Genomic DNA, 115,343 nt, shown 5'->3' on the forward strand with positions numbered 1-115,343 from the left:
CCGATGTGGTGTATTTAGATCCCATGTTTCCACACCGCGAAAAGTCAGCCTTAGTAAAAAAAGAAATGCGAGTTTTTCAAGAGTTAGTAGGTGCAGATACCGACGCCGATGATTTACTTGAATTTGCCTACCCACTTGCCAGCAAGCGAGTGGTGGTTAAGCGCCCTGATTACGCCCCGTTTTTAAATGACAAAACCCCCAGCATGCAAATTAAAACTAAAAAGAACCGTTTTGATGTGTATGTAAAAGCGGCCATGGTTTAAAGGCCCTTATTACGTATGTTGATCGGGTTTAAGGATCTAGGATCTTAGTGTGCTTTTATGTTAGAATTCGCGCAATTTTTTGGCATTAGTAAGAAGCACAGCAATGATCTTAGACGATATTCGCGTTGTTTTAGTTAACACATCACACTCAGGTAATATAGGTTCGGCGGCTCGCGCCATGAAAACAATGGGTTTATCAAAACTCTATTTAGTTGACCCTGCTTGTGAAATTGATAGCCATGCAAGTGCGTTATCTGCAGGTGCCAGCGATGTATTAGGCAATGCAGTGATTGTTGATAAGCTTGAAGACGCTATTGCTGATTGTGCATTAACCATTGGTACAAGCGCACGTTCGCGCACGCTTTCATGGCCTATGGTTGAGCCTCGCGAGTGTGGTGAAAAGCTGGTGGCAGAAGCTGAAAATGGTCCTGTGGCATTAGTGTTTGGCCGTGAAAACAGTGGTTTAACTAACGAAGAGCTACAGCTGTGTAATTACCATGTATGCATTCCAGCTAACCCAGAATATAGCTCGCTAAATCTTGCTATGGCTGTGCAAACTTTGTCTTACGAAACACGTATGGCATTTTTAAATAAGCAACCTAAGCAAGAAGCACAAGACGACACCGTTTACCCTAACTCTAAACAAACAGAGTTATTTTACGATCATCTAGAAGAAACACTATATAACACAGGTTTTATTATCAAACAGCACCCAGGCATTGTGATGACAAAGCTTCGTCGTTTATTTAACCGTGCACGCCCAGAAGAGGCTGAAATGAACATTTTGCGCGGTATTCTTACCTCTATAAATAAATCGATTCCTAAGTAAGGTATAGCAATTAGTTATATAAACGGGTGTTTAAATAACTGGCTAATACTTGACTAAATTACTCAGGTAATTACAATGGAGACAATACTTGACCAAACAGGTCAGGTATTAAAAATTTGTTAACTACATTCACTTTGAGCGATATGTTTTTAAATCAAATTTTTATCAAGTGATAATACTTGACTAATTTACTCTGGTAATTAAAATTTGCACTCTTTGTGCAGGGGGCGTTATGAAATTAACATCAAAAGGCCGATATGCCGTTACAGCGATGCTTGATGTTGCGCTGCACACAGGTGTTGGTCCTGTCGCCCTTGCTGATATTTCACAAAGACAAGAAATTTCTTTGTCATACCTTGAACAATTATTTGCTCGGCTGCGTAAAAATGGCTTGGTAAGCTCGGTTCGAGGACCTGGTGGCGGCTATTTACTAGGGCGAGAAGCCGGTGTTATTTCTGTTGGTGACATTATTACCGCAGTTGATGAATCGGTTGATGCAACACGTTGCCAAGGCGCCAACACTGGCTGCCAAAGCGGTATGCGCTGTTTGACCCATAATTTGTGGTCAGATTTAAGCGCACGTATAGAAGAATTTTTGAACAGTATTACCCTTGCTGAATTGGTGGAAAAATCAGATGTGAAAGAAATTGCATCGCGCCAAGATAACAGTATCAATAACGCAATTAAGCAGTTGGAAAACATTCAAGTAAGCTGTCAACTTTAAGGTTGACCTGCAGCGGAGAGAGAAATGAAGTTACCGATTTATTTAGATTACGCAGCAACCACGCCTGTTGATGAGCGTGTTGCTAAAGAAATGATGCAATGCCTTACAATGGACGGTAAATTTGGTAACCCTGCATCACGTTCACACCGTTTTGGTTGGCAAGCTGAAGAAGCCGTTGACCAAGCACGTACAGATATTGCTGATTTAGTAAATGCAGACCCACGTGAAATTGTTTTCACTTCGGGTGCAACTGAATCAAACAACCTAGCTATTAAAGGTGCAGCACAGTTTTACAAAAAGAAAGGTAAGCACGTTATTACCGCTAAAACTGAGCACAAAGCAGTCATCGACACATGTCGCGAATTAGAACGTCAAGGTTTTGAAGTAACCTATATGGACGTTGAAGAAAATGGCTTGCTTGATCTGCAAAAGCTAGCAGACACAATGCGTGACGACACAGTACTTGTCAGCATCATGCACGTGAATAACGAGCTAGGTGTAATTCAAGACATCGCGACGATTGGCGAAATGTGTCGTGAACGTAAAATCATGTTCCACGTAGATGCTGCGCAAAGTGCAGGTAAAGTACTTATTGACGTACAACAACTTAAAGTTGATTTTATGTCGTTCTCTGCGCACAAAGCATACGGCCCTAAAGGTGTAGGTGCGCTTTACGTTCGTCGTAAACCACGTGCTCGTTTAGAAGCGCAAATGCACGGTGGCGGTCATGAGCGTGGTATGCGTTCGGGTACACTTGCAACTCATCAGTTAGTAGGCATGGGTACTGCATTTAGAATTGCAAAAGAAGATTTTGAAAAAGATTTTGCACACATCAGCGCATTACGTAAACGCCTAATCGACGGCATTATGGCTGATATGGACGAAGTATATTTTAACGGCACACAAGACCAATCAGTACCGGGTATTGTAAACATCAGCTTTAACTTTGTTGAAGGTGAATCGTTACTTATGGCAGTAAAAGACATTGCGGTATCGTCAGGTTCAGCCTGTACATCTGCAAGCTTAGAGCCTTCTTATGTTTTACGTGCACTTGGCCGTAACGACGAATTAGCACACAGCTCAATTCGTTTCAGTATTGGTCGTTTTACTACCGAAGAAGAGATTGATTACACCGTTGAATTAATGAAAAACTCTATCGGTCGCCTACGTGAAATGTCTCCACTTTGGGAGATGCATCAAGAAGGTATTGATTTAGATTCAGTTGAATGGGCTCACCACTAATACTTAGTGATGTAAGCACATACCCTAGCAGGTAATGAGGATAGAATTATGGCGTACAGTGATAAAGTAATCGACCACGTAGAAAACCCACGTAACGTAGGTGCTCTAGACAAAAACGATCCGTCAGTGGCAACGGGTATGGTAGGCGCACCAGCATGTGGTGACGTAATGAAATTGCAAATTAAAGTATCGGATACTGGCGTTATTGAAGATGCAAAATTCAAAACCTACGGTTGTGGCAGCGCAATTGCCTCTTCTTCACTTGTAACAGAGTGGGTTAAGGGTAAAACACTTGATGAAGCAGCAACCATCAAAAACACTGATATCAGTGCTGAGCTAGAATTACCACCAGTGAAAATTCACTGTTCAATTTTAGCCGAAGATGCAATTCAAGCAGCAATTGCAGACTACAAAAGCAAACAAGCGAAGTAAGAAGAGAAACTCATGGCAGTGACATTGACAGATGCGGCAGCAAACCGCGTACAATCATTTTTAGCAAACCGCGGCAAAGGGTTAGGTCTGCGCGTTGGCATTAAAACGACGGGCTGTTCAGGTCTTGCTTATGTACTTGAGTTTGTTGACGAGTTAAACGAAGACGATGAAACCTTTGCGGCTAAAGGCGTTACTTTAATAGTTGACGCAAAAAGCTTAGTTTACATCGATGGCACAGAGCTCGACTACACTAAAGAAGGCTTAAATGAAGGGTTTAAATTTAATAACCCTAACCAAGCTGACGAGTGTGGTTGTGGCGAAAGCTTTACCGTTTAATTGCTACGTGTAATTGTATTTTGAAGCCCTGCAACTGTAGGGCTTTGTTATTTCTGAATATTACTGGTTGAAGCTATGCGTTACTTTGAATTATTTGCAGTGCCCGTTGATTATAATATTGATTTAGCAACGATTAATAAAAATTATCTAGAATTACAGCGTGCTGTACATCCCGACCGCCATGCCAATGCAAGCAGCCGTGATAAGTTAATGTCGGTGCAAAGTGCTGCAGAAATTAACGATGCCTTGCAAACACTTAAGCACCCAGTTAAACGTGCTGAGTATATGTTAAGCGAGCTGGGAGTTGATATTCGCGCTGAGCAACAAACACTGCAAGATCCATTATTTTTAATGCAACAAATGGAATTGCGCGAAGAGCTTGAAGAGCTTGCATCAGCGAGTGACCCGGATGCGGCCATTGCAAATTTTGAAAAACAAATAAAACAACTTAACGAGCAATACAGTGCACAACTTGCAGAACAGTTAGCAAGCAGCAACGAGCAACAGTACCAACTAGCTGCCGATAATATTCGTAAACTGAAGTTTGTTTATAAATTACGTGACGAACTAGAACGCATTGAAGACAGTTTATTTGACGATTAATTACTTGCTGTAAAGCGAGCAAAACGAGTTTAAAGAGCATTATGGCATTATTGCAAATTGCTGAGCCGGGGCAAAGCGCGGCACCACACGAACATAAACTAGCCATAGGTATTGACCTTGGCACTACTAATTCATTAGTTGCTACCGTACAAAGTGGCGAAGCGCGCACATTAACAGATGAGTTAGGTGCGGCAATGTTGCCGTCGGTTGTTCGTTATCAAGCCGGTGGTATTACTGTGGGTAGCGATGCGGCACAAGCTGCAACACAAGACCCTGCAAATACACTTATTTCGGTAAAGCGTTTTTTAGGCAAAACACAGGCTGAAATAGAGCAAAGCTACGGTCAATTACCGTATCAATTTTGTGAAGATAATGGCTCGCTTGCCATTCAAACTGAAGCTGGAAAAGTCAGCCCAGTTAAAGCGTCAAGCCACATATTAGCCGCGTTGAAAGCGCGTGCAGAACAAAGTTTTGGTAATCAAGAAATTTTAGGCGCTGTTATTACCGTTCCTGCGTATTTCGATGATGCTCAGCGTCAAAGTACTAAAGATGCAGCAGAGCTTGCTGGCATTAATGTATTACGCTTGTTAAACGAGCCAACAGCGGCGGCTGTTGCCTATGGTTTAGATTCGGGCCAAGAAGGGATCATTGCCGTTTACGACTTAGGCGGTGGTACATTTGATATTTCTGTTCTTCGTTTACACCAAGGTGTGTTTGAAGTAATGGCAACTGGCGGCGACTCAAGCTTAGGTGGTGACGATTTTGATTCACTACTCGTTGATTACTTTAAGCAGCAAACCGGTGTGTCAGCGTTATCACCTTCGGTTTTACGTTTATTTATTAACAAAGCCAAAGCCTGTAAAGAAGCGTTAAGCCAATACGCAAAAGTAAATGTAGGGCTTGAGTTTGACGGGCAAAACCACACGGTAGAAGTAACGCGCGAAACATTCGACGAAATGGCTATGCCACTGGTTAAAAAAACACTGCGTTCGTGTCGCCGAGCTGTTAAAGATGCTGGCATTGAAAACGAAGAAGTTTTACAAGTTATTATGGTCGGCGGTTCAACGCGTATGCCACTGGTACGCAGCCAAGTACATAGCTTTTTTGATAAAGAACCGCTAACCTCAATCGACCCTGACCGCGTTGTAGCATTGGGTGCAGCACTGCAAGCAGACGTGCTCATTGGCAATAAGCCAGACTCAGACATGTTATTGCTAGATGTACTGCCACTGTCGCTTGGACTCGAAACCATGGGCGGTTTGGTTGAAAAAATTATTCCGCGTAATACCACTATTCCGGTAGCGCGTGCTCAAGAATTTACGACGTTTAAAGATGGCCAAACGGCGATGTCTTTGCATGTATTACAAGGTGAGCGTGAGCTGGTTGACGATTGTCGTTCACTTGCTAAGTTTAGCTTAAAAGGTATTCCACCAATGGCAGCAGGCGCTGCGCATATTCGGGTTACCTTTAAAGTAGATGCTGATGGTTTATTAAGTGTCTCAGCGATGGAAAAATCAACGGGTGTGCAAGCCGAAATTCAGGTTAAACCTTCGTTTGGTTTATCTGACGACCAAGTGGCTAACATGCTAAAAGAGTCGATGAGCAACGCAAAAGACGACATGCAAGCACGTATGCTTAAAGAGCAACAAGTTGAGGCTCTTCGTGTTATCGAGGCACTAAATGCTTCATTAGATGCTGATGGCGCGTTACTTGATGACGCTCAGCTTACAAGTTTAAGAGCTGAAATTGCAGAGTTGGTAAAAGTGCGCGAAAATGCTCAACAACCTAGCGAAATTAAAGCGGCTATCGAAAAAGTAGATAACGCCAGTAGTGAATTTGCATCGCGCAGAATGGATGCATCAATAAAAAAAGCCCTAACGGGTCAGTCAGTAGACAACATTTAAGAGAGATTAGAATGCCACAAATTGTTTTTCTTCCACATCCTGAATTGTGTCCTGACGGCGCTGCAATTGAAGCACCTGAGGGGCAAACTGTGCTCGACGCGGCGCTTAAAAATGGCATAAGCATTCCACACGCATGTGAAAAGTCGTGTGCGTGTACTACGTGTCATTTAGTTATTCGTGAAGGGTTTGATTCACTTGATGAAAGTGACGACCTAGAAGACGATATGCTAGACAAAGCGTGGGGCTTAGAGCCTGAGTCGCGCCTTGGTTGCCAAGCAATAATTAGAGATGAAGACTTAGTGGTTGAAATACCTAAGTACAATCTCAATATCGTTAATGAAGAGCACTAGTTTTTAATTAACGACTAATCTATTAAAAGCCGCTGTTTAATACAGCGGCTTTTTTGTTTGTAAATTGTAGGCGTGACGAGTAAAGCTCTTAAGTTATTTTGTAGACGTAAAGAGTTAGCCTTAGCTCTATGCCACGCATTAAAAGCTAACCCCTAAAATATTTTTCGGAGGTGTACTTTGAGTAATCTAATTTTTTGTGACTCGTTTATTGATGGTGAATTTTATAAAACCAATGAACACTTTAGCGTTAACGATCCCGCTACCCAACAAAGCATTATTGAAGTAAGTGATATAGACGAGCAAGGCGTTAATAGCGCCATAACTGCCGCACAGGGCGCTTTTGTAAAATTAAAAAACACTAACGCCACTGAGCGTAGTGAAACGCTAATGCGCTGGTATGAGCTTGTGGTCAAGCACAAACAAACACTAGCTGAACTAATGACCAAAGAGCAAGGTAAGCCGCTTAAAGAATCGCTGGGCGAAATAGATTACGGTGCAGGCTTTATAAAATGGTTTGCAGAAGAAGCTAAGCGAAGCTATGGCGATGTGATCCCACCTACCGACAATAACCACCGTTTAACCAGTTTTAAGCAGCCTGTAGGCGTTGTAACAGGTATTACACCATGGAACTTCCCGGTTGCTATGGTGACACGTAAAGTGGCGCCTGCTTATGCTGCAGGCTGTAGTTTTATATTAAAGCCTTCTGAGCATACGCCGCTATGCGCGATTGCATTAGCATACCTAGCCGACCAAGCTGGCTTTGTTAAAGGGGCATTTAACGTACTTGTATCGCAAGACGCAAAAACAGTGGGTAAAATGCTCACTGACTCACATATTATCCGCAAGTTTACTTTTACTGGCTCTACAGGTGTTGGTAGCCAATTACTTAAGCAATGTGCCGACACGGTTAAGCGTACCTCAATGGAATTAGGCGGCAATGCGCCGTTTATCATTTTTGATAATGCGGATCTCGATGATGCGATTGACGGGCTTATGGCGGCTAAATTTAGAAACAGTGGCCAAGCATGTGTAGCCGCAAACCGCATTTTTATTCAGCGCAGTATTTTAGATGAAGTGCTGGGTAAAATTACGCCTAAATTGGCCGCATTAAAAGTAGCTAATGGGTTTGAAGAGGGCGTAGATATTGGCCCCCTTATTTACCCAAAAGCGAAAGAGAAAGTGCAGCAGCTTGTGCAAGATGCACTTGATAAAGGCGCAGACCTAATAGGGGATAACAGCAGTTTAGGCGGCAGCTTTCAAAACCCGCTCATTGTTACTAACGTAACGACTGAAATGGATATATACCACGAAGAAGTATTTGGCCCTGTATTAACGGTCATCCCTTTTGATGAAGAAGCAGAAGTGCTTGCGCTTGCTAATGATGTGCCCTATGGTTTAGCCGCTTATTTTTATAGCCAAGATTTAAAACAAGTTTACCGCATTAGCGAAGGACTTGAGTTTGGCATGATAGGCGTAAATGAAGGGGTAATATCAAACCCCGTTGCCCCGTTTGGTGGGGTAAAACAATCTGGCTTAGGGCGAGAGGGTGGACACCAAGGACTTAATGAATACCTAGAAGAAAAGTACGTGTGTATTAAAATTTAATAGCAATCCGCGATTTTACGCTTAAGGTTCTTAGGCTGTGTTTCGGTAACGTTTGTTTATTACAATAATATGGCGAAATCATGAACTTTTCTTTTTGCTATTGATACAGCAAGGACTAAGTGCTACCTTTGCCACATATTTTTTGTTAATAAAACAACACTAAAAACCAAATAAAAAGTAAAAGGATTTCTATAAGTAGAAATAACCCCGTGTGTAAATGCCACCGTAAGGTGGCATTTTTTTGTTCAGCGTCGTTAATTTTAGTAGGGCATTAACGGATTGGTTTATATCCAGGTAGGTTATTCAGGTCTACGTCATCAAGCTGTTCTGGATTTGCGTATTCACTAATATAATTTTTGTACACGCCGGATTCGATAAAAACAGCGAAAATATCAGGGTCTAAGTGGTTTTTTTCGACCATAGTACCGAGTATAAATAAACACTCACTTACCGGCTTTGCCTTTTTGTAAGGCCTATCTACCGCTGAAAGTGCTTCAAATATATCGGTAATTGCCATTAACCGAGCAGGTATCGACATTTGCTCTTTGGTTAGACCCCTTGGGTAACCTGTACCATCGAGTTTTTCATGATGCCCTAATGCATACTCAGACACTTTACTTAAGTGTTTAGGGAACGGCAGGGCGTCTAAAATATTTTTAGTGACATCCATATGACGCTTCATGACATCATGCTCGCCAGCGGTGAGCGTTCCTCTTCGTATTGACAGGTTTTCAACTTCATCATCATTGAGCAGTGGTGTGCGTATATCGTTGATCACTAAATGATAGTGTTGTGCAATGCGTTCTATTTGGGCAAGTTCTTTATCGCCTAAAAATTCCCCACCCACATTAATGCGTTGTAATAAGGCACGGTCCAGTGCAACCTGCTTAAGCTCGGTATCGAGCAGTCGTTCGAGTTGCTGCACCTCTACAGGCTTACCATTTTTCATTGCTGAGATTATTTGTTCTTGGTAGTTAATTTTTAAATCTCGTCTAACGATCTCAAATTTAGCGTCTATGAAGCTGATACGATCAAAAATGGTTTCTAATTTAGTTGCCTTTTCCATAATGTGATCGGGGGTGGCGATTTTTCCGCAGTCATGTAACCAGCCAGCTATATCTAATTGATGACGGTCTGAGTCGCTCATAGAAAATGACGCTAATGGGCCCTTGCTTATTGCATTTACCGCATCGGCCAGCATTAGCGTTAATGCGGGTACACGCTTACAATGCCCACCGGTATGGGGAGACTTTTCATCGATAGCCATTGCAATGGTTTCAGCAAAAGTAGAAAACAACTCTTCCATTTCTTTAATCAGTGATGAGTTAGTTAATGCAATAGCCCCTAATGAAGCAAACGAGCGTATTAGCGTGACGAGCTCTTCACTAAAGGGAATAATATTATTGTTGCTATCCTTTACGTTTATAAGCTGTATCACACCTAAAATATCATCTTGGTGATCTTTTAAAGGAATAGTTAGCATTGATTGCGTACGATAACCCGTACGAGCATCCATTTCACGCGCAGCGCTCATATCAAATGGCAGTGCAGCGTAAACATCAGGAATATTAATTACTTTGCCTGAATTAACAGCATGGGCAACGATTGCTCGTTGGTTTGGTTTGCCATCGATACACAAGTCAATGTTGGGAAAGCTAACAAAACGATCTGAACCACCCCCCAAGTATAAGTTAAGTGATTTATTGATCACTGTTTCAAACTTAAGCTGATCATCTTCTGTAATCGAATATATACTGCCTGCATCTGAGTTAGCGATAGACATAACAACTTGTAAAATTTCGTCTAACAGCAGTTGTGGCTCTTTTTCGGTAGTAAGGCGAATACTAATATCGATAAAGTGCTGAAGGTTTGTTCTGTCTTTAATGTGCTGAGGCATATTTTTGCTACTTTTTTGTATGTACGAAGGCACCATTCCAATCCTTAGCGAGTGTTTGTATATCTGTACTTTGTATTCGTTCTATGTAAATGCGGTAAACGTCTGCGTTTAATACAGCGTTATTTTCTAATTGCTCAAATAAGCTGAGCGCATTTTCCCATTCTTTGTTGTGGAAAAATGTGATGGCTTTAAGCGAGTTATCTATTTCTTTAAGCTGTATTTTATTGAGCTTATTCGTATAATTTATGGGTTCATATAGTGCAATTGAGGTTTTTTTTCCAACCACCTGTACTTTATCTATGAGCCTAAAAGTAATTGCTGAGCAAGCTTGCATTGTTTCTTCAGTGACCAGAATAGCGACACCGTAAAATTTGGTCAAGCTTTCGACTCTAGCACCTAAGTTAACCGCATCACCCAAAACTGTATAGGCTTTACGATATATTGAACCCATGTCTCCTACATTCATGTCGCCAGAGCTCAAGCCTACTCCAATACTAATTGCAGGAAGGTTTTGCTGTGCAAACACGGCGTTTATTTCTATTAGGCCTTCGTTCATTGCTAGAGCCGCTTCTACGCCGTGTTGGGCGTGGTCTTTATCTATTAACGGGGCATTCCAAAATGCCATGACCATATCGCCAACGTATTTGTCGATTGTGCCATTATTATCAAATATTATTTTAGTAATAGAGCTTAAGTATTGGTTTAAATACTCACTTAATTGATGAGCCGACATGCTCTCAGACAGTGACGTAAAACCTCTTATATCGGCAAATAAAACAGTCATATTTCTGCGTTCACTGGTTTTAACTAGGTTACCGCCTTGCTCTATAAGTTGGTTGATACGTTCTGGTGGTACATATTGGTCAAACATCGTTTTTATTTTTTTGCTGTGTTTCATTTCAGCAATAGAACCAACAATAATGTAATAGCTAGCCAGAAGAGTCGTGAGTAATAAGGTCATGAATAAAGGAAGGCTCACCTTTTGTGCTGACCACAAATAAAAATTTATAGCGACGACAACACCAGCAACAATAATTGAGAGTGCCAAAATAAAACGTGCGGTTTTGCCAATACTAAAAAACGACAGCACAAGGCCAGTAATAATAATAATGATCAAACTGGCGCCAAGTGACCAACTCGGTTTTGAAGGAAGTAGTTGTGGGTTCATGAGTCCTTCAAATATATTGGCATGAACTTCAACTCCCGGGTATTGTAAGCCCACAGGGGTGGATCGTAAGTCAGCCAACCCCACAGCAGAGGTGCCAATAAACGCAACGCTTCCTTCAAGCTCTTTCAAGCCAACTCGTTGGGTTAGCACATCGGTTGCTGAGTAATATGGAAAGCTTCGAGCGCCGCCTTTATAAGGAATAAGTACTTGTCCGTATTCATCGGTTTGGATCCATTTATTGTGAAACTTAATGCCTTCAAATAGGGTTATACCATTTGATGTCGTTGAGCGTGTTTCTATTGTGTTGGCTAATGTGTACAAACGGGCGGCCTCAAGGGCCAACGAAGGGTAAAGGGTATCACCTACACGATTAATCAATGCTGCTTTTCGTATAAAGCCATCTTCATCACTATGTGCATTAATAAAACCTTGGCCTGATGCGGCATTTTGTAAATGAGGGATATTAATAATAGCACCCGGGTAGTCATTAATTTGCGAGTTGATGTGATCATCTTCTCGCCAAACCACGCTACTTTTAGATGGCGCTTTATGCTCACTTAATTTGTCGTTAATTAATAAAAACCCTAAGGTAATATCATTTTTTGCCAGCGCTTTAGCCAATTTTGTATCGGCATCTACTTGTTGTTTTATTGTCGAAAGGGGGGTCGAATACTTTGCCGAAAAGTCAGGAAGTTCAGTTATGATTTTAGTGACTGGGTTTACTTCAGGCTCCGAAAAAAATATATCGAAGGCGATAACAATAACACCAGCGTCAGTCAATTTAGTTACTAGCTCAGCTACTTTAGAGCGACTCCAAGGGAAGCGCCCCTGTTCTTGCATGCTTTTTTCATCAATATCGATTATCACTACAGATTCATTTACTTTTCTTGGTGTCTCTGCAAGGGTTAGTTGTAAGCGTGAATCGTAAATAATCCCTTCAACTCGGTTTAAAAGTTTAGCTACAGCGCCTGTCGAAAAAAATTCAATAGATGCTATGAGTAATGTGATCAATACACCAATATAAAAATGCTTTGATGTTATTTTTTTTAATAGGTTAATAGTCAAAACTCCTAGCGCATTTAAAATTCAAAAACGCGCCCCTCTTTACCACATTCAATACGCACATCCTTGCCGTAGCTTGTTTGTAAATAACGTTCTATTTCGGTAAGTTGCTCATCGGTTCTTGATGGATCGTGACTGATTATCACCATGTTTTTGACTTTCGCTTTTATTGCAAGTTGAGCAACTTGGTCAATAGTGCTGTGGCCCCAGCCATGTTTTAATGGTAAGTCAGCATCAATAAGTTGAGCGTCATGTATAAGTAAATCGGCCCCTTCTATAAATGCTGCCCACTCGCTAATACTGGTTTTAGTTTGCTGAGGTGGGTTAAGCTCGTTGTCGGTCACATATGCCACCTTCGCGCCATCAGCAAATAAGCAATAAGCAGTTCCGCCACCAGGGTGATTTAGCGGTGCGGTGGAGATAGAAAAACCATTAAGGTTAAATTGCGTTTGCGCCGAAAGCTCAGTATTGAGCGTAATGTTTGACGGTAAATCTTGATGGCGAACAGGGAAATAAGAGCCACTCATTTGTTTTAAAATAGCGTGTTGGCTACCTTTATCATCAACATCACCCGCAACAATTGTTATATCGCGATTTGCTTGATAAATAGGTTTAAAAAAAGGAAAGCCCTGAATATGATCCCAATGATTGTGAGTGAGCAAAATATAAATGGGGCTTTGCTGCTCGAGTAAATAATCTCCAAGTTTTGCTATTCCAGTGCCCGAGTCTAATATCAGTGAACTGCCATTATTTTTTGTCACATAAGTACACGATGTATTCCCACCATATAGATGGGTATCGCTACCGGGTGTAGGCATTGAGCCTCTTACCCCAAATAATTCGACTTTCATTTATGGCTCAACTCCATCCGGATAAAAATCAAACTTAGATACACTGATATTATTTGAGCTACCATTATCGCAAGTGCTACTTAAGGCTATTTGCGTGTCAGTTTGTAAAATCAACGAGGAAAATACGAGTGAATTTGTACACAGGTTAGCTTGGTAATAACCAACTCCACTAGTACCAAATGTGTTATCAAGCTCACCATTTGTAGTAATTCGTGCAATTACGCCCTGGTTGTTACTGGTACCGACTAATATAAGTTTATCAGTGCTATCTAGCTTGGCACCTTTAATTAAAGTATTGCCGGTTACAGCTAAACTATATTGGCCAACGCCATTGTCAGCAAAGCTTGTATCTAATGAGCCCGACGAAAGCAGGCGCACAACATTCGCTTTATCAGGTGTAGCGACTAAATTTGCAACTAAATAGATTGCGCCAGATGAGTCGGTTAGTACACTGGCTACTTTGTTGTTGATGTTAGGCGTATCGGTACCTGAATATCTAAACAACTCATTGCCGGTTAAGTTAAGTTTGAGCGCAATTAATGCTGAATCAGCACCTGTTACTAATTCACCAGCAATAAAAATCTCATTGTTATCAATGTGAATTTTAGAAAAATCCTCACCCGTTAACCCTAATAAAACGCCTTCAGTGCCAAAGCTTGTAGCAAGTACCCCTTGCGCTGTGAGCATCATTGCAAATGACTGTGCGTTTGCAGATTGCGTTGCAGTGCCCACTGCAACAATATTGTTACTATTGGTTATTGCTATATCTGATAATGTAAGCGCCTCGGTATTTTCAATGTTGGTTACATAGATGCCATCGGTTGCAAATGTTGTGTCGAGGGAGCCGTCTTGGTCCACTTTGGCTACAAAACCTTGCGAGCCATTGGTGGTTTTTTTAGTACCAGCAAGTAATAAGTTGCCATTGTTTAATTCAGCTAACGCAACGTGTTGCGAGTTTAACTCTATGGCAATTTCTTTGTGGCCCGTTTTACTAAAGCTTGTATCTATTGCACCTGTGCTGGTAAAACGGGTTAATACTAATTTTATTACACCGTTTGTTTCGGCTGTTGAGGCAAGCATATATTTACCTGCTTGAGCGCCATTACTAAGTTGTATCAATTTCATTGATTTATCGTTTGACGCTTCGCTTATTTCATCAACTGTTAAATAACCTGTGCTATTGAAATTAGTAAATAATGCGGCTTGATCGGTTATCGCTCCAATAAATGGTTTAGCGTTGGTGTCGTCATCAATGCCAGCTACCCATAAAGTATCGTTAGAGTCGATAGACGTTGTGTTTACAATTTGTTTAGCATCTATACCTGAAAGAATACTGACTCCAGATTCACCGTACGTATCATCAAGTAAACCAGTTGAGCTAATTACGCGAGCTGTAAATACGTGTTCTGCAACAGGTATACCCGTTGTGCCCGAGAGCATTATTTCATTTTTAATTGGCTCGTATTGAATACCCGTTACCTGAGCGCCGCCATTTATAACCCCGTTACCGGTGCCTCCACTTTCACCATCAATGTCATAGATTGCTATTCCGTCGGTATCAAAACTGGTCACTAGCTCGCCATTTTTATCAATGGCTAACATAACAGCTTCTTTTTCACCTGTTTGCCGTGTCATGTAGCCACCCGCAAAAGCTGTAAAATTAGAATTTGCTAAACCACCAATCGCGAATAACTCATCGTCTTTGTTGCTATCTGGTTGGCCTAAGTCGCTTGATAAGTTAATGATAAGTGGAACGCCACCATTAAAATTACCATCGTTATCTCCATTTGCTTTTAAATAGCGAAGAAGTGAGTTTTTAGTACCATCAGCATCGGTAACGCTACCCACAACTAAATAGTCTGAGTTTTCAAAGTTTTTAACTGCGTAGCCTTCATCATCACGATTAGCACCACTTACATCAACGATAGCGGGTGTGGAGTTTTCAAATGACAAGTCGTCGGTTTTATAATGTATCCATAGGCTATCGGTTTGAGTACCATCAAAGTGCTTGCCTACAGCCACTAATTCACTACCATTAACTTCAAGGTCATTAATAACGCTGGTACTGTTTAGCGTTGTACACTTTATACCCGTGTTACTTTCCCCGTCGTCGTCTGAGCCAGTTCTTAATGCTCCTGCAAGATCCATCTTAAGTACGCACGCTTCGTTATTACTGCCATCAAAACTAGAGTAGGCAATAAACAAATCGGTGCCGTCGGAAATAATGGCAGTGGCTTCTTCATCTTGCTCTAAATCAAGTACTTTAGTGCCTGTGGTATTAAACGCGGTATTTACATCACCATTATTTGTGTACGAAACAATAAGAATGTCTTTGTCTGCATTATTGGTAAAGCCCACAAAATATAAGTTGTTGTTAAGCGCTATGCTGTCGTTAAATTGCCCACCTGAAAATACGCTGCCTAGATCGAGCTGCCCCGTAATAGGGCGACCAAATGATGTATCTTCAAAAGGGATTAGTGGCTCGACAACATCAATTATATTAACCGTGATATTAACCGCAGTGGTTTCATTAGGGGTGCCGTTATCTGTTACTTGAATATTTAATATGTATTGAGTTTTGGTTTCATAGTCAAAAGGGGTTTCGCCATTCACACTTAAAATGCCAGATGATGCATTTATGTTAAATAAAGCAAGATCACCGCCGGCTAATACGTAAGTTAAATCTTGGTTTTCATAATCAGTTGCAACAATGGTTCCTATAATGTCGGAATCTGTCGCTTCCTCGTTAATGCTAAAGCTTTGCTCAGTAACTATGGGCGCATCATTGATTGGGTTGATGGTAATGGCCAATGTACTGTTAGCCGTTCCACCATTATTATCACTTGCAGTGTAGGCCACCGTTGCCACGCCGTTTGCATTAGCCTCTGGTGTGTACTGAATTTGGTTGTTTACAATAGTTGCCGTACCTACATCAGCGCTCGCGTTACTTATTACTAAGCTATCGCCATCCACGTCTGAATCGTTAGCGAGTACATCAATAGTAATAGGCGCCGCATCTTCATCCATGGTTGCGGTATCGGCAGTGGCAATGGGTGCATCGTTTATTGGGTTGATAGTAATTGCTAATGTGCTGCTAGCCGTTCCACCATTGTTATCACTTGCAGTGTAAGTTACCGTTGCAACACCATTTGTATTATCAGCAGGCGTGTATTGAACTTGGTTATTTACAATCGTTGCCGTGCCTATATCAGCACTCGCAGTACTAATTACTAAGCTGTCCCCATCCACATCTGAATCGTTAGCGAGCACATCAATAGTGATAGGCGCTGCATCTTCATCCATAGTTGCGGTATCAGCGGTTGCAACGGGTGCATCGTTGATTGGGTTGATAGCAATCGCTAATGTGCTGCTAGCCGTTCCACCATTATTATCGCTCGCAGTGTAAATCACCGTTGCAACGCCGTTTGCATTAGCAGCAGGCGTGTACTGAATTTGGTTATTTACAATAGTTGCAGTGCCTACATCAGCGCTCGCGGTACTTATTACTAAGCTGTCGCCATCCACGTCTGAATCGTTAGCGAGTACGTCAATAGTAATGGGCGCCGCATCTTCATCCATAGTTGCGGTATCAGCGGTTGCAACGGGGGCATCGTTTATTGGGTTGATAGTAATCGCTAATGTGCTGTTAGCCGTTCCACCGTTATTATCGCTCGCAGTGTAAGTCACCATTGCAACGCCGTTTGCATTAGCTGCAGGCGCGTACTGAATTTGGTTATTTACAACACTTACAGCACCCACATCGGCAGTGGTGTTACTGATCACTAAGCCATCACCATCTACATCAGAGTCGTTCGCGAGTACATCAATAGTAATAGGCGCTGCATCTTCATTCATGGTTGCAGTATCAGCAGTGGCAACGGGGGCATCGTTGATTGGGTTGATAGTAATCGCTAATGTGCTGCTAGCCGTTCCACCGTTATTATCGCTTGCCGTGTAAGTGACCGTTGCAACACCGTTTGCATTAGCTGCAGGCGTGTATTGAATTTGGTTGTTTACAACACTTACAGCACCCACATCGGCAGTGGCGTTACTGATTACTAAGCTGTCGCCATCCACATCTGAATCGTTAGCGAGTACATCAATAGTAATAGGCGCTGCATCTTCATCTATATTTGCAGTATCAGCGGTTGCAACGGGTGCATCGTTTATTGGGTTGATAGTAATCGCTAATGTGCTGTTAGCCGTTCCACCGTTATTATCGCTTGCCGTGTAAGTGACCGTTGCAACACCGTTTGCATTAGCTGCAGGCGTGTATTGAATTTGGTTGTTTACAACACTTACAGCACCCACATCGGCAGTGGCGTTACTGATTACTAAGCTGTCGCCATCCACATCTGAATCGTTAGCGAGTACGTCAATAGCAATAGGTGCCGCATCTTCATCCATGGTTGCGGTATCGGCAGTGGCAACGGGCGCATCGTTGATTGGTAAAATAGTAATGCTCAGTGTTGAAGTCGCATTTGCATCTTGCGCATCTTTTATTGAATAAGTCACCGTTGCTACACCATTTGCATCGGGGGCGGGTGCGTACTGAATTTGATTTTCAACAATTAGCGCAGTGCCACTGTCGGCAGAGACCTCGCTTAATATTAAGCTGTCGCCGTCAATATCTGAATCATTGGCTAAAACGTCAATGAGCAATGCAATTGCGTCTTCATTTATGGTAGCAAAGTCAGCGTTTGCAACGGGTGCATCATTTACAGGCGTTACAATAATCGTAACACTTGCGGTACTGTCTTTCTCACCAGGAGAGCCATTTTCATACCCATCAGTAATACTGTAGGTAAGAACAGTTTGCCCAGAAAAGTTGGCCGGCGGGGTATATTCAATTTGCCCATTAACAATGCTTGCTGAGCCAAGTGTGCTATTTACATTAAATAGTGTAATGGTATCGCCGTCAGCGTCTGTGTCATTTGCTAGTACATTAAGCTGTGTTGCGCTGCTATCTTCGGCTATGGTGAACTGATCATCGCTTGCCTCAGGGAAGGTGTTATTTCCACTTTCACTCAGGGTTACTTGAGCGGTTGCGGTTAAGCCCTGATCGTTTGAAATTGAATAAGAAAAACTATCGACCCCAGAAAAATCAGCATTGGGTTGATAAGTGAATGAACCATCACTATTTAAATTGAGCGTGCCGTTTTGAGGCACTGTAACAGGTGTGGTGTTAACAGTAAGTTCGCCAGTTTCTATATTAAAGTCGTTTGCTAGTAGGCCACTTTCAGCTGAGACTGAAAATAGACTATTTCGGCTAAACTGATATGCATCGTTTTGCGCAACCGGGTTATCTGGCTGGCTATTTACAATGATAGTGACAGTTGCTGTGGCACTAGCACCCTGGGAGTCAATGGCTGCATATTGAAACTGGTCTACCCCATTAAAGTTAGCATCAGGTATGTAACTAAAGCTGCCATCAATGCTAAGTAAAAGTTGCCCATGAGTAGGTGCAACTATAAAGGTGTCGTCTACCGTAAATGTGTCATCGTTAGGATCGGTATCATTGCTAAGTACCCCATTTTCTGCAGAGATAACAAGGGTATTATCTTCGTTTACGTTATAACTATCGTTATTAGCAACGGGGGCCGAGTTAGTATTGGTGCTTACAATAAATACAGTTGCTGTAGCTTCACCGCCTTGGTTATCAATAACTTTATATTGAAAGCTATCTTCACCTTGCATATTTGGTTCGCCTTGGTATTCAAAGCTACCGTCAGCAAATAAGGTTAGCTGTCCGCGCAGCGGCTCATTAACAGGCGCTACATCAACCGTAAGTTCATCTAAATCAACATCGCTATCATTACCTAACAAACCGGGAGCTGAAACAGTTAACGTACCATCGTTTGAAATATTATAGGTATTGTTTAGGGCATTAGGCGCATCATTAATTGGGTTGATAGTTATTGCCACAACCGCGGTGTCGGTTCTGCCTAGCTCGTTAATAATTTGATAGCTAAATGCATCTTCACCATTAAAGTTAAACGCAGGCTGATAAGTAAAATCACCCGATTCGGTCATAGTTACTGAGCCATGCGAAGGGGCTACTAATACTTGTGTATTAGCACGCAGTTGTCCACTATACGGATTCGTATCGTTTGTTAGTACATTGCCTTGCAGGGCAGTATCTTCATCAATTTCAAATATATCGTTGTTGGCTGTAGGAGCAAAAGCAAGTTCTCCACCTAGGGGAGCTATGTTTATTAAGTTAGAAAACCCACTTTCACCGCTACCATCTATGCCTGTTATAAGAGCTTGATAGCTTTTGTTTGTAATCGTGTTTGGTATTGTAAAAAAAGGGTCTGAAATGCTTAAAAATTGCTGGCCATTTTCAAGTTCATCAACATTAGAAGGCGACACACCCGGTTGCGTGGCAATGTATACGTTATAACGGTTTAGCTCAGTGTTGGCTTGCCAAGTAAGGTTAATACCTTGATCTTCTCGTTGAGCTGTTACTCCTACAATTTGATGAGGCTGCCAGCTAAACGTAATTGCATCGGCAAGAACTTGGTTTTGCAGTGTATCTGTTATCCATATTTCTAAGCGTAATTCTCCGGTACTTACACCATAAATAGATGGGCTTAACCCAATAACAGAACGCTCGTATTCATTACCACAATCAGATGAGCAAATAGGTAGACTTTTATTAACGCTGGGTAATACTAAGTTTATTTCGCTAATGCCATCGGGATCGCGGGCGTTAAGTAAAAATGAAACATTACCCTGTACTGTTTCTGTTTGAGTAAAGCCAATAGTAGCTTGCGAGTTTGCTATAGCTGAGCCCACAGCGCCGCGACTCGCGGTATTTTCACCTAAAATTTGTATTTCTGTTGTTTTATTACTGGCTAAAACGCCCGCTAAATTTACATAACTTGCAACGGCTGGTGGGTTAACTGTAGATGTAGGCGCTTGCGCTGACGCTTGAGGTTGTTGCTCATCTGAGCCTCCGCAAGCACTTAGTGCAAACATCATTGAACCAAGCAAAAAGTGTTTTTTGGCGGTCATTATTTACTACTCCAAAATAAAAGCGGTCTATCCAATGTGTTTACGGTTCTAATATAAAAGAACCGCTCGCGTTTACATCTGGATTATTAATTTCACTCAACTGAAAGTTACCTATAATGGTGTCTAGGTCATTTAAAAACACCGCGTCTATATCACCTTCTGCTTTATTGTTTCCGTATGAGGCAAACGTAATAGCTAAATCTAGTTCACTTATATTTATTAAACCACTGTACGCGGCATACCATGTACCATCTGCATCTTTAAAGCTAATTTCGCCATCAGGCACTGTTCCATTGTCAAAATCAACGGCCATAGTCATAGAAAAGTCGGTAACGCCTCCTGCACTTGAAGCCACACTAAAATCAGAAGCGTTGTAGTTAAAAATACCTTGGCGCTGAGCTATTTGGTCAACTAAAAAGGCGTTATCTACAGCCTGAAATTGCTGCTCTGAGTATGCATCTGCTGTGCTATCATCTTCTATAATTGTGTTGTTTGTTGAGGCTGTTTGAGTTTGCTCTGTTTCTTCACTTTCGCTATTAGGCTCAATAGTTGCAACGGTTTGATCAAATACAGCTGCGGCACGCGTTGTTGTAAAAACATCACCAGTACTTGTAATTTGTGCAAACGAAAACGCTTCATTATCACCAAGCGACAGCACGTTATTATTTGTAAGTGTTAGGTCGATTGCACCATCCCATACAGCTATAAATACATCACTACCTACTAGCTGCACTTCAAAGTGCGTGCCACGAATACCAATTGACCCCACAGGGGTTTTGACGTCATAAGCACCGCCATTTTTTTTGATAACGCCAGATATAGAACGCAGGCCGCCTTTGAGTAACTCAATAGATGCAGACCCTTGTTGTGTATTTTTATCAAACTGGTAATTGGCTATATTAAGTTCTGAATTTTCTTTTAAAGAAATTAAACCGCCATCTAACATTGAAAACTGCGCTTTACTTTGGTTGCCAGTCGTTATTCGGTCTATACCAAAAACAGTATCACGACGCTGCAATTGACGTTGTTGGGCTGCCTCATTTGTTGCTAATACAGAACCACGGGCCAAAATTGTTTTACCCGCTGGCTCACTTGCTTGCGCATAAAAATTTACACACAGTAAGGCGGTAATGACAGGAAGTATGTGTTTCATAAATACCTTAAATTAAAATGAGTAAGAGGCGCTTAAATTAATGTCTAAACGGTCGTATTCGAACAAAGCAATATTGCTGCTTTTATCCTGGTAGTTAGTGGTTAGTTGCAACGCAAAATCACGACTAACTAAGTAGCGAACAGTAGCCGAGAGCATAAGTAGATTATCGGCACGTTCTTGCAAAAATAAAGGATGATCTTCTTTGTAATTAATCCATTGGTAACCAGCAAGTGAAAGTAATTGCCAATTTTTGGCTAATTGAGTGTTGGCTTGGTAGTACACACTGGTGCTTTGGCGACTATTAAACTCTCCCTGAGTTAAGTCTGCGTCCTCATTTTTAACATTGACACTAAAGCGGTTAAACCAATATTGTGTTGAATAACTTACTCCAGTATTAATCGTATAAAATGTATTATCGAGCTTGTCGTCAAACCGGTTGTTTAATTCCCCCCCACTGAGCGCTGCAAAAAGGGTAATACCGTCTGATAACGCAAAATCAGCCCCCAAGGTAATAGCCGACTCAGCTCTATAAAGTTCTGAATCAAGCATTAAAGGCGTTGTTGAAGCTTGGACGTGCCAATTAATACTTCCAATATCATAATTGTATGCAGCACTAAAATGGGCATTAACTCTGTCATACTGACTAAGTTCGGCGAATTTATACCACCCAGCGTTAGCGTTTATTACTACAGTGCTTTGTTGGTTAATAGGGTAAGAGTATTTACCTGAGTAATTAAGCTTAGCGTAACTATCATCTGTGCTTTTACTTTCAGGAGATAATAAAAATTCCCCAATTTCAGGAATAATAATTGTATCTTCTGTAGTGCCTGCATTTACGTTGCCATCAACACCTAACGCAAACTCAATATTTTGAGAATAAAAATCACCTGCTCGTTTACTTTGTAAAGCGACCTTATCTAGCAATGCCCTTGCAGAGGTTTTTATAGTGTTTGGCGCCATAGATGAGTTAACAAGTATTAAGGCTTGATTTTGTGCAGCAGGAAAGTTTTTTACCAACATATAAGCGCGAGCTAAAAATAAACGCGCTTCATACCACTTTGGGTTGCTTTCAATGGTGCGCTCAAAAGCAAAAATAGCCTCAGCAGTATGATTTAACTTTAAAGCAGAAACGCCTAACAAAAAATCATAAGTGGGCTCGCCTAAATACTGGTTTTGTTCGTGGCTTAGCTGGTAGGCTTGGTGATATTTTTTTTCAGAGACTAACTTTTGTACATCGATTAAAAACTGACTGTAGCTGTTAATATTTTGTGCAATAGAACTAAAACTGAGGGCGGTTAAATAACTACATAGGAAAAGCTTTAGAATCGGTTTAATCATACTTAGTTATATATCTTGAAAAGTGTAGATATATTTTACAGTAAAAATAGGTTTTGAACAGAAAATAAGCGGTTTTTAATGAAAATACATAATAAATTCAATGATATTTAATTTTAATCATCAATATTAACTTATCGAGAACAGTACAGAGCTAACAAATGGAAGATATAATTGGATTAAAAAAGCTTATTTATGGTGATTAACGTGTAGTTTTTATTCACAGGGGAAGGTTGTGGAGAAAAAAATGGGGCGATTGACGGGGCTTGAACCCGCGACAACCGGAATCACAATCCGGGGCTCTACCAACTGAGCTACAACCGCCACTACACACCTTGTTTGGTGTGGCGCGCATAATACATAAAATAATAAACCTTGTGAAGCCTTAAATTAAAAAAAATTAAATTTAAAAATAAAATCTAAAAATTCACTATCGTACAGCGAAAGTTCAGTAAAGCTTGTTCAAGCTATGCGCGATTAAAAACTATAAACAATTCGCCATATATATAGTATGAATTCATTAATAAATGAGAATAAATTGTAAATTAATGTATAATGCTATCCGGAAAAACACTAATCAAAAACATTTGGAGTAAACATGGATTCAGTACTTAATTGGCTTAATGATAACTCAGGCTTAATTTTACACTATAGTATTCAAGCAGTTGTTGCGCTTATTATCTTTTTAATAGGTAGTAGGGTTTCTAAGTTTTGTTCTAACTTGACAGAAAAAGGGTTTGCAAAAAAACAGGTAGACAAAGCGGTTGGCTCTTTTGTAGCAAGCATTGTGTATACCCTTGTATTTGCATTAACAGTACTAATGGCGCTTTCGCAAATTGGTATTGAAACAACGTCATTCATTGCTATTTTAGGTGCAGCCGGCTTAGCGGTAGGTTTGGCTCTGCAAGGTTCACTGTCTAATTTTGCGTCGGGTGTACTAATCATTTTACTTCGTCCGTTTAAATCGGGTGATTTTGTAGAAGCCGGTGGCAAATCTGGTACGGTTAAAAAAATCGAAATATTCTCTACAGAACTTCGCACACCAGATAATAAAGTAATTATTGTGCCAAACTCTCAAATTATGTCAGGTGCGATTACAAACGTATCGCGCGAATCAACTCGTCGTATCGATTTAGTAATTGGTGTTGGTTACGATGCTGATTTACGTCAGGCAAAAGAAGTATTAAAATCAGTACTTGATGCAGAAACACGCTTACTTACAGACCCTGCTTATACCGTAGCTGTTTCTGAACTAGGTGATTCAAGCGTTAACTTTGTTGTGCGTCCTTGGGTTAATGCTGCTGACTACTGGCCTACATATTTTTCACTAATGGAAAATATTAAAATTGCATTAGATGACGCAAATATTTCAATTCCATTTCCGCAAATGGATGTTCATTTACACAAGCAAGACTAATTTTTAGTATTAAATAGGTTATTTTTAATGAAATTAAAGCTTTTATCAGTGTTAGTTGCAGCTTCTGCTGTGACTAACGCTTTCGCTGAAGATGCAGAGCAAAAAACGTGGGAAGTTACCAGTGAGCTTGGTGCTATTGTTACTAGTGGTAACACTGAAACAACAACGCTTAAAGGTGGTATTAAAGTACAACACAACCTAGAAAGCTGGAACAACGAGTACAAGCTTGACGGAATCTACAAAGAAGATGAAGTTGATGATGCTAACGGTAACAAAGTTACTCAACGTACAAACGAAAAGTACTCAATTTCGGCCCAAGGTAACTACAAATTAAATGAAGAGCATTCTCACTTATTCATTTATGGTTCACACGTTTCAGACTACTTTGGCGCATACCGCAGTGAGTCTGTAATTTCAGCGGGTTATGGCTTACGTTTGTTAAATGAAAAAACAATGTGGTTAAGCGCAGAGATTGGTCCGGGTTACAAATACTTTGAGTACCCAGATGACAGCACTGAAGTAGACGAAAATGGCAATCCACTTGCCGGTGAGTTTGAAGGTGAAGTGATTGCCCTTGGTAAATTAGACTACAATTGGCAAATTTCTGATAATGCACGTTTTACGCAGTTAGTGGCGGTTGAATACGGTGACACGAACACTAAAACACGTTCAGAAACGGCATTGCTTGCTAAAATTAATGGCTCTCTACAAATGAAAGTGGCTTTTAATGTTACCAACAACTCAGACGTTGCTGATGACAAAGAAAGCACAGACACAGAGACGTCATTCACACTAGTTTACAGTTTTTAACCAAAACCATTAAATTAGTGACACTAAAATGACAAAAGGGGCGAAAGTCCCTTTTTTATTTGCCTCAGATTAATGTATTATAGCCACCAATTTTGGTTGTAGACCTAGGGATATACCTACTCGTGAAAGTTTTTACACAATTATTAAGTGCTTTTGTTCTTTTATTTAGCATTAACGCTATGGCTTTTACGCCAACTGCTTCGCAGCTAGAGCAATTTAAAAAACTACCTAAATCACAACAAGAAGCCTTAGCTAGGCAGTATGGTGTTGACCTTTCTTCAATCACAGGATCAAATCAACCAAGCAATCAAACACAAACCGATCAGCCAACGATTGGCGAACGCGAAGAACCACAGCAAGCAGAACTCACCGATGACGAGCGCTTTAATCCAAAAAAAGATGAATTAAAACCATTTGGTTATTCACTGTTTGCCGGTGAGCCAACCACTTTTATGCCAAATGAAGGCGCAGCAGTTCCTGACACTTATTTAGTAGGCCCTGGTGATCAGTTAAACATTAACTTTTATGGTAAAGAAAGTGAAAGTTTTGATGTTACAGTCGATCGTGAAGGCAGAATTAGCATTCCTGATTTAACACCAGTCCAAGTAGCGGGCTTAACGTTTGCAGAAGTAAAAGCGCTTATTAATGCTAAGGTAGAGCAAGAAGTTATTGGCGTAAAAGCGTTTGTATCGCTTGGGCAGTTACGCAGTATGCGTATTTTAGTATTAGGTGAGGCTTACAAACCGGGTAGCTATAGTGTTTCGTCTTTAACCACCGTATCGCATGCATTATTTGTCAGTGGTGGTGTATCTGACATTGCTTCTCTTCGTAATATTCAAGTTAAACGCGCTGGTAAAGTGGTTAGTAACTTCGATTTATACGATTTACTGATCAAAGGTGATAGCAGTAAAGATATAGTATTAAAACCTGGGGACGTTGTATTTGTACCTTCTGTTGGTTCACAAGTAACGGTTGAAGGCCTTGTAAAACGCCCGGCTATTTTTGAACTTAAACAAGGTGAAACGGCTAAACAACTTTTAAACATGGCCGGCGGATTAAAACCAGAGGCTTATGCTAAAAACGTGGTTGTTGAGCGTTTTAATAATCAGCGTAAAGAAATACTCTCTGTTGATTTTAGCAAAAGTAACATTAACTATATTCCACAAGATGGCGACCGAGTTCGTTTTAATTCGGTAAGTTCACAATACGAAAACTCAATCAGCCTAATTGGTGCAGTTGCTCGCCCAGGTAACTATCAGTGGTATCAAGGTAAACGCATTTCAGATGTGCTTAAGTCCGTGCGCGGCGATTTACTCCCTCAGGCAGATTTAAGCTACGGTTTATTAATTCGTGAAACAAACATTAATGGTGACATAGAAGCGCACCAATTTGATGTAGCGCAAGCGATTATTAAAAACGCTGACAATAACCTAGCGCTAAAAGCTAATGATAAAATCATTGTATTTAGCCGCTTTGAAGAAAAAGAAATAGAAAAAACAGCGCTTGAAAACATGGCGCTAAGCCAAAAGCAACAAGAGCAACAACTTAAAGCCAAGCAATGGCATAAGTTTAAACAAAAAGAGTTTGAAAAATACATCGGTATAAGTCAAAAAGATGAAACTATTAAAAAAAATCAGCAAGGGCTTACAATTGCTGATTTCTCAAAACGTAAAGCGAATCAACAATCGCAAGAATTAAAAGCAGAAGACTATGCTTTTTTTAGTCGCCATAACTTACTTCTTCCTATTATCGAAAAGTTAAAACAGCAAGCATCAATATCGCAAGCTATGCAACTAGTTGAAATTAACGGTAACGTCACTTACCCGGGTATTTACCCTCTTACAGTGAGTGGCGAAGTAGCCGACTTAGTAACCGCAGCCGGTGGCTTATTAGAATCCGCTTATACTAAACAAGCTGAAATAACGCGCATTGTTTTAGGTGATGCCTCTCAGGTAGAACATGTACGATTTGATCTTGAAAGTGCACTAAAAGGTGAATCACAAAACAATATTACCCTTCGTAGCAAAGACAGCATTAACATTTTCTCGATTCCTAACTGGCAAGAAAATGTAAAGGTAGAGCTAAAAGGCGAACTGAAATTCCCGGGTACCTACACTATTCGCCGGGGCGAAACGCTCACTGATTTACTTAAACGTGCAGGTGGATTTTCTGATTTTGCAGAACAAAACGCAGCAATATTTACCCGTGTTTCTATAAAAGAGCAAGAGCAACAACAGCTTGCTCGTTTATCAACCGAGCTTCGCCGCGATATTGCTTCTAAAAGCTTCCAAAACTCAGTTAGCGGTAACTCTCTTTCATACGATGAGATGGATAAACTACTAAACGATTTAGCTAGTGTTGAAGCGGTAGGACGTTTAGTTATTGATTTACCATTAATAGTAAATAACCAACAAAACTTAGTACTACAAAATGGCGATACGCTTTACGTACCAAGTAAGCGTGATTCTATAAGCATTATTGGTGAAGTTAACTATTCTACATCGCATCTTTATAAAGCTGGTGTAAGTGTTGATGATTACATTGACCTAAGCGGCGGCCTTAAAGAGCGAGCTGCAGAAGACCGCATTTACATTATTAAAGCCAATGGCTCTGTTGAAATTCCAAATACAGGAGGCTGGTTCGCGGCTAATAATGCAAACCAGTTAGAGCCAGGCGATACAATAGTGGTCCCTATGGATGCTGGGCACATGGATAAGCTAACACTGTGGAGCACTGCGACGCAGATCCTTTATCAACTAGGTGTAGCAGTAGCCGCAATTGGTAGCCTTTAATTAAAGCAATAAACTAGCAACTAAAGCCAAAGAAAACCTTTGGCTTTAGTTGGCATGTACAAGATAGTAAAAACAAAATTTATATTTTTATCAGGCCTTAGGAACTGCAACCTAGGGGCGGAAGCGTGCTCTAGGGGCTATGCAAGCAAATAATTCTGCCTTCAGTTTAGAACGAGAGAAACTCTGCGACGAATTGGATCGCAATCCTGGCTGCCAGACTAATAAATAGCTTTAGCTATCAACCGAGATTTATATGAACAATAACAAAGCAAGTATAAAAGAAAATAACGATTACGTACAAAGCCATGACATCGCCGACGACGAAATAAACTTGCGTGAACTCTTTGCCGTAATTTGGAAGGGTAAATGGATAATTATAGCTGTAACTGCCTTGTTTGCTCTGGCATCCGTTTTTTATGCAATCCACTTACCTAATATTTATAAGTCAGAGGCGTTGTTAGCTCCTGCAGAGCAAGAAAATTCAGGTGGTTTAGCTGGCTTAGCAGGCCAGTTCGGTGGTTTAGCGAGTTTGGCTGGCGTTAATTTAGGTGGCGGTTCAAGCAATAAAGCACAATTAGCAATTGAGGTGTTAAAATCACGCCAATTCACCAGCGATTTTATTAAAAAGCACAACATTCTCCCTGATTTAATGTCCGCTAAAACATGGAATATGCAAACAGATGCCATTATCCATGACAGCGAAATATACAATGCTCAAAATAATAAATGGGTGCGAGAAGTTTCTGCACCTTTTAAACCAAAGCCTTCAATGCAAGAGGCATATAAAGAGTTTAGTAAAATTCTTAGTGCCAGCACAGATAAAGAAACAGGCATGGTTAAAATATCGATTGAGCATGTTTCTCCAACTATTGCTCAACAATGGGTGAGCTGGTTAATACAAGATATTAACCAAACCATGAAGCAGCGTGATGTGTTAGAGGCAATAAAAAGTACCGACTTTTTAACTCAACAACTAGAACAAACTAAAATTGCTGATATACGTGCTGTTCTCTATAAACTTGTTGAAGAGCAAACTAAAACAATTATGTTTGCAAAAGTGCGCGACGAATATGTATTTAAAACTATAGACGCAGCACTCGTGCCAGAAGAAAAGTTTAAACCTAAGCGTGCTTTAATCTGTGTGCTGGGTTTACTTTTAGGTGGGATGTTAAGTGTAATGATAGTATTGATCAGACATTTTGTTGGTAATTCCAAATCCTGATTTGGAACCTGCTTTCGGGGCTGTTGGACACGTTTAAATAAAAGTATAAAAACAAGTAATTATAATGGGGTAGTTAAATTGACTGTCTCAATTTAGAAAAAGTGTCTCAGTCCTTAATTAAATGACTGAGACACTTTGTAGAAATAAAACATAATTAGGACTGCGCAAAGCGTCTTTGCACGAATAATCCCCAAAAAATATAAAGGTATTTATTGTGAAAATATTAATAACTGGTGGTGCAGGCTTTATTGGTAGCGCCGTTATTCGTCACATACTTTCTAACACTCAAGATAGTGTAACTAACGTTGATGCGTTAACGTATGCAGGGAACCTAGAGTCTCTTTCAAATGCAGATGAGTCTGAGCGTTACTATTTCGAACACGTTGATATTTGTAATCGAACGGAATTAGATCGAGTTTTTAATACACATAAGCCTGACGCTGTGATGCACCTAGCGGCTGAAAGCCACGTTGATCGTTCAATCACTGGTCCTGCCGAATTTATACAAACTAATATTGTAGGAACTTATACCTTATTAGAAGCGGCTCGTGAATACTGGAATACATTAAGTAATGATGCCAAAAAATCGTTTAGGTTTCATCATATCTCAACTGATGAAGTATATGGTGATTTACCTCACCCTGATGAACAAGAAGGTGAACTTCCGTTATTTACAGAAGAAACATCTTACGCGCCTAGTAGTCCCTATTCTGCAAGCAAAGCATCGAGCGATCATTTAGTAAGGGCATGGCTGCGCACGTATGGGTTTCCTACAATTGTCACTAACTGTTCAAATAATTATGGGCCTTACCACTTTCCTGAGAAGTTAATTCCTTTAGTGATACTCAATGCCCTTGAAGGAAAAGACTTGCCTATTTATGGTAAAGGCGACCAAATACGTGACTGGCTATACGTAGAAGACCATGCGCGCGCTTTGTATAAAGTAGTGACCGAAGGTATTGTTGGAGAAACCTATAACATAGGCGGTCACAATGAAAAGCAAAATATTGAAGTGGTGAAAAGTATTTGCAGTATTTTAGATACTTTAGTGCCTAAAGATTCCCTATATTCAGAACAAATAACGTTCGTGGCAGACCGCCCGGGCCACGACAGACGTTATGCTATTGATTCATCAAAAATGCAAAATGAGCTAGGCTGGACACCAGAGGAAACATTCGAGAGCGGTCTACGCAAAACAATTGAGTGGTACTTAGTAAATCAATTGTGGTGTGAAAATGTACAAAATGGTTCATATCAACGCGAACGCCTAGGCGAAATTAAACATAAATAAAGGAGCATTTTGTGAAAGGAATTATTTTAGCTGGGGGATCAGGCTCTCGACTTTATCCACTAACACGCGGTGTATCAAAGCAATTACTCCCAGTTTATGACAAGCCAATGGTATATTACCCAATATCAACGTTAATGTTAGCGGGAATACGCGATATATTAATAATCACTACACCAGAAGATAGTGACAGCTTCAAACGTTTATTAGGTGATGGTAGCGATTACGGCATTAACTTGAGTTACGCGATTCAACCCTCTCCTGATGGACTTGCACAAGCCTTTATTATTGGTAAAGACTTTATTGGTGATGATAGCGTGTGCTTAGTACTTGGCGATAATATCTATTACGGTCAATCGTTTAGTAAAACGCTTAAAAACGCGGCAGGTAGAGCATCAGGTGCTACGGTATTTGGCTATCAAGTTAAAGACCCAGAACGATTTGGCGTAGTCGAATTTGACAAAAACATGAAAGCTATCTCTATAGAAGAAAAGCCTGAAAAGCCAAAGTCAAACTATGCTGTTACAGGTTTATACTTCTATGACAATCGTGTAGTTGATCTCGCTAAACAGGTAAAGCCCTCTCACCGTGGTGAGCTTGAAATAACCACCTTAAACGAAATGTATTTAAACGATGGAAGTTTAAATGTTGAGCTGTTAGGGCGTGGTTTTGCTTGGCTTGATACTGGGACGCATGAAAGTCTTCATGAAGCATCATCGTTTGTACAAACTATTGAAAACGTACAAGGTTTGAAGGTGGCATGTTTAGAAGAAATAGCATGGCGCAACGGTTGGTTAAGCACAGATGAATTACTTACAATAGCTAAACCAATGATGAAGAATGAATATGGTCAATATTTAACTCGTTTGGCGTCTGAGGCAAAGTAATGAAAGTACTTATTACTGGTAAAAATGGTCAAGTTGGAAGCTGCTTGGTATCGCAATTAATTGATATCCCTTCCATTGACTTTTTGGCGTTAGGACGAGAAGAGCTTGATATAACGAATGCTGAACAAGTTAATGAAGTAGTAAACAAGTATCAGCCGACTATTATAATTAATGCGGCGGCATATACTACAGTTGACAAAGCAGAGTCTGAATTTGGGCTGGCAAATGCTATAAATAATGTTGGTCCAAAAAACTTAGCGAAAGCAGCATCGAATGTGAATGCGGTCATTCTTCATATATCAACTGACTATGTTTTTGCTGGTGATAAAGGCGGCTTATACACAGAGGGTGATGAAGTAAACCCACAGGGCGTTTACGGTAAAACTAAGCTTGCTGGTGAGCAAAGTGTTGCACAAGAGTGCGATGCTCATATTATTTTTCGTACAGCTTGGGTGTTTAGCGAATATGGGAATAACTTTGTAAAAACGATGCTGCGTTTAGCACAAACACGCGATACTCTAGGTGTTGTTGGGGACCAATTTGGCGGCCCAACATATGCAGGTGATATAGCGAAAGCGTTAATTAACATAGCGCAACAGCTTCAGAAAGGTATTACTAAGTTCGGTGTATATAACTACTCAGGCTACCCACACGTTAGCTGGCAAGAGTTTGCAACAGAAATATTTTCTCAAGCGTTATCGCAACAAGTGATTGAATCGCCCGTAACAGTTAGTGCAATTTCAACCTCAGAGTATCCGACTCCTGCTAAACGTCCAGCTAATTCAAAATTGGATTGCAGTAAAATTTTAACAAATTTTTCTGTAGAGCCAAGTGACTGGAAAGCCGCATTAAACACTATTCAAAAATATAAATAAGTAGGCTGAAAAAATGAAAGTAATCGATACAAGCATCCCAGATGTGAAAATTATAGAGCCTACAGTATTTGGTGATGAACGCGGGTTTTTTATGGAAACCTGGAGCCAAAAAAAATTTGAAGAGCTAGTTACAGGTAAACCAACTCAATTTGTTCAAGATAATCATTCTAAGTCAAATAAAGGGATTTTACGTGGTTTACATTATCAAACTGAAAATACTCAAGGGAAACTTGTTCGAGTTATTTCAGGGGAGGTTTTTGATGTGGCTGTTGATATTCGAAAAGGCTCACCGACTTTTGGAAAGTGGGTTGGTGCATATCTATCAGCTGAAAATAAGCATCAATTATGGATACCTAAAGGTTTTGCTCATGGTTTCTATGTGACGAGCGATAAAGCTGAATTTGTTTATAAATGTACGGATTATTATAACCCGAAAGCTGAAGTATCTATTGCATGGAATGATAATATCTTGAGTATTCAGTGGCCTATTGAAAATAAGCCTGTGTTATCCAGTAAGGATACTAATTCATTATCAATTGATGAAGTAAGTTCACGTGGTCTCTTGACCCCTTATTGTTAAGAGTGAATGTTATTACACTCATTTAATTGCAGTTAAAATTTACTTCTAAATTTATACGATTCAGTGATGAGTTATTCTTAGAGTTAGCTAGCCATGAATATAAGCTATATTAGCGTAACCAAGTAATTTACATTAAAAAATTGGTAATATGAACAGAAGTAACAAATTAAAAGCTTCAATATCAACATCGCTTATCGCAAAAGTAACTACTTTATTACTGCAGTTAACGTCACTACCTATGGTTGCAGAAAAGTTTGGAGCAGAGGGGCTAGTTTTTTACTCAGTTTTATTAAGTATAAACTCTTGGTTGATGCTTTCTACAGCAGGAATATCACCTGCAATGATTACAAAAATATCGGGTTCGAGTAGCAGTGATACTGCTAGGGTGTGGATTACCAATGGTATGGCATTATTTTTGGTAATTGGTTTGTTTGTTTCTTCTATTATGATTATTTTCATCAATATAATAGATGTTAAAAATCTGCTTTTATTGGGTTTGAGAAGTGAAAATTTATTCGCGGGGATATTTATAGTATTTATTTTATTCATGAGCCAATGTATCTGTCTTCCAGTTGATGCAATCGTTTTATCCTTTCAAAAGCAATATTTGTCGAGTTTAGCTATTTGCATCGGAAGTATGGTCTCTATTATTACCTTAATTTTCTTTCGTGATTATATTGATTCAGTCCCTATTTTTCTTTTAGTTGTAATTCTTCCAGCACTAATTATGAAATATATTACAGGCCTTTTATTTACTATCAAAGAAAACTTGTTTTTGGTGGGGTTAATTGATGCCAGGATTATAAAAGAACTTTTTTTATCAGCATTAGAGTACACAAAAGCTTCGACTTTAGTTAATTTTATATTGAATGTATTACCTGTAATTATCTTAGCTAAGTTTAGTAGTATTGAGTGGTCGTCACAATATAGTAGTTTAAATTCTCTTATACTACTTTGTAGTGGTTTGTTTTCTATTATTTCTCTTCCATTGATACCAGCTCTTAGGGAATCACTTATTAAAGGTGAAAAAACCTGGTTCGAATCTAGTGTGAAAAGACTGAAATCTTATGGGTTTTTATTAATCACAGCCAGTTTAATAGTTGGAAGCACTATTGCAGAGTATTTGGTTACTTGGTATTTTTCTTATAAAATTGACTTTTCATATTTTTATGTGTTTTCTGCATCATTATATTTCTCATCGTTAATTTGGAGTAATATGTTTTTTTGCATACTTACAGCTAAAGATGAAATAAATAAAATTTCCAATATATTTTTAATCAAAGCAATTACCTCTATTTTAGTGCTTATTTTAGTTTTGTATTTCCAGCTCGAAATAAATCCATTTATAGTGTTTTTTATGTGCTTTTTAATTGTGGAATTACCTTCTTCATTAAAGTTGGAGAAGGTTTAAAAATGCTATTTAAATATAATGATTTAGAAAAAAGACTTATATACATAACCATTATTTTATTATTATATGGTTTTTATATATTATCTCCTGTCAGTAAGTTTTTAGGTTATACAGAAGATATATCACCAATAACGATAGTGTTAAGAATATGTCAGGTAGTATTTTTATTTTTTCTTTTTTTTATATCAGTAAAGACTGATAATAGAAGAATAAAGTTTACACATCTTATTGCTATAATGTCAGTTGTATGCATTTATATAATGTTTACTTATAGGGTTTTTATTGACTCGATATACTCAGAAAAATTCATTGATGACTCTTATCTTCTTGAGTATTTTGTCTTTGGGTTACTTTTTAGTTTGCTTGCCTCTATCCTAATTTCTATTAATTCAACGAGAGAATTACTACTCGAAGTAATGGTAAGTTTAAAAGTGCTATTATTGATTTCAACGGTATTAATAATCTCGCTTTTTTTATTGGATTTTAGCAGTGGTGGTCTAACTAATATTAGGGCTGGATTTGAAAGACTAAACCCGATTTCAATTGGAAGAGCAAGTGCAGTATTAATAATTATCGAGATGTTTATTCCAAGTAAGCATAAGCTATTATCACTTTTAATCTTTATCGTAGGTTCAACAGGGTTGTTGTTATCTTTAGCAAGGGGGCCAATGTTAGGATTAGCTGTTGTATTATTTATTTTCGTTTTAGGTAATTTTAGCTTGAAGAAAATAACTTACTTGGTCATTTCTTTATTTGCGATAATAATTATTTACACTTCAGTATCTCAGTTCGTTGGTTACAATGTTGATTTAATAGAGATGTTTAGTAAAGTAGGTGGCAGCGAAGATCAGAGTGCAAACCAACGATTTTCATTATACATTTCAGCCTTTGAACAATTCTCTAATTCTCCTTTTATAGGGGATAGAGCGGTGGAAATTAATACAAATTATTATCCACATAATTTTTTAATTGAAGTTATGATGTCTATAGGGGCGGTAGGTCTAGTCGTTTTTATTTTTATTAACATTATAACAATTGCTGTATATTTTAGTTCTAATATAATATTAGATAAAATACTTAAGTTAGTATTTTATCTCTACATATTCTATTTTGTTAATGGAATGTTTTCTGGTAGTTTGTTTCAATCAAAGGAATATTGGATTTTACTTCTACTAATTTTCCCCTTGGCTTCTAAGGTTAACTCTATAAATGACAGTTTTAGTTGTATCAGGAACCCGTCCAGATAAAATTGGCGTGGGCGAGATTTTTTTATCGAATATGTGTAGTGGGATTGATGTAAAAAGAATTTTTGTTTCAGATGTAGATAAAAATATAGCCATTAGCGATGCGAATTGTGTAGATAGCTTTTTTTACAAAAATATCTCATGGCCAATACTTTCTGATATAAATATATACTTTTTCTATAAAACTAAAGCAGCGGAGTATGCTCGTGAAATTCTGACTGAAATAAGAAAAGATAAGTATAAAGAGGTAGTATTCGTATTATCTAGTCCAGCTATAATTTTAATATTGTCAGAAATAATAAAAATTAATGGGCGATTCAAATTTAGAGTATTAGTGTGGGATGTATTAGAGTATATCTGTAGTAACCTCAAAGTTTCAAGGTTTACCTCAAATATGCTAGGCAAAGCATATAAAAAAATTATAAATTCATCTTTGTCATTGGGCGTTGTATCTGAAGGCATGTATAGAAACTATTTTGCTTTGAATAAATTTGATATTGAACCTAATAAAGTATTTATACTTAGAAATGCTATTGATAATCAGGAAAAATATAGTAAGAACTTACCTATGTTGACTGATAGTAAAGCCAAGAAGTTTAGGATTGTTTTTGCGGGTTCCTTATATTGCAGAGCAGAGTGGGATGCATTAGTGACAGCGCTTCAAACCGTTGATTTTATAGTATCAAACAAGAAGGTTGAGTTGGTTTTTATCGGAACGCCAGGTAGACTTACTAAATTCCCCGAATTTGGTGTTATTAATTTAGGTTATTTGACTCAGAGTCAAACTCTTAATGTAATAAAAGATTGTGATGCTGGTTACATGCCTTATTGGTTTAGTTTAAAAAAAGAGTTAGTTGTTAAAACTTCATTCCCAGGAAAAGTAACTTCATATCTATCAATGAATTTGCCAATTTTTTACCATGGACCAGAAAGTGCCGATGTATGTGGTTTTGTTTTGAAATATAACTGCGGAGTTACTTGTACGTCACTAGAGCAAAATAGAATCTTACATTGTATTGAAAGACTTATGAAAGACGCGAAAAATATTGATTTAGAAGAAGCGTCTAGTTTATTCAAACAAGAAACGGTTTCTACCCAATTTAAAAAATTTGTTAATTTAGATGATTAAATTTAAAAATGAAAACGAAGTACCTGTTTTAATTCTTTCCTTCAATCGATTAGGAGGGATGCAAGATACTTTCAATATACTCCGAGAAATTAAAGTTAAATATATCTATTTAGCCTCAGACGGTGCACGTAGTGAATCTGAATCTTTCGATGTCGATGCAATAAGAAGTAAAGTTGAATCTTTTATTGACTGGCCATGTGAAGTTAAGACCTTGTACCAAAAAGAGAATCTTGGCTGTAAAAGAGCAGTTCATACTGCAGTACAATGGTTTTTTTCTGAGGTAGACGCAGGTATTGTACTAGAAGACGATTGTGTACCAAATAAGCGCTTTTTTAGTTATTGTCGCAATATGCTAAATAACTATAGAAGTGATTTGAGAGTTGCCACTATATCTGGTAGAAAACACTTCGATTTAGATATGCATCAAGATTATTCGTTTTGTTCTCGCTTTTTTTGTTGGGGCTGGGCATCTTGGTCTGATCGAATATTAGGGTTAGATGTAGAACTTCCTTATAAATCCAATTTTAAGTTATTAAACACGCCGAGTAGTATTGTGGAGCGTTTATATGTTCAAGGCGTCCTAGGTTTGCTTTCATCACGACAGGTTAATTCATGGGCATATTCATATGAAATGCTTTTTAGGAATAAACATCAATATTGTATTATACCAAATGGAAACCTTATAAGAAATGTAGGTTTCGGAACTGATGGGACACATTCAAATACATGGACACATGATCCGATGGTTTATGAGGAAGCTATTAGTATTGCTTTTAATCCAGCTTATGACCCAGTGGAGTATGACAAATATTTGCATACTGGATTGCTTAGTGAGTATAGAGGTAGAGTTGGTTTATTAGTTTTTTCGCAGATTAAGTATCTCAAGACTATAAGGTTATTAGTGAAGAGGTTAATTAGAAGAGGATAGTTTTGTGATATCAGTTTGTATGACCACATATAATGGTATAGCTTACATAGAGCAACAATTAAACAGTATATTGAATCAGTTGTCTTCTACAGATGAAGTTTTAATTTTTGATGACAAATCTACTGATGGCACGTATGAGTTTCTAGTTAATTTCTCTAAAGTAAACTCTATTGTCAAAGTCAAAAAGAACCCAGTAAATCTTGGCTATGTAAAAAATTTTGAACAAGCAATCTATGAAGCACGAGGTGATATCATTTATTTGAGTGATCAAGATGATATTTGGAATGAAGATAAAGTTAAATATATATCCGATTTTTTTAATGATGAAATGAATTCTAACGTAGATATTTTACATCATGGCATGGAGACTATTAGTAGTGATGGAAATTTATTAGATAAAACCTTCAATTATGTACCTCCCTCCTTTAATCAGAAAAATTACTATAGTAAGGTTTTATTAACAATTCTTAAGCCGAAGTGTTATGGATGCGCTATGGCTTTTAGAAAAAAAATAGTACCTCTTATTGTGCCTTTTCCAAAACAAGTATACTCACATGATCATTGGTTAAATGCCTTTGGTGTAGTTTCTTCTAATTTATATTTCGATGACAAAGTATTGATAAGTTATCGACAGCATAACAATAATTTAAGCCCTAAAAAGGGCCTTACGTTTTTACAAAAAATTAAAATTAGAACCAAGTTTATAAAATTATTATATTTATCTTATTTGAGGTTAAAAGTTTAGAATGTTCAAAAATAAAACACTACTCATAACAGGTGGTACAGGCTCATTTGGTAACGCTGTACTCAGCCGATTTTTAAATACAGACATCAAAGAAATTCGTATTTTCTCTCGTGATGAAAAAAAACAAGATGATATGCGTAAGGCTTTTAATAATGAAAAACTAAAGTTTTACATTGGCGATGTTCGTGATCCTCAAAGTATTTCAATGGCTATGCGCGGTGTTGATTATGTTTATCATGCGGCAGCATTAAAACAAGTTCCATCATGTGAGTTTTACCCACTAGAAGCCGTAAAAACAAATGTATTAGGTACAGAGAATGTGCTAGAAGCTGCTATAGCGAATAATGTTGAGCGTATAGTGTGTTTAAGTACTGATAAAGCGGTGTACCCAATCAATGCTATGGGTATTTCAAAAGCGATGATGGAAAAAGTGATCGTTGCAAAAAGCCGAAATTTAGAGCACACGAACACTACAATCTGTTGTACTCGCTACGGTAATGTTATGGCATCACGAGGCTCGGTTATTCCATTGTTCATTCGCCAGGTAGTTAATAATGAGCCAATTACGATTACCGACCCTACCATGACTCGTTTTATGATGACTTTAGACGATGCGGTTGATTTAGTATTACATGCTTTCGAAAATGGCCAAAATGGTGATGTTTTTGTACAAAAAGCGCCTGCTGCAACCATTGACGTGTTAGTTAAAGCATTGCTTGAAATGTTAAAAACACCGGAGCATTTAGTAAATGTAATCGGTACTCGCCACGGCGAAAAGCTGTTTGAAGCATTATGTAGCCGTGAAGAAATGTTCATAGCACAAGATCAGGGTGAATATTACCGTATACCTGCTGATAATCGTGATTTGAACTATGCGCAATATACTGAACAAGGTGAAAAAGACTTATCTAATGTCGAAGATTACAATTCGCATAATACAGCTCGCTTAGATGTTGAAGGGATGAAGCAGTTATTACGTAAACTTGACTTTATGCGTGATATTGAAGCTGGTAAATTAATAGTACCAGAAGGTGTGTAATGAATATTTTAGTAACAGGTGCTAACGGCTTTATTGGTAAAAATTTATGCATTCATTTGAAAGAGGCTGGTTTTGAAAGTATAGAAACAATTACCCGCGATGACACTGATGAAAGTATTGATAAAAAGGTAAACAGTGCTGACTTTATATACCATTTAGCAGGTGTAAATAGACCTGAAAATGACGCTGAGTTTCAAGCGGGTAATACTGACTTAACAAAAAAAATAGTTGATATACTAGTCAATAATAAACGAAGTACTCCAATTTTACTTACATCATCAATTCAGGCTGAATTAAATAATCCATATGGAAAAAGTAAAGCCGGTGCAGAGTCCGCTATTTTTTCTTACAGGGAAAAAACTGGAAGCACGGCATATATCTATAGACTACCGAATGTTTTTGGTAAGTGGTGTAAACCTAATTATAATTCTGCAGTGGCTACCTTTTGCTATAACGTAATAAACGATTTACCAATTACTGTACACAAAGCTGATGCACCCATTAATCTTGTTTACATAGATGATGTTTGTCATGCATTTGTTAACTTACTAATCAATACACCTTCAAAGTCTGAAGAGTATAATTATGTAGAGCCTGTTTACAAAACTACAGTAGGTAAGGTTGTTAGCTTATTGAATGATTATAAACAAAGTCGCACCTCTCTAATAACGAGTAAGGTAGGTGTTGGGTTTGAACGAGCGCTCTATTCTACTTACCTGAGTTATTTTAAACCTGAGCAGTTTAATTATGACGTGCCAAGTTATACTGATGAGCGAGGCTCATTCAGCGAAATGCTTAAAACAAATGATTCAGGTCAGTTTTCATTTTTCACTGCGCACCCAGGTATCACTCGCGGTGGGCACTATCACCATACTAAAAATGAAAAGTTTTTAGTATTAAAGGGTGATGCTCGATTTAAGTTTAAGCACATTGTCACAGGCGAAGAGTATGAACTTACAACATCGGAACAAGTCCGCACTATAGTAGAAACTATACCAGGTTGGACTCACGACATAACTAATATTGGTACAGAAGACCTAATCGTTATGCTGTGGGCAAATGAAATATTCGATAGAAAGAAACCAGATACTGTCGCTATGCCTTTATAAAGTGCGTTATTTAATTTAATAAGTTTAAAGTGAAAAAAATGAAAAAGTTAAAAGTAATGTCTGTTGTAGGAACAAGACCAGAAATAATCCGTTTATCTCGAGTACTTGCTAAGCTTGATGAGCATTGCGAACATATTTTGGTACATACTGGTCAAAACTATGATTTTGAACTTAATGAAGTTTTTTTTAACGATTTAGGTGTAAGAAAGCCTGATTATTTTTTAAATGCTGCAGGTAAAAATGCTGCAGAAACAATTGGTCAAGTAATTATTAAAGTTGACCAAGTACTTGAAGAAGTTAATCCAGAAGCGATGCTTGTGTTAGGTGACACAAATTCATGTATTTCAGCAATTCCTGCAAAGCGTCGAAAAGTCCCAATATTTCATATGGAAGCAGGTAATCGTTGTTTTGATCAGCGAGTACCTGAAGAAACTAACCGCAAAATAGTTGATCATACTGCTGATATAAACCTGACTTATAGCACTATTGCACGAGATTACCTGTTAGCAGAGGGGGTACCGGCAGACCGCGTGATAAAAACAGGTAGCCCGATGTTTGAAGTATTAAACCACTATATGCCTCAAATTGATGATTCAAGTGTACTAAATGAACTGGAACTGCAAAAGGGTCAGTTTTTTGTAGTCAGTGCTCACAGAGAAGAAAACGTTGACTCCCCAAAACAACTAGCATACTTAGCTGAAACGCTTAACACGCTTGCTGAACATTATGACATGCCTGTAATTATTTCTACTCACCCACGTACAAGAAATAGAATAGAAGCACAGGGCATTGAGTTTCATCAAAATATTAGATTATTAAAACCTTTAGGTTTTCATGATTATAATAACTTACAAAAAAATGCAAAAGCTGTACTTTCTGATAGTGGAACAATCAATGAAGAATCTTCTATTATGAACTTTCCTGCATTGAACTTACGAGAAGCTCATGAGCGCCCTGAAGGAATGGAAGAGGCATCAGTAATGATGGTCGGTTTAGGGGTTGAGCGAGTTATGCAGGGGTTACGTATATTGGAATCTCAACCTGCAGGGGAACAACGCTTACTTCGCCAGGTTTATGATTACAGCATGCCAAATGTTGCAGATAAAGTGGTGAGAATAATCCATTCTTACACTGACTATGTAAATAGAGTTGTATGGAAAAAATATTAAATTGAGTAAAAATAATAAAATATTTATAGTTACTGAATATATTGGTCTCAATCATAATTCTACAGCTTTTTATTGGGCGAAAATTGCATTATTTTTTAATAAACATTATGAATTAATTGTTATATGTCCTAAAAACTCGCATACAGAAAGCTTTTTGCGCGAGCATAAGCTTAACGTTTACTATGTTAAAGATATTGCTTTTGATAAAAATAAATTAGTATCAAGAGTTTTTGGACAATTGAAATATGCATGGTCTTTTAACAGGCATATTCTTAAATATATTAGTAAAGAAGATATAGTTTTTACTGGAACTAACCCAATAATTAGCATGTTTTTTACCGGGTTAATTAAGAAGCTTAAAGCCTTCAAGTGGATAATGCTATGCCACGATATATTTCCTGACAATTTAATTCCATCAGGTGTAATGCAGTTAGGATTGAAGTACAAATTGGTGAATAAAGTATTCTCACTTTTGTATCGAACCCCAGATATAATTACACCTATTGGTAGAGATATGGCGGTTAAGCTTCAGCAAAAAGGCGTAATTCAAGAAAGAATTGTAGTAGTACCAAATTGGGCTGATCATAATAAAATAAAGATGATGGCTAAAAACGAAAACCAAATAATTAAAAAGCTTAATTGGCAAAACAATTTGGTTTTTTGTTTTTTTGGAAATATCGGTCGTTTGCAGGGTATCGATAATTTATTATCTGCTATCGCGCTAGTGAAATCGGAGTCTAGCAAGTTTTTATTCATTGGTGGTGGTTCAGAAGACCATTTGGTGAAGAAGTTTGTTTCATCAGTTGGTAAAAGGAATAGTTACTATTACGGTGAACTACAGCTAAAAGATAATAATATAGGCTTAAATTGTGGCGATATAGCCTTAGTTACTCTTGGGCAGGGAATGTATGGTTTAGGTGTACCTAGCAAGGCATATTTTTCTATGGCTGCAGACAAACCTATTTTATTAGTGGCTGATAAGGAGTCTGAGTTGGATCTATTAATAAATGAGCACAATGTAGGCTGGTTTTGTGAAAGTGGTAACCCAGTAACTTTAGCCGAGAGTATTGATACAATATCCGAAAACTGGTTAACAGTTAATAATCGCATTTACCCTCGGAAGTGTATGATTGACCACTTTTCTGAAGAACAATCACTTGAAAAGTATAAATCCCTGGTAGATGAACTGTTTGAAAAACAAAATTGAGATAAAAATTGGCAAGTAATTCTAGTAAAAAAATCATTATAACTGGTGCTAAAGGTTTTGTTGGTAAAGCTCTATGCTCAAATTTAAGTAAATACAACTACCTTAATTTTATACCGTTAGCAAGAGAGCCATTGCCGCCGAACTTTCAGTTATGTCCAGGTTTAAATCAAAAAGAGGGTTGGAGTGAGTTACTTGCAGAAGCCGATGTTGTCATTCACTTAGCAGGGAAAGCACATGAGGTAAGTAATGCGTCGTCGCTGGAAGCTTTCCGCTCGGTAAATACATATGGTACGGTCAACTTAGCGAAGCAAGCCGTAATTGCAGGTGTTAAAAAGTTTATTTTTATGAGTTCTATAGGAGTAAATGGGGTATCAAACTCATCTCCTTTTAAATATAACGATAAACCTACTCCAATTGAAAATTATGCTATTTCTAAGTATGAAGCTGAAATAGCGCTAAAAAAAATAGTAAAGAATACTGATATGGAGCTCGTTATAATTAGACCTCCTCTAGTTTATGGCAAAAATGCTCCAGGTAACTTTGGTAAACTCTTAAATGTTGCACAGAGGAATCTACCACTTCCTTTGGGTGCAATTAATAATCAGCGCAGCTTTGTAGCTGTAGATAACTTAGTTGATCTAATAGTTACATGTATTGATCATCCAAATGCTGTTAATCATACATTTTTGGTAAGCGATGATGAGGATATATCGACATCAAATCTTTTGAAAAAGCTTACGTTGGCAGCAGGTAAAAAGCCTTGGTTGATACCTATTCCATTATCTTTTTTAAAACTCATAGCTTCTATAGTTGGCAAAAAAGATACCGTTGAAAGATTTTCTAGTTCGTTAATTGTTGATATTGAGCATACTAAAAGTACATTAAACTGGAAGCCGCCAATTACTCTGGAAGAAGGCATTCGTCGTTGCTTTAAATAACTACTATTTTAATAATATGGAATTATAAATGATACGTGTACTCGATTTTTTATTTTCACTTTTTGGTTTATTGTTTGCTTTACCGTTTTTATTGATTTTATACCTTATTGGCTTATTCGATACTGGCTCACCACTATTTAAACAAGAGCGTGTTGGTCGTAATAAAAAACCTTTCACTTTAGTTAAATTTAGAACAATGTCAGTAGATACAGCGTCGGTTGCTAGCCATCTTGCAAGCAGTGCATCTATCACTCGTTTTGGTGGTTTTTTACGTAAAACTAAATTAGATGAGCTACCGCAGCTCTGGAATGTACTTAAAGGTGAAATGAGTTTAGTTGGACCACGTCCCGGGCTATTTAATCAGCAAGAACTTACTCAGGCTCGTGATGCTAAAAATATATACAATGTGCGCCCTGGCATTACTGGCTTAGCACAAGTGAGCGAAATAGATATGTCTACTCCAGAGCTGTTAGCTGAAACCGATGCAAAAATGATTGCCACGCTAAACCTTAAAGATTACTTTACTTATATACTGCAAACAGTAACAGGAAGTGGCAGTGGCGATAGAGTAAAATAGCTACATTACATACACAAATTTACAAAAAATAACTAAATACATAAAGACTATATAAAATATTGCCTATAGTCTTTATTTATTAAGTGCATTGGTTGCTCATCTTGTAGTAAAATTGTAGCCAATAGAATAGCAATATGATTGCTGGCTTCAGGGAAATGTATTGTGTTTTTAAAGTTTTTAGTTAGTTTACCACGCCCCCAAAAAAGAGTTATTTCTCTCCTTATCGACAGCGTATTTATAATAGTGGCTTTTTGGCTTTCTTTTTTGCTTAGGTTAGATAGTGTAGTTGTTTTAAAAAGCATACACAATTGGTTATTACTAGCCGCTTTGTTACCACTGAGTTTACTTAGTTTTGTGAAGCTAGGATTATACAGAGCTGTTCTACGATATATGAATACACAAGCTATGTGGGCCATTGCCGCTGGCGTTGTGCTATCTACATTATATTTAACTGTTTTGTCTTTCTTTTTAAGTGCCGCGGTTCCGCGTACTGTGCCATTTATATATGCTAGTTTCTGTATTTTATTTGTAGGTGGGTCAAGGTTAACAGCGCGCGCCATTGTAGGGCAAATCACCATGCGTCGCAAAGAAGGTGTAATTATATATGGTGCAGGATCTGCAGGTCGGCAATTAGCTACCGCGCTTGCTAGCGGGCCTGAATATTCACCTGTTGCATTTATCGATGATGATTCTAAAAAGCATTTATCTGTAATACAGGGAGTATGCGTGTACTCATCTACACAAATAGCAGAAGTTGCAAAGCAAAAATGTGCTAAGAAGATTTTACTTGCCCTGCCAAGCACATCAAGAAGTCGCCGTAAAGAAATACTTAACGCAATTGAAAAGTACAAGTTACAGGTGATGACCATACCTGGAATGGCCGATATAGTGTCGGGCACTACAAGTGTTGATGCAATTAAGGATGTAGAAATCGATGACCTACTTGGCAGAGAATCAGTTAAACCAAGACAAGATTTAATGTCATCAAATATTACCAATAAAGCCGTTATGGTGACTGGCGCAGGTGGTTCAATAGGGTCAGAGCTGTGTAGGCAAATAATAAAAAATACTCCAACAAAAATTGTGTTGTTTGAGCTTTCAGAGTTTGCTTTATACGCTATTGAAAAAGAGCTTTCAGAGTATTGCTCTGCAAATAATCTAAATATTGAAGTGTTACCTATACTTGGCTCCATTCAAAATAAAAAATTACTTGAATCAACATTTTCAACTTTTAGTATTCAAACTGTATATCATGCCGCAGCTTACAAGCATGTCCCACTAGTAGAACATAATGTAGTTGAAGGTGTTCGCAACAATGTTTACGGAACTTATAATGTAGCAACCGCAGCCATATTTACTAATGTAGAAACATTTGTTTTAGTGTCTACCGATAAGGCTGTTCGCCCAACAAATATAATGGGAACAACCAAGCGTATGGCCGAACTTGTTTTGCAAGGCCTTTCAGAGGTGCAAAGTACCACGCGCTTTACCATGGTTAGATTTGGTAACGTTTTAGGATCATCGGGTTCGGTTGTGCCGCTTTTTAGAAAACAAATAAAAGCAGGTGGCCCAATTACATTAACCCATCAAGATATAACGCGTTACTTTATGACAATACCAGAGGCCGCTCAGCTTGTTATCCAAGCCGGTGCAATGGGGGTCGGTGGCGATGTGTTTGTGCTTGATATGGGGGAGCCCGTAAAAATTAAAGACCTTGCAACAAAAATGGTGCACTTGTCAGGGCTTGAAGTTAAGCATGAAAAACGACCAAATGGCGATATAGAAATTAAATGTACTGGTTTGCGCCCAGGTGAAAAGTTATACGAAGAGTTGTTAATTGGCGATAACGTTACTGGTACAGATCACACAAGAATATTAAGTGCTCACGAAATAAAAATGCCATGGGCTGAATTAGATACCTTTTTAGCTAACCTAAAAATTGCATGTGACGAGTCTGACCATCCTCAAATTCGTAAGCTACTTTTACAAGCGCCCACAGCGTTTTCACCTACGGATGGTATTTGCGATCTTAATTGGAAAGAAAAACAAACTAGCCAATCAAATGTGACTGTTTTGCCTACTATAAGTAGTTCTTGAGTAGCGTTTATAATAAACGATAGTTAGTGTTTTAAATCTTTACCATTTGCGTGAGCAAGCTTCACGCCTACAAAGGTATCCCAAGCCTCTAATGTAAAGGTTTACACCATGTAGGCGCCTTGCTTGCTGGCGCGTTAAAAGCGTTTATATTTAACCATTTGCGTGAGCAAGCTTCACGCCTACAAAGGTATTCCAAACCTCTAATATTAAGGTTTAACACCATGTAGGCGCCATGCTTGCTGGCGCGTTAAAAGCGTGTATATTTAACTATTCGCGTGAGCAAGCTTCACGCCTACAAAGGTACCTCAAACCTCTAATATTAGGCTTTAACGCCACGTAGGCGCCTTGCTTGCTGGCGCGTTAAAGCTAACTTCCTATTTCAATTTTAACACTCTCACCCAACACCTCTTTATACTTATTTGCCAATGCAGCTTTTGCATCATCATCGCCATGCACAATTTTTATATGGCTTGGCTTTTTACGCATACCCGTTACAAACTTAATTAACCCGTTTTGATCGGCATGTGCACTATAACCGCTAATGGTATGGCTTTTGGCATTAATGGTAACGCGTGTATTGTTTATAAATACATAACCATTACGTGGGCCGTATTGTTGAATATCACGGCCTAGCGTGCCTCTCCCTTGGTAGCCCACAAATAAAACATCGGTGGTTGCATCACCTAAAAATCGTTCTAGGTAATTAACTATTCGGCCTCCGGTACACATACCGCTGGCGGCTAAAATAATAGCAGGCGTTTGGCGCGTACTTAAGTAATTAATAATGGCTATATGTTCTTTATGCGAATCAACCGTGGTTAGGTTTTTAAAATCAAGTGGGTGACGGCCTTTGGCTACTTTCTGTTTTGCTTCGTTATCCCATAAGTGTTTAAACTTTCTATATTGAGCAGTAAAGTTTGCTGCCATGGGAGAGTCGAGTATTACGTGTATATCTCGCCATTGTGAATGCTTGGCAGAGCTATGTATAAGTTGTTCTAGTTCGTATAGAAGTTCTTGGGTTCGGCCAATACTAAATGCAGGTACTAGCACCACGCCATTATCGGCAAGAGCACGCTCTATTATTTTTTTAAGTGTTTGGGTACGCTGTTTACGCCCTTGATGGTTTTTATCACCATAAGTAGATTCAATCACTAAAGTATCGGCTTTATAAGGCGCTTTAGGCGAGGGGAGTAATGGCGTGTATGGAGCGCCTAAATCACCCGAAAATACAACGCGGTGAGTGCTATTTGGTTTAGTACTTTGCTTATGAGTTTTAATGTCAATTTCAACATAGGCTGAACCTAAAATATGCCCGGCTCGCTGAAATCGCGCTTTAGCACTTTGCTGTCCATTGCATGGCAAGTTAAACCATGTTTTAAAATCAACGGGTACAATGCGTCGCTTTAGTAGGTTTAAGCAGGCATTTATAATTTTAGGGTCGCGTGTTACGCCCACTTTTAGCGCATCTTCTATTACTAGCGGCAATAAACTGGCTGAAGCTTGCGAGGTAAATATTGGCCCTTTAAAGCCGGCGGCAAATAAATAGGGAATTCGGCCAACATGATCAATATGGCAATGCGTAACAATAAGCGCGGTAACATGGCTAATATCAAATTCTATTGATAAGTCTTCTTTTGAGTCCTCCCCTTGAAATAACCCGCAATCAACAAGTACACTTGTTTGCTCATTAATTAAAAGCTCATGGCATGAGCCTGTAACACCGTTTACAGCCCCGTGGTGAAATAAATGCATACACTCTCCTTGTGTTAAAATTTAGTTAAAATAAAAAGTGATAAAAAATAGCTGTTTTACTATGTTTTTCCGAAAATAAGTTAACTCGTAAGATTTAAAATAATATATGTAAAAATATTTAACAAAATCAATTTTAAACGTTACCAATGTTAAGTGACTGTTACATAATTGGTTAAGTTTATTTTTAGTGATAAACTTAGTACTCAAAGCATAAGTTTGGCATTATTTATTTTAATTGCCAGTTTACATAGGTGTTTAGTATTAGCTATAATGCTCACCTGATTTAGTTTAATCTTGTGTTAATTGCAATTTTGTTATGTAGGATTGCTATGGAAAGTTGGTACTTAGTAGTGTGTAAACCTCGTCAGGAAGAGCGGGCAAAAACCAACTTAAATAATCAAGGGATTGAAGCATTTTACCCCCAATTGACTACCGAAAGGCTGGTCAAAGGTCGTAAGACCATCAAAAAATCTGCTTTATTTCCAAATTATTTATTTGTGTTCCTTGATTCAAAAAACGGTAACTTTTCTGCTGTAAAAAACACACGCGGAATAGCAAGTTTTGTTGCATATGGTGCCAAATACCAAATTGTACCAATACAAATAATAGAACAACTAAAGTGTGAACGTTTGTACACTACAAAATCCGAACTGCCAAAATCAGGTGATAGGGTAAACGTAAATAACAACTCGTTTAACAATATAGATGCCATATATAAAGAACCTGATGGAGATATCCGAAGCATTTTGTTAATTAAATTGCTTAACAAAGAAGTAGAAATAAGCATAGACAACAATGATTTTAAATAAACTCCTTAGTGGCAAGTATTAAATTATTACCCCGCTCATCAAAATTTAGCTTTTATCAGTAAGTAGGAACTGCAACCTAGGGGCGGAAGCGTGCCCGAAGGGCTAGATAAGCAAATGGTCTTGCTTTCAAGCTGGAGCGAGAGGAGCTCTGCGACGAACTGGAACGAGAAGCGTGCCCGAGTGGCTATTCGTAGACGCGTAGTTTGCCAGCGTGAATGCTAATAACTCATAAAGTAAATCGGCCACTGTTTGCTGTCTATATTTTATAAAACACTGAGTAAGCATAAATACTTATTTAAGGGAATGCCAAAGCGCAAAAGCGTGTTTCGGCTTGCGTGCAAAGTAAGCTCATGCTTTAATTAGCCGATAAAATACAAGTACTCACCAAGGTTGGTGGGCAAGTGCAATATTTAAAATAATTTTGGGATTCTACGATGGCGTTAAGCTGTAAATCACTCATCACTTCACTCGCAATACTATCAGTTACCGGTTGCACCATAGTACCAGGTAGCCATTTTGAAGGCATAGAATCTGGCGAGCAAACTCAAAACCTTGAGCAAGACCTAGAAAAAGTAAACATTCAAATAATTGACTCGTCACTAATTAAACAACAAAAACAAGCACGTGTGGCCGCAAAGCCAATATCGAATACCGCGGGTTTAAACGTAAGCAATTACCAATACAAACTAGGTGTAGGAGACGTACTTACAATAGGTGTATGGGATCACCCAGAGTTAACCATACCAGCAGGTACGCAGCGCACCGCAGAGTTTGACGGTTTTAGAGTTCAAGAAGACGGCACCATTACATACGCATACGCACCAAACATTCCAGCTGCAGGACACACCATAAGTGAAGTGCGTGAACAGCTAGTAAAACGCCTTAGTAGAGTAATTGAAGACCCACAAATAGATGTTAAAGTAGTCGGTTTTAGAAGCCAAAAAGCGTATGTTACTGGCGAAGTAAATAAACCAGGTGTTTACCCTGTCACTAGTACACCACTTACTTTGATAGATGCACTAAATCAAGCTGGCGGCCTAACCGAATCAGCCGATTGGCGTACAGTAACGTTTACCCGTGGCGACAAAACAGAAGTAATAGAGCTTGATGATTTTTATGCTCATGGTGATATTTCGCAAAATCGCTTACTACAACATGGCGATATAGTGCACGTTAGTCGAAACGATCAACAAAAAGTATTTGTATTAGGTGATGTAAAACGAGCAGGGTCGGTTACGCTTAACCGTTATGGCTTAAACCTAGCACAAGCATTAAGCGACACGGGCGGCTTAAATGAAAATACAGCAGATGCAAACGGCGTATTCGTTTTACGTAAAAGTAATTTAGAGCAAACAGGTGTGCTTGCAAACGTATACCAGCTTCATGCAAAAAACATTGCAGCACTCGTATTGGCCGAGCAGTTTGAACTGCAGCCGCACGATATAGTATATGTAACATCAGCCCCATTGGCCCGTTGGAACCGCGTAATAAGTTTACTATTACCGTCGGTAGCTACCGTTGATAACTTAAACGATATAAACAACTAAGGCGGCTATAATGTTTGATTCTGTTTTAGTTGTGTGTGCCGGCAATATTTGCCGCAGCCCAACCGGCGAGTATGTATTAAAGCAAAAGCTGGAAGGTAAAAATATAAAAGTGTCGTCTGCGGGGTTAACAGCGCTTGAAGGTAAGCCAGCAGATGCAATGGCAAAAAAAATTGCCCAAGTTCATGGTGTAAATATGGATACCCATCAAGGTCGCCAGCTTACATCGGCACTCGTTGCGCAAAATAGCGTAATATTAGTTATGGAAGAACGACATTTAAATGATTTACACGCACGCTACCCCGAAGCGCGCGGTAAAACATTTTTATTAGGTAAATGGATCAACAACGCCGAAATACCAGACCCTTACCGCCAAAGCCAAGAGGCTTTTGAGCACGTATACGCATTAATCGATAGCGCTTGTAGCGCTTGGCAAAAGTATTTATAAGGATTGGCAAAGTAAATGACCCCTCAGCCTTCAGCTCCAACCAATAATCAAAATAAATCAACCGAACAAGAAATAGATCTTCTAGCGTTATTTGGCACATTACTCGACCGTAAATACTTTATAGTTTTAGTAACTGTATTATTTGCAATAATAGGGGTGGCTGTAGCTGTATTTAGTACACCCATTTACAAAGCCACAGCGCTCATACAAGTAGAAGAAAGTAGCCCCTCAGTACCTGGCTTAGATGACATGGCAGGTATGTTTGAGAGCTCAAGTGAGGCCGTAACCGAAATAGAGCTATTAAAATCGCGCAGTGTAATTGGCGAGGCGGTTGACGCGCTTAAACTTGATATAATAGCCGAGCCTAAATTATTTCCTATTATTGGTGGCAAGTTTTACAGAGGATTTGTAGCCAACAAACCAAACGATGTAGCCGACCCACTCCTAGGTGCAAGTAGCTATGCATGGGGCGGTGAATCTATAAACGTATTTAGGTTTATAGTGCCCCAAGCATTTGAAGGCAAAGAATTTGAATTACACATAAAACAAAACAATCAGTACGAATTATTAAACCCAGATGGCGATGCAGTACTAAACGGCACAGTAGGTAAAGACGAAGCCGCAGGCTTTTATGCCCTTACAGTGCGTGCTTTAAATGCACGCCCTGGTACGGTGTTTACCTTAGTAAAAAACAACCGTTACCGCACAGTAGTTGAGTTACAGCAAGAAATATCGGCCAGCGAAAAAGGAAAAGATTCAGGCATTATTACTCTTGCTTACGAGCATAAAAATGCAGCGCACGCTGAAAAAGTGCTTGATAAAGTAGCCGATATTTACGTACGCCGAAACGTAGAGCGCAACAGCGCAGAGGCTAAAAAGTCGCTCGATTTTTTAGAGGTACAACTGCCAGAGGTTAAAAAACAGCTTGAAGGCTCAGAGCAACGTTTTAACGACTACCAAAAAAAGCGACAGTCGGTAAACATAACTCTAGAAACACAAGCAATTCTTGAGCAAATTGTAGAGCTAGACACAACCCTGCAAGAGCTTGACCTAAAGCGCTTAGAACTTAGCCGTAAATTTAAGCGTGAACACCCAGCATACCAAGGTGTAATTAAGCAAATAGAATCAATACAAGCCGAAAAAGCGCAGCTAACCGCTGAAGTAAGTAACCTACCCGAAACCCAGCAAGAGCTATTACGTTTAACACGAGATGTAGAAGTAGGTAACGAAATTTACATGCTACTACTTAGTAAAACACAAGAGTTAGACATAGTGCGTGCTGGCACAGTGGGTAACGTACGTGTTGTTGATGTTGCAGCGGTAGATACAACTGAACCCGTAAAACCTAAAAAAGCTTTAATTGCAGTAGTTGCAACGTTACTAGGGGGCTTTTTAGCGGTTGCTATAGTGCTTATACAAAAAGCTATGCACAAAGGCGTTGAAGATCCAAGCGAAATAGAAGCCCTAGGTATAAACGTATATGCAAGTGTGCCACACTCAGATCACCAAGATAAATTGGTAGGGTTTGGTGCTAAGTCTAAAAAAGCAAAAGCAGGAAAAGCCAAATCAATACTAGCAGTAGATAACCCAGCAGACCTAGCCATAGAGGCCTTACGTAGCTTACGTACCAGCCTACATTTTGCGATGATCGAATCAAAAAACAATATAATAGCGATTTCGGGCCCAAGCCCAGGTGTAGGTAAATCGTTTATATCGGTAAACTTGGCCACAGTATTGGCGCAAAGTGGTAAAAAAGTACTTATAGTTGATGCCGATATGCGTAAAGGCTACTTACAAACACAGTTTGGTTTAAAGTGGGACGACGGCCTAAGTGATTACCTATCGGGCCGTTTAAACTTAGCGCAAATAACAAAAGCAAGCAAAGTTGAAAACTTAAATGTAATTACGCGCGGGCAAATACCACCTAATCCGTCAGAGCTGTTAATGCATAGCAACTTCAGTAAATTTATTGAACAAATTAGCGCAGCCTACGACCTAGTAATCATAGATACCCCGCCAATACTTGCCGTAACCGACCCGGCCATAGTAAGCACGCATTGTGGTACCACATTATTAGTAGCACGCTTTGGGCAAAATCATGTTCGCGAAATAGAGCTAACGCGTAACCGCTTTGAACAAAATGGCATAGATGTAAAAGGCCTAGTATTTAATGGCGTAGTTAAAAAAGCTAGTAATGCCTACGGGTACTATGGTTACTACAACTACGAATATAAATCAGATAAATAGATGAATATTGGCTACGGGCTACGATTCTCGCAGCCTGAGCCTAGCAGCTCGATGCTCGTCGCTAGTGCCCCGTAGTTCATAACTAACAGCTTAAAACTTAATACCCTGGAGAAAAAAATGGAAATCTCACAAGCTAGGATGACCCATCTTAAGCAATTAGAGGCTGAGTCTATTCACATTATTCGTGAAGTAGCGGCTGAGTTCGACAACCCAGTAATGCTTTACTCAGTAGGTAAAGACTCAGCAGTAATGCTGCACTTAACAATGAAAGCGTTTTTTCCGGCAAAACCACCATTTCCTTTAATGCATGTAGATACCACATGGAAGTTTAAAGAAATGATTGAGTTTAGAGACCAAATGGCTAAAAAGCTGGGTTTTGATCTAATTGTACATAAAAATCAAGAAGGGATTGACGCAGGCGTAGGGCCATTTACCCACGGTAGTGCAAAGCACACCGATATAATGAAAACCCAAGGCCTAAAGCAAGCGCTTAACAAATACAAATTTGACGCAGCCTTTGGCGGCGCGCGCCGCGATGAAGAAAAATCACGCGCAAAAGAGCGTGTTTACTCGTTCCGCGATAAAAACCACCGCTGGGACCCAAAAAACCAACGCCCAGAGCTATGGAACACGTTTAACGGCAAGGTAGAAAAAGGCGAAAGCATTCGTGTATTCCCACTAAGTAACTGGACCGAGCTCGATATTTGGCAATACATATACCTAGAAAACATCGACATTGTACCACTATACCTAGCAGCAGAACGCCCAGTAGTAGAGCGCGACGGTACATTAATAATGGTAGATGACGAACGCATGCCACTTAACGATGGTGAAGTACCCATGCAAAAAATGGTACGTTTTAGAACGCTAGGTTGTTACCCATTAACAGGTGCTGTTGAGTCACACGCCACAACATTACCCGAAATAATTCAAGAAATGTTACTAACCAAAACCTCTGAGCGCCAAGGCCGAGTAATTGACCACGATTCATCCGGCTCAATGGAGAAAAAGAAAATGGAAGGGTACTTCTAGCCGAAGGCTAGGGGCCTGAAGCCGTAAGCTGTAAGTCATAAGTAACAGACGTCGTAATATAGCTCTCAAAGCTCAGAATTAATAACTTCTTTAAAGGGATTTTCATGAATTTTGAAAATTTGGACGTATGGAAACGTTCAGATCGACTTTCTGCAGAGATATATTATATAAGGTAACGGCATCATTAAAAGACTTTGGCTTTAGAGAACAACTGACACGCTCAGGACTTTCCGTGCCCAGTAACATTGCGGAGGGAATGACACGAGAAAGTGTTAAAGAAAAGAAACGCTTTTTGGATATTGCACGATCGTCATTATCAGAAGCAAGAACACAAATTTATATAGGCATTGATATCGGCTATCTCCCAAAGCAACAGGCACAAGAATGGCTTGTTGAAACCAGAGAGCTATCTGCCATGCTCAATAGCCTTAAAAACAAACTTATATAGCTGCTGTTTTCACTTACAACTTACAGCTTAAAGCTCAAAGCTAAATAGGATTATCATGACCGAACAAACACAAACTCACCTTCTTGAAACCGATATTGAAGGTTACTTAAAACAACACGAAAATAAAGACTTACTGCGCTTTTTAACCTGCGGTAACGTAGATGATGGTAAATCAACCTTAATTGGCCGTTTATTGCACGACTCAAAATTAATTTTTGAAGATCACATGGCGGCTATAAAAAGTGACTCTAAAAAGTTTAATACCACCAGTGGTGAGTTTGACCTTGCCCTACTGGTTGATGGCTTGCAATCTGAGCGTGAGCAAGGCATAACAATAGACGTTGCGTACCGTTACTTTGCAACCGAAAAGCGTAAATTTATAATTGCAGACTGCCCAGGGCACGAGCAATACACGCGTAATATGGCAACCGGAGCCTCTAACTGCGACCTTGCTATTGTAATGATTGATGCCCGTAAAGGCGTACAAACACAAACTAAACGCCACAGCTATATTGCATCGCTACTTGGCCTTAAACACGTAATAGTCGCTATTAATAAAATGGACTTAGTTGATTATAGCCAAGACGTTTACCGCCAAATTAAAGCCGACTACAAAGCATTTGCTGAGCAACTAGACATACCAGACGTGCGGTTTGTGCCAATATCGGCGCTTAATGGCGACAACGTGGTAGACAAAGGTGAAAACCTTAGCTGGTACCCAGGTGCCACACTTATGCAACTGTTAGACACGGTAACCATAAGCGATGATAAAAACCTAGATACTTTTCGCTTACCTGTGCAGTACGTAAACCGCCCTAATTTAGATTTCCGCGGCTTTTGCGGCACTATAGCCAGTGGTGTTATTAATGTAGGTGACAAAGTAACAGCTTACCCTTCAGGTAAAACATCGAGTGTTGAGCGTATAGTAACGGCCGACGGCGACCTACCAATGGCCTTTGCAGGCCAAGCAATAACACTTACACTTACTGATGAAATAGACATAAGCCGTGGCGATGTAATTACTCGTACTACAAGTGACAAAGCGCAACAACCTACCAGCACAACAAGTTTCGCTGCCAATATTGTATGGATGGCTGACGCTGCTATGCAGCCAGGTAAAGAATACGAGCTAAAAATTGGCACTAAAAACACATTTGGTACAATCAGTGCGATAAACCACCGTATTGATGTAAATACCCTCAATGAGCTGCAAGCAAGCGATCTGCAACTAAACGAAATTGCAAACTGTACAATAGAAACCGCAAGTCCAGTAGTGATCGACACTTACAAAAACGTGGTAGGCACAGGCTCGTTTATTATAATTGACCGTCTAACTAATGTAACTGTAGGTGCGGGTATGATTACTAATACCATGCTTGAAGCACGCAACCCGCAGCCAGCAGCCCGCAAATATACCGAGGCTGAAATTGCCTTGAATAAATATGTTTGTGACTATTACCCTGAATGGAATGCAAAACCAATTCTATGAGTATCTTGAAAAAAATATATCGTAACGTCTTGCCACAAAAATTAATTCTTTGGTTAGATGTGAAAAGGGGGTTGAGGACTCCATTTCTTCGTGAGGTTGATGAAAGAAAAGCTATATTTGTTCATATACCAAAGGCTGCAGGTTCATCAATTTCTAAAGACATATTCTTTGGAAAACAAGTAGGGCACTTTTATGCAGCGGACTATAAATTTTTAGATAATCAAAAGTATAATGAGTATTTTAAATTCACATTCGTTCGGAACCCTTACACTAGATTCGTTTCAGCATATAATTATTTGAGTGCTGGTGGAGGAAATACATTTGATAAAACTTTCTATCTTGAGCATCAAGCCAGCTTCGTTTCAATAAATCAATTTATTGATGACTTCTTTGCGAAGAAAGAGATAAGAAATTGGATACACTTTGTTCCCCAGAGTCATTTTTTAACTGTAAATGGAAAAGTTGAAATGGATTTTGTTGGCAGATTCGAAAAAATAGATGATGACATTACCACTCTGAAAAATATGATATCGATATCATTTTCAGGTGATTTTACAAAAGTGAACCGAAGTGTGAATAGAAATGAAGTTTTGACTAATAAAAATAAAGAAAAGCTTTATGATTACTATAAAGAGGACTTTGAGTTGTTCGGTTATGAAAGATAGTATTGATATTATATTACCTGTTTACAATGGTGAAGCTTACATTACTGAATCTATAGAGAGTATTTTAAATCAGACTTATAGTAACTTTAATTTGTTAGTAATTAACGATGGTTCTACAGATAAGACCAAATTAATACTAGAGCAACTTAAAAATACTGATGCTAGAATTCAAGTCATAAATAAAGACAATGAAGGCCTTATCGCTACTTTAAATTTAGGGATTTCTTTATCTCGTGCCAAATACCTTGTTAGGATGGATCATGATGATATTCTCGCTCCTAGTAAGCTTGAAATGCAAATTAACTATATGAACTCTCATGAAAACATAGATGTTTTGGGTTGTAATGCTTTTCTTATTGACAGTTCAGGTAAGAGGGTTGGTTCTATCTCATTTCCAGTTGCATCTCTAGCTGTGAAAGCTAAAAGCTTTGTTAGAGTGCCCGTTTTACACCCGAGTGTCATGATTAAAGTTTCTGATAAAATTAGGCCATTTTTATATTATGATGAGGCTCAGTTATACTGTGAAGATTTTGGGCTCTGGCATAGGCTTTTAGACAATGACTTTCGCATTACAAACTTAAAAGAAAAGTTGATGTACTACAGAATGCATAATTCGAGTGTTAGCTCAACTAGAAGAGAGGATATGCAAAATAATGCTTGTCAAATAATAGAAAATGCAATGAAAAACACAGGCATCAGTCTTGAGCAAAGTGATTGGGAGTCATTTAAAATTCTTAGGAATAAAGAGCTGAGTAAAAATGTGAGTTTAATCTCATTTTTTAGTTTGTTAATGCGTGTTGGGGGGTGCAAATCTCTGAGATTTAAGTTTTTTATTAAAAAAGAGCTCGTAGAACTATTTTTAAAATTTAAAATTAAAAGAGTTTTGAAATGAAAACGCTTTTTAAACCCGAATTAACGTTTTCTTTTGGAGTATTTCTTTTTTCATTTGAGCCACTAATTTCTGTTATTTATCCTCAATTTTCGCTTTTGGTCACGTTCTATATAGTTAGTCTTTTCCTTATAGGTGTTTCAGGGTACTTATCTAATTTTAACTTTAAATTGGATTATTTTTATTTTTGGGTCTTATTTTATATTTCTTTTTGTATTTTATTATCTTTGGGATATGGTTTTAATTTATTTGATAGCGTGAAAACTGTTCTTTACGAGGGTAAATATTTTCTTTTCTGCACTTATCTTTTGGTCTTTTGTAGGCATGTGGATTTTATAAAATGCTCCAAGCTTTTATTTGTAATGTTTCTTTTCCAGCTTATATTTTCTATTTTGCAGTTTTTTAATATTCTTGGATTAAAGTCACTAATTATACAAATAGCCTTTATTAATGCCCATGACTACTATAGAGAAAATCTTATTGGTGGAGGAGTTTTCGGGAGTTTTATATCAAAAAATACATTGGGCTATTTTTCATTGTTCTGCTTTATTATTTTTAGTAAATATAAGGTATTTGATACCAATTTTAAAAACGTTCTAGTCCTATCTTCTTGCTTTTTCCTGATTTTGATATCTGAGTCACGTAGTGCTTTTGTTTTTATGGTTTTATTTACTTTCTATTTGAGTCGAAAGGATTATAAATTATTAATTATTTTAATTGCGCCTTTGATTATACTACCTTTGTTTTTTATTGATACGGAGTATCTTCCTAAATCAATAAAAGAGGTTTTTTCTCAGCAATATTACACTACTGTTCTTGATGTAGGGCGTGGGGCCTATATATATGCTTCTATTTTAAAGTTTCTTGAAAGTCCTATTTTAGGTAGTGGTGCTGGTAGTTGGGGATTAGGTTTAGCTTTTTCAGAGTCGAGCGAGCATAACAAAATTATGTATTATGCCGGGTTTTCAATACCTTTAGGTGTTTTTCAAGATAATAACTGGTTATCAATATTGACACAATATGGAGCGGTTGGATTAGTTGGCTTTATCCTGATTTTAAAGCGAGTTTGGGTAAAAGGTAGGATCAATAATTCTTATGTAGAACCTACATTATTAATTTGTTTATGTTACAACTCCCTGTTTTTAGCAGGGTTTTCTATTGGTATTTTAATGTTTTTAACTTTGTTCTTTAATTTAAGTAAAAATAAAATATGAAGATCTTATTAGTTCATAAATTCCACCATCTAACTGGTGGGGCAGAAGTTTTTTACTTCGAAGTGGCACGTGTACTGAAAAAGTATGGTCACGAGGTCGCTTTCTTTTCAACTGCTGATGAAAATAACATTAACACAGGGGATGTTGCGCACTTTGTGCCCGCGCCAAATTATAGTGGCGGGCTTTTAGATAAGCTAAAAGCGTTACCAAGCACGTTTTACTCAAAAGATAAAAAAAAGGCATTTGCGAAGCTTTTAGACGAATTTAAACCAGATATTGTTCATGCCTTTGCTATTCATGTACACCTTACTCCATCTATTTTAGAAGCAGCAAAAGAGCGTAATATTCCAGTTGTAATGTCGTGTAACGATTACAAACATATTTGTCCCAATTATAAAATTTATGATGGCAAAAAAAATTGTGAGTTATGCAAGGGCGGCAAGTTTTATAACGCTATAAAAAAACGATGCTGTAAAGGGTCTTTATCGTTCAGTGCTGCATCGGCTATTGAAGCTTATGTACATGAACACAAAAAAGTATACGACAATTTAGTAGACAAGTATTTATTTGCTAGTGAGTTTATGCTTAACAAAACCAAGGAATTTTGGGCTAATAAACATATAAGCTATGGTGTGCTAAAAAACCCATTTAAGCCTGAAGAATATACACCTAATTACACTGGTGAATACGCTCTTTATTTTGGCCGTATTATTGATGAAAAAGGCGTAGACAGAATAGTAAAGGCAGCTGCTGAGGTTAACTTACCTATTAAAATAATAGGAGATGGCCCGCAATTACAAGAGTTACAGCATTTAGCAAAGCAACAAAACAGTGTAAATATAGAATTTTTAGGACCTATGTGGGGAGAGGCTTTAAACACAGTATTAAGTAATGCTCGCTTTGTCGTTGTGCCTTCTTTATGGCACGAAAACTTTCCTTACGTTATATTTCAGGCTTTTGCTTATGGCAAGCCGGTTGTTGGCTCGCTTAGGGGCGGGATCCCCGAATTAGTAGGGAAGGATAGAGGGCTACTTTTTGAGCCTGATGACATAACTGACTTAGCAAATAAAATGCAGCAGCTATGGAATGATAAAACTGCTTGTAAGGAGATGGGACTAGCTGCAAGGGAGTATGTGGAGAGTCATTTTAATGATAATGTTTTTTACCAAGATATTATGGAAAACTACCGGAGTGTAATAAAGTGAAATGCCTAGTTTTAGGTGCAAATGGATTTATTGGATCTCATCTTACTGATTTATTAAAACAAAAAACAGGGTATGCGGCATCATTTGCAAGGAAAGAGTATTTATATAACCCTGATGTTAAAAGTTATGTTGGTGACTTTAATAATAAAGAAGCATTAGAAGCTGCACTTATTGGTCATGATTGTGTTATTCATTCTGTAAGTTCTTCGACTCCCGCTATTGCCGCTGCCGATCCCAGATTTGATATTGAGGCTAATTTATTACCCACTATTTTTTTAGTGCAAGCCATGGCACGTAAAAATGTGAAGAAACTTGTTTATATTTCTTCCGGCGGGACTGTTTACGGAAACCCACTACATTTGCCTGTGAGCGAAAAAACAGAGTTAAAACCCGTTTCTGTCTATGGAGCAACAAAAGCAGCTGTAGAAAACTACCTAAGCATATTGTGTACACAGCTAAAAATAGACTTAACAATAATACGGCCCTCTAACCCTTTTGGTCCAAGACAGTATAATAAAGGCTCCCAAGGGCTTATTGCTACTTTATTAGATAAAGCTATTAAAAAGCAGCCAATTATTTTGTTTGATAATGGCAATGCTATTAGAGACTACATATACATAGATGATTTAATAGAAGCTATTTATAAATCTGTAATACAAGGTGTAACTGGAATATACAATATTAGCTACGATGCTGGCTACAGTGTGAGTAATATAAAAAAGTGTATTGAAGATATTACGTTACATCGCTTTGAATGTAATTTTTTACCAAAACGTGATTTTGATATTGATGAGATTATTCTTGATTCAACGTTAGCAAGAAAGAAGCTTAACTGGAAACCTACGACAACTATTGAAGCAGGTATTCAAAAGCAGTTTAATTGGATGGTTAATTTATAATGGTTGCACAGGTTGATAGTCGCTTTACTAAGCGCACTAAGTTAAAAACATTTACACGATATTTGTCTTATTTACTCTACGAAGGCAGACCCTTAACAACAAAAGGTAGATGGATAAATCCACTTGTTTTTGCTTTATACCGTTTGCAAGAACTTTTACCCTTTGCGAAAAAGGTTGAAAAGCCTGTTTTTATTTTAGGTACAGGTAGGAGCGGAACGACTATTTTAGGTGTTACTTTAGGGATTCATAAAGATGTGGGGTTTTTAAATGAGCCAAAAGCATTATGGAGCCACCTTTATAACGATGAAGACTTAATTGGCAGCTATCAAAATAAGGTTGGCCGCTACTTTTTAACTGAGCAAGACGCTAATAATACTTTAAAAGTAAACGCCCATAAAATTTTTGGAAGTTATTTAAGGTTTACATTGAGTAATAGAGTGGTGGATAAGTACCCTGAACTTATTTTTAGAGTGCCGTTTGTTAAAGAGATTTTTCCTGACGCTAAATTTTTATTTCTATTTAGAAATGGGTGGGATACTTGCCATTCTATAAAACATTGGTCGGAGCGTTTAGGGGTTGCTGACAATGGAAATACGCATGACTGGTGGGGAGTAAATAATAGAAAATGGATAGCTCTGTGCGATCAAGTTTTATTGCAAGACCCTGAGCTAAAGGATAATTACGGTACGATAAAAAATTACACTGATCATGTTGCTATGGCTGCGGTTGAGTGGATTTTAACTATGAAGCAAGGTCTTTCGTTATCACAAAATAGCGATGTTTATGCTGTAAAATATGAGCAATTTGTTACTGACAGTAGTTTTAGAGATGAGATTTTGAAGTTTTGTTATTTATCACCTGATACTAACTTTAATGATTATTGTAGTGAAGTTTTAAAATCACCGAAGAAAAAAAGTCCAATAGTTTTACCTATTGAAATTAGTGAAGAATTTAACCGGATTATGAAGTTACTAGGCTATGAGTAATAAAGAATTAGTTGTTTTAGGTATACGTGGTGTTCCTGCTGGTCATGGAGGCTTTGAAACCTTTGCTGAATATTTATGCCCTTTTTTAATTAAAAATGGCTGGCAGGTTACTGTTTACTGTCAAGAAGACGGTGAAGGTGAAATGTACGAAAGCCAATGGCAAGGTGTTAAGCGTATTCATATACCTGTAAAAAATGAAGGGCCATTAGGCACTATTATTTTTGACTTAAAATCGGTATGGCATGCGCGCAAAAATAAGGGCTTGCATTTAACACTGGGCTACAATACTGCGTGTTTTAATATTATTCAGCGCCTATACGGTATTAATAATGTGATTAATATGGATGGCATTGAGTGGAAACGCCAAAAGTGGGGTTTTGTTGCAAAAACGTGGTTTTGGCTAAACGAGCGCTTTGGTTGTTGGTTTGGAAACCATTTGGTAGCAGATCACCCAAAAATAGAGGATCACTTAGCGACTCGTGTAGTGCGTAAAAAAATTACTATGATTCCATACGGCGGCCCTGATGTAAGTACGGCTAACGAAGCTGTGTTAGCTGATTACAGGTTAGTTAAAAACGAGTATGCAATAGTGATTGCTAGGCCAGAGCCTGAAAACTCTATTTTAGAAGTAGTAGAGGCGTTTTCGGCTAAACCGCGTAGCCATAAATTAGTGGTGTTAGGTAAGTTTTTAGATTCAAACCCATATCATCAACAAGTTCTTGCTGCTGCAAGTAATGACGTGGTATTTCCTGGTGCTATTTACGAAGCCGAAAAAGTGGCAGCACTGCGTTTTTATGCACGCTTTTATGTGCATGGCCACCAAGTTGGTGGTACTAACCCATCACTGGTTGAAGGTTTAGCTGCTGGTTGTGCAGTAATAGCACACGATAACAAGTTTAATCGCTGGGTTGCCGGTAATGGCGCTTTTTATTTTGAAAATAAAGCACATTTAAGTGAGTTTTTAGATCAAGATTATTTAAATGATGATTTTGTTAAGCAAAAAAGTGCTGCTGCTAAAGATCAATTTATTACAAAGTTTCAGTGGGGTGATATTTTAACTCAGTATGAAACTTTGCTTACAAAATATTTAAAATAAATGGATAAATTATTTTTATGAAAATTTTAGTTACTGGTGGTGCCGGCTTTATAGGCTCTGCAGTTGTTCGCCATATTATAGAAAACACACAAGATTCAGTAGTCAATTTAGATAAATTAACCTACGCAGGTAACTTAGAGTCTTTAAAAACTGTAGATAGCAGTGAACGTTATACATTTGAGCAGGTTGATATTTGTAACCGTAAAGAGCTTGACCGTGTATTTAAATCACACAAACCCGATGCCGTTATGCACTTAGCAGCAGAAAGCCATGTTGACCGTTCGATTACAGGGCCTAGCGATTTTATTCAAACTAATATTGTTGGCACTTATAATCTACTAGAAGCGGCCCGTGATTATTGGAATACATTAAATAATGAGTCTAAAGCAGACTTTAGATTCCACCATATTTCTACTGATGAAGTTTATGGTGATCTTCCGCACCCTGATGAGCAGCACGGTGAGCTTCCTTTATTTACTGAGCAAACATCTTATGCACCAAGTAGCCCTTACTCTGCGAGTAAAGCATCGAGCGATCATTTAGTACGCGCTTGGTTACGCACATATGGTTTTCCAACTATTGTCACTAACTGCTCAAATAATTATGGCCCTTACCACTTTCCTGAAAAGTTAATACCGCTTGTTATACTTAATGCCCTTGATGGCAAGGAACTGCCTATATACGGTAAAGGCGATCAAATTCGTGATTGGCTATATGTAGAAGATCACGCTCGCGCTTTATACAAGGTAGTAACCGAAGGTAAAGTTGGCGAAACCTACAATATAGGTGGCCATAACGAAAAGCAAAACTTAGAGGTAGTACAAACTATTTGTGAAATTTTAGATAGCTTAGTGCCAAAAAGTACAAAGTATGCAGAGCAAATTACATATGTAACCGACCGCCCTGGTCACGATCGTCGCTACGCTATTGATTCATCAAAGATGAGTGAAGAGCTTAACTGGACGCCAGTAGAAACATTTGAGACTGGGTTACGAAAAACAATTGAATGGTATTTAGTTAATCAGCAATGGTGTAAAAATGTACAGGATGGTTCATACCAACGTGAACGCCTTGGTGAAATAAAAGCATAGTAAGGAGAGTATTATGAAAGGAATTATATTAGCAGGCGGCTCAGGCACTCGCCTTTACCCGCTTACCCGTGGTGTATCAAAACAGTTACTACCCGTTTACGATAAGCCAATGGTTTATTATCCAATATCTACGCTAATGCTGGCAGGTATACGCGATATATTAATAATCACAACACCTGAAGATAACGAAAGCTTTAAGCGCTTATTAGGTGATGGAAGCGATTACGGTGTTAGCTTAAGTTATGCTGTACAGCCATCGCCAGATGGGTTAGCACAAGCCTTTATTATTGGTGAAGATTTTATTGGCGATGATAGCGTGTGTTTAGTGCTTGGCGACAATATTTACTATGGCCAGTCATTTAGCAAAACGCTTAAAAGTGCAGCAAGCCGTGAAACGGGTGCTACTGTATTTGGATACCAAGTAAAAGATCCTGAGCGTTTTGGCGTAGTAGAATTCGACGAAAACATGAAAGCTATTTCTATAGAAGAAAAGCCTGAAAAGCCAAAGTCGAATTACGCAGTGACAGGCCTTTACTTTTACGACAACAGAGTAGTTGAATTAGCTAAACAAGTTAAGCCATCTCATAGGGGCGAGCTTGAAATAACAACGTTAAATGAAATGTATTTAGCTGATGGTACTCTTAACGTTGAGCTGCTTGGACGCGGATTCGCATGGCTCGATACGGGTACGCACGAAAGCTTGCATGAGGCGTCATCGTTTGTACAAACTATCGAGCATGTACAAGGGTTAAAAGTGGCCTGTTTAGAAGAGATAGCTTGGCGCAACGGTTGGCTAACTACCCAACAGTTACTTGAAATAGCTAAACCAATGATGAAAAACGAATACGGGCAGTATTTGGCTCGTTTATCTGAAGATTAAAAATGAAAATTATTGATACAAATATTCCTGAAATTAAAATTATTGAACCAAAAGTATTTGGCGATGAACGTGGCTTTTTTTTAGAGACGTTTCAGGCTAAAAAGTACCAAGCTGTTATAGGTGAAAACCTTACTTTTGTTCAAGATAATCATAGCCGATCTAGTAAGGGAGTTTTGCGTGGTCTGCATTTTCAAAAAACAAAGCCGCAAGGTAAGTTAGTTCGCGTTGTAACTGGTGAGGTTTTTGATGTTGCAGTAGATATACGCAAAGGGTCACCGACTTTTGGTAAGTGGGAAGGTGTTTTATTATCGGGTGATAATAAACGCCAATTTTGGGTTCCACCGGGCTTTGCTCATGGTTTTGTTGTTTTAAGTGATACTGCCGACTTTGAGTATAAATGCACTGACTTTTACGACCCCAATGACGAGGGTGCTATAAAGTGGGATGACCCTGACATTGCTATTGATTGGCCATTTGATTTTGAGCCCTCTTTATCAGCTAAAGATGAACTTGCAGGGTTGTTAAAGGATTTATAAACATGAAAGTATTGCTAACCGGTGCCAATGGTCAGTTAGGGCGTTGTATTCAGGATAGAGCACCTGAAGGTATTGAGCTCATTGCTTTAACACGTGCTGAGCTCGACATTACAGACCAAGCAAATGTAATGGCGTTATGTGAAAAACTAAAGCCAGATTTTATTATAAATGCAGCAGCCTATACAGCTGTAGATAAAGCAGAAAGTAACCCTGCAGCTGCAGGTGCTATTAATTTAACGGGGTCTGAAAATTTAGCATACGCTGCTGCAAAGCTAGATATACCTGTTATTCATGTATCTACTGATTATGTTTTTGATGGTACTGCAATAACCCCATACATACCGAGTTGCCCTACAAATCCACAAAGTGTATATGGTCAAACAAAGTTAGACGGTGAAAACAGTATAAAAGCAATTACGTCTAAGCATGTAATTATCAGAACTGCTTGGGTATTTAGTGAATACGGAAATAACTTTGTAAAAACCATGCTTAGGTTAGGCGCAGAGCGAGATGAACTTGGTATAGTGGCAGACCAAATAGGTTGCCCTACCTACGCCGGTGATTTAGCGCAGTGTATTTTTAATTTTATAACATTAATTAAAAATAATACTAAAACAGTTTTTGGTATTTACCACTTTTGCGGTGACGAGCAAGTTAGCTGGTATGAGTTCGCCAATGCTATATTTGATGAAGCTAAAACTAAAAAGGTAATTGTAAATAAGCCGCTACTTAAAAAGCTAACAACATCAGAGTACCCAACTCCGGCAAAAAGGCCTAAATATTCAGTAATGAAAGACACATCCCCACATGTTAGTTTTTCAGATTGGCGAACTGCATTAAAAAATATAATTTGATAATTAATGTGGTTTTTATAAGCGAACTACATTCTAAACTGCAATAGCAATGTAAACGGTTATTCATAATTAAACATTTACGACACAACAAGAATTAAGCCATTAACAACACATTTCTAACTAATTGTAAGTGTTTTTTTCTATGGTGTTATTTTTAGTTTGTTACGTTATTATAAAGTTGCATTTATAACAACAATAATAGAGAAGATTATGCATATGCATAAAGGAATTTTGCAAAGTAATGCAACTATTGTTGCATTTATCCAGCGAGTGCTCGACATAGTAATAATAGTGGGTACCTTATGGGGTAGTACAAGCCTACATAATACTCCTTGGTTATTGCAGCACACAACGGCTGCTTTGCTGGCTGTTTTTTTGTTTCACTTTACTAGCGAGCTCGACAAGCTTTATATATCGTGGCGTGGGCTATCACTTTACAAAGAACTTAAAAAAACAATTTCACACTGGTTTATAAGTGCCGCAGTACTGTTTTTAAGTGTTAATTTTATAGCGCCAGAGTATTTAAACCCTACTGGGCTTCAGTTTGTATGGTTTGTTTTTGCTTGTGTATTACTGAGCTCATATCGTATTTTCTTGCGCTTTATACTAAGGCTGCTTAGAGCACAAGGCTACAACACCCGTAATGTAGTTATTGTAGGTGCTGGTGTGCTAGGGCAAAAGCTAGCAAATAATATTATTGAACATGCCAGTTTTGGCTTGGTTTTTAGTGGTTATTACGACGACGAAACACCTAGCCAAAAAGTGGTTGCTGCACAAACTCTGGGTGATTTAGAGCAACTTGTTGCTGATTGCAAAAGCGGTGGAATAGATCGCGTTTATATTGTACTACCACCACAAGCATATGAGCGCCGTAAGTGGTTAGTTAAACAATTAGCAGACAGTACCGCGAGTGTTTACATAGTGCCCGATGTATTTACCTATCAATTATTACATTCACGTAGTGATACCATTATGGGTATACCTACCATAAGTATTTACGATTCCCCCATAGATGGCAGTAACGCCATAATTAAGCGTATTGAGGATGTAATACTTTCTATTTTAATACTTGTTTTAATTTCACCAGTATTAATAGGGCTAGCAGTTGCAGTTAAGCTTACATCAAAAGGCCCCGTGTTTTTTAAACAAAACCGATACGGTATTGATGGTAAACCTATTAAAGTATGGAAGTTCCGTTCAATGAATGTAATGGAAGACGGCGCTAAAGTTACCCAAGCCATAAAAAACGATAAGCGCTTCACGCCCATAGGCCAGTTTATACGTAAAACCAGCCTTGATGAACTTCCACAATTTTTAAATGTACTGCAAGGGCAAATGTCGATTGTAGGCCCTCGCCCCCATGCAGTTGCGCATAACGAGCAATACCGTAGTTTGGTTGACGGCTATATGCTACGCCACAAAGTAAAGCCTGGCATTACTGGCTGGGCACAAATTAACGGCTGGCGAGGCGAAACCGACACATTAGATAAAATGGAAAAGCGCATTGAGTTTGACCTAGAATACATTCAAAATTGGTCACTCGTTTTAGATTTAAAAATAGTATTTTTGACTATTTTTAAAGGCTTTATAAACAAAAATGCGTATTAATGTTTGGGCTACGGGCTACAGAAAATGAGAAGTAAATGTTTAGCAAAGTAAAGGTAATATTAAATGACGCCGAGCACCGCCACACGGCAATAAACGCCGCTATTGCACTTTTTATACGCGTTTTTGGTGCAGGTATGGCCTTTATATTTAATTTAATAATTGCAAGGCAGTTAGGGGCTGAACAATCAGGCTACTTTTTTTTAAGTTTTGCCGTTGCTATGCTCCTATCGGCCTTTGCCCGCTTGGGGTTTGATAACACAGTACTTAGGTTTACTGGTGCTAATGCAAACAATGGAGCTACGGTAAAAAGTGTCCTGAGTTTTGCTTTAAAATACAGCTTGCCGGTAGCAAGTGCTATTGCTGTAATTCTTTATTTTTTATCACCGCTGATTGCAAATAATGTATTTAACAAGCCGGAAATGGCTAATAGCCTTGCGTTTATTGCGCCTGCTATTATTGGGTTAAGTGCTGTAACAATTATAGCAATGAGCTTGCAGGGGCGGCATAACTTAATAGCGAGTATTCCGTGTCAAAACATTGCGCACTTTTTACTGTGTGGTGGTGCTGTTTTATCATTTAATACCTCTGCAGCAGATACTGCCGCATTGTATTTAAGTTTAAGTTTAGGTGTTACAGCAAGCTTTTTTTATTGGATTGCTTTAAAAAGCTTAAATTCAGCTGGTAATACTGTTAGCCCACATGAGCTCTGGAATAGTGCCCGCCCTAACTGGATAATCGTCATTATGAATCAGGCAGTGCAGTGGTGCGCCCCTATTATTATAGGTGTGTATTTAGTGGCTGAACAGGTTGCTTATTTTAGTGTTGCTCAACGTATAGCAATGCTTACAACTTTTATTTTAATGGCGGTTAATTTAGTGGTTGCGCCTAAGTTTGCCGCGTTTAAAGCTGCTAATAATATGGATGGAATACGAAAAACGGCATTGTTTAGTGTGCGTTTATTAGTATTAAGCGCCTTGCCTATTGTATTGTTTATGTTGTTGTTACCTGAATTTTTAATGGGGTTATTTGGTGAGCAATTTAAGCAAGGCGCAGTTATTTTACAAATACTGGTGTTAGGCCAAGCCGTAAATGTAATAACAGGCTCTGTTGGTTTTTTACTAATGATGAGCGGAAACGAACGTGATATGCGCTTTGTAACTATAATTAGCGGCTGTGGTGTATTACTGAGCGTACCACTATTTACAAGTTTATATGGCGCAATGGGGGCTGCGGCAGCTACCGCCTTTTTTATTAGCCTACAAAACTTATTGGCAGTGTACTTTGTAAAAAAACGATTAGGGTTTAATACACTCAGGTTTTGGCAGAAAATATGATTTGGTGAGCCACGAGCCACGAGCCACGAGTTACGAGATAAAAGCTGCGAGCTAAGGGCTACGAGTTAGTAAATTGAGTTTAAGGAAGAATAAGTGGTTTTAGCACAATGGTTAATAGTGGTTATATTTATTATAACCATTGTTGGTTTAATTAAGTTTCAAAAAGTGCCAGAGCGCGTATTTGCTGCAGCCAGCCTTGCTTGTTTTGCGCTTTCACTTGTCTCTACAGAGCAGTTATTAAATAATGCGGTTAACCCTGGGTTAATAACGTTATTGCTTTTGGTTGTGTGCGCATTCGCATTTGAACGCACAAGCCTGTTACGTAAAATTGCCACTATTTTATTTAATGGCTCAGTACTTAAATCGTATTTAAAAACATTGTTTGCAACAGTTATTGCATCGGGCTTTTTAAATAATACGGCAGTGGTTGCTACCTTAATTAGCCCTGTAAAAAATAATAAGTTAATTCCTGCTACTAAGTTATTACTTCCGCTTTCGTACGCTGCTATTTTGGGCGGTACGCTCACCCTTATTGGTACTTCTACTAATTTAATTGTTAACTCTATGCTGATTGAGCGCGGAGAGGCCGGTTTTGCATTTTTTGACTTTTTACCCATTGGTTTAGCTGCTGTTATTGTGTGCTTTATTGTTATGGCTTTAACAATTAATAGGTTAAAAGGCACATTAAATAATACCGCAGTAATGAGTGATTACTTTGTAGATGCCAAAGTGACTGAACATTCACCACTAATAGGTAAAACGGTAGAACAAAATGGCTTACGTAATTTAGAGTCACTTTTTTTGGTTGAAATAGTGCGCGATAATCGGCTTATATCGCCCGTAGCACCCAGCCAAATGATTCGTGAGGGTGATAAGCTGATTTTTTCGGGCGATGTTACTAAGATACTCATTTTACAACAATTTGAAGGCTTAACTTTATTTGCTGAGCAAGATGGTTTATTACGCGATAATTTAACTGAAGTTGTTATTAAACCTGGTGCCGCTATTGTAGGTAAAACACTCAAAACAGCAGGCTTTAGGGCGCGTTTTGATGCTGCAGTTGTTGCGGTAAGGCGTGAGGGTGAAAAGCTTTCTGGTAAGTTAGGTGAAATAACAATACAAAGCGGTGACTTTTTAGTGCTTGCTGTTGGGCCTGATTTTGCAAAGCGTACAAACCTCACTAAAAACTTTTTTATATTAAGCGGTGTAAAAGCCGAAAATATGTTAAGTGGCACAAAAGAGCGACTAGTTTTGTGGGGCTTTTTAGCGACTATTGGCAGCTCACTTATTTTTGATATTAGCTTGTTTAAGTGTTTTGTATTTTATTTGGCATTACTTGTTGGTAGTAAGTGTTTATCTATTAACGAAATAAAACGCCGCTTTCCACTAGAGCTATGGCTAATAGTAATGAGCGCACTTACTCTTGCTACAGGCTTGGATAACACAGGGGTTTCAGCGCTTATTGCCAGCAAGGTAGAGTATTTACTTACAGGGCAAAGTGTTTACATTGCGTTTATTGGTGTGTTTGTTCTTACCTTAGTGCTTACCGAGGTAATTACAAACAATGCAGCTGCTGCGTTAACGTTTCCTATCGCGTTTAGTATTGCACAAGGCCTTGGCGTGAGTTATTTACCTTTTGTACTTGCTGTGGCTTTTGCTGCAAGTGGTAGCTTTATTAGCCCTTATGGGTACCAAACAAATTTAATGGTTTATAACGCCGGCAATTATAAATTAGCAGACTTTATTAAATTTGGTTTACCTATTTCTGTTGCATACAGTGTGGTGGTTATAACGCTTGTGCCTGTTTTTTTTCCATTTTAATAATTAGTGCGAAAAATAAACTTAATTTTAGGGTGAGTTAATTAAATTTTTGCAATCATTTTAACGTAGGCGTGAAGCCTGCTCACGCAAAATATTATTAATGTGACTTTGTATAAATTAAACGCGCCAGCAAGCAAGGCGCCTACAATAAACAGACTTAGCTGCGCTTGGTGATCATTAGTGCTTAAAAATTTCTCCTCGTAGGGGTGAAGCTTGCTCACGCAAACGATTAGTAATGTGACTACGTGTAGATTAAAAGCGCTAGCAAGCAAAGCGCCTACAAAAGCTGGCTGCGGTTTTATCGATGTTAAAATTATTTTATAGGCTAGTTTTTGTATCTGGATGGTAAAGTTAATAAGACATTATTATCATCACATAGAAGCAAATGAAGAAGGCAGGGAAGTCACTTTGAAAGCACAATACATAGCGTAAAGCTCATCTCTGTGACACTGTTGGTCTGCTGCGAGCTAGATAAAATTATAACAAGTTTAGAATAAAGGCAAATTAATGAATCAAGACGAAAATATTGTATGGCACACTCAAACCGTGTCACGAGAGCAAAAACAGCAACACAAAGGTCATAAACCTGTATTACTTTGGTATACCGGTTTAAGTGGATCGGGTAAATCAACCATTGCTAACGCAGTAGAGGCCAAATTGTTTGAGCTAGGCTGTCATACCTATTTGCTTGATGGCGATAACGTGCGTATGGGGCTGAACAAAGGGCTAACTTTTAGTGATGAAGACCGCGTTGAAAATATTCGCCGTATAAGTGAGGTTGCTAAATTATTTGTAGATGCAGGGCTTATTGTGTCTACTGCGTTTATATCACCTTTTAAAGCCGATAGGGCTCAAGCTCGTGCAATAATGGCTGAGGGGGAGTTTATAGAAGTTTTTATAGATACACCTATTGAGGTATGTGAGAGCCGTGACCCAAAAGGGCTATATAAAAAAGCGCGTGCTGGCGAAATACCAAACTTTACAGGTATTAGTTCTGCATTTGATATACCAGAGTCACCAGAATTACATATAAAAACAGCAGATCAAAGTATTGAACAAAGCGTGATGCAGATAGTTAAATACCTACAACAAAAACAAATAATTAGCTAAATATAATAAGCATACCAAGTCAATTATTAATTAGTTTTTACTAGAGAACTTTATGAAATACGATATTTTTAATGGTGATGCCGATGGCATTATTGCTTTATTACAGTTACAGCTTGCGAACCCTACAGATACAGTAAAAATAACGGGTGTGAAACGAGATATTCAGCTGCTAAAAAATGTGACTCCGCGCCAAGGCGATTGTATTCGCGTGCTTGATGTGTCGATGGAAAAAAACATGGACGCATTGCACGATGCCTTAAGTGCTGGCGCTAAGGTTATGTATGTAGATCACCATAAGGCAGGTGATATTCCAACCCATGCCAATTTATTTGCTCACATAGATTTAGATGCAAACATGTGTACTAGTTTGATTGTTAGCGATTTAATAGATAAGCAATTTCATTTATGGGCTATTACAGCTGCCTACGGCGATAATTTATTTGCTAAGGCCGATAGTGAGGCTGATAAGCTAGGGTTAACTGAACTTCAAAAGTCACAGTTAAAAGCATTTGGCACATACATTAATTACAATGGCTACGGAAGTGAAGTAGCTGATTTACATTTTGCACCTGCCGATTTATTTGAGCTTCTTTTGCAGTTTAAGTCGCCTTTTGATGCAATTAACGATAAAAACTCAGTTTATTACACCCTCGAGCAAGCTTATAAAGCCGATATGCAAAAGGCAGCAAATGCTACTGTTATGCATGATTGTGATACAGCTAAAGTTATTTTATTAGAAGATGCGGCTTGGGCTCGGCGTGTAAGTGGGGTTTTAGGTAATGACCTTGCTAATCAATCACCAAATAAAGCCCATGCAGTATTGACGTTTAATAATAAAGGTAGTTACCTTGTAAGCGTTAGAGCGCCCCTTACCAATAAGCAAGGTGCTGTTGATATTTGCAGTAAATTTCCCACCGGTGGTGGGCGAGCTGCCGCTGCTGGCATTAATGAGTTACCTAAAGCGCAAGTTAAAAGCTTTATTGAAGAGCTTGTAGGGTATTACGAATAGTTGGGCAAAGAGCTAAACGATGTAAAGTTTAATTGCAGACGCACAGCATGTTGGCGTTTAAAAGCTGCACTTTTACATTATTAATTGCTTTATAAAAGCCTTGATAAGCTTCGACTCTAACGCCAGCAAGCATTCTTGCCAGTCGAAATAAGCATTTTTTACAAAGCCCTAAACTTATATATTGTGTGATAAAGCACATTATTAAATATATTCAGGTTGTATCTACTTTTAAATTGCTAAGTTAAGATCAACATATAAATTATTATTTTAAATAAAGGACTACCTATGAAAGCAGTTATCCCTGTTGCCGGCTTGGGCACACGTATGCTACCTATGACTAAAGCTATTCCAAAAGAAATGCTACCTATAGTTGATAAGCCACTTATTCAATACATTGTGAACGAGTGTGTTGCTGCTGGCATTAAAGAGATTGTATTAGTAACACATAGCTCTAAAAATGCGATAGAAAACCACTTTGATACCAGCTACGAGCTTGAAGCAACGCTTGAAAAACGCGTTAAACGTACATTGCTTGAAGAAGTGCGCTCTATTTGCCCTAGTGATGTGACTATTATGCACGTTCGCCAAGGCGAAGCTAAAGGCTTAGGCCACGCTATATTGTGTGCAAAACCCATTGTGGGTAATGACGATTTTGTTGTTGTACTACCCGATGTAATACTTGATGCGTACACAGCAAACCAAAAAACAGAAAACCTAGCCGCTATGATCGCTCGTTTTAATGAAACTGCAGCAAGCCAAATAATGCTTGAGCCTGTAGCACAAGATGATGTAAGTAAATACGGTATTGCCGATATTAATGGTGTGCAATTAGTTGCCGGTGAAAGCGCTAAAATTAAAACTATGGTTGAAAAGCCTGATGTTGATATTGCGCCGTCAAATCTTGCTGTTGTTGGCCGTTATGTATTGAGTAAAAATATTTGGCCGTTACTTGCTAAAACACCAGTGGGTGCTGGTGGTGAAATACAGTTAACTGACTCTATTGATGCGTTAATGGCACAAGAAACTGTAGAGGCATTCCACATGAGTGGCCGCGCACACGACTGTGGCGATAAGCTTGGTTATTTAAAGGCAATTGTTGAATACGGTATGCGCGATGAAAAGCTGGGTAAAGAGTTTGCACAGCATTTAAATACATTGGTTAATGGTGAAAATGCACCAACACTTAACAATGTGGTTAATTTGTAATAAGTACCCTGAGTTTATAAAAAATTATAAAACCGTGTTTTATTCAAACACGGTTTTTTTGTTTTTAGGCAAGCTTTGTATTTGGTTGATTAAGTGGGTAAAACATTATCATCACCACAGAGAAGACAAGGAGCAGTGCAGGGAAGTCATTTTAAACAAATATATTGTATTACGTTTTTCTCAGTGTAGCGCGCAGCGCTTCGGTGTTCTCGGTGGTAATTAATTTTTAGAGTTTTTTCCGCGTAGGCGTGAAGCTTGCTCACGCAAAAGATTATTAATGTGACTATGTGTAATTAAACGCGCCAGCAAGCAAGGCGCCTACAAAAAACAGACTCCGGTGCGCTTGGCGAAAGTTAATTTTTAAATTATCTCTTTGTAGGCGTGAAGCTTGCTCACGCAAAGAGTTATTTAGTATGTTGTAATCAATTAAGTACTATATATAACCGAGATAGTAAATTAATACAGATCGTTGTTGTTAACTCACCAGCGATTTTTTATTATGTGGGCATAACCTAGAACATAAAAAATAAATGGAAAAAAAATGCTCAAAAAATTACCCGTATTAATTGGAATAATGTTTAGTTCTCAGGTTTTAGCTAGTGGGGTATCGCCTTACTTACCTCTAAAACAAAACCCGCAATTAGAGCAATTGGTTGAGAAGCTCCTTGTTGTTGGGGAAAACGCTCACATGATGAGTAAACCCTATAAAACCAGCGAAGTGCTTAGAGTTTTAAAATCGGTAGAGCATAGTTATCCAAGCCTTTACCAAAAGCTATTTAACGAGCTTGCATTATACAAGCAAACCGATGCGATGACTTATGCTAAAGCGACTGTCGCTTATGGTAATGAGCCTAAGTCTATACCTAATCAGCGCGGCCAAAAGGTTGATACCTATTTAAAGTTAGAAGCGGGTGGCTTTGCAAATTTTGGCAAGCATTTTGGTGTAAGTGTTGCCGGTATTGCTAACGAAGATAACCTAATACCTACCCAAAGCTTTTTTTATTTTGGTTACGAATATGCACAGGTTGATATAGGTTACCGCGAGCATTGGTACTCTCCGTTTTACGATAGCGCGATGATTATAAGTACTAATGCCAAAACGCTTCCGTCTATAAGTATTAGTAATGTTAAACCAATTACTGACTTTGATATTCGTTATGATTTGTTTTACATGAAAATGAAAACAGATCCCGCTATAAACTCCGGTAAAGAGTTAGGTTTAAAGGTGCCAGGTAAACCCCACTTAGCCGGTGTACATTTGAGCTTTTCGCCCTTTGATGGTTTAACGCTAGGTGCAAACAGGTTATTACAGTTTGGTGGTGGTGATCGCTCTGTAGGTTTAAAAGATTTTGCAAAGGCGTTTTTTTTACCTGGCGGTAACGATAATGTAAATGCGGAAGAAACCCAAAAATTTGGCCCTAATTATGAGGTAGGTGACCAATTAGCGTCACTCAGTTTTGATTACAAAGCGGCTTGGTTTAATCAGCCGTTTAGCTTTTACGGCGATGTGGGCCTTGAAGACACGCTTGGAGGGACTCGTAATAATAGTTATAACTTTGGTTTGTACTTACCTTATTTAAGTGAAAATAATAGTTTAAGGCTTGAAAATAGCCGTTGGCAAACAGAGTGGTACTGGTCAAAGCTGTATTCACAAGGTAATACTATTGATAAACAGGCATTAGGGCATTGGGGAGGAGAACAACGATACTTTCAACACTACCCAAGCGCAGAAAGTCAATCGATTAATTGGGTTTGGCAATATAGCTCATCACAAAATATTGATACTACATTTAGACGCATTGAGACAGAAATGGACTCTAATGGTAAAATCGGTGAGGCTGCTGGTCCTTATTCAATAGGTTTTGAGCTCGAAACTCGCTATACCCAGCAACTAAAAAATGGTTACTGGGGTATTGAGCTTTATACAGGTAAAACCGTATTTGACGATAGCTTTTTTAGGCTCGGTGCGTTTTACGGATGGTAATAATTAAATGTCATTGGTCTTATAGATTATCGTAATATTTTTTATTTAAACACACCAATAGTTGAATATAAGTAACTTTGATAAAATAATTTTGTAAAATATTAATTAATCTTAAAGGATTAACATGAAAATTGCCGTAGTGGGTACAGGCTATGTGGGCTTATCTAATGCTATGCTGCTTTCACAGCATAACGAAGTAGTTGCGTTAGATATAGATGAAAATAAAATAGCGCTGTTGAATGATAAAAAATCGCCGATTGTTGATACAGAAATTAGTGAATTTTTAATGCGCAATGATTTAAACTTTACTGCAACGACGAATAAAGTTTCGGCTTATAGTGGCGCAGATTTTATCATTATAGCAACACCTACCGATTACGATGTTGAAAATAACTACTTTAATACCTGCTCGGTTGAAGCCGTAATTAAAGATGCATTAGCGCATAACCCAAATGCAATAATGGTAATTAAATCAACTATTCCGGTGGGTTTTACGGCCGATATAAAAAAGCAACTTGATGTTGATAACTTAATATTTTCGCCAGAGTTTTTACGTGAAGGCAAGGCGCTTTACGATAATTTACACCCTTCTCGTATTGTAGTGGGTGAGCAAAGCGAGCGTGCAACTGTATTTGCAAACTTACTTAAGCAAGGCGCTGTAAAGCAAGATGTTGAAGTGCTATTTACGGATTCAACTGAAGCTGAGGCTATTAAGTTATTCTCTAACACATACCTTGCAATGCGAGTCGCTTACTTTAATGAGCTTGATAGCTACGCTGAAGCACACGGTTTAAACTCTAAGCAAATTATACAGGGTGTTGGGTTAGATCCACGTATTGGTAACCATTACAATAACCCGTCGTTTGGTTACGGTGGTTACTGTTTACCAAAAGACACCAAACAGTTACGTGCTAATTATCAGAGTGTTCCAAATAATATTATTGGTGCAATAGTTGATGCGAATACTACACGTAAAGACTTTATAGCTGCTTCTATTTTAAAGCGAAATCCAAAAGTGGTTGGAGTATATCGTTTAGTAATGAAATCGGGTTCTGATAACTTTAGAGCGTCGTCTATTCAAGGCATTATGAAGCGTATTAAAGCCAAAGGGATTGAGGTTGTTGTTTATGAGCCTGTTCTTAAAGAAAGCGAATTTTATCACTCACGCGTGATTAAAGATTTAAACGAGTTTAAGCAAATATCAGACGTGGTTGTTTCAAACCGTATGGTTGAAGAGCTAAGTGACATTGCTGATAAAGTGTACACGCGAGATTTGTTTGGTAGCGATTAAATAATAATTGTCTGAGGGTTAAACTGCCCCCCCTAAATAGGTACCTGCCTGTTCGGGGGCGGATGATTCACCTCCAGGTTATAAGGCACAGCGGATAGCAGTTATCAGATTAGTTGCTGAGATTTAAACTGATAAGTGTTATTTACAAAAGTGACTTCTTCACCAAAGAAAATACAAGGAGAAGTGCCTAATCAATAGTATATTTCCTCTTTGTAGCCCACATGGCCTCGGTGCGCTCGGTGGTAATTAATATTTAAAATCATCTTTTAAAAAATATATTGTACTACGCTCTGCTCAGCGTTCTCGGTAGTGATTAATTTTTAGAGTTATTTCAACAAAGGTGTGAAGCTTGCTCACGTAAAAGGTTGTTAATGTAACTATGTGTAAATTAAACGGACTAGCAAGCAAAGCGCCTACATTAAATTCGCTGTGCCACTGTAAGTTCGCATTAGTCGATGAGCATTCCAACTTTTACCTTAACGTATATTGTGTGAAAAATTTGTATTTATGCTTATTGATAATAAAGCTGCGCCTATTAGCAAAGTCCACTATGCTATGGGCTATTCGTTATTTATATTTTTAAGGATTTATCATGATTGAACAAGGCCAAAACGTACCAGAGGTTACACTTACGCAGTTAACAAGTGAAGGCATGCAAACACTGACTAACAAAGAATTATTTGATGGTAAAAAAGTGGTGTTATTTGCTGTGCCGGGGGCGTTTACGCCAACGTGTTCAAATGCACATTTACCTGAATTTATTACGCTTGCTGATAAAATTAAAGCAAAAGGTGTTGATGCTATTTATTGTGTTTCGGTAAACGATGCCTTTGTAATGAAAGCATGGGGCGACTCGCAAAACGCTGAAGAAATTTTAATGCTAGCTGATGGTGATGCAAGCTTTACCAAAGCACTCGGGCTTGAAAAAGACACCGCTGGCTTTGGTGGTATGCGTTCATCTCGTTACGCGATGATTGTAAATAACGCGGTTGTTACTGGGTTATTTGTAGAAGAAGGCAAAGAGTTCGCAGTAAGCCGTGCAGAGCATGTTTTAGAAATGCTTTAAGGCCCCATTTAGTTTGTCAGTGGTTGGTACTTAGTTATCAGATAGAAGCTTTTAGACATTAGTGATTAGACTGAAGATTTTAGTTATTAATGAATATTGTATTTTTGGCTAGTTTAGTTAGCTAGTTGTTATTTGTATATTTAAAACTAAGCTAGTAAAAATGATATAAATAAAAGTAACACTAATGAATTTTGAAAATTTAGATGTATGGAAACGATCTGCACGTCTTAGCGTAGATACTTACAGGTCTACAGCAGATATAAAAGACTATGGGTTCAGAGATCAATTAACACGCTCAGGCCTTTCAGTGCCGAGCAACATTGCAGAAGGTGTGTGTAGAGAAAGCTATAAAGAGAAAAGTAGATTTATAGATATAGCTAGGGCTTCTCTTGCAGAAGCTAGAACACAGATATACACAGGCACAGAAATAGGTTACTTAAATAAGTCAACAAGCCAACAATGGATAATAGAAACAAAAGAATTAGCTGCTATGTTAACAAGCCTTAAAAATAAGTTTGATAACAGCTAAATTTAGAGTGTTTAGCTATTCATTCTCCGCGCTGAAAACTGAAAACTGAAAACTGAAAACTGAAAACTGAAAACTGAAAACTGAAAAGTTTTTCAAAGCTCAAACGGCGCTACGCCTACGGCTTTCATTTTGTAACCTACCTGCGCTAATTCACCTGACCAGGTTTCTGTTGTAATAATACCTGTGACTACAATTGCATCGTAAAGGCTTTCGATTGGTACGCCGCCTTTTATAGTAACGTGTACAAGCTGGTTAGGTGGCGGCGGTGGTACGTGTATGCAGGCGCCAAAATACGGTACTAGTAAAAATTCGGTGATTACTTCGCTATCGCCCTCTAGCGGTACAACAAAACCGGGTAAGCTAACAGATTGCCCGTTTAGTTCTTTTACTACAGGGGCGTCTAAGTCGGGCTGTACCCAGTTTTGATCGCTGCCTTCGTGGTTTGCTTGTGCTTGGGTATCTATTTGCACATGGCCTTTTGGAATTAAGTCTTCCCAAAAAATCTCTTTAGGTGGATTAGCGTTACTTGAAAAACTAATAATAGCTAAACTTAATATGCAAAAAGTATTTAAAGCTGTTTTAAAAAGTGTCATAAAATTCCTAAACATTATGTTTTTATGCTCATGCCGTCGCTGAGTGAGTAAAAATAAGCACGAGTTGCTGGTATTAAGCCAATAATAAAACCTGCCGCCATAATAACGCCTATGAGGGTGAGTTCATAGCGTGAAAGCATAGCTATATTTACACTAATACCCGCATGGCTTTGTAGGTAGTCGGCTCCTAAAAATAAGGTGGCGTAAAATAATGCGCACCCAAGCACACAGCCTAAAAATGTTGTAAGCAATGACTCCATACTTATAAGTGTAAATAGCTGCCATGGCCTTGCACCAACTGAGCGTAATATAGCAAGTTCACGGCGACGTTGATTAAGGTTTGCAAGTAACGTGGTTAACATACCGAGCAGGCTTATTAGCACGACAACAAATGAAAAAAGCAGCAGTATTTTTTCAACAATGGCGAGCATTTCCCATAAGTCTTTTAGCGTGACGGTAGGCATAATGGCTAATAGAGCCTCGGGCTTGTACTGATTTATGTTGCGCCTAATTTGTAGTGTATATAAAGGCGAATCAAACCCCATTAAAAATGCAGTGATTTGTTTAGGGTGACCAGTTAGGTTGTTATGCTCATCGTACTCATCGTGCTCATCGTGCTCATCGCTTGGGTTACCGCCGTGAATTAAATCAATAGCGGCAAGCGGTATATGCAGTGTTTTATCGACCGGGGTACCCGTCGGGTTTAAAATACCGACTACTTCAAACGGGTTGTCGTTGTGATGATGAAAACTGGTATTACCCATACCATGGGATATTACAATGCTATCGCCCAGCTTATAGCCTAGTTTTGTAGCTACCTCACTGCCCAATACCACGCCGTAAATAGTGCTAAAAGGATTACCTGCACTAAAACTCAAATGTTGTTTTTTAGCAAAGCGGTAATGGGTAAAGTAATCGGGTGTTGTACCTAACACTGCTTGGCCTTTGTGGCTGTCGCCAAGGCTAATAGGAATGCTCCACTTTACGCCGCGTTGGCTTGTTATGTATTTATAGCTTTGCCAGCTCACGCCATTATTGGTGTGGCCAATTCGAAATACTGATGAAAGCAGTAATTGAATATCGCCGGTGCGGGCTCCGACAATTAAATCGGTACCCGAAATGGTATTGCTAAAGCTGCTTTTAGCATCAACTCTAACACGTTCAATACTTAGCAATAACATAACGCTAACGGCAATGGTAAACAGCGTCAAAACAACACTAGCACGTCTATTTAATAGGCTTTTTAAAGCAAGCTTTGTAAGGATCATAATGCCTCCTGCAAACTTACTAAGTCGATTGAGCGATTAAACAGCGGCTTTAAGTTTTCGTCGTGGCTTACAAATATCAGTGTGCTGTTTGTATTACTCGCTTGTTCAAACAATAAGTTAATAAAGCTTTCGCGGTTTTGTGTATCAAGGGCTGAAGTTGGCTCGTCGGCAATTATAATTTCTGGGTTACCAATAAATGCGCGTGCGGCGGCCACGCGTTGTTGTTGGCCAATGCTTAATTCTGCCACATTTTTATTATGGTATTGCTCGGTTAACCCCAGTGAGTCTAATAGCCGTGTAGCCTCATTATTTAACGTGGCAGAGTGGCTTAATGCTTTTTGTTGGCGTTTTTTTGAAAATTGGCAGCCCAGTATCACGTTTTCAATAGGCGATAGGTAAGGAAGTAAGTTGAAGTTTTGAAAAATAATACCAATGTGGTCAGCTCTAAATACATCTCGTTGAGTGTTACTTAGTGTATTTAAGGTGTGGTTTAATAACGTGACATTGCCGCTGGTAGCTGTATTTATACCGGCAAGTAAGGCAAGTAACGTTGATTTGCCCGAACCACTTGGGCCGTGTAAAAAAACATGTTGGCCTTTTTCAATGTTAAGTTTGCTAATAGTTAGCGTGGGCGTTTTATCGTTTTTATGCCATTTAAAAGTAACGTTATTAAGGCTTATCATTGTTTGGTTTACCACTTCCAATAATTAAGGTTTTTGCGCGTTTTAAACTGCCTAATAATATTAAACGGTTTAGGTCTTAGCTTTTCGTCACTAAGTAAAAACTCATTCGTTGCAGCCACTACTCGCTCACTTGATTTACCGTCTGTGTATGGGTGCAGCTGTTGGCAATAGCTTTCTATATTTTGCATCAATGTTTTAGGGTAGGTAAATGCAAGGTCTATCGCGTCTTCTAGCTTATTTGGATCTGTTACGTTTAGTAAGTGCTTGTCTGGGGCATTATTACAAAAGGTCACAACAGGCTTGCGTTGCACTATAAACATTAAAAGCACCGACGAGGTATCACACAGCATTACATCGGCCGACTTTAATAAGGGGACTACGTCGTCGGTTTCAATAAAGGTTAAGTTTTGATTACTTAACGCTTTGTATTTATTAATAAGCTCAATAGGCATTTTAGGATGAAACTGCATTAATATGCGCCACTTTCCTGTTTCGCTAAAGTGCTTTATTTGCTCGTAAAGTTTAGGTGCAAGTGATAAACGTTTTGAAAAAGTAGAACAAATTAAAAGTGTAGGGCGAGTGTCGGCTTTGCTGGTATATGGGTTTTGTAATTCGCCAGTAAACAAGCGGTCGAGCGTTGGCCAGCCAGTTTCAGTCACTTTAAAATAACCAAGCTTTTTTTGTAAGGCTTTAAATGGCACTGTGGTATTGGGGCCTTGAGTACAGTAAAGATCAAAGCAGCCCCTTGCTTTTAGGTGGTCGTTGTTACCTTTTTTATCAAGTTTTCCGGCATCAAAACCATGAAATACACCCACTTTAATACCCGGAAAAAACGTAGGAATTAAATTAGCCGGTGCAAACGTAGCATCGGGTTTCCAGTTGTGAATGTCGTCTATTGAATTCAGACGTATTTCATCGGGTGTTAAAAAGTCAGGGTTTACAGAGCTACCTTGTAAAAACCAGCGTACCTGACCACCATTCGCTAATATGGCCGCCTGAATAGGCCTCAAAATTGCGTATGAATAATTTTGAGATATATACATTAAGTATTTTTTATTTTTGGTGGTGGTTAAGTAGTTCAAGCTAGCTCCTCGACTCTTTAGCACAGCTAGTTTACCCGATTGTGACAACCATATAAATATTCTTGCTAAATCTCTTAACCAAAGTTCAGGTTATTTAGTTTCAAGCCCAAGATTGAGCTTTGAAGTTGGCTGGATTATCATACCGCACATAACCCCATACCATACTTTGCTCATAGAGCATCCCTAACCCCGGAGATAGCATGACTAGCTATAAAGTTTTAGACGTAAACGATGATTTACCCATCCGCACCAAAGGTGAAGTACATAGTGGTAAAGTGCGTTCAGTTTATTGGCTAACAGACGAAGACAGTGCACGATTAATTAAAGATAAAGGCTACAAAGTACCCGCAGGTACTGAGCTGGCTATTATGGTAATTTCGGACCGTATTTCAGCATTTGATTGTATTTGGCAAGGTGAAAATGGCTTAAATGGTGTGCCGGGTAAGGGGATAGCACTTAACACCGTTGCATCATATTGGTTTAAATTATTTGACGAAGCAGGCCTAGCTGGCAATCATATTGTGGATATTCCGCACCCATATGTATGGATTGTTCGTAAAGCAAGCACAGTTAAGGTAGAGGCGATAGCGCGCCAATATATTACGGGTAGCATGTGGCGTGATTACGCTAAAGGGACACGTAACTTTTGCGGTATAGATTTACCTGAAGGGTTAAACGCGAATCAAAAACTCGATAATGTACTTATTACGCCATCAACCAAGGGGATTATTGAAGGCGTTGCCGACATACCGCCAGTAGACGATGTAAACATTACCCGCGAGAACATAACAAATAACTTAGACGTATTTAATTTTAAGTCGGAAGACGACGTTGCAAAATACGAAAAGCTGTTAGTAGAAGGTTTTGGCTTAATTAGTAAAGAGCTTGCCAAGCTTGACCAAATTTTTGTAGATACCAAGTTTGAATTTGGTTACGTAGAAGACCTAAATGGCGCACAACAGCTTATTTATATCGACGAAGTGGGTACACCAGATTCATCGCGTATATGGGATGGCGCTGCGTATCGAGATGGTAAAATTGTTGAAAACTCTAAAGAAGGCTTTCGCCAATTGTTAATTAATAACGTGCCAGAAAGCGACGTATTACTAAACAAAGATCGCATGGCTGAGCGTGAAAAATTAGCAAAAGAGTATATTTTACCCGAATCAGTCATGCTTGAAGTGTCTAATACTTATGTGGGTATTGCCAGCAAAATAGTTGGTGAAGCAATTACTATTCCTGAAGATCCGCGCCAAGAGGTCATTTCTATTTTAGACGCTGATTATGGCTTAATTGTAAAATAGTCATACTAAAGAACTAAAAAACCCAGTGGCTAGCTTTTTATTTTTAGTTACTGGGCTATATTCCTTGCAATTAACCCCTGTAATTAATTACCTTAACCTAACGTTAATAGTTAGGTGTTGTTATGTTTGAACGTTGTTTGCAAAAAATAACTAAAAGTTGCCGTTTTTTAACCATGGGTTTGTTTTTTGGTTACTTTTTTAACGCCGCTGCACTGGAGTTGGTAGTAGAAGATCAACACGGTAGTAAACTAGCAAATGCTGTTATTGAGCTACACTTTAACGCCGAGCAATTAGCCAAGCCAAATCTTCCTGTAGCCACTATGGACCAAGTTCATAAACAGTTTTTGCCAGAGCTATTAGTTGTGCAAAAAGGGCAGCAAGTTGACTTTCCAAATAGCGATAATATTCGCCACCATGTGTATTCTTTTTCGCAAGCTAAGCCTTTTCAGCTAAAGTTATATTCAGGGCAACCAAAAGCACCTATTACTTTTGATAATCAAGGGGTCGTTGTTTTGGGGTGTAATATTCACGACTCTATGGTTGGCTACATATATGTGGCAGGTAGCAAACATGTTTATAAAACAAATAAGCAAGGCAAAGTAACCTTGCCAAATAACCTATTACCGATTGAATTAAGCGTATGGCACGCTTTGCAAACAGCACCTTTGGAGAATAAAAAAATTATAACAGTAAGCGCTAAAAGCAAACACACCATAACGGTAAACACATCTACACCAGCACCAAGAAACACCTTTGGTAGCAAATTTAAGGCTGGTAATGACTCATAGTTTAAAAAACCGAATTACCTCACTCTGCGTAGGGCTGGTGTTATTAACAACGCTGGTGAGTGTTGCTAGTTTTTGGTGGTCAACAAGTCAGTTTCAGGAACAAAAAGTAGACCAAGACATAAGTGTTGCGCAAAACGTTTATAAGCAATATTTAACCTCAAAAGAAAGTCTCCTGTTAACTGCGGCTAAAGTATTAACTGCCGATTTTGGTTTTAAACAAGCGGTTGCCACGCGCGATGCGGGTACCATAAGTAGTGTTTTGTATAATCACAGCCAACGGATAGACGCGCAATTAATGTTGCTTATAGATTTATCGGGTCAGCTAATTTCGTCAAATTTAGAGCAAGGTGCCTTTGAAGACGACTTGCGACCTTTACTCGCAGAGCTATTTAACGCACAAGAGCAATCCACATTTGTAGTGTTAAACAATGAGCTTTACCAGGTTATTTTATTACCTGTAAAAGCCCCAAGAACCATAGCTTACAGTTTAGTAGGCTTTAAAATAGACGACAGTGTTGCAAGCGAGCTTAAAAGTTTAACGGGCATGGATGTAAGTTTTGTAGGCAGTGCCGACAACCTAGTTATTAGCTCGTTAGATGAGCGCCCAACGCCTTTTGAACCGGTGAGTTATTTTAACTCGGCCACCACCTCACGAATATTTGGCGAGTACCCGGTTTACCGAAACCGAGATATTAATTTAGCCTCTTTGGCAACACACCCAATTATTATCTTATTAAGCGCCGATTTAACACAAAGTTATAGCGATTTTGAAAAGCTATTTTTTACCCTTATCATTTTGTCTATCTTAACGATGTTTGTAGGTGTAATAACAAGTAGCTTATTAGCAAATAACTTAACAACGCCGCTTTCTCAGCTGGTTGTAATTGCTAAGCAGTTTGCGCAAGGTAATTATAATTTTGAGTTTAAAGGTAAAAAACAAAGCACAGAAATAACGACCTTAGTTAATGCGTTCGACAACATGGGTAACGACATCAACAAGCGTGAACAACAAATTAGTTTTCAGGCGCGACACGATACTTTAACCGGCTTTTATAATCGCTCTGCGATGTTAGAAGTGTTGGACAAAGAATTAAGCGAATTAACTCAATATACGCTTGTAGCAATAGATATAAAAGGGTTACGCCATATAAACGATAAGCTGGGCCCGCGCATAGGCGATGAATGTATAAAAACCGTGGCATGCAGAATAAGTGAGTTTTCGGATGAGTTTGGTGGGATTCATGCGCGTATTGGTGGAGATGAGTTTTTAACGGTATTTCCAAGCAGTGCGGTTAGCGAGAAAAAGTGCGGCATAGAGGGGTTAATTGCTAGGCTTCAAGAGTGTTATACCATTCAAAAGCTAAAAATTAACTTACAGTTTAGTACCGGGGTATTGCAGTACCCATCGCAAGGCACTGCCAGTGACGACTTAGTAAGGCGAGTGCTTATTGCCGTAGAAAATGCGGCCAATAACCAAAATCATATACATTATTACCAAGATGGCGAGGACGAGGCTCACTTAGATCGTTTAATTATGCTTGATGAATTAAAGCAAGCTATTAGCGACGACGATGGTCAGCTGTTTATGACCTACCAGCCTAAGCTGCATATGCAAACTCAAAAAATAGATAAAGTTGAGTCGCTTATTCGTTGGCAGCGTAAAGATGGCAGCTGGGTTAATCCCGAGTTATTTATTGATTTAGCTGAGCGCTCAGGGCTAATTGTTGAACTAACGGCGTGGGTAATAAATACCGTTGTTGCACAAGTTGCCGACTGGAGATCGAAGGGCATTGAGCTTCAAGCCGCCATTAATGTATCGGCACAAGATATTGCGTTTCCGGGGTTTCATGCCGCGTTAGTCGCTACGCTAAAAAAACATAATGTGGATGCAAGGTTAATCACTATTGAATTAACCGAGCGCGACATGATAGAAAACGAAGAAAAGGGCATAAAAGCGCTTAAAGATTTAAAACAAATTGGCGTTAAAATATCGCTTGACGATTATGGGGTAGGGCAAACATCGCTGGGGCGTTTAAAAATGTTACCTATTGATGAGCTTAAGCTCGATAAATGTTTTATTTTAAAACTAGATGCCTCTCAAAAAGATCAATTTATAGTGCAGTCGTCAATTACGCTTGGGCATCAGTTAGGTTTTTCGGTGGTGGCTGAAGGGGTCGAAACCGAAGAGTCGTTAGCTTTACTTAAAACAATGCAGTGCGACCACGCACAAGGTTACTACCTTAGCCGGCCTTTAAAAGCTGATTTATTAGAACAATGGCTGGAAGAATACTATGGTAAAAATTAAGTATTTATTTGTCAGTGTTTTATTGCTAATAAGTTTGCCAACGTTTGCCAACAGTAGCGGAAAGTTACTAGCAACACCTGGTGTATCTCAAGTTGAAGGTAGCGGCGGTGGCGGTATTGTGCCTTGGGCTCAGCTTGCAGGTTATGCGAGCGAAGATGAATTTTCGGTAAATGGTTTTTGTAGCCGAGCGGATGTAAGTGATTACGCATTAAATGTATGTGGTGCGCAGTTAAACTTATTTAATCGGGTAGAGCTAAGTTACGCAAAACAAGAGTTTGACGTGCCAGCACTTAACACAGAAATAGAGCAATCGATTACTAGTGCAAAAATACGTTTATATGGTGATATTGTTTACAGCCAATGGCCGCAATTAAGTTTAGGTATACAGCATAAATCGCTAGATGACGGCACCGTAGCCAAACTTGTTGGCGCAGAGGATACCAGCGGTACAGATTTTTACTTGGCTGCCAGTAAGCTTCACTTAGGTGCACTTGCAGGTTATAACTGGTTTTGGAATGTAACAACACGCTATAGTGAAGCCAATGAACTGGGACTACTCGGTTATGGTGGCGGCAATGCTGACAGCGCGTTTTTATTTGAAGGTAGCACCGCTGTATTTTTAAGTCGTGAATTGGCAATCGGTATTGAGTATCGTCAAAAAGCGAATAACTTAAACTTGGGTGAGCAAGACTGGAAAGACGTTTTTGTTGCCTGGATGCCTAATAAAAATGTGAGTGTAACTGCCGCATATTTAGATTTAGGGCGTATTGCAGGGGCAGACGATCAAACCGGTTGGTACTTATCGGTAACAGGGTATTGGTAATGAAGTTAATTGCAGTTGGGTTTTTATGTGTTGGTATTTTAATGGGCTGTGCGAATAAAGCACCGCCTACTTTATATTATCAAATTGGCGGTAACGCCGGCATAGAAAAATTAATTGATAGCTTTATTAATCAAATAGGTAACGACGAGCAGGTATTTCACTATTTTGAGCACACAAACATAGCGCATTTTCGCCAAGGTTTTATTCTGCATATGTGCATGCTTACCGATGGTCCGTGTAAATACAGCTACGCAGGTGATTCAATGGTAGACATACACACCGGCATGAATATAACAGAAAAAGATTTTAATCATGTTGTTGATTTGTTGGTGAATGCCATGAATGAGCAAAACATATCTCATCCTATTCAAAATAAAATTTTGTCAAAAATGGCGCCATTAAGAAGCGACATTATTAACATATAGTGGATAAACATTATTTTCTGTTTACCTACAATACAAGCCATTACTTATGTACAATGAATAATATTGTTACTTTATTGTATATTTTTCATGTTTGTATATTTCGACGTCCAGCATATTTATTATTTACCTCAATATATACCTGTAATTGAAAAATTATCACAAAGAGGTCATCAATGCGCATTAGTATTTTATAGATCTCAAGAAAAACAATTTATAGATATTTGCGAGACATTCGCAGTTGAACATTCAATAAAAGCAATTTGGTTGGAAGATAAATCAAATACATTAGATTTCTATCAGGGTGTTGAGTGTGATTGGGTCGTGTTTGGTAATGCGTTTTTAGACGTTGATAAGCTCAATAATAAAAGTGTATTAATGCAGCATGGTATAGGTCCAAAAAGCTGCTACTACGATGTATCAAACACAACGACTACCGTTCGCTTTGTTGAAGGTGAACATCGTTTAAAACGATTAAAAAACTTATATCCAAATGGTAATTTTGTTGATAGCGGCTATGCGAAATTAGATCCAATTATTAACAACTCAGTGGAAAAAGTTGACTTGGCTGGGTTGGGTTTAGATAAGAATAAGCCAACACTTTTATATGCCCCCACTTTTTATCCGAGCTCTATTGAGTGTATGAGCGATGATTTTCCAGAGTGTTTTCCTGATTATAATATTATTATAAAACCACACTTTTTTAGTTTGTCTAAACCGCGTTATAAAAAACAAAAAAGTAAAATCATGCGCTGGCAAAAATATAATAATGTTTATTTAACAAGTGATAGTGAATTTAACTTAACGCCTTTTTTAGCGGTTGCAGACATAATGTTATCAGACGCGTCGTCTGCTATATTTGAGTTTGCAGCTCTGGATAAGCCTGTTGTGTGGTGTGACTTTTACAAGTTGCGATGGAATTATAGAGGTATATTTTCTTATCGTTTTAAGGCACGGCTTGATGAGGACATAAATTATTTTCACAAAATTTGTCAAAGGGCTGAACAGTTCAGTGATGTTGTATCTGCAGTTCAGTTGTGTGCCTCAGAATCGGAAGAGTTTAGATTTAACCGGAAAAAAATTATAGAGCAGCTTGCAGGAAAAATAGATGGAAATTGCGCTGACCGTATAGTTAATTACTTAGAGAGTTATGAATGAAACGAGTTATTACATTTGGTACCTTTGATATTGTTCATGTCGGTCATATTAACATTTTAGAACGCGCCAAATCCTTAGGTGACTATTTAATTGTTGGGATATCATCAGATGCACTCAATATGCAAAAGAAGGGTAGAACTCCAGTTTATAGCGAAAGTGATAGAGTTAAAATAATTAGTTCTTTACGCTGTGTCGATGAAATTTTTATAGAGCATTCCCTTGAGCTCAAAGGCGATTACATAAAAGAACATGATGCAGATTTGTTAGTAATGGGGGACGATTGGGCTGGTAAATTCGATAACTTTAAAACGTTATGCGACGTACAATACTTAACTAGAACACCTTCCATTTCAACTACGGAAATAATTGAAGTAGTTCGCAATCCTTCATAGAAACTTATAAGAGCGATAATTGAGTAATATTTTGATTATTACTCTAAACCCCATTCGCTTTATTAAAAGGGTATCAAATCAAAAACCTAATAACCTGCCAGCAATTACAAAAAAGGCTAAACGACCCTGATTTAGTGTTGTTTGATGCGGGTATGCTTCGCCCCGGGGTTTTAGGAACTTATGTGCCTGAAGCTATGCTACCCAATGCAAAGCGGTTTGACATAAAAAATGAGCTGGCAGATAAATCAAACCCGCTATCAAGCACAATGTGTAATGCACAGCAGTTTACACAGGTTATGCAGCATGCGGGTGTAAACCATGATTCGTTTATTGTGGTATACGAAGATGCTGGCTTATTTAGTGCTGCAAGGGCGTGGTGGATGCTAAAAGCCATGGGGCATCACAATGTAAAGGTATTAAGTGGCGGCCTTAAAAAGTGGTTAGCGTGCGGCTATGCAGTGCAGCAAGGTTATAGTGAGGCTTTAACATGTGGTAATTTTGAAGCAAGTTATAATCCAAATTACTTTATTGACCGCCAGCAAGTATTAGCAGCAATAGATGATGCTAATACTGTATTATTAGATGCGCGTGCCTCTAAGCGCTTTACTGGCGAAGAGAGCGAACCTCGAAAAGGCATGCGAGGTGGGCATATACCACAAAGCCGTTCATTGCCTTTTTTAGATTTACTAACTGATGGCGAGGCTAAAGCTTTTGAAGAAATAAAGATAAAATTTGAGAACGCTGTAGGTACTGCAGGGTATATTCAATTTAGCTGTGGATCAGGTATTACAGCGTGTATTTTAGCTTTATTTGCTGATGAATGTGGTTATAAAAACTTAAGTGTTTATGACGGTTCTTGGAGTGAGTGGGGCGCAAGTAACTCGTTGCCTATTGCTACTGGAGAAAAGTAGCAATAGGCAACGAGTTTAAAGCTTGCTCATGTTAAAGCGCAGCGCCTCTAAACCTCTTTGTGAATAACAGTACTTAAAAATATTACTCACAAGGAGAAGTAAAAGAGAAGAAAATGAGAAGGTAAAAACGAATATTTTCTCGCATTTTTATTAAGTAGCTTTTACTTTCTAAAACCATACGGGCAGTTTTTACAGCCATTTTTACAACAAGTTCCTCGCTTTAAAAAAAACCACTTACTAAATACCATGTAGCCATTTTGCATCGTGTAGTCGAGCTCTTCAATTAAGTTATCGTTTCCTCTAAATGCTTTTGCAAACTCTATTTGGCTTTTAATTGGCTGAGTATAAAGCTCTTCAAGGTAGTGATTAATTTTATTGAGTGTACAGGTTTGGCACAAACAGCTTGTTGCTGTTGCGTCTAGGGGTAAAATGGCAGGTAACTGGTTACACCAACATGCGGTTATATTATTTACATTACAGTTAAGCACTGTATTACATTGGCTGCAGTTTGTTTGAGTCATGTTAGTTCTTATCAACAGTAGAGCGCCAAGAATAACAAATATTATGAATATACAAAAAGCGTTAGCAGAATTTATTACGTTTTCGGCACAAAGAGACGATGCAACATCGGTTATTGTATCAACGCCTGCATATGATCAAGCCCCCTTATATACATTAAAAACAGATGTGTTAGTTGATGTAATTAAACGCTGTTTGAGTGGTGAAATAGATTTAGATGACTTAGAGCTTTGGGCTAACGTTATTGAGTCAAGAGAAGACGTTGATTGCGCTCAACACGAAGGCGTTATTTATGCGCTTAGTAATAGCGAGCAAATGGGCGAGCTTGATCACCAAAAGCTTGAAAAAATACTGGCATTGTTAAAGGATTAAAGTTTAGGTTAACTTAAAACCGCATTTAAATTAAATGCGGTTTAGTATTTTTTAACAACTGACAACGTGATTACTTATGATATTCCAAGCAGGTTTCTACTTCGTTTTTAGATCCTAAAATAACCGCTACACGCTGGTGGATAGCGTCTGGCTGAATATCCATAATACGTTCAGACCCTGTTGAGGCAATGCCGCCGGCTTGTTCTACTAGCATAGCCATTGGGTTTGCTTCGTAAAGTAGGCGCAGTTTATTGGGTTTATTAGGATCTTTAGTATCAGTTGGGTAAGTAAATACACCGCCTCGACTTAGTACGCGATGAACATCGCCTACCATGGCCGCAATCCAGCGCATATTAAAGTTTTTAGCGCGCGGGCCGGTATCGCCTTCTAGTAAATCATTTATATAATTTTGCATAGCGGGTTGCCAATGACGCTGGTTAGACGCATTAATCGCAAACTCGTTTGTATCTGCGGGTATAGTGGCAAAGTCTTCTGTTAGTAAAAAGCTCCCTTGGGTTTTATCAAGGGTGAACATACGTGTGCCTTTACCTGTACTAAGCGCCAACATTGTTGATGGGCCGTAAAGTACATAACCTGCCGCAACTTGCTTGTGGCCAGGTTGCATAAAAATACTTTCGTCTGCTGCATCTGAGCCTTCAGGGGCTTCCATAATTGAAAATATAGTCCCAACCAGCGAGTTAATATCGGTGTTTGACGAACCATCAAGTGGATCAAATGCCACAATATATTTAGCGTCGGGGTTTCCTGCAACGGTGTAGTCTTCTTCTTCAGAGGCAATGGCTTTAACTGTGCCCGACTCCAGTAAAATATCTTTTAATAGCTGATTAGATAATACATCGAGCTTTTTTTGAGTTTCGCCTTGAATGTTTTCATCAAGTGTTGAGCCTAATACGCCTGAAAGTGCGCCTTGGCCAACACGAAACGATATTTCTTTACATGCCGCTAAAATAGTTCGGATTAATGATAATAGTTCTCTTGGGCAACCGTCTTCTAGCAATACTGGAGGGAGTCTACGCATTCTATTTTCCTGATAACGTGTTAAAACTAATCATAATGTGAGAGAGATTAGTTTAGAGCGCTGAAATTCGTCTTAAATATCTGTATTGTTTAAATACCGCCCTATAATGGGGGCACCTAATCGTACCTAAAACGCCAATAACAAAGATAAGATTATGAAAAAAATACCACTACTAAGTTACATATTCTTTACTGTGTTGTGCTCTATCATAACTCAAGCGCACGCAGCAATTAAGTCAATTGATGAATTTACTACACAAATGAACCACTTTCCGGGGTACTACTCGTTTTATTACGATACCCAAAACGGCAAAGTGTATTTAAAAGTAGATAAGCTTGAGCAGCAGTTTTTATTACAACAAAGTTTGCCATACGGGATTGGGTCAAACGATATTGGACTTGATCGAGGCCAGCTTGGCAACACGCATTTGGTACAGTTTGAGCGCTTTGGCGATAAAGTTATGCTGCGTGCTGTAAATACTTACTACCGTGCTAACACTAATAACAAAGCCGAGCAGCAAAGTATCAAAGAGGCATTTGCATCAAGCATATTGGCGGGCTTTAAAGTGGTTGCAGAAGACAAAAGCACGGCACTTATTGATTACACGCCTTATTTATTGAGCGATGTACATGGAGTAAGCCGTACATTAGCTGCCCGTAAGCAGGGTAATTTTAACCTTGATGAATCACGAAGTGCGGTTTACATGGCGCGTTCAAAAGCCTTTGTAAAAAACACCGAACTGGAAGCCGTGCTTACATTTAAAGGCGCAAAGCCGGGTAAGTTTGTACGCCAAGTTAGCGCCGACCCGTACACTGTTACCATACATATGCACCATTCACTTATTCAATTACCAGATGATAATTACACACCACGTAAATTTAACCCGCAATCGGGCTTTTGGAGCATTGAGCACAAAGATTACGCAGCGCCTTTAGGCGAGTCGATGTATGTTCGTTATATACCGCGTCACCGCTTAGCAAAAAAAGATCCGAGCTTACCTATTAGCGAGCCGGTTGAACCTATTGTTTATTATTTAGATCCCGGTGTACCAGAGCCAGTTAAAAGCGCCTTACTTGAAGGCGGTAAGTGGTGGAATGATGCATTTAGCGCTGCAGGTTATAAAAACGCGTTTATTGTTAAAGTATTACCAACCAATGTAGATCCCATGGATATTCGTTACAACGTAATTCAGTGGGTGCATAGGGCAACACGTGGCTGGTCATACGGAAGCTCAGTTATTGATCCGCGCACCGGTGAAATATTAAAAGGCCATGTAACCTTAGGATCGCTTCGTGTCCGCCAAGATATATTAATAGCAGAAGCGCTGGCTGCTCCTTATTTTAAAGGAGATGAAGTTGCTAAAAACTTACACGCTATGGCGCTTGATCGTATTCGCCAGTTAAGTGCCCATGAAATTGGCCATACATTAGGTATTGCCCATAACTTTGCGGCATCAGTAAGTGATAGAGCCTCAGTAATGGATTACCCGCACCCATTATTGAGCTTTAATGAACAAGGCAAGCTTGATGTAACACGAGGCTATGCAACAGGTATGGGCGTATGGGATACCCAGGTAATTAAATACGGTTATAGCGACTTTACTAATCAAGATGAAAACGCAGAGCTGGCAGCAATTTTAAAAGAGAATAAAGCCAAAGGGCTAGCGTTTATTTCAGATTCTGACGCGCGGGCTAAAGGGGGCGCTCACCCAACGGCTCACTTATGGGATAACGGCGCTAACCCATCAGAAGAGCTTTTACGTGTTTTAGATGTGCGTAAAAAGGCACTTTCGCAATTTGGTATTAATAATATTAAGTCCGGTGTTGCGCTATCTCAGTTAGAAGAAAAGCTTGTGCCACTTTATTTATTTCATCGTTTTCAAGTTGAGTCTGTGGTTAAGTTAATTGCAGGTGTAAATTACGAATATGAAACACGCGGAGATGAGCCTGTCCAAGGCGCTCAGGTTGTTGATAAGCAAGTGCAACAAGATGCAGTTAATGCCATTTTAGCAACACTTACAGCCAAAAATTTAGTTATACCTGAATCGGTATTATCGTTAATTCCGCCAAAAGCATATGGTGAGTCTAAATCGCGCGAAAGCGTAGTGGGGCGTACCGGGTTAACACTTGATGCAATGGCTTTACCAGAGGTGGCAGTGCAGCATAGTTTATCGTTGTTGCTTAATCCACAGCGCTTAAATCGTTTAGCGCAACAACAAGCCCGTAATAACCAATTTTACAGTTTAGATGCGTTATTAAAGCAGTTGTATAGCCATGTTTATAATGTATCGTCACCCGACACAATGAAAGGCAAAATAACCCAGCGTATACAGTTTTTAACAGCAAAAACGTTTGCTGACTTAGTGGCAAATAATAATGTAAGCCCAGAGGTACAAGCGCAACTTCGTTATTACTTAGTTAAGTTAAGTGACGACTTTAATCAAAACACTATGCTGAGTAATACAAGCATCGGTGAAAGCGCATTTAAGCAATACCTAGCAGTGCAGGTAAAACACTTTTTAGCTAATGGAGAGTGGCCTAATAACTTTAAGGTTCTGCCTATACCGCCAGGTTCACCCATTTAATTTTATAAGGGCGCAGGTTAACACGCCCTGAGCTTTAAACGCCTTTATAAGCAGCGCTTCGATAGTATCAAGCGCTGTTTTTTCTTGCATAAAATTGGTTTTTTGTTAACCTACTTGCCTTCCATTTTTTGTCTTTTTGAGGTGTATATGGCGTTTTTATCTCGTGCGATTTTATCGCTGTCCATTGCACTTTCAAGTACCGCTGCCTTTGCTCAAAAACCGTGTGATGTTGAACTCAGACATGGTCTAATTATTACCGATGACGTAATACGAATTGTTGATAAAGGCCAAACACGAGTGCAAATTAACAACAATACCCAGCTCTTTATTCGTGGCTATTGGGTCGATTTAGGTGAAGATGAAAGCAAAGTACTGGAGCAATTTAGCCAAGGCATTCGTCAAACAGTACCCGAACTTGTAAATTTAGCCACCGACGGTGTTAATTTAGGGCTGAGTGCTATTGAGCAGGTGGTTGAGGGCATGTCGGATAAAGAGCCTGAAGTACTTAAAACCCAACTGCAATACGTAGAACGCGCGTTGATGGATAAGTTTAAGCGAGGCGACGACTTTTTTTTTATAGCTCCTCAATCACTTTCTCAAATTGATGACTTTTTTACAAAAGAAATAAGCCAAAAAATCCACTCGGCGGTTCATGGCTCGTTAGGTGCTATTTTAGTGTCTTTAGGGGATGCGTTTAAATCGCGTGAAGGCAATATTGAGGATCGCATTAACGATATGGGTCAACGCATGGATATCATCACGAAAGAGATTGATAAGTCATTGCAAAAAAAAGCAGACCAATTAGAGCTAAAAGCATCAGAATATTGCGAATACCTCAACACCTTAGATGTCACCGAATCTCGCTTACAAGCGATTGTACCGGGCATGGCAGACTTTGATTTAGTGCAAATTAAATCGTAAGGGAAAGTGGTTCGTTATCAGACCGCCCTATAGTGTTATCTCATTCTCGGTTAACAAGCGGTATTCGCCTGGCGCTAAGTCTTCATCTAACTTAATACCCGCAATTTGCTCACGGTGTAGTTCAACCACTTTGTTATCAACGGCGTAAAGCATGCGCTTTACCTGATGGTACTTTCCTTCACTAATTGATAAGCGTAAACCGTAGTTAGCTAAGCGCTCAGCAATAGCGGGGCGGGTGGCATCTTTTTCATTGTGTAGCATAACGCCTTCGCGTAATTGCTCAAGCGCTTCGTCGGTAATTGGTTCTTGGGTTTCAACTAGGTACGTTTTAAATTTATTACTGCGTGGTGAGGTAATTTTATGTGACCAGTCGCCATCGTTAGTGATAATAACTAAGCCTGTTGTGTCTATATCTAATCGGCCTGCTACATGAAAGTCACTCATATTTGGCTCATCAAGTAAGTCAAAAACTGTTTTGTGCAAGTCGTCACTATTTGCGCACACATAACCAACTGGCTTATTTAGCATAAAGTAACGCTTACCTAAAAATACTAATGGCTCACCGTTATGTAATACGGCATCGTTTTTTGCTAACTGAAAATTATGTGCTGTGATCACCTCACCATTTACGCTTACTTCTTTACGCTTAATACTGGCGCGGGCTTGCGTGCGCGGTACTTCTGCTAAGTGGCTAATAAATTTATCTAAACGGCAAGGGAATTTCATTTTGGTTCACATTTTTAGTCGGCTACAATGGGCGCGATTATAGCCGATAGTGAAATACCATGACAGTGCACAGCACACTAATTTTAAACCTGTATAAGGCCAAAGTTGCCTCTGGTGAGCTGACGTACGATGCTGCCCAGCAACGTGCGGTTATGGCATTAAATACCTTAAGCCTACAACTTCAGACACCGGTAAAATGGTGGCAAAAAACACCAAATATAAACGGAGTTTATCTGTATGGGCCAGTAGGACGCGGTAAATCTATGTTAATGGATTTATTTTATAACAATGTGCCACTGGTAAAAAAACAGCGACTTCACTTTCATCATTTTATAGCACATGTTCATAGTCAATTAGCTGAGCTACAAGGCCACGCTAATCCGCTTACATTGATAGCGAAAAAATGGGCTAAAAACATTAAAGTATTATGTTTTGATGAGTTTTTTGTCAGCGACATTGGCGATGCCATGATTATGGCTAGATTGTTTAAAGCGATGTTTGAGCAAGGTTTAGTGCTGGTGGCTACCTCTAATGCAAAACCTGAACAGCTTTATAGCAACGGCCTGCAACGCGCGCGATTTTTACCTACTATCGATTTAATTAACAACCACTGCCACATAGTCAATGTGGCCGGTCAGGAAGATCACCGCTTTAGATACGGTAAAAACAACCACCATTATTATATCAACTTACCGAGTGATGATTTTAAAGCTATTTTTGTGCAAGTGAATTCACAGGTTACTTTTTCAGATGTAATTACGATTCACGGCCGTAAACTTAGCTACCAATTAAAAGCGCCTAGAGCCGTAATCATTGATTTTATGGCTTTATGTTCAGGCCCACGTAGTGCAAACGACTATATGTTTTTAGCATCCCAGTTTGATGTATTGTACGTTAATAATGTGCCTAAAATGGGTGAAACCGCAACGGGTAAAACGATTGTGCATGGAATAGAAGATAGCTACCAGCGGGAAAAGCAAACGCTTGAAGAACACACTTTAGACGACGAGGCTCGGCGCTTTATTGCATTAGTGGATGAATTTTATGACTGTCAAAAATTGCTGATCATCAATGCTCAGGTAAATATAGAGCAATTATATGTAGGTAAAAAGCTAAGCTTTGAATATGCGCGAACGCAATCGCGGCTAGTAGAAATGCAAAATTGGTAAAAACGCGCTTAACGGTCTATGGCTAAGCGCAAATCTAATTACTTTACTTACTGTAGCCATTTGGATTGTTTGACTGCCAGCGCCATGTATCTTGCATCATGGCATCAATTCCGCGTTTAGCTTCCCAGCCCAGCTCATTAAGGGCTTTTTCTGGTGCGGCGTAACATGCAGCAATATCGCCAGGGCGACGAGGTGATACTTGGTATGGTACTGCTTGGTTACTTGCTTTAATAAATGCATTAACCATTTGCAGAACAGAATAGCCATTACCAGTGCCAAGATTATAGACAAGTGCACCCGTATTTGTAGCTATTTTATCAAGGGCTTTTAAGTGGCCAATAGCTAAATCTACAACGTGAATGTAGTCGCGCACACCTGTGCCATCAATGGTGTCGTAATCATCACCAAATACGGCTAACTGCTTGAGTTTACCCACTGCTACTTGAGCAATGAATGGTAATAAATTATTAGGAATGCCATTAGGATCTTCACCAATTAGGCCCGATTCGTGAGCACCTACTGGATTAAAGTAACGCAAAATAGCAAACGCAAAGCGCTCGTCAGATTTAGCGATATCCTGGAGCATCATTTCTACCATCAATTTTGAGGTACCGTATGGGTTAGTTGTGCCACCAACAGGAAAGTCTTCTTTGATAGGTAAACTTGCCGGGTCACCATAAACGGTGGCAGATGAGCTAAATACTAACTTAAATACGCCCGCATCTCGCATAGCATCAACTAAGGTTAACGTGCCTTGCACATTATTTTGGTAATACTCTACTGGTTTAGCAACCGATTCGCCAACCGACTTTAAGCCTGCAAAATGAATAACGCTGTTAACCGTATGCTTTGCAAATACTGAATCTAAAAAAGCTTTATCGAGTATGTCACCTTGATAAAAAGTTACTTCTTTTCCCGTAATTTGTTTAACGCGAGCCAGAGACTCTTGCGATGAATTTGCTAAATTATCTATAACAACAACATCACTTCCTTGTTGCAAAAGTTCTAAAACGGTATGCGAGCCTATATAGCCTGCGCCACCGGTTACTAAAATAGTCATGAAAGCTCCGTAGGGTTCTTTATTCAGTTGTTTTAATTTCAACATAAAATGGCATAGTTTACATGCTTTATATTTAATTTTTAGTTTGCAAAGAAGATGGTTTAAAGTAGTTTTAAAAGGTACATCAGATTACATTTAGTTCGTTTATAATTACATTTAACAACTATGATTAAGTTATAGTTAATATATATCTGCTAGGATTATTTAATTAAGGTAAGCAACAAAGTCACACCATATACATTGTGTTATGGATTACTTTTTGGAGATAGCTATGAACTCAATTACAAAAATTTCAATGGCACTGTGTGTTGTATTGCCACTATTTACACATGCTGGCGAGTCTGCAGTTAAGTGGCATGACTTTAAAGACTATCGCGATGTGCGTGCATCAAACCAAACTAAAGCGTCTTACCATAAGCAAATTACGAAGCAGTTTGAAAAACATTTTTCCAAGCTTGCTGAGCAACTGCCAAAAGGTTATAAGCTGAATGTCGAAATTACAGATGTTGATTTAGCTGGTGATGTACGTTTTAGTGGCACAAGTGAAATTCGCGTTGTTGAACCTATTTTTTTCCCACGTATTAACCTGAACTATTCGTTAGTTAATAAAGAAGGCGATGTAATAAGTGAAGCAAATGATGTTGAACTCAAAGACATGGGCTTTATGGATAGAATAAGAAGAGGCCGAGAGGAGTCATTTGACCACGAAAAAAGATTACTCACACAGTGGTTTGGCGAACAAGTATTAACAAGTATTGATTGAGTTAACTTGCCGCTTAAGAGCGGCAAGTGATTAACTTTGGTTACTTAAACGTGGCAAGTAAAGTGAGTAACTGTTGTAATTTAATGACGGTCGTTTTTAACTTTTCTTCGTTAAAGCCATCGGTCGATAAACTTTCTACGTCGGCTGCAACGTCTAGTACATAGGGTTTGAAACGCTTTGCCTCAAAGTCAAAACCAGCGTCTTTTCCAAATAAGGCTTTAAATTTACCATGGCCTTGTTGTTGTAATTCGTCTAGTTTTTTGTCGGCATCAAGTGACTGACGATAAACAATTTTTAAGTTAGCGTTGAGTTGTTCAATTATAGAATCCATGGTTTTCCTAAAGCTTTGTACTGCATGGCCGATATAATACGTGGATTACATTTAAAAGTCAGGTTAGTAATATGAATATATCAGGTTCAAGTTTACCCGTTATGTCAGGGGCTAGCGAAAGTGGTGAAGTTTACAGCGCTTCTTTGGCTAAAAAACAGCAACAGGCAGACGGCGCAGCTGCGCTTGCACTAATTGAAGGTGCTGCGCAATCATCAAGTGCGCAAACACCGGCTAAATCGGTGACTGCAACACTTGGTAATAACATAAACGTATACGTTTAAATGTCGCCCTAAATAAGTTTGAGGTCGATAGGGGTCTTACTTTTTTGACCGCCTATTTCTCTTACTAGTTTAGGCACTAAAAATCCGGGCAGAGCTTTTAAAAGCTCTGCCATTATTTTTATTGCTTGCTCTTCGTTAATGTCAAAGTGACTTGCGCCTTCAACTTTATCTAGCAAATACAAATAATACGGCAGCACGTCGGCATCAAATAACGCTTCACTTAAATTTACTTGTGCGTCAACCGTATCGTTCACGTCTTTTAAAATAACCGCTTGATTTAATAGCATAACGCCTGCATGTTTAAGCTTTTGCATTGCGGCTTTAAACTCATCATCTATTTCGTTGGCGTGATTTATATGGTTTATAAATACAATTTTTAGTGGTGATTTTTGTAAGCGGGCACATAGCTCGTCGGTAATTCTCGCAGGTATTACGACTGGCAAACGGCTGTGTATTCGCATACGTTTTATTTGCGGTAACTTTTCAAGCTCATCTAAAAACCAGCTAATGGCATCGTCTTTGGCCATGAGCGGGTCGCCACCACTTAAGATCACTTCGTTTATATTGGTATCTGATTTTATATAGCAAAGGGCATCTAGCAGGCTTTTTTTATTAAGTTGGTTTTCTTGATACGGAAAATGACGTCTAAAACAATACCGACAATTTACCGCGCAACCGGTTTTAAACATAACTAAAACACGCGATTTATACTTATGTAAAATCCCGGGTTGATCGTTGTCTTGCTCAAGCAAAGGATCTTTATTAAACCCGGATTTTTTTAAAAACTCTTGATGACGAGGCATAACTTGTAGCAATAGAGGATCGTTTGCATCACCTTTGCGCATTTTTTTTATAAAAGGCACTGGCACCCGTACCGGAAATAAACTGCGAGCTTTTAGGTCGTTTTCATGGACTTGGCTCGATAAACCAACCATTTCAAGCAGGGTTTTTGGACAGGTAACTACATTTGCTAATTCTTTTTGCCAGTTTTTATGCAAATTTGCTTCATTTCTTTGTATCATTGGCACGTAGATTACTCGAAAAAATTAAAATAGAGGAAACGATGGCGAATTATAGCACCAACGAGTTCAAGGGCGGCCTAAAAATTATGATGGACGGCGAGCCTTGCAGTATCTTAGAAAATGAAATGGTAAAACCTGGTAAAGGCCAAGCGTTTAACCGTGTTCGTATCCGCAAGCTTATTTCTGGCAAGGTACTTGAAAAAACCTTTAAATCAGGTGAATCGGTTGAAGGTGCTGATGTTATGGATACGGACTTAGCGTATCTTTACACAGACGGTGAATTTTGGCATTTCATGAATAACGAAACATTTGAGCAAATTGCTGCTGACGAGAAAGCTTTAGGCGATGCTGGCAAATGGTTAGTTGAAAACGATGTATGTACTATCACACTATGGAATGGCAGCCCAATTGCAGTTACTCCACCAAACTTTGTAGAGCTTGAGATCACTGAAACAGATCCTGGCCTAAAAGGTGATACAGCGGGCACGGGTGGTAAACCAGCAACACTTAGCACGGGTGCAGTAGTTCGTGTTCCATTATTCGTTCAAATTGGCGAAGTAATTAAAGTAGACACCCGCAGTGGTGAGTACGTAGGCCGTGTTAAGTAATATTTAACGTAGCTTAATAATACCAATCCGCAAAGAGCAACACGGCCTAAGCGAATTGGTATAAATCCCAGCCTATGCTGGGATTTTTTTTGGAGAAAATATGTCAGCAACACTTTGGACGCCCAGCGCAAATATAAAAACATTAAAACAACGCGCAGAAATTTTACGCACAATTCGTGAATTTTTTTACGTACGAGATGTAATGGAAGTAGAAACACCGAGCTTAAGTGCTGCTAGTGTCACTGATGTTCACTTGGCAAGTTTTAATACTTCATTTATGGGCCCCGGGCATGCTGGTGGTTTGCCTCTTTATTTACAAACATCCCCCGAGTTTGCAATGAAACGCTTGTTAGCGGCCGGTTCAGGTTCTATTTTTCAGCTTTGCAAAGCATTTAGAAATGAAGAGGCGGGCAGTCATCATAACCCTGAGTTCACGATGCTTGAGTGGTATCGTCCTGGGTTTGACGAATTTGCATTGATGGATGAAATGGATGAGCTAATGCAGTGTGTACTTAATGTGGAGCCAGCAACGCGTATTACTTATCAGGATGCATTTAAACAAGTATTAGGCCTGGATCCACTGACAGCATCTTTAGATCAACTAAAGGCGCATGCTTGTGAGCACGGCTTTGCTGACATAGCTAAAAACGAAACTCATAAAGATACCTTGCTACAGCTGTTATTTTGTATGAAAGTAGAACCGAGCATTGGGCAAACTAAACCCTGTTTTGTCTATCACTTTCCTGCCTCACAAGCGGCATTAGCGCAAATTTGTGAACACGATGAGCGAGTCGCTGGCCGTTTTGAACTCTATTATAAAAATATGGAGCTTGCGAATGGCTTTAACGAGCTAACCAACGCAACAGAACAAGCTAAACGCTTTGATGAAGATAACCAGTATCGTGAAGCGCACGGTTTAAAACAAGTTCCGATGGATTCGCGCTTAATTGCTGCATTGGAGCATGGTTTACCGCAATGTTCAGGCGTAGCATTGGGGATTGATAGGCTGGTAATGCTAGCAACTAACAAAGACACAATTAAAGATGTAATTGCCTTTGATGTAGATAGAGCCTGATACTTGCCCTGTAAGCGCAAAGCTTGCTGGCGCGTTAAAGCGAGGTTTTGAAAGGTTGTTTGATTATATCGATTGTACTTAAATTAAAGTAATTAGAGGCGTTGCTTCTAACGTGAGCAAGCTCAACGTCTATAAATAAAAACACCGCGCTTTAATTAAACGCGGTGTTTTCTAATCTTTAACTGACAACTTACAGCTCTAACGTAAATGTTATACCTGCTACTCTTGGCTCACCTAATTGTGTATAGGTATGCGTTTCGTAGCCATCAAGTGGGTCGTTACCGAACTCAAAACCACGCGTCGGCACAGCTTCATCAAACACGTTGCGTGCCCATGCACGAACTGACCACATGTCAGCGTCGTAACCAAAGCTTAAGTTAACTAAGTTGCTGTTAGGCGCTTTAGAGTTATGGCTATCTGAGAAGTAGTAATCGTCTTTCCCTTCAATACCCACCATGGCATAAAAAGCGTTGGTAAAATTGTAGCGTGCAGTAAATGCATATTGGTACTTAGGCGATTGGGCTTGTTCACGGCCATCTTGGTTTAAACCAGATTGCGTTACAAAGTTATCTATTTCTGTGTCTAAGTAACCAGCGCTACCGGTTAATAATAGGTTGTCGGTGAGTCGGTAGTTACCTTCAATTTCAAGGCCGTAGTTACTACCAGAGCTTGCGTTATCAACGTAGCCTGTAAACTGCTGGCCTTCAACTTGCCATGCTTTTAACTGTATGTCGTCGCGGTGCATATAAAATGCCGCTAGGCGAAGTGTTAAAGCGTCATCGAGTGATGATCCTTTAACGCCAAACTCACCGCTCCATAAGTATTCAGGGTCGAAGCTGGTGTGCTGTTGAAAAAAGTTAGCGTCTAGGTTTAGGCCTTCATCTTTTGCTTTTGCAAGCGCTTCAGAGTTAATACCACCGGCTTTGTAACCGCGCGTAATACTTGCGTAGATCATAGTGCGATCTATTACTTGATACTCAAGCGCGACTTTACCACCGAGCATAACATCGTCGGTTTCTTGTATAAAACCGTTACTGTCGGTGTAATCACCTTGGTATTGCTCAACACGTAGGCCTGTTATTAAAGTGGTTTTTGGGCCAATAGGGGTTGCTACTTGGCCATACAATGCAATATTGCTGGTTTCATAAGTAGAGGCAAATGGGCTTGCAAGCCATGTGTATTGGCGCTCTAAATCAACATCGCGGTTTTGATAATAAAGACCCGCAACCCAGTTACCGGTTTTATCGTTAAATTGTAAGTTAGCTGATTGATCATCGCGATCGCGATTGTAAATATCAGTAGAGCTGTAACCCCAAGGGTGTAAGCCTGCAGCACAAAGTTGCGGCTCGTTAATATCATTACATACCCAGTCTTCATCGTAGCTATAAAGTAACTCGCTATCGATTGCTGAAACATTAAGGCTTACATCAAATTTATCGAAACCCGTGTAAGTGTTAGCAATACCTACCGCGTAACTTTTTTGGTTATCTTGACCTGGTTCATCCGCAACGCTGTCGCGGCTATTGTCGAGCGTAAAGGCATCGTAACCATTGTTTATATCAATATAATGAAAATTTAACTCAGTGTTTAGGTTTTCAGTAAGCTGAGAGTTTAACTTAAAGCGTGCAACTTGCTCGTCTTGATTTTGTGTTGACTCGTTCAGGTATAAGTTGTCTACGTAGCCGTCAGATTTTCTGCGAAAGTAACTAACACGAGCCGTTGTATCGTCGGTCAAACCAGTACTTGCTGCAAGGCCTGCTTCATGGCTGTTGTATGTGCCAGCACCTAAGTGAAGTTTTAAACTCGGATCGCTAGTTGCTTTAGCTGATTGCATTTGGATCATACCGGCCATGCCGTCTGCACCAAAATGTGTTCCTTGTGGCCCACGGTAAATTTCTACTTGGTCAATATCAAATAATAATGAGCTGCCGCCAAGGCCAGAGTAGTTAATGCCATCAATAACTAAACCAACTGAAGGGTTAATAGGGTCAACAAATTGTGAGCGTAAACCCACGCCACGAATTTGTATAAAACGCCCACGAGACGCACCCGCAGTGAAGTTTACGTTAGCGGCACTGCCTAATATTTCGTCTAAGTAACTTGCACCACGTAGGCTTATTTCTTCTTCACTGAGTAAACTTGCACTGGCACTTAAAGTTTGAATAGTTTCTCGTTGAAAGTCACCGGTGACCACTATTTTTTCTATGTCGCTATCATCAGCATTAGCTGAAAAAGGGGCACTCATTAGCGGCAAAAGTGCGGCAGTGATTAAAGACAAACGTAAGTTCATTTTGTTACTTAACTCCATTTTAGGGGCTTATGCTGGGGTCTGTTGACCTTTTAGTATTAATCTTAAAAGACAAACTGACCCTAGTAATTATTTTTATACCTGTGTTATAACGCAGCGATTATACGTAAAAAAACTAGGATTACTAATATGACTTTTAAAGTTGATTTTAAAGTACGTCATTACGAATGCGATTTACAAGGGATCGTTAATAACAGTGTTTATTTTAATTATTTAGAACATGCCCGCCATGAATTCCTATTTTCGAACGGTGTTGACTTTGCATTACTTGCTAAGCAAAAAGTTAATTTAGTTGTGATTCGTAGTGAAGTTGATTACAAGCACTCATTGGTGCCAGAAGATGAGTTTTATGTGTCTGTAAAGCCCGTTCGTCTAAGTCGTTTAAAGTTTGCGTTTGAGCAAACTATTGTACGTAAACACGACCAGCAAGTGATGCTTAAAGCAAAAGTAATAGGTACTGCCGTTAACGAAAAAGGGCGTCCTTTTTTACCACCCGAAATGCAAACCCTATTCAACAATAATGATTTAAGCTAACTCATATTCTATAAATAACGTTTTATGAACAAAAAATTACATTTAAAACATGCAAATTTAACGGATAAATCGCATAAATATTGTTATTATGACATTAATTAGACAATGAGTTAGTAGCAGTATGAAATTAGCAGCAATACCGATGCTTTTAATCGGTTTATGTGTTGGTTGCGCATCAACAGGGACCGTTACCAGTGAGCAGCTAAAGTACACACAATGGCAGTTATCTACAATTGATGATTTAGCCTTAGAGGAACAATACACGGCCTCCGTTAGCTTTATAGAAGCGCTTCAAGTAAATGGATTTGCAGGATGTAACCGATTTTTTGGTGAGGGTGAACTTAACGAAAGTAGCCTTAGTGTGCAAAAAGTTGGAATGACCCGAAAATCTTGCGGCGAAAAAACAGATAAGTTTGAACAGCAGTTTTTAAAAACGTTAAAGCAAGGTGCAACGCTTAGCATGCAAGGTCAAAAATTAGTTATGCAAGGCGAGCAAAAGTTTGTATTTGTTGCTAAATAAATTTTAGAGTTTTAAAAAATGACCCCTTGCGGGTCTTTTTTAACTGGCGTACACTCAACGCAGATTTAATAAGATTGTTTATTAAATCAACGAACAATTTATATACTTGTCGGAGTGCCTAAGTATGTTGCTTAGGCTGAGATCGCGAAAGCGGGATCCGTGAACCTGATCAGGTTAATACCTGCGTAGGGAACAAGCTGCCTAAAACGGGACGCTTGTGCGTCTTTTTTTATGCGTGCAATAAAGCGATACCCATTTTTATAGGCTGCAAAGTGGCATGAAGCTACTTTACGATCTTTCTCTATTCCTTTTGGAATATCTGACAAGACAACCCTTTAGTTATGAGGTAAGTCATGTCAAACACTACAAATAAATCATCGCGTCGCGAAACGCGCGCAGCTGCTTCTGAATATATTTATAATTTAACAGGGCAGCCATTTCCAAATTCTCAAAAAGTGTACGTTGAAGGTAGCCAGCCAGGCGTGCGTGTGGGTATGCGCGAAATAACACTCAGTGATACGTTTATTGGTGGCACCGACGAAAATCCGGTGTATGAATCTAATGAGCCCCTTCGTGTTTACGATACATCGGGCCCTTACACTGACCCAAATTTTGAATTAGATGTACGTAAAGGGTTACCAAAATTTCGTGAGCAATGGATTGCAGGGCGCAACGATACAGAAGTACTCGATTCGGTCACCTCGCAGTTTGCACAGCAGCGTATGGCTGATGATGGACTTGATCATATTCGATTTGATCACCTACCAAAAATTCGCCGTGGTAAAGCGGGCAAAAATGTCACACAAATGCATTACGCCCGCCAAGGTATTGTAACGCCAGAGATGGAATACGTTGCAGTGCGAGAAAATATGGGGCGTGCAAAGATTCGCGAAGAATTATTAGCTGCGCAGCATAAGGGCGAGTCGTTTGGCGCGAGTATTCCCGATTTTATAACCCCTGAATTTGTACGTGACGAAATAGCGCGTGGCCGTGCAATTTTACCTAACAATATCAATCACCCAGAAACCGAACCAATGATTGTTGGCCGTAACTTTTTGGTTAAAGTGAACGCTAATATAGGTAATTCATCGGTCACTTCATCTATTGAAGAAGAAGTAGAAAAAATGGTGTGGTCGACTCGTTGGGGCGCCGATACCGTAATGGATTTATCAACAGGGCGCTATATTCATGAAACACGTGAGTGGGTAGTACGTAACTCGCCTGTACCCATTGGTACTGTGCCCATTTATCAGGCCCTTGAAAAAGTAAACGGTGTAGCTGAAGACTTAACGTGGGAAATATTCCGCGATACCTTAATTGAACAAGCAGAGCAGGGCGTTGACTACTTTACTATTCATGCCGGTGTGCTTTTGCGCTACGTCCCGATGACGGCAAAACGTGTTACAGGTATTGTATCGCGCGGTGGCTCTATTATGGCCAAATGGTGTTTAGCGCACCATAAAGAGAACTTTTTATACACGCACTTTGAAGATATTTGTGAAATTTTAAAACAATACGATGTGTGTTTTTCATTAGGCGATGGCCTTCGCCCAGGCTCTATTGCTGATGCAAACGATGAAGCACAATTTAGTGAGTTACGTACATTGGGCGAGCTAACACAAATAGCATGGAAGCATGACGTACAAGTATTTATTGAAGGGCCAGGGCATGTGCCAATGCACATGATTAAAGCCAACATGGATGAGCAACTAGCACATTGTGGCGAAGCGCCATTTTATACTCTAGGCCCACTAACAACCGATATTGCACCAGGGTACGACCACATTACATCGGGTATTGGAGCGGCGCAAATAGCGTGGTATGGCTGTGCCATGTTGTGTTATGTAACGCCAAAAGAGCATTTAGGCTTACCAAATAAAGAAGACGTTAAAGAAGGTTTAATTACCTACAAAATTGCAGCGCATGCCGCCGATTTAGCTAAAGGACACCCAGGCGCGCAAGAGCGCGATAATGCCTTGTCAAAAGCGCGTTTTGAGTTTAGATGGCATGACCAATTTAATATTGGTTTAGACCCTGAACGTGCACGCGAATATCACGACGAAACACTGCCACAAGAGTCGGGCAAAGTAGCTCATTTTTGCTCTATGTGTGGCCCTAAATTTTGCTCTATGAAAATCAGCCAAGAAGTACGCGATTACGCTAACGATTTAGAGGAGCGTGGTATTGATCCCAATAACGCGGGTGAGGCTATTGAAATTAAAATGATTGATGTAGAAGCACAAATGAAAGCTAAATCAGAGGAGTTTAAGCAAACGGGCTCTGAAATTTATCATAAAGCGATATAACTCGATCTTAGGCTGTGGATATCTATCTACGTGCAATGAGGTGGCTACCTTAGCACAAGATTGCATGTAGTTTGTGACTCGCGGCCAGCCAATGAAGGATTTTTTATGCAGTACCATATTGCCATTGTTGGATTTGGTTTAGCAGGAAGGCTTGCTGCACTTGAGCTAAGTAAGCAGCACAATGTGAGTGTGTTTGAGGCCGATGATGAACATGCTCTCAATAGCGCAGGCAAAGTTGCAGCAGCTATGCTTGCGCCATTGGCTGAGTCGGTATTGTGTGAAGCCGATTTAGCGCAAATGGGATTGGATTCGATTAATCGCTGGCCACAAATAATAGAAGAGCTTGAACACGATGTGTTTTTTCAGCAGCAAGGCACATTAGTGGTTGCACATCAGCAAGATAAAGGCGACCTGCAAAGCTTTACCCAGCGAATAAAACCCATAGCTGGGCACAATGCTGAGGCTTTAAATGCTCAGAAAATAGCGCAGTTAGAGCCAGAGCTTACGAATCGTTTTAGCCAAGGTGTGTTTTTACCCTGTGAAGGGCAAATAGATAACCAAGCCTTTTATAAAGCAAGCTATAGCATGCTTAACAGGCGAAAAGTAAAGTTTGTGTTTAATCAGCGGGTAACTATTAAAAATGGTGAAATTAATAATCGCCCGTTTGATTTTATTATTGATTGCAGAGGGCTTGGCGCAAAAAAGGATCAACTGCTTCGTGGTGTAAGAGGTGAAGTTGCGCGACTTTATGCACCAGAAGTTAATTTAACGCGCCCAGTGCGATTAATGCATCCGCGGTATCCTATTTATATAGCACCAAAACCTAATAATGAATATGTCATTGGTGCAACTGAAATTGAATCGCAAGACAGCGGCCCTGCTACTGTACGTTCAACACTAGAACTATTGTCGGCAGCTTACACGGTGCATAGTGGGTTTGCAGAAGGGCGTTTATTAGGGGTTCAAACAGGGCTTCGCCCTGCGTTTAGTGACAACAGACCGCAAGTAAAAAAATCAGGAAATGTTATTAGCATTAATGGCTTATATCGTCATGGCTATATGTTAGCCCCTGTTCTTGTTGCACAAGCGCTATCGTACATAGGTGAGTATTAAATGAAGATTACGTTAAACGGTGAGCTTTTAGATTTAACCTCTCATGCGTTACTTGAGATATTAAAAGAGTATGGAGCAATTGCCCCTTATGCGGTGGCTGTTAATGGCGTATTTATACCAAAAAGTCAGCATAACGGTTTTGTTATAAATGAAGGGGATAGCATTGAATTGTTATCGCCCATTCAAGGTGGGTAGGCGCATGCAAGTAAAAGACACGTTAAATATTTATGGTGAAGCAATTAATAGCCGATTACTAATTGGCACCGCTTTGTATCCATCGCCAGATATTATGACGCAATCAATTGAAGCATCCGGAGCGGGGGTTGTCACGGTATCACTAAGGCGCCAGCAAAGTGCAGAAGCAGGTGATGACTTTTGGCAATTGATAAAAAATACGGGTTTAAAAATATTGCCCAATACGGCCGGATGCCACAGTGTAAAAGAAGCGGTAACCCTTGCTCAAATGTGTCGTGAAGTATTTGCTACCGATTGGATTAAGCTTGAGCTGATAGGTGATGACTATAACTTGCAACCTGATCCATTTGCTTTGCTTGAAGCCACAGAAATACTAATTAACGATGGGTTTAAAGTACTGCCTTATTGCACCGATGATTTAGTGCTTTGTCAGCGTTTAAATGACCTAGGATGCGAAGTGCTTATGCCATGGGGGGCACCAATAGGTACAGGAAAAGGCTTGTTAAATAGTTACAATTTAAAAACGATTCGTGAGCGCTTACCAAATACAACACTTATTGTGGATGCAGGGTTAGGTCTACCGTCGCATGCCTGCCAAGCGCTTGAATTAGGGTATGATGCTGTATTATTAAATTCAGCCATTGCTGGGGCGGGTTGCCCAATAACTATGAGCCGTGCATTTAAGGCGGCGGTTGAGGCAGGGCGTTTTGCGTATAACGCTAAAGCAATGCCCGAAAAAGACCTCGCAGCACCCTCAACCCCTACAATGGGCATGCCGTTTTGGCATCAGCAGTAAGGAAATAAAATATATGAATAACGTAGTGTGGACAATTGCCGGGTCTGATTCTGGCGGTGGCGCAGGTATTCAAGCCGATATAAAGGCGATGCAAAGTTTTGGTGTACATGGCTGTACCGCAATTACTGCGCTTACGGCGCAAAATAGTTTAGGTGTAGAAGCTATTAATGCGGTGTCTACCGATATTATTGAATCACAGCTTTTGGCACTTGAAAAAGACATGAAGGCCAAAGTAATTAAAATTGGCATGTTAGCAAATGTGCAGCAAATTCAATTAATCAGTGAACACATAAGCCACTACAAAGCTAAATGGCCAGTTCCACCAGTGATTGTTTACGACCCCGTTGCTATTGCCTCAAGCGGGGATGTATTAACCGAAGAAGATACCGTAAGCGCTATTAAAGAGTGCTTATTGCCGCTGGTGGATGTGATAACACCTAACACGCACGAGACTCAATTATTAACCGGCGTATATTTAATTGGCCCAAGCGCCGTTAAAGACGCTGCAAATAAACTGCTAAGTTGGGGAGCAAAGTCAGTGGTTATTAAAGGTGGGCATTGGGATTTCCCTAGTGGTTACTGTATTGATTACTGCATACAAAATAATGAAGAATATTGGCTAGGTAATAAAAAAATTCAAACCCCACACAACCATGGTACGGGATGTAGTATGGCGTCGGTTATTGCAGCGTGTTTAGCAAAAGATTACCCACTAAAAGATGCCTTTATTTTAGCCAAAGCTTATATAAACCAAGGTTTAAAACAGTCGGTTAGATACGGTGAAGGAATAGGGCCTGTAGCGCAAACATCATTTCCTACACATTTAGATGACTATCCTCAAGTTATAGAGCCAGGTAGCTGGCTTGGTGATGAGCTTGATTTTGATGTGCCGCTTGAGTTTAATATGGCCGCTGATTTTGCACCCTGTGAAAGTAAACAATTAGGCTTGTACGCGGTTGTTGATAGTAATGACTGGCTAGAAAAGTGCTTACAGCAAGGGATCAAAACAGCGCAATTACGTGTTAAAAATAAAACGGATACTGAGCTTGATGAACTCATAAAACAGGCTGTTGAACTGGGTAAAAAGTACCGCGCTCACGTATTTATAAATGATTACTGGCAGTTAGCAATAAAGCACGGTGCTTATGGCGTGCATTTAGGCCAAGAAGACTTAGACATTGCTAATTTAGCCGCCATTAAAGAGGCGGGTTTAAGGCTTGGGCTTTCGACTCATGGTTTTTATGAAATGCTGCGTGCGCATAATTACCGACCAAGTTATATGGCATTTGGCGCTATTTATCCTACCACGACCAAAGATATGACAGGGCAAATACAAGGGCTCGATAAACTTAAAAAGTGTGTGCCATTAATGCAAAGCTACCCAACGGTTGCCATTGGCGGAATTGATTTAACCCGCGCAAATGAAGTTGCTAATACAGGCGTCGGTAGTGTTGCGGTAGTAAGGGCCATTAGTGAAGCGGATGACTATATTGCAGCTATTAGCTCGCTACAAAGTGCTATAAACCAGCCAAATGGATAAGCTCAGCGATAAAGAAACCCTGCGTTATAGCCGCCACTTATTATTAAAAGAAGTGGGGCTAGAAGGGCAGTTAGCACTAAAGTCTGCCACTGTTGCTGTAGTCGGTGCAGGCGGTTTAGGCAGTCCAGCACTTTTGTATTTAGCGGCGGCAGGTATTGGAACGCTTATTTTAATAGACGATGATGCCGTTGAGCTTTCAAACCTACAGCGCCAAGTGCTTTATAAAGTTAATCATTTAGGACAAAGTAAGGTAGCGGCCGCTGGTAAAGTATTAACGAGCCTCAATAATCAAATAAATATAGTAACGCAGAGTAAAAAGCTTGATGACGAGAATTGCGCTGAGCTTTTAAGCAATGCCGATGTAGTACTTGATTGCTCAGATAATTTTACCACTCGCTATGCAGTTAACCGGTATTGCTTAGCGAATAAAACGCGTTTAATAGCTGGCGCTGCTATCGCGACAAGCGGGCAGTTAATGGGCTTTGATTTCACACAGACTCAAAGCCCTTGCTACGGCTGTATTTTTCCAAAAACGAGTGAAGCACCCGCTATTAATTGTAGTAATGCGGGGGTAATAAGCCCTTTATTAGGGATTGTTGGTTCTATGCAGGCACAACTTACGCTTAATTTTTTACTCGGGCATGTTGAGGGGAGTGCATTTATTACCTTTGATGCGCTGAGTTTAAAGCAGCAACATTTTAAAGTAGTTAAAGATTTAAACTGTAAAGAGTGTGGTGGATAAAATAAGAGGTAATTCGCGGGGCTAAACTTGGGATTAAGCCATGAGAAGCTGCGCTTCTAACATGAGCAAGCTCATTGTCTACCAATAAAAAAGCACCGCATTTGTCATAAACGCGGTGCTTTTAATCTTTAACTAAAAACTAAAAACTAAAAACTTATAGCTCTTCACTTTCTTTAATTTTTGCAAACGCAGTACCTAAGCGAGTAACCACTTCTGGTAGTTGATCGTCTAGTATGTTTGCTTTATTAGCACCCCATGCAAGCACTACCGTTGAGCCTAATTTAAAGCGACCCATTTCCTCGCCTTTCTTAAATGTGATTGCGTTTTCACCGCTGGTCGGGTAATTCCAACTAAATACATCACTACCTGCTGGTGGAGTAACAGTACCGGCCCAAACAGTTTCTATGCTAGCGACAATAGTTGCGCCTACCAATACCATAGCGAGTGGACCTATTTCCGTTTCAAAAATAGCCACTACACGCTCGTTACGCGCAAATAAGTTGGGAACATTCTGCGCTGTAAGCGGATTTACCGAAAATAAATCGCCCGGTACGTAAATCATTTTGCTTAATGTGCCATCAATAGGCATATGAATACGGTGGTAATCTTTCGGTGCTAAATAAATAGTTGCAAATTTACCACCTAAAAACGCAGTAGTATCGTCCTCAGACCCACCCAGAAGTGCCTGCAAGCTATAGTCGTGGCCTTTGGCTTGAATAAGCTGCCCATCAACTATGTCGCCTAGCTGGCTAATTGCACCATCTACTGGATGAATTATTGTATCAGCGTCTTCAACCATTGGACGAACGCCGTCTTTGAGTGGACGAGTAAAAAACTCGTTAAATGTTTTGTAATGAGACGGGTCTGAATATTTAGCCTCACTCATATCTATTTTATATTGCTTGATAAACAGTTTAATAAGCGTTGTTGTTAACGCACCGGCTTTTGCAGCTGCTAATTTACCCACAACGCGCGAAATAAAGTGTTTTGGCATTGCGTACTGCATTGCGATTTTAAATTTGTCTAAGCTCACGGTATTTTTCCTTAATTATACACGCGGCGCACGAGCGCCGGCACGGCCATCGGCCATTGATTCTAAAATTCGGTGGTAGCTGTCAAAGCGTAGTTGCGAAATGTCGCCATTGGCTACGGCTTCTTTAATTATACAGCCCGGGTCATTTAAGTGTTTGCAGTCTCTAAAGCGGCATCCACCTATAAATTCTCTAAATTCTTTAAAGCACCAAGTCACACGCTCAACGTCTAAATGCCACAACCCAAATTCACGAATACCCGGCGAGTCAATTAAGTTACCGCCAGTGGGTAAGTGATGAAGGCGTGATACCGTTGTGGTGTGTTGGCCTAAGCCACTGTTTTCGGATACCTCTTTCGTTAATATTTCGGCATTTGGCAGTACAGTATTTACTAGGGTTGATTTACCCACGCCACTTTGACCTACAAAAATATTATTTTTACCAACAAGCATGTTTTTAAGTTCATCAATTCCTTCACCGGTTATATTGCTGACAAGCAGTACGCGATAATTTAATGTGCGATAAATATCGAGCACGTTTTGAATATCTTTAAGGCCGGCTTCGCCGATTAAGTCGATTTTGTTGAGGATTAAAATAGGCTCAATACCCATGTCTTCACAGGCAATTAAATAGCGATCAATAATGCTAGGGGTAAACTCAGGTAATACAGCAGAAACCATAAGTATTTGGTCAATATTTGCAGCAATTACTTTTACCCCATCGTAGAAATCGGGGCGAGTAAGCTGCGAGCGACGCTCTTGTGTTGCTTCAATAACTCCGGC

Annotated in this window: 101 protein-coding genes, 1 tRNA gene, 1 pseudogene and 1 riboswitch (2 of these 104 running past the window's edge); of the genes and pseudogenes, 82 read left to right on the top strand and 21 right to left on the bottom strand. The window is 39.1% G+C overall.

Annotation, left to right across the window (positions count from 1 at the left end):
* The 10 genes from RF53_RS00460 to RF53_RS00505 all read left to right on the top strand — a co-directional run.
* On the top strand, window positions 1–263 hold the final stretch of the coding sequence (locus RF53_RS00460) for a class I SAM-dependent methyltransferase (RefSeq protein WP_006793133.1). 493 nt of this gene lie to the left of the window's left edge; only the last 263 of its 756 coding nucleotides appear in the window; its start codon lies beyond the left edge, outside the window; the stop codon is at window positions 261–263.
* Between the two features lie 103 nt (window positions 264–366).
* A complete protein-coding gene (gene trmJ, locus RF53_RS00465) occupies window positions 367–1,092 on the top strand; it encodes a tRNA (cytosine(32)/uridine(32)-2'-O)-methyltransferase TrmJ (RefSeq protein WP_039036282.1) in 726 nt (241 codons plus the stop codon).
* Window positions 1,093–1,324: 232 nt separating this feature from the next.
* Window positions 1,325–1,816 carry a Fe-S cluster assembly transcriptional regulator IscR gene (iscR, locus tag RF53_RS00470; RefSeq protein WP_006791973.1) on the top strand — a complete coding sequence of 164 codons (492 nt, stop codon included), beginning with the start codon at window positions 1,325–1,327 and terminating at the stop codon, window positions 1,814–1,816.
* Between the two features lie 24 nt (window positions 1,817–1,840).
* Entirely contained in the window at window positions 1,841–3,058 is a 1,218-nt protein-coding gene (locus RF53_RS00475) for an IscS subfamily cysteine desulfurase (protein ID WP_006791974.1), read from the top strand.
* Between the two features lie 48 nt (window positions 3,059–3,106).
* Window positions 3,107–3,490, top strand: coding sequence for a Fe-S cluster assembly scaffold IscU (gene iscU / locus RF53_RS00480; protein ID WP_006791975.1), 384 nt, complete (start codon window positions 3,107–3,109; stop codon window positions 3,488–3,490).
* 12 nt (window positions 3,491–3,502) lie between these two features.
* Complete coding sequence (iscA, locus tag RF53_RS00485; RefSeq protein ID WP_006791976.1) at window positions 3,503–3,826, top strand: iron-sulfur cluster assembly protein IscA; 324 nt, start codon at window positions 3,503–3,505, stop codon at window positions 3,824–3,826.
* Between the two features lie 75 nt (window positions 3,827–3,901).
* Complete coding sequence (gene hscB / locus RF53_RS00490; protein ID WP_008131647.1) at window positions 3,902–4,429, top strand: co-chaperone HscB; 528 nt, start codon at window positions 3,902–3,904, stop codon at window positions 4,427–4,429.
* 41 nt (window positions 4,430–4,470) lie between these two features.
* Window positions 4,471–6,333, top strand: a complete 1,863-nt coding sequence (gene hscA / locus RF53_RS00495; protein WP_039036283.1) for a Fe-S protein assembly chaperone HscA — start codon at window positions 4,471–4,473, stop codon at window positions 6,331–6,333.
* Window positions 6,334–6,344: 11 nt separating this feature from the next.
* On the top strand, window positions 6,345–6,683 hold the full coding sequence (gene fdx / locus RF53_RS00500; RefSeq protein ID WP_006791979.1) for an ISC system 2Fe-2S type ferredoxin: 339 nt from the start codon (window positions 6,345–6,347) through the stop codon (window positions 6,681–6,683).
* A 177-nt stretch (window positions 6,684–6,860) separates the two neighbouring features.
* The gene (locus tag RF53_RS00505; RefSeq protein ID WP_039036284.1) at window positions 6,861–8,288 is read left to right on the top strand and encodes an NAD-dependent succinate-semialdehyde dehydrogenase; all 1,428 of its coding nucleotides are present in this window, start codon (window positions 6,861–6,863) and stop codon (window positions 8,286–8,288) included.
* Between the two features lie 271 nt (window positions 8,289–8,559).
* Here RF53_RS00505 and RF53_RS00510 read toward each other — a convergent pair whose 3' ends face one another.
* The 7 genes from RF53_RS00510 to RF53_RS00540 form a co-directional block, all read right to left on the bottom strand.
* Complete coding sequence (locus tag RF53_RS00510) at window positions 8,560–10,221, bottom strand: HD family phosphohydrolase (protein WP_039036285.1); 1,662 nt, start codon at window positions 10,219–10,221, stop codon at window positions 8,560–8,562.
* The gene (locus RF53_RS00515; RefSeq protein ID WP_082014403.1) at window positions 10,193–12,418 is read right to left on the bottom strand and encodes a CHASE2 domain-containing protein; all 2,226 of its coding nucleotides are present in this window, start codon (window positions 12,416–12,418) and stop codon (window positions 10,193–10,195) included. The genes RF53_RS00510 and RF53_RS00515 overlap by 29 nt, the downstream gene beginning before the upstream one ends.
* Window positions 12,419–12,432: 14 nt before the next feature.
* Window positions 12,433–13,266 carry an MBL fold metallo-hydrolase gene (locus tag RF53_RS00520; RefSeq protein ID WP_039036286.1) on the bottom strand — a complete coding sequence of 278 codons (834 nt, stop codon included), beginning with the start codon at window positions 13,264–13,266 and terminating at the stop codon, window positions 12,433–12,435.
* Window positions 13,267–20,283, bottom strand: a complete 7,017-nt coding sequence (locus RF53_RS00525; protein WP_039036287.1) for an Ig-like domain-containing protein — start codon at window positions 20,281–20,283, stop codon at window positions 13,267–13,269.
* A gap of 40 nt (window positions 20,284–20,323) precedes the next feature.
* The gene (locus RF53_RS00530) at window positions 20,324–21,436 is read right to left on the bottom strand and encodes a FecR family protein (RefSeq protein ID WP_039036288.1); all 1,113 of its coding nucleotides are present in this window, start codon (window positions 21,434–21,436) and stop codon (window positions 20,324–20,326) included.
* Between the two features lie 12 nt (window positions 21,437–21,448).
* On the bottom strand, window positions 21,449–22,774 hold the full coding sequence (locus RF53_RS00535; RefSeq protein WP_039036289.1) for a surface lipoprotein assembly modifier: 1,326 nt from the start codon (window positions 22,772–22,774) through the stop codon (window positions 21,449–21,451).
* A 245-nt stretch (window positions 22,775–23,019) separates the two neighbouring features.
* Window positions 23,020–23,095: transfer RNA gene (locus RF53_RS00540), tRNA-His, on the bottom strand.
* A 274-nt stretch (window positions 23,096–23,369) separates the two neighbouring features.
* Here RF53_RS00540 and RF53_RS00545 point away from each other — a divergent pair.
* From RF53_RS00545 to RF53_RS00640, 20 genes are all read left to right on the top strand, one after another.
* Window positions 23,370–24,188, top strand: a complete 819-nt coding sequence (locus tag RF53_RS00545) for a mechanosensitive ion channel family protein (RefSeq protein ID WP_039036290.1) — start codon at window positions 23,370–23,372, stop codon at window positions 24,186–24,188.
* A 27-nt stretch (window positions 24,189–24,215) separates the two neighbouring features.
* Entirely contained in the window at window positions 24,216–24,998 is a 783-nt protein-coding gene (locus RF53_RS00550) for a DUF481 domain-containing protein (RefSeq protein WP_039036291.1), read from the top strand.
* A gap of 122 nt (window positions 24,999–25,120) precedes the next feature.
* Window positions 25,121–27,790, top strand: coding sequence for an SLBB domain-containing protein (locus tag RF53_RS00555; RefSeq protein WP_039036292.1), 2,670 nt, complete (start codon window positions 25,121–25,123; stop codon window positions 27,788–27,790).
* Between the two features lie 253 nt (window positions 27,791–28,043).
* Window positions 28,044–29,012: a Wzz/FepE/Etk N-terminal domain-containing protein gene (locus RF53_RS00560; protein ID WP_039036293.1), complete on the top strand. Its 969-nt coding sequence runs from the start codon at window positions 28,044–28,046 to the stop codon at window positions 29,010–29,012.
* Window positions 29,013–29,226: 214 nt separating this feature from the next.
* Window positions 29,227–30,303 (top strand): dTDP-glucose 4,6-dehydratase, encoded by a 1,077-nt coding sequence (gene rfbB / locus RF53_RS00565; RefSeq protein WP_039036294.1) that lies wholly within the window; start codon window positions 29,227–29,229, stop codon window positions 30,301–30,303.
* Window positions 30,304–30,314: 11 nt separating this feature from the next.
* Entirely contained in the window at window positions 30,315–31,187 is an 873-nt protein-coding gene (gene rfbA / locus RF53_RS00570) for a glucose-1-phosphate thymidylyltransferase RfbA (protein ID WP_039036295.1), read from the top strand.
* The gene (gene rfbD / locus RF53_RS00575) at window positions 31,187–32,062 is read left to right on the top strand and encodes a dTDP-4-dehydrorhamnose reductase (RefSeq protein ID WP_039036296.1); all 876 of its coding nucleotides are present in this window, start codon (window positions 31,187–31,189) and stop codon (window positions 32,060–32,062) included. The genes rfbA (RF53_RS00570) and rfbD (RF53_RS00575) overlap by 1 nt, the downstream gene beginning before the upstream one ends.
* A gap of 13 nt (window positions 32,063–32,075) precedes the next feature.
* A complete protein-coding gene (rfbC, locus tag RF53_RS00580) occupies window positions 32,076–32,642 on the top strand; it encodes a dTDP-4-dehydrorhamnose 3,5-epimerase (protein WP_039036297.1) in 567 nt (188 codons plus the stop codon).
* Window positions 32,643–32,790: 148 nt separating this feature from the next.
* Window positions 32,791–34,053 carry a hypothetical protein gene (locus RF53_RS00585; protein ID WP_039036298.1) on the top strand — a complete coding sequence of 421 codons (1,263 nt, stop codon included), beginning with the start codon at window positions 32,791–32,793 and terminating at the stop codon, window positions 34,051–34,053.
* A 2-nt stretch (window positions 34,054–34,055) separates the two neighbouring features.
* The gene (locus RF53_RS00590; protein WP_039036299.1) at window positions 34,056–35,300 is read left to right on the top strand and encodes an O-antigen ligase family protein; all 1,245 of its coding nucleotides are present in this window, start codon (window positions 34,056–34,058) and stop codon (window positions 35,298–35,300) included.
* Window positions 35,263–36,426: a hypothetical protein gene (locus RF53_RS00595; RefSeq protein ID WP_039036300.1), complete on the top strand. Its 1,164-nt coding sequence runs from the start codon at window positions 35,263–35,265 to the stop codon at window positions 36,424–36,426. The genes RF53_RS00590 and RF53_RS00595 overlap by 38 nt, the downstream gene beginning before the upstream one ends.
* The gene (locus RF53_RS00600; RefSeq protein WP_039036301.1) at window positions 36,419–37,354 is read left to right on the top strand and encodes a hypothetical protein; all 936 of its coding nucleotides are present in this window, start codon (window positions 36,419–36,421) and stop codon (window positions 37,352–37,354) included. Before RF53_RS00595 ends, RF53_RS00600 begins: the two co-directional genes overlap by 8 nt.
* A gap of 19 nt (window positions 37,355–37,373) precedes the next feature.
* Window positions 37,374–38,099, top strand: coding sequence for a glycosyltransferase (locus tag RF53_RS00605; RefSeq protein ID WP_052242849.1), 726 nt, complete (start codon window positions 37,374–37,376; stop codon window positions 38,097–38,099).
* Window position 38,100: 1 nt separating this feature from the next.
* On the top strand, window positions 38,101–39,138 hold the full coding sequence (locus tag RF53_RS00610) for a polysaccharide biosynthesis protein (protein WP_039036302.1): 1,038 nt from the start codon (window positions 38,101–38,103) through the stop codon (window positions 39,136–39,138).
* Entirely contained in the window at window positions 39,138–40,247 is a 1,110-nt protein-coding gene (gene wbjC / locus RF53_RS00615) for a UDP-2-acetamido-2,6-beta-L-arabino-hexul-4-ose reductase (protein ID WP_039036303.1), read from the top strand. Before RF53_RS00610 ends, wbjC begins: the two co-directional genes overlap by 1 nt.
* A gap of 38 nt (window positions 40,248–40,285) precedes the next feature.
* Window positions 40,286–41,416, top strand: coding sequence for a non-hydrolyzing UDP-N-acetylglucosamine 2-epimerase (gene wecB, locus RF53_RS00620; protein WP_039036304.1), 1,131 nt, complete (start codon window positions 40,286–40,288; stop codon window positions 41,414–41,416).
* A gap of 1 nt (window position 41,417) precedes the next feature.
* On the top strand, window positions 41,418–42,623 hold the full coding sequence (locus RF53_RS00625) for a glycosyltransferase family 4 protein (protein WP_039036305.1): 1,206 nt from the start codon (window positions 41,418–41,420) through the stop codon (window positions 42,621–42,623).
* An 8-nt stretch (window positions 42,624–42,631) separates the two neighbouring features.
* Window positions 42,632–43,561, top strand: a complete 930-nt coding sequence (locus tag RF53_RS00630; RefSeq protein ID WP_039036306.1) for an NAD-dependent epimerase/dehydratase family protein — start codon at window positions 42,632–42,634, stop codon at window positions 43,559–43,561.
* A gap of 28 nt (window positions 43,562–43,589) precedes the next feature.
* Window positions 43,590–44,138: a sugar transferase gene (locus RF53_RS00635; protein WP_039036307.1), complete on the top strand. Its 549-nt coding sequence runs from the start codon at window positions 43,590–43,592 to the stop codon at window positions 44,136–44,138.
* A 162-nt stretch (window positions 44,139–44,300) separates the two neighbouring features.
* On the top strand, window positions 44,301–46,235 hold the full coding sequence (locus RF53_RS00640; protein ID WP_039036308.1) for a polysaccharide biosynthesis protein: 1,935 nt from the start codon (window positions 44,301–44,303) through the stop codon (window positions 46,233–46,235).
* A 366-nt stretch (window positions 46,236–46,601) separates the two neighbouring features.
* On the opposite strand, the gene RF53_RS00645 is transcribed toward RF53_RS00640, so the two are convergent.
* Entirely contained in the window at window positions 46,602–47,987 is a 1,386-nt protein-coding gene (locus RF53_RS00645; protein WP_039036309.1) for an MBL fold metallo-hydrolase RNA specificity domain-containing protein, read from the bottom strand.
* Between the two features lie 329 nt (window positions 47,988–48,316).
* On the opposite strand from RF53_RS00645, the gene rfaH reads away from it, so the two are divergent.
* The 28 genes and pseudogenes from rfaH (at window position 48,317) to RF53_RS00790 (ending at window position 79,277) form a co-directional block, all read left to right on the top strand.
* Window positions 48,317–48,796, top strand: coding sequence for a transcription/translation regulatory transformer protein RfaH (gene rfaH, locus RF53_RS00650; RefSeq protein WP_039036310.1), 480 nt, complete (start codon window positions 48,317–48,319; stop codon window positions 48,794–48,796).
* Window positions 48,797–49,230: 434 nt separating this feature from the next.
* The gene (locus RF53_RS00655) at window positions 49,231–50,343 is read left to right on the top strand and encodes a polysaccharide export protein (RefSeq protein ID WP_039036311.1); all 1,113 of its coding nucleotides are present in this window, start codon (window positions 49,231–49,233) and stop codon (window positions 50,341–50,343) included.
* Between the two features lie 10 nt (window positions 50,344–50,353).
* Window positions 50,354–50,788: a low molecular weight protein-tyrosine-phosphatase gene (locus RF53_RS00660; protein WP_039036312.1), complete on the top strand. Its 435-nt coding sequence runs from the start codon at window positions 50,354–50,356 to the stop codon at window positions 50,786–50,788.
* Between the two features lie 15 nt (window positions 50,789–50,803).
* The gene (locus tag RF53_RS00665; RefSeq protein ID WP_039036313.1) at window positions 50,804–53,035 is read left to right on the top strand and encodes a polysaccharide biosynthesis tyrosine autokinase; all 2,232 of its coding nucleotides are present in this window, start codon (window positions 50,804–50,806) and stop codon (window positions 53,033–53,035) included.
* 105 nt (window positions 53,036–53,140) lie between these two features.
* Window positions 53,141–54,067, top strand: coding sequence for a sulfate adenylyltransferase subunit CysD (cysD, locus tag RF53_RS00670; RefSeq protein WP_268747286.1), 927 nt, complete (start codon window positions 53,141–53,143; stop codon window positions 54,065–54,067).
* A gap of 104 nt (window positions 54,068–54,171) precedes the next feature.
* Window positions 54,172–54,515 (top strand): annotated as a pseudogene (locus tag RF53_RS00675) (four helix bundle protein).
* Window positions 54,516–54,570: 55 nt separating this feature from the next.
* Window positions 54,571–56,004 carry a sulfate adenylyltransferase subunit CysN gene (cysN, locus tag RF53_RS00680; RefSeq protein ID WP_039036315.1) on the top strand — a complete coding sequence of 478 codons (1,434 nt, stop codon included), beginning with the start codon at window positions 54,571–54,573 and terminating at the stop codon, window positions 56,002–56,004.
* 5 nt (window positions 56,005–56,009) lie between these two features.
* Entirely contained in the window at window positions 56,010–56,669 is a 660-nt protein-coding gene (locus tag RF53_RS00685; RefSeq protein ID WP_158649130.1) for a sulfotransferase family 2 domain-containing protein, read from the top strand.
* Window positions 56,659–57,561, top strand: coding sequence for a glycosyltransferase family 2 protein (locus RF53_RS00690; RefSeq protein WP_052242850.1), 903 nt, complete (start codon window positions 56,659–56,661; stop codon window positions 57,559–57,561). Before RF53_RS00685 ends, RF53_RS00690 begins: the two co-directional genes overlap by 11 nt.
* Entirely contained in the window at window positions 57,558–58,772 is a 1,215-nt protein-coding gene (locus RF53_RS00695; RefSeq protein WP_039036317.1) for an O-antigen ligase family protein, read from the top strand. The genes RF53_RS00690 and RF53_RS00695 overlap by 4 nt, the downstream gene beginning before the upstream one ends.
* Window positions 58,769–59,977: a glycosyltransferase gene (locus RF53_RS00700; protein ID WP_039036318.1), complete on the top strand. Its 1,209-nt coding sequence runs from the start codon at window positions 58,769–58,771 to the stop codon at window positions 59,975–59,977. Before RF53_RS00695 ends, RF53_RS00700 begins: the two co-directional genes overlap by 4 nt.
* The gene (locus RF53_RS00705; protein WP_039036319.1) at window positions 59,974–60,876 is read left to right on the top strand and encodes an NAD-dependent epimerase/dehydratase family protein; all 903 of its coding nucleotides are present in this window, start codon (window positions 59,974–59,976) and stop codon (window positions 60,874–60,876) included. Before RF53_RS00700 ends, RF53_RS00705 begins: the two co-directional genes overlap by 4 nt.
* Window positions 60,876–61,862 (top strand): sulfotransferase family protein, encoded by a 987-nt coding sequence (locus RF53_RS00710; protein ID WP_082014406.1) that lies wholly within the window; start codon window positions 60,876–60,878, stop codon window positions 61,860–61,862. The genes RF53_RS00705 and RF53_RS00710 overlap by 1 nt, the downstream gene beginning before the upstream one ends.
* Window positions 61,855–62,958, top strand: coding sequence for a DUF1972 domain-containing protein (locus RF53_RS00715; protein ID WP_039036320.1), 1,104 nt, complete (start codon window positions 61,855–61,857; stop codon window positions 62,956–62,958). Before RF53_RS00710 ends, RF53_RS00715 begins: the two co-directional genes overlap by 8 nt.
* 17 nt (window positions 62,959–62,975) lie before the next feature.
* The gene (gene rfbB, locus RF53_RS00720; protein ID WP_039036321.1) at window positions 62,976–64,049 is read left to right on the top strand and encodes a dTDP-glucose 4,6-dehydratase; all 1,074 of its coding nucleotides are present in this window, start codon (window positions 62,976–62,978) and stop codon (window positions 64,047–64,049) included.
* A gap of 13 nt (window positions 64,050–64,062) precedes the next feature.
* Entirely contained in the window at window positions 64,063–64,929 is an 867-nt protein-coding gene (gene rfbA / locus RF53_RS00725; RefSeq protein ID WP_039036322.1) for a glucose-1-phosphate thymidylyltransferase RfbA, read from the top strand.
* A gap of 2 nt (window positions 64,930–64,931) precedes the next feature.
* Complete coding sequence (gene rfbC / locus RF53_RS00730; protein WP_039036323.1) at window positions 64,932–65,465, top strand: dTDP-4-dehydrorhamnose 3,5-epimerase; 534 nt, start codon at window positions 64,932–64,934, stop codon at window positions 65,463–65,465.
* A 2-nt stretch (window positions 65,466–65,467) separates the two neighbouring features.
* Window positions 65,468–66,319 (top strand): dTDP-4-dehydrorhamnose reductase, encoded by an 852-nt coding sequence (gene rfbD, locus RF53_RS00735; RefSeq protein ID WP_039036324.1) that lies wholly within the window; start codon window positions 65,468–65,470, stop codon window positions 66,317–66,319.
* A 210-nt stretch (window positions 66,320–66,529) separates the two neighbouring features.
* The gene (locus tag RF53_RS00740; RefSeq protein ID WP_039036325.1) at window positions 66,530–67,927 is read left to right on the top strand and encodes an undecaprenyl-phosphate glucose phosphotransferase; all 1,398 of its coding nucleotides are present in this window, start codon (window positions 66,530–66,532) and stop codon (window positions 67,925–67,927) included.
* 35 nt (window positions 67,928–67,962) lie between these two features.
* Window positions 67,963–69,261: an oligosaccharide flippase family protein gene (locus tag RF53_RS00745; protein ID WP_039036326.1), complete on the top strand. Its 1,299-nt coding sequence runs from the start codon at window positions 67,963–67,965 to the stop codon at window positions 69,259–69,261.
* A gap of 93 nt (window positions 69,262–69,354) precedes the next feature.
* Complete coding sequence (locus RF53_RS00750) at window positions 69,355–71,082, top strand: SLC13 family permease (RefSeq protein ID WP_039036327.1); 1,728 nt, start codon at window positions 69,355–69,357, stop codon at window positions 71,080–71,082.
* A gap of 507 nt (window positions 71,083–71,589) precedes the next feature.
* Complete coding sequence (gene cysC / locus RF53_RS00755) at window positions 71,590–72,192, top strand: adenylyl-sulfate kinase (protein ID WP_039036328.1); 603 nt, start codon at window positions 71,590–71,592, stop codon at window positions 72,190–72,192.
* A 52-nt stretch (window positions 72,193–72,244) separates the two neighbouring features.
* Window positions 72,245–73,201, top strand: coding sequence for a DHHA1 domain-containing protein (locus tag RF53_RS00760; RefSeq protein ID WP_039036329.1), 957 nt, complete (start codon window positions 72,245–72,247; stop codon window positions 73,199–73,201).
* Window positions 73,202–73,486: 285 nt separating this feature from the next.
* Window positions 73,487–74,407 carry a UTP--glucose-1-phosphate uridylyltransferase GalU gene (gene galU / locus RF53_RS00765; protein WP_039036330.1) on the top strand — a complete coding sequence of 307 codons (921 nt, stop codon included), beginning with the start codon at window positions 73,487–73,489 and terminating at the stop codon, window positions 74,405–74,407.
* A 541-nt stretch (window positions 74,408–74,948) separates the two neighbouring features.
* The gene (locus tag RF53_RS00775; RefSeq protein ID WP_039036332.1) at window positions 74,949–76,391 is read left to right on the top strand and encodes a capsule assembly Wzi family protein; all 1,443 of its coding nucleotides are present in this window, start codon (window positions 74,949–74,951) and stop codon (window positions 76,389–76,391) included.
* A gap of 124 nt (window positions 76,392–76,515) precedes the next feature.
* Complete coding sequence (locus RF53_RS00780) at window positions 76,516–77,682, top strand: nucleotide sugar dehydrogenase (protein WP_039036333.1); 1,167 nt, start codon at window positions 76,516–76,518, stop codon at window positions 77,680–77,682.
* Between the two features lie 592 nt (window positions 77,683–78,274).
* The gene (locus RF53_RS00785; RefSeq protein WP_039036334.1) at window positions 78,275–78,748 is read left to right on the top strand and encodes a peroxiredoxin; all 474 of its coding nucleotides are present in this window, start codon (window positions 78,275–78,277) and stop codon (window positions 78,746–78,748) included.
* 184 nt (window positions 78,749–78,932) lie between these two features.
* Window positions 78,933–79,277: a four helix bundle protein gene (locus RF53_RS00790; protein ID WP_039036335.1), complete on the top strand. Its 345-nt coding sequence runs from the start codon at window positions 78,933–78,935 to the stop codon at window positions 79,275–79,277.
* 92 nt (window positions 79,278–79,369) lie between these two features.
* Here RF53_RS00790 and RF53_RS00795 read toward each other — a convergent pair whose 3' ends face one another.
* The 4 genes from RF53_RS00795 to RF53_RS00810 are packed head-to-tail and all read right to left on the bottom strand — an operon-like array spanning window position 79,370 to window position 82,903.
* Window positions 79,370–79,870: a DUF3299 domain-containing protein gene (locus RF53_RS00795; RefSeq protein ID WP_039036336.1), complete on the bottom strand. Its 501-nt coding sequence runs from the start codon at window positions 79,868–79,870 to the stop codon at window positions 79,370–79,372.
* Window positions 79,871–79,884: 14 nt separating this feature from the next.
* Window positions 79,885–81,138: an ABC transporter permease gene (locus RF53_RS00800; protein WP_039036337.1), complete on the bottom strand. Its 1,254-nt coding sequence runs from the start codon at window positions 81,136–81,138 to the stop codon at window positions 79,885–79,887.
* Window positions 81,135–81,821, bottom strand: coding sequence for an ABC transporter ATP-binding protein (locus RF53_RS00805; protein WP_039036782.1), 687 nt, complete (start codon window positions 81,819–81,821; stop codon window positions 81,135–81,137). Before RF53_RS00805 ends, RF53_RS00800 begins: the two co-directional genes overlap by 4 nt.
* An 8-nt stretch (window positions 81,822–81,829) precedes the next feature.
* Entirely contained in the window at window positions 81,830–82,903 is a 1,074-nt protein-coding gene (locus RF53_RS00810; protein ID WP_200888037.1) for a CDP-glycerol glycerophosphotransferase family protein, read from the bottom strand.
* Window positions 82,904–83,103: 200 nt separating this feature from the next.
* Between RF53_RS00810 and RF53_RS00815 the strand changes: the two genes are divergently transcribed.
* From RF53_RS00815 to RF53_RS00850, 8 genes are all read left to right on the top strand, one after another.
* Window positions 83,104–84,207 (top strand): phosphoribosylaminoimidazolesuccinocarboxamide synthase, encoded by a 1,104-nt coding sequence (locus tag RF53_RS00815; RefSeq protein WP_006792040.1) that lies wholly within the window; start codon window positions 83,104–83,106, stop codon window positions 84,205–84,207.
* 122 nt (window positions 84,208–84,329) lie between these two features.
* Window positions 84,330–84,995 carry a methylamine utilization protein gene (locus tag RF53_RS00820; RefSeq protein ID WP_039036338.1) on the top strand — a complete coding sequence of 222 codons (666 nt, stop codon included), beginning with the start codon at window positions 84,330–84,332 and terminating at the stop codon, window positions 84,993–84,995.
* Window positions 84,985–87,300, top strand: a complete 2,316-nt coding sequence (locus tag RF53_RS00825; RefSeq protein WP_039036339.1) for a bifunctional diguanylate cyclase/phosphodiesterase — start codon at window positions 84,985–84,987, stop codon at window positions 87,298–87,300. Before RF53_RS00820 ends, RF53_RS00825 begins: the two co-directional genes overlap by 11 nt.
* Window positions 87,287–88,123 (top strand): DUF3034 family protein, encoded by an 837-nt coding sequence (locus RF53_RS00830; RefSeq protein ID WP_039036340.1) that lies wholly within the window; start codon window positions 87,287–87,289, stop codon window positions 88,121–88,123. The genes RF53_RS00825 and RF53_RS00830 overlap by 14 nt, the downstream gene beginning before the upstream one ends.
* Window positions 88,123–88,548 (top strand): group I truncated hemoglobin, encoded by a 426-nt coding sequence (locus RF53_RS00835; protein ID WP_039036341.1) that lies wholly within the window; start codon window positions 88,123–88,125, stop codon window positions 88,546–88,548. Before RF53_RS00830 ends, RF53_RS00835 begins: the two co-directional genes overlap by 1 nt.
* A gap of 87 nt (window positions 88,549–88,635) precedes the next feature.
* The gene (locus tag RF53_RS00840; RefSeq protein ID WP_039036342.1) at window positions 88,636–89,703 is read left to right on the top strand and encodes a CDP-glycerol glycerophosphotransferase family protein; all 1,068 of its coding nucleotides are present in this window, start codon (window positions 88,636–88,638) and stop codon (window positions 89,701–89,703) included.
* Window positions 89,700–90,095, top strand: a complete 396-nt coding sequence (locus RF53_RS00845; protein ID WP_039036343.1) for an adenylyltransferase/cytidyltransferase family protein — start codon at window positions 89,700–89,702, stop codon at window positions 90,093–90,095. Before RF53_RS00840 ends, RF53_RS00845 begins: the two co-directional genes overlap by 4 nt.
* 77 nt (window positions 90,096–90,172) lie before the next feature.
* Entirely contained in the window at window positions 90,173–91,006 is an 834-nt protein-coding gene (locus tag RF53_RS00850; RefSeq protein WP_039036344.1) for a sulfurtransferase, read from the top strand.
* A 161-nt stretch (window positions 91,007–91,167) separates the two neighbouring features.
* On the opposite strand, the gene RF53_RS00855 is transcribed toward RF53_RS00850, so the two are convergent.
* Window positions 91,168–91,527 (bottom strand): DUF5522 domain-containing protein, encoded by a 360-nt coding sequence (locus RF53_RS00855; protein WP_039036345.1) that lies wholly within the window; start codon window positions 91,525–91,527, stop codon window positions 91,168–91,170.
* A gap of 43 nt (window positions 91,528–91,570) precedes the next feature.
* Between RF53_RS00855 and RF53_RS00860 the strand changes: the two genes are divergently transcribed.
* On the top strand, window positions 91,571–91,897 hold the full coding sequence (locus RF53_RS00860) for a hypothetical protein (protein WP_039036346.1): 327 nt from the start codon (window positions 91,571–91,573) through the stop codon (window positions 91,895–91,897).
* Window positions 91,898–91,967: 70 nt separating this feature from the next.
* On the opposite strand, the gene RF53_RS00865 is transcribed toward RF53_RS00860, so the two are convergent.
* Window positions 91,968–92,936 carry a class 1 fructose-bisphosphatase gene (locus RF53_RS00865; protein ID WP_039036347.1) on the bottom strand — a complete coding sequence of 323 codons (969 nt, stop codon included), beginning with the start codon at window positions 92,934–92,936 and terminating at the stop codon, window positions 91,968–91,970.
* Between the two features lie 154 nt (window positions 92,937–93,090).
* Between RF53_RS00865 and RF53_RS00870 the strand changes: the two genes are divergently transcribed.
* Together RF53_RS00870 and RF53_RS00875 are read left to right on the top strand one after the other, a co-directional pair.
* Window positions 93,091–95,520: a zinc-dependent metalloprotease gene (locus RF53_RS00870; protein ID WP_039036348.1), complete on the top strand. Its 2,430-nt coding sequence runs from the start codon at window positions 93,091–93,093 to the stop codon at window positions 95,518–95,520.
* 147 nt (window positions 95,521–95,667) lie between these two features.
* Complete coding sequence (locus RF53_RS00875; protein ID WP_006792053.1) at window positions 95,668–96,441, top strand: YggN family protein; 774 nt, start codon at window positions 95,668–95,670, stop codon at window positions 96,439–96,441.
* A gap of 27 nt (window positions 96,442–96,468) precedes the next feature.
* Here the strand turns inward: RF53_RS00875 and rsuA are convergent, their stop codons facing one another.
* The gene (gene rsuA, locus RF53_RS00880) at window positions 96,469–97,167 is read right to left on the bottom strand and encodes a 16S rRNA pseudouridine(516) synthase RsuA (RefSeq protein ID WP_039036349.1); all 699 of its coding nucleotides are present in this window, start codon (window positions 97,165–97,167) and stop codon (window positions 96,469–96,471) included.
* A 59-nt stretch (window positions 97,168–97,226) separates the two neighbouring features.
* On the opposite strand from rsuA, the gene zapE reads away from it, so the two are divergent.
* Window positions 97,227–98,336 (top strand): cell division protein ZapE, encoded by a 1,110-nt coding sequence (gene zapE, locus RF53_RS00885; protein ID WP_039036350.1) that lies wholly within the window; start codon window positions 97,227–97,229, stop codon window positions 98,334–98,336.
* A gap of 43 nt (window positions 98,337–98,379) precedes the next feature.
* Here the strand turns inward: zapE and galE are convergent, their stop codons facing one another.
* Window positions 98,380–99,396 (bottom strand): UDP-glucose 4-epimerase GalE, encoded by a 1,017-nt coding sequence (galE, locus tag RF53_RS00890; RefSeq protein WP_039036351.1) that lies wholly within the window; start codon window positions 99,394–99,396, stop codon window positions 98,380–98,382.
* Between the two features lie 271 nt (window positions 99,397–99,667).
* On the opposite strand from galE, the gene RF53_RS00895 reads away from it, so the two are divergent.
* A complete protein-coding gene (locus RF53_RS00895) occupies window positions 99,668–100,159 on the top strand; it encodes a DUF3016 domain-containing protein (protein WP_039036352.1) in 492 nt (163 codons plus the stop codon).
* Window positions 100,160–100,199: 40 nt separating this feature from the next.
* Here RF53_RS00895 and RF53_RS00900 read toward each other — a convergent pair whose 3' ends face one another.
* Window positions 100,200–100,490: a hypothetical protein gene (locus RF53_RS00900; RefSeq protein WP_039036353.1), complete on the bottom strand. Its 291-nt coding sequence runs from the start codon at window positions 100,488–100,490 to the stop codon at window positions 100,200–100,202.
* Window positions 100,491–100,561: 71 nt separating this feature from the next.
* Here RF53_RS00900 and RF53_RS00905 point away from each other — a divergent pair, with 71 nt between their 5' ends.
* Window positions 100,562–100,771, top strand: coding sequence for a hypothetical protein (locus RF53_RS00905; RefSeq protein WP_006792059.1), 210 nt, complete (start codon window positions 100,562–100,564; stop codon window positions 100,769–100,771).
* Between the two features lie 8 nt (window positions 100,772–100,779).
* Here RF53_RS00905 and epmB read toward each other — a convergent pair whose 3' ends face one another.
* Entirely contained in the window at window positions 100,780–101,793 is a 1,014-nt protein-coding gene (epmB, locus tag RF53_RS00910; RefSeq protein WP_039036354.1) for an EF-P beta-lysylation protein EpmB, read from the bottom strand.
* Window positions 101,794–101,834: 41 nt separating this feature from the next.
* Here epmB and efp point away from each other — a divergent pair, with 41 nt between their 5' ends.
* Both efp and epmA read left to right on the top strand, forming a co-directional pair.
* The gene (efp, locus tag RF53_RS00915; protein ID WP_006792061.1) at window positions 101,835–102,401 is read left to right on the top strand and encodes an elongation factor P; all 567 of its coding nucleotides are present in this window, start codon (window positions 101,835–101,837) and stop codon (window positions 102,399–102,401) included.
* A gap of 100 nt (window positions 102,402–102,501) precedes the next feature.
* A complete protein-coding gene (epmA, locus tag RF53_RS00920; RefSeq protein ID WP_039036355.1) occupies window positions 102,502–103,476 on the top strand; it encodes an elongation factor P--(R)-beta-lysine ligase in 975 nt (324 codons plus the stop codon).
* Window positions 103,477–103,666: 190 nt separating this feature from the next.
* Here the strand turns inward: epmA and RF53_RS00925 are convergent, their stop codons facing one another.
* Window positions 103,667–105,766 (bottom strand): TonB-dependent receptor, encoded by a 2,100-nt coding sequence (locus RF53_RS00925; RefSeq protein WP_039036784.1) that lies wholly within the window; start codon window positions 105,764–105,766, stop codon window positions 103,667–103,669.
* A gap of 147 nt (window positions 105,767–105,913) precedes the next feature.
* Here RF53_RS00925 and RF53_RS00930 point away from each other — a divergent pair, with 147 nt between their 5' ends.
* The 8 genes from RF53_RS00930 to RF53_RS00965 all read left to right on the top strand — a co-directional run bounded on the left by RF53_RS00930 (window position 105,914) and on the right by RF53_RS00965 (window position 113,530).
* A complete protein-coding gene (locus RF53_RS00930; protein WP_008130241.1) occupies window positions 105,914–106,318 on the top strand; it encodes an acyl-CoA thioesterase in 405 nt (134 codons plus the stop codon).
* Between the two features lie 121 nt (window positions 106,319–106,439).
* On the top strand, window positions 106,440–106,838 hold the full coding sequence (locus tag RF53_RS00935; RefSeq protein ID WP_033025531.1) for an META domain-containing protein: 399 nt from the start codon (window positions 106,440–106,442) through the stop codon (window positions 106,836–106,838).
* Between the two features lie 100 nt (window positions 106,839–106,938).
* Window positions 106,939–107,047, top strand: a riboswitch (TPP riboswitch).
* A 144-nt stretch (window positions 107,048–107,191) separates the two neighbouring features.
* Entirely contained in the window at window positions 107,192–109,144 is a 1,953-nt protein-coding gene (gene thiC / locus RF53_RS00940; RefSeq protein WP_039036356.1) for a phosphomethylpyrimidine synthase ThiC, read from the top strand.
* A 105-nt stretch (window positions 109,145–109,249) separates the two neighbouring features.
* Complete coding sequence (locus tag RF53_RS00945; RefSeq protein WP_039036357.1) at window positions 109,250–110,257, top strand: FAD-dependent oxidoreductase; 1,008 nt, start codon at window positions 109,250–109,252, stop codon at window positions 110,255–110,257.
* Window positions 110,258–110,452: a sulfur carrier protein ThiS gene (gene thiS, locus RF53_RS00950; protein ID WP_006792068.1), complete on the top strand. Its 195-nt coding sequence runs from the start codon at window positions 110,258–110,260 to the stop codon at window positions 110,450–110,452.
* A 4-nt stretch (window positions 110,453–110,456) separates the two neighbouring features.
* Window positions 110,457–111,248 (top strand): thiazole synthase, encoded by a 792-nt coding sequence (locus RF53_RS00955; RefSeq protein ID WP_039036358.1) that lies wholly within the window; start codon window positions 110,457–110,459, stop codon window positions 111,246–111,248.
* A 13-nt stretch (window positions 111,249–111,261) separates the two neighbouring features.
* On the top strand, window positions 111,262–112,788 hold the full coding sequence (gene thiE / locus RF53_RS00960; protein WP_039036359.1) for a thiamine phosphate synthase: 1,527 nt from the start codon (window positions 111,262–111,264) through the stop codon (window positions 112,786–112,788).
* Entirely contained in the window at window positions 112,781–113,530 is a 750-nt protein-coding gene (locus RF53_RS00965; RefSeq protein WP_010555645.1) for a HesA/MoeB/ThiF family protein, read from the top strand. Before thiE ends, RF53_RS00965 begins: the two co-directional genes overlap by 8 nt.
* Window positions 113,531–113,684: 154 nt before the next feature.
* Here RF53_RS00965 and asd read toward each other — a convergent pair whose 3' ends face one another.
* Together asd and rsgA are read right to left on the bottom strand one after the other, a co-directional pair.
* Entirely contained in the window at window positions 113,685–114,563 is an 879-nt protein-coding gene (gene asd, locus RF53_RS00970) for an archaetidylserine decarboxylase (RefSeq protein WP_039036360.1), read from the bottom strand.
* A gap of 15 nt (window positions 114,564–114,578) precedes the next feature.
* Window positions 114,579–115,343, bottom strand: the 3' portion of a protein-coding gene (rsgA, locus tag RF53_RS00975) for a small ribosomal subunit biogenesis GTPase RsgA (RefSeq protein WP_039036361.1). The gene runs 294 nt beyond the window's last position; the window shows 765 of its 1,059 coding nt (coding positions 295–1,059); the start codon falls outside the window, past its right edge — the gene reads right to left on this strand; its stop codon occupies window positions 114,579–114,581.

Origin of the sequence: Pseudoalteromonas sp. ECSMB14103 (assembly GCF_000813065.1) — a bacterium.
In the GTDB taxonomy this organism is placed as follows: Bacteria; Pseudomonadota; Gammaproteobacteria; order Enterobacterales; family Alteromonadaceae; genus Pseudoalteromonas; species Pseudoalteromonas marina.

What these genes read in the sequence shown, in the direction of transcription:
- rfbD (WP_039036296.1), top strand. Translation starts at nt 31,187, where the DNA reads ATGAAAGTACTTATTACTGGTAAAAATGGTCAAGTTGGAAGCTGCTTG.
- efp (WP_006792061.1), top strand. Translation starts at nt 101,835, where the DNA reads ATGGCGAATTATAGCACCAACGAGTTCAAGGGCGGCCTAAAAATTATG.
- RF53_RS00905 (WP_006792059.1), top strand. Translation starts at nt 100,562, where the DNA reads ATGAATATATCAGGTTCAAGTTTACCCGTTATGTCAGGGGCTAGCGAA.
- iscA (WP_006791976.1), top strand. Translation starts at nt 3,503, where the DNA reads ATGGCAGTGACATTGACAGATGCGGCAGCAAACCGCGTACAATCATTT.
- rfaH (WP_039036310.1), top strand. Translation starts at nt 48,317, where the DNA reads ATGGAAAGTTGGTACTTAGTAGTGTGTAAACCTCGTCAGGAAGAGCGG.
- RF53_RS00930 (WP_008130241.1), top strand. Translation starts at nt 105,914, where the DNA reads ATGACTTTTAAAGTTGATTTTAAAGTACGTCATTACGAATGCGATTTA.
- RF53_RS00820 (WP_039036338.1), top strand. Translation starts at nt 84,330, where the DNA reads ATGTTTGAACGTTGTTTGCAAAAAATAACTAAAAGTTGCCGTTTTTTA.
- RF53_RS00845 (WP_039036343.1), top strand. Translation starts at nt 89,700, where the DNA reads ATGAAACGAGTTATTACATTTGGTACCTTTGATATTGTTCATGTCGGT.
- hscB (WP_008131647.1), top strand. Translation starts at nt 3,902, where the DNA reads ATGCGTTACTTTGAATTATTTGCAGTGCCCGTTGATTATAATATTGAT.
- hscA (WP_039036283.1), top strand. Translation starts at nt 4,471, where the DNA reads ATGGCATTATTGCAAATTGCTGAGCCGGGGCAAAGCGCGGCACCACAC.
- RF53_RS00585 (WP_039036298.1), top strand. Translation starts at nt 32,791, where the DNA reads ATGAACAGAAGTAACAAATTAAAAGCTTCAATATCAACATCGCTTATC.
- RF53_RS00790 (WP_039036335.1), top strand. Translation starts at nt 78,933, where the DNA reads ATGAATTTTGAAAATTTAGATGTATGGAAACGATCTGCACGTCTTAGC.
- galU (WP_039036330.1), top strand. Translation starts at nt 73,487, where the DNA reads ATGAAAGCAGTTATCCCTGTTGCCGGCTTGGGCACACGTATGCTACCT.
- RF53_RS00740 (WP_039036325.1), top strand. Translation starts at nt 66,530, where the DNA reads ATGCATATGCATAAAGGAATTTTGCAAAGTAATGCAACTATTGTTGCA.
- wbjC (WP_039036303.1), top strand. Translation starts at nt 39,138, where the DNA reads ATGAATATTTTAGTAACAGGTGCTAACGGCTTTATTGGTAAAAATTTA.
- RF53_RS00775 (WP_039036332.1), top strand. Translation starts at nt 74,949, where the DNA reads ATGCTCAAAAAATTACCCGTATTAATTGGAATAATGTTTAGTTCTCAG.
- zapE (WP_039036350.1), top strand. Translation starts at nt 97,227, where the DNA reads ATGACAGTGCACAGCACACTAATTTTAAACCTGTATAAGGCCAAAGTT.
- RF53_RS00955 (WP_039036358.1), top strand. Translation starts at nt 110,457, where the DNA reads ATGCAAGTAAAAGACACGTTAAATATTTATGGTGAAGCAATTAATAGC.
- RF53_RS00635 (WP_039036307.1), top strand. Translation starts at nt 43,590, where the DNA reads ATGATACGTGTACTCGATTTTTTATTTTCACTTTTTGGTTTATTGTTT.
- RF53_RS00550 (WP_039036291.1), top strand. Translation starts at nt 24,216, where the DNA reads ATGAAATTAAAGCTTTTATCAGTGTTAGTTGCAGCTTCTGCTGTGACT.
- RF53_RS00535 (WP_039036289.1), bottom strand. Translation starts at nt 22,774, where the DNA reads ATGATTAAACCGATTCTAAAGCTTTTCCTATGTAGTTATTTAACCGCC.
- RF53_RS00710 (WP_082014406.1), top strand. Translation starts at nt 60,876, where the DNA reads ATGGTTGCACAGGTTGATAGTCGCTTTACTAAGCGCACTAAGTTAAAA.
- rfbD (WP_039036324.1), top strand. Translation starts at nt 65,468, where the DNA reads ATGAAAGTATTGCTAACCGGTGCCAATGGTCAGTTAGGGCGTTGTATT.
- RF53_RS00815 (WP_006792040.1), top strand. Translation starts at nt 83,104, where the DNA reads ATGACTAGCTATAAAGTTTTAGACGTAAACGATGATTTACCCATCCGC.
- RF53_RS00870 (WP_039036348.1), top strand. Translation starts at nt 93,091, where the DNA reads ATGAAAAAAATACCACTACTAAGTTACATATTCTTTACTGTGTTGTGC.
- thiC (WP_039036356.1), top strand. Translation starts at nt 107,192, where the DNA reads ATGTCAAACACTACAAATAAATCATCGCGTCGCGAAACGCGCGCAGCT.
- RF53_RS00660 (WP_039036312.1), top strand. Translation starts at nt 50,354, where the DNA reads ATGTTTGATTCTGTTTTAGTTGTGTGTGCCGGCAATATTTGCCGCAGC.
- RF53_RS00595 (WP_039036300.1), top strand. Translation starts at nt 35,263, where the DNA reads ATGACAGTTTTAGTTGTATCAGGAACCCGTCCAGATAAAATTGGCGTG.
- rfbB (WP_039036321.1), top strand. Translation starts at nt 62,976, where the DNA reads ATGAAAATTTTAGTTACTGGTGGTGCCGGCTTTATAGGCTCTGCAGTT.
- RF53_RS00965 (WP_010555645.1), top strand. Translation starts at nt 112,781, where the DNA reads ATGGATAAGCTCAGCGATAAAGAAACCCTGCGTTATAGCCGCCACTTA.
- RF53_RS00805 (WP_039036782.1), bottom strand. Translation starts at nt 81,821, where the DNA reads ATGATAAGCCTTAATAACGTTACTTTTAAATGGCATAAAAACGATAAA.
- RF53_RS00900 (WP_039036353.1), bottom strand. Translation starts at nt 100,490, where the DNA reads ATGGATTCTATAATTGAACAACTCAACGCTAACTTAAAAATTGTTTAT.
- wecB (WP_039036304.1), top strand. Translation starts at nt 40,286, where the DNA reads ATGAAAAAGTTAAAAGTAATGTCTGTTGTAGGAACAAGACCAGAAATA.
- RF53_RS00745 (WP_039036326.1), top strand. Translation starts at nt 67,963, where the DNA reads ATGTTTAGCAAAGTAAAGGTAATATTAAATGACGCCGAGCACCGCCAC.
- rsuA (WP_039036349.1), bottom strand. Translation starts at nt 97,167, where the DNA reads ATGAAATTCCCTTGCCGTTTAGATAAATTTATTAGCCACTTAGCAGAA.
- RF53_RS00560 (WP_039036293.1), top strand. Translation starts at nt 28,044, where the DNA reads ATGAACAATAACAAAGCAAGTATAAAAGAAAATAACGATTACGTACAA.
- RF53_RS00665 (WP_039036313.1), top strand. Translation starts at nt 50,804, where the DNA reads ATGACCCCTCAGCCTTCAGCTCCAACCAATAATCAAAATAAATCAACC.
- RF53_RS00945 (WP_039036357.1), top strand. Translation starts at nt 109,250, where the DNA reads ATGCAGTACCATATTGCCATTGTTGGATTTGGTTTAGCAGGAAGGCTT.
- RF53_RS00875 (WP_006792053.1), top strand. Translation starts at nt 95,668, where the DNA reads ATGGCGTTTTTATCTCGTGCGATTTTATCGCTGTCCATTGCACTTTCA.
- RF53_RS00865 (WP_039036347.1), bottom strand. Translation starts at nt 92,936, where the DNA reads ATGCGTAGACTCCCTCCAGTATTGCTAGAAGACGGTTGCCCAAGAGAA.
- cysN (WP_039036315.1), top strand. Translation starts at nt 54,571, where the DNA reads ATGACCGAACAAACACAAACTCACCTTCTTGAAACCGATATTGAAGGT.
- RF53_RS00590 (WP_039036299.1), top strand. Translation starts at nt 34,056, where the DNA reads ATGCTATTTAAATATAATGATTTAGAAAAAAGACTTATATACATAACC.
- RF53_RS00830 (WP_039036340.1), top strand. Translation starts at nt 87,287, where the DNA reads ATGGTAAAAATTAAGTATTTATTTGTCAGTGTTTTATTGCTAATAAGT.
- galE (WP_039036351.1), bottom strand. Translation starts at nt 99,396, where the DNA reads ATGACTATTTTAGTAACCGGTGGCGCAGGCTATATAGGCTCGCATACC.
- RF53_RS00860 (WP_039036346.1), top strand. Translation starts at nt 91,571, where the DNA reads ATGAATATACAAAAAGCGTTAGCAGAATTTATTACGTTTTCGGCACAA.
- epmB (WP_039036354.1), bottom strand. Translation starts at nt 101,793, where the DNA reads ATGATACAAAGAAATGAAGCAAATTTGCATAAAAACTGGCAAAAAGAA.
- RF53_RS00795 (WP_039036336.1), bottom strand. Translation starts at nt 79,870, where the DNA reads ATGACACTTTTTAAAACAGCTTTAAATACTTTTTGCATATTAAGTTTA.
- RF53_RS00475 (WP_006791974.1), top strand. Translation starts at nt 1,841, where the DNA reads ATGAAGTTACCGATTTATTTAGATTACGCAGCAACCACGCCTGTTGAT.
- RF53_RS00530 (WP_039036288.1), bottom strand. Translation starts at nt 21,436, where the DNA reads ATGAAACACATACTTCCTGTCATTACCGCCTTACTGTGTGTAAATTTT.
- RF53_RS00605 (WP_052242849.1), top strand. Translation starts at nt 37,374, where the DNA reads ATGACCACATATAATGGTATAGCTTACATAGAGCAACAATTAAACAGT.
- rfbA (WP_039036322.1), top strand. Translation starts at nt 64,063, where the DNA reads ATGAAAGGAATTATATTAGCAGGCGGCTCAGGCACTCGCCTTTACCCG.
- RF53_RS00645 (WP_039036309.1), bottom strand. Translation starts at nt 47,987, where the DNA reads ATGCATTTATTTCACCACGGGGCTGTAAACGGTGTTACAGGCTCATGC.
- RF53_RS00700 (WP_039036318.1), top strand. Translation starts at nt 58,769, where the DNA reads ATGAAGATCTTATTAGTTCATAAATTCCACCATCTAACTGGTGGGGCA.
- RF53_RS00935 (WP_033025531.1), top strand. Translation starts at nt 106,440, where the DNA reads ATGAAATTAGCAGCAATACCGATGCTTTTAATCGGTTTATGTGTTGGT.
- RF53_RS00760 (WP_039036329.1), top strand. Translation starts at nt 72,245, where the DNA reads ATGAAATACGATATTTTTAATGGTGATGCCGATGGCATTATTGCTTTA.
- RF53_RS00895 (WP_039036352.1), top strand. Translation starts at nt 99,668, where the DNA reads ATGAACTCAATTACAAAAATTTCAATGGCACTGTGTGTTGTATTGCCA.
- rfbC (WP_039036297.1), top strand. Translation starts at nt 32,076, where the DNA reads ATGAAAGTAATCGATACAAGCATCCCAGATGTGAAAATTATAGAGCCT.
- cysC (WP_039036328.1), top strand. Translation starts at nt 71,590, where the DNA reads ATGAATCAAGACGAAAATATTGTATGGCACACTCAAACCGTGTCACGA.
- RF53_RS00855 (WP_039036345.1), bottom strand. Translation starts at nt 91,527, where the DNA reads ATGACTCAAACAAACTGCAGCCAATGTAATACAGTGCTTAACTGTAAT.
- epmA (WP_039036355.1), top strand. Translation starts at nt 102,502, where the DNA reads ATGTCAGCAACACTTTGGACGCCCAGCGCAAATATAAAAACATTAAAA.
- RF53_RS00780 (WP_039036333.1), top strand. Translation starts at nt 76,516, where the DNA reads ATGAAAATTGCCGTAGTGGGTACAGGCTATGTGGGCTTATCTAATGCT.
- iscR (WP_006791973.1), top strand. Translation starts at nt 1,325, where the DNA reads ATGAAATTAACATCAAAAGGCCGATATGCCGTTACAGCGATGCTTGAT.
- RF53_RS00545 (WP_039036290.1), top strand. Translation starts at nt 23,370, where the DNA reads ATGGATTCAGTACTTAATTGGCTTAATGATAACTCAGGCTTAATTTTA.
- fdx (WP_006791979.1), top strand. Translation starts at nt 6,345, where the DNA reads ATGCCACAAATTGTTTTTCTTCCACATCCTGAATTGTGTCCTGACGGC.
- RF53_RS00800 (WP_039036337.1), bottom strand. Translation starts at nt 81,138, where the DNA reads ATGATCCTTACAAAGCTTGCTTTAAAAAGCCTATTAAATAGACGTGCT.
- RF53_RS00695 (WP_039036317.1), top strand. Translation starts at nt 57,558, where the DNA reads ATGAAAACGCTTTTTAAACCCGAATTAACGTTTTCTTTTGGAGTATTT.
- RF53_RS00835 (WP_039036341.1), top strand. Translation starts at nt 88,123, where the DNA reads ATGAAGTTAATTGCAGTTGGGTTTTTATGTGTTGGTATTTTAATGGGC.
- RF53_RS00525 (WP_039036287.1), bottom strand. Translation starts at nt 20,283, where the DNA reads ATGACCGCCAAAAAACACTTTTTGCTTGGTTCAATGATGTTTGCACTA.
- iscU (WP_006791975.1), top strand. Translation starts at nt 3,107, where the DNA reads ATGGCGTACAGTGATAAAGTAATCGACCACGTAGAAAACCCACGTAAC.
- thiE (WP_039036359.1), top strand. Translation starts at nt 111,262, where the DNA reads ATGAATAACGTAGTGTGGACAATTGCCGGGTCTGATTCTGGCGGTGGC.
- RF53_RS00690 (WP_052242850.1), top strand. Translation starts at nt 56,659, where the DNA reads ATGAAAGATAGTATTGATATTATATTACCTGTTTACAATGGTGAAGCT.
- thiS (WP_006792068.1), top strand. Translation starts at nt 110,258, where the DNA reads ATGAAGATTACGTTAAACGGTGAGCTTTTAGATTTAACCTCTCATGCG.
- RF53_RS00785 (WP_039036334.1), top strand. Translation starts at nt 78,275, where the DNA reads ATGATTGAACAAGGCCAAAACGTACCAGAGGTTACACTTACGCAGTTA.
- RF53_RS00600 (WP_039036301.1), top strand. Translation starts at nt 36,419, where the DNA reads ATGATTAAATTTAAAAATGAAAACGAAGTACCTGTTTTAATTCTTTCC.
- RF53_RS00840 (WP_039036342.1), top strand. Translation starts at nt 88,636, where the DNA reads ATGTTTGTATATTTCGACGTCCAGCATATTTATTATTTACCTCAATAT.
- RF53_RS00715 (WP_039036320.1), top strand. Translation starts at nt 61,855, where the DNA reads ATGAGTAATAAAGAATTAGTTGTTTTAGGTATACGTGGTGTTCCTGCT.
- RF53_RS00510 (WP_039036285.1), bottom strand. Translation starts at nt 10,221, where the DNA reads ATGGTGCCTTCGTACATACAAAAAAGTAGCAAAAATATGCCTCAGCAC.
- RF53_RS00610 (WP_039036302.1), top strand. Translation starts at nt 38,101, where the DNA reads ATGTTCAAAAATAAAACACTACTCATAACAGGTGGTACAGGCTCATTT.
- RF53_RS00520 (WP_039036286.1), bottom strand. Translation starts at nt 13,266, where the DNA reads ATGAAAGTCGAATTATTTGGGGTAAGAGGCTCAATGCCTACACCCGGT.
- RF53_RS00825 (WP_039036339.1), top strand. Translation starts at nt 84,985, where the DNA reads ATGACTCATAGTTTAAAAAACCGAATTACCTCACTCTGCGTAGGGCTG.
- RF53_RS00925 (WP_039036784.1), bottom strand. Translation starts at nt 105,766, where the DNA reads ATGAACTTACGTTTGTCTTTAATCACTGCCGCACTTTTGCCGCTAATG.
- trmJ (WP_039036282.1), top strand. Translation starts at nt 367, where the DNA reads ATGATCTTAGACGATATTCGCGTTGTTTTAGTTAACACATCACACTCA.
- rfbC (WP_039036323.1), top strand. Translation starts at nt 64,932, where the DNA reads ATGAAAATTATTGATACAAATATTCCTGAAATTAAAATTATTGAACCA.
- RF53_RS00655 (WP_039036311.1), top strand. Translation starts at nt 49,231, where the DNA reads ATGGCGTTAAGCTGTAAATCACTCATCACTTCACTCGCAATACTATCA.